Raw genomic sequence first — 99,243 nt, forward strand, 5'->3', positions numbered from 1 at the left:
AGCAAACTCGGTTTATGTCCGCGCTCTCGCTCCCAGCTCGCGTCATACAAACCGAGCGCTAAAAAAGGCCCGATGAGCATATAGACGACCAGACTGGGCATCACCACAAGGTGGGTGCCTTGCCACTGGACGAGGAGAACAATGCCGATGGCCGCCGCCATAAAGCACAAGCCGTAGAAAGCGCTAATCAGCGGCATGCGAACAAAGTCGTGCAAGCCGAGCGCGAGCCAATGAAATGGGGCAGAGATACTGACCTGATTACACGGTATGGTGCGCGCGTATTCGTGGTCGCTGACTTCCTTATGTTTTTGCTCTTTGAAGTCATGTGGGTTAACCGTACGAGGCATAACTCCTCCTTGATCAATCTCGATTCTCATCCTCTTCTTTGCCTTTTTACTGGTGGCCGAGAAAAGGGGTTGTTATGTATTTGTAAACAGAAGACGTTTTTAAACGCAAGCCGTTCGCAAACACGAGAGAGTGCTGACCCGATTCGCTGATGTGCTCCTAGACGCTGACGTTAAAGGGTGTGAACTCTCAGTTTTATGTTGGTGCCGTGATCTGAACACAAGCTTTGCGCGTGTTACTCGGCGCAGAGGGGATGGCAGTCACGTCTGGTTTTATACGTAAAGACGTCATCCTTGGATGCGTTCATTTAACATATTGTTAACTATTGACCTCAATGGCGTAAATTACAACCTGGGAGGTTAAATTTTGTTCAATGATGGGTGGGGATGCGAGGTCGGGGTGAGCACAGCGAGCGAGGAGGCCAGATAGCAGGCAAAAGAAAGGGCTTTTGGCGAACCAAAAGCCCTGAAATAGTGTGGCTCAGTGATTACTTGAGACCAGCGAAGTCACGCAGTTCTGCGGCTTTATTCGTCGCTTCCCAAGGGAACTCTTCACGACCGAAGTGGCCGTAAGCGGCGGTCTTCTTGTAGATTGGCTGAAGTAGGTTCAGCATCTCTTGCAGGCCGTATGGACGTAGATCGAAGAACTGACGTACCGCTTCAATGATGATGTCGTGCGAGACTTTCTCAGTACCGAACGTTTCCACCATGATAGACGTTGGATCCGCAACACCGATTGCGTAAGACAATTGGATTTCACAGCGATCTGCCATACCCGCCGCGACGATGTTTTTCGCCACGTAGCGTGCTGCGTAAGCGGCACTACGGTCTACTTTCGATGGATCTTTACCAGAGAATGCACCACCACCGTGACGCGCTGCGCCGCCGTAGGTATCAACGATGATCTTACGACCGGTCAAACCACAGTCGCCCATTGGGCCACCGATAACAAAACGACCGGTTGGGTTGATGAAGAAGTTAGTGTCTTTGTTGAGCCACTCAGCCGGTAGAACAGGTTTGATGATCTCTTCCATTACCGCTTCGCGCAGATCCGGCGTTGAGATAGAGTCACAGTGCTGAGTTGACAGTACGACCGCATCGATACCAACGATCTTACCTTCGTTGTACTGGAACGTAACCTGAGATTTTGCATCTGGACGCAACCATGGCAGTGTGCCGTTCTTACGTACTTCCGCTTGCTTTTGCACTAGGCGGTGTGAGTAAGTGATAGGCGCTGGCATGAGGACTTCAGTCTCGTTACATGCGTAACCAAACATGATGCCTTGGTCACCGGCACCTTGCTCTTTTGGATCCGCTTTGTCGACACCTTGGTTGATGTCTGGAGACTGTTTACCGATGGTGTTTAGCACTGCACACGAATCCGCGTCAAAGCCCATGTCAGAGTGAACGTAGCCAATTTCACGTACGGTTTGGCGTGTTAACTCTTCGATGTCTACCCATGCAGAAGTGGTGATTTCACCGCCGACCATGACCATACCGGTCTTGACGTAGGTTTCACACGCTACGCGAGCTTTTGGATCTTGCTCGAGGATCGCATCGAGAACCGCATCTGAGATTTGGTCTGCAATTTTATCTGGATGGCCTTCTGATACGGATTCAGAAGTAAACAGGTGCTTAGCCATGAGAGCTCCATTTAATCTGTTGGATGGGCGTCATTGCTCGCCCAGCACAAAAATAAGGTTAAATTATGTAGGTGTATCTACATCTAGACGTCTATTCTAGTTTTGCGTGCTCGAATTACAAGTTATTTTTGTGATTTAAGTAGAGTAAAAACGCGTATTTTTCTCAATCCGCCGCGTGAGGTAAAGAGCAATCGTTTGCATCAAACAGTAACGAAAACCGGCGGTCCTCGAGAAATTTGCAATAAATATCTTAGATCTGGCGCTGATTAGACAGTAATCGATTGCACCTGCGTAGATGCTCTGCGAGAATTATCGCCCACCTTAGTTATCAATTCGCTTAATGCATTCAGGAGCAGACATGTCTTCTCGTAAACACTTGGCCAATGCAATTCGTGCACTTAGCATGGATGGTGTTCAACAAGCTAATTCCGGTCACCCAGGCGCACCGATGGGGATGGCGGATATCGCCGAAGTTCTTTGGCGTTCACACTTAAACCACAACCCAGCGAACCCAGAATGGGCAAACCGCGACCGTTTCGTGCTATCAAACGGCCACGGCTCAATGCTGATTTACTCTTTGCTGCACCTAAGTGGTTACGAGCTGTCTATTGACGATCTGAAAAACTTCCGTCAGCTTCATTCAAAAACGCCGGGCCACCCAGAATATGGTTATGCACCGGGCGTAGAAACCACCACTGGTCCTCTTGGTCAGGGCATCACAAACGCAGTGGGCATGGCGCTGGCAGAGAAAGCATTAGCGGCGCAGTTCAATAAAGAAGGCCATGACATCATCGACCACTTCACCTACGTATTCATGGGTGATGGCTGTTTGATGGAAGGGATCTCTCACGAAGCATGTTCACTAGCGGGCACTCTGGGCCTTGGCAAGCTGATCGCTTTTTGGGATGACAATGGCATCTCGATTGATGGTGAAGTGGAAGGTTGGTTCTCTGACGATACACCAAAACGCTTTGAAGCTTACGGTTGGCACGTTATTCCAGCTGTCGATGGTCATGATGCTGAGGCGATCAACGCCGCCATCACTGCCGCGAAAGCGGACCCTCGTCCTACTCTGATTTGTACTAAGACCATCATTGGTTTTGGTTCACCAAACAAAGCGGGCTCTCACGATTGTCACGGCGCGCCACTAGGTGCAGACGAAATCAAAGCTGCGCGTGAGTTCCTAGGTTGGGAGCACCCAGCGTTTGAGATTCCAGCAGACGTATACGAGCAGTGGGATGCGAAAACCGCAGGCGCAGCATCTGAAGCGGCGTGGAACGCTCAGTTTGAGGCTTACGCAGCGGCGTACCCAACAGAAGCGGCGGAGCTGAAACGTCGTCTCAACGGTGAGCTTCCTGCGCAATGGGAAGAGAAAGCGAATCAAATCATTGCTGATCTGCAAGCCAACCCAGCTAACATTGCCTCGCGCAAAGCGTCTCAAAATGCGCTTGAAGCGTTCGGTAAAATGCTGCCTGAGTTTATGGGCGGTTCGGCGGACCTTGCGCCATCCAACTTGACCATGTGGTCGGGCTCAAAATCACTGGAAGCAGACGATTTCTCAGGTAACTACATTCACTACGGTGTGCGTGAGTTCGGTATGACGGCCATCATGAATGGTATTGCGCTGCATGGCGGTTTTGTCCCTTACGGTGCGACCTTCTTGATGTTTATGGAGTACGCTCGTAACGCGATGCGTATGGCCGCGCTGATGAAAATTCAGAACATCCAAGTATACACGCATGACTCGATTGGTTTGGGTGAAGATGGCCCAACGCACCAACCCGTTGAGCAAATGGCGTCACTTCGCCTAACGCCAAACATGAGCACATGGCGTCCATGTGACCAAGTGGAATCTGCGGTCGCTTGGAAATTGGCGATTGAGCGTAAAGATGGCCCAACGTCTCTGATTTTTTCTCGTCAAAACCTCGAGCAGCAAGCGCGTGACGCTGAGCAAGTGGCTAACATCGCTAAGGGTGGTTACATCCTAAAAGATTGCGCGGGCAAGCCAGAGCTTATCCTTATCGCCACCGGTTCTGAAGTGGAACTGGCTGTTGAAGCGGCGGCGCAGCTTACTGCTGAAGGCAAGCAAGTACGCGTGGTGTCTATGCCATCGACGGATGCGTTCGATAAGCAAGACGCAGCGTACCGTGAATCCGTACTGCCAGCAGACGTAACAGCACGTATCGCTATCGAAGCGGGTATTGCGGACTTCTGGTACAAGTATGTCGGCTTTGGCGGCAAGATCATCGGTATGACAACCTTCGGTGAATCAGCGCCTGCTGGAGAACTGTTCAAGCTGTTTGGATTCACGACAGAAAACGTTGTGAACACAGCGAAGGAACTGCTTGCTTAATTGTGGCGATGTAGTTTGAAGGAAACCGAGTCGTGAGTGGCTCGGTTTTTTTATTGTAGTTCCTAGTTCCTAGTTCCTAGTTCCTAGTTCCTAGTGCCTAGAAATATGCGGTTTCGGGGATTGGAACTCGCATCTGGGCACGGGCTCAGTTACTATCTGTGACACGAAAATCAGGTAGGGTGAGGAAAGGATGCTTAAAATTGCGATCAATGGATTTGGACGTATCGGTCGTAATGTGTTGCGCGCGGTTTACGAGAGCGGCAAACATCAGCAGATCAAAGTGGTCGCGGTCAACGAGTTGGCACAGCCTGATGCGATGGCGCACTTACTGCAATACGATACGAGCCACGGTCGTTTTGGCAAAAAAATCACCCATGACCAAGAGCATATCTATATTCATCACGGCGTCGTGGAGAGTGGCGACTTTGATTCGATTCGGATTTTGCACCTAAACGACATAGAGCTACTGCCTTGGCGCGATCTTGAGGTCGATATGGTACTCGACTGCACCGGTGTCTATGGCTCGCAAGCCGATGGCCAAGCGCACATCAAAGCCGGCGCTAAAAAAGTGCTTTTCTCCCACCCAGGCGCCAGTGATCTCGACCACACCATCATCTATGGCGTGAACCATGAAACATTAACCGCAGAGCATCGCGTCGTTTCTAACGGTTCGTGTACGACCAACTGTATTGTCCCTATCATCAAAGCGTTGGATGATGCTTTTGGTATCGACTCTGGCACGATCACCACCATTCATTCCTCAATGAATGATCAGCAGGTGATTGATGCGTATCACAATGATTTGCGTCGTACTCGAGCCGCCAGCCAATCCATCATTCCAGTTGATACGAAATTGCACAAAGGGATTGAAAGAATCTTCCCGAAATTTTCCAACAAATTCGAAGCCATATCCGTGCGCGTTCCCACGGTAAACGTCACAGCGATGGATTTAAGTGTCACAATTAATACGAATGTGAAAGTTAATGACGTAAATCAAACCATTGTTAACGCATCTCAGTGTACATTACACGGCATTGTTGACTATACTGAAGCGCCGCTCGTATCGATTGACTTTAATCACGATCCCCACAGTGCCATTGTTGATGGTTCCCAGACTCGCGTGAGTAATGGGCACCTAGTCAAAATGTTGGTTTGGTGTGATAACGAATGGGGCTTTGCGAACCGCATGCTGGATACTGCGCTCGCAATGCAGGCCGCTTCAGAACAAGCTGGGTAGTGCCGTTTAGCGGTCATTTTTACCTAGATTGGAAGCGCCGAAAGGCGAAGGAGTAATATTTATTTTTACCCTTGAAATAAATATTGATAATCTCCATATCAAAACCAGTTTGAAGAATTAATAGGCTTGGCAGGGTTGCCGAGTGACTGAAAACTTTATTTTTTGAATAGTTGAGAGGACAAACCATGTCTGTAATCAAGATGACTGACCTGGATCTAGCAGGTAAACGTGTATTCATCCGTGCTGACCTAAACGTGCCAGTAAAAGACGGCAAAGTAACTTCTGATGCGCGTATCCTCGCGTCTCTACCAACAATCAAGCACTGCCTAGAAGCAGGCGCGAAAGTGATGGTTACTTCTCACCTAGGTCGCCCAACAGAGGGTGAATACGCGGAAGAGTTCTCTCTACAACCTGTCGTAAACTACCTAAACGATGCACTTGACTGCGAAGTTAAGCTAGCGAAAGACTACCTAAACGGTCTAGAGCTGAACGCGGGCGAGCTTGTTGTTCTAGAAAACGTTCGTTTCAACGTTGGCGAGAAGAAAAACGACGAAGCACTGTCTAAGCAGTACGCTGCACTTTGTGACATCTTCGTAATGGACGCATTCGGTACGGCTCACCGTGCACAAGCATCAACTCACGGTGTGGGTATGCACGCCGACGTTGCGTGTGCAGGTCCTCTACTTGCGAACGAGCTAGAAGCGCTAGGTAAAGCAATGGACAAGCCTGCGCGTCCAATGGTTGCTATCGTTGGTGGTTCAAAAGTGTCGACTAAGCTGACTGTGCTTGAGTCTCTGTCTAAAATCGCTGACCAACTGGTTGTCGGTGGCGGTATTGCTAACACCTTCATCGCAGCGGCTGGCCACAACGTAGGTAAATCGCTATACGAGGCAGACCTAGTCGACACAGCGAAAAAGCTAATGGAAGAGTGCGCGATTCCAGTGGCGACTGACGTTGCTTGTGCAAAAGCATTTGATGAGAACGCAGAAGCGGAAATCAAAGACGTATCTGAAGTTCAAGACGACGACATGATTTTCGACCTAGGTCCAAACTCTACCGCGCAATTGGCTGAGATTCTGAAGAACGCGAAAACCATCCTTTGGAACGGTCCTGTGGGCGTATTCGAATTCAAGAACTTCGAAGCGGGCACAAAAGGTATCTCTGAAGCGATCGCAGCGTCTGAAGGTTTCTCTGTTGCAGGCGGTGGTGACACGCTAGCGGCGATCGACAAGTTCGGTATCAAAGCAGATGTGTCTTACATCTCAACGGGCGGCGGTGCGTTCCTTGAGTTTGTAGAAGGTAAAGTCCTTCCAGCGGTTGAAATGCTAGAAGCACGCGCTAAGTAATTGATAGAAAGCGGGGGAGTCTCTCTCCCGCTTTCTTGTTTGCGGCACATCACATTTTTGCTAGAATAGCGCAAGTTGTGAGCAAACGTTTGCAAGAATTTAAACTGAAAAGTTTTATTTTTATAACGACCATTTTTAAAAATGACAGCTAATAGGATTAAATCCATGTCTAAGATCTTCGATTTCGTAAAACCAGGTGTTATCTCTGGCGATGACGTTCAGAAAGTGTTTGAAGTTGCAAAGGAAAACAACTTCGCTCTACCAGCAGTGAACGTAGTAAACACAGACTCAATCAACGGCGTTCTAGAAGCAGCAGCGAAAGTAAAAGCGCCTGTTGTGGTTCAGTTCTCTAACGGCGGTGCCGGTTTCTTTGCGGGTAAAGGTCTAAAACTTGAAGGTCAAGACGCACAAGTGCTTGGCGCAGTTGCTGGCGCGAAGTACGTTCACGCTGTTGCAGAATCTTACGGTGTGCCTGTTATTCTTCACACTGACCACGCAGCGAAAAAACTGCTTCCTTGGATCGACGGTCTACTAGATGCGGGTGAAGAGTTCTTCGCTCAAACTGGCAAGCCACTTTTTTCTTCTCACATGATTGACCTTTCTGAAGAGTCTCTAGAAGAGAACATCGAGATCTCAGCAAAATACCTAGCTCGCATGGCGAAAATGGGTATGACGCTAGAAATCGAACTAGGCTGTACTGGTGGTGAAGAAGACGGCGTTGACAACTCACACATGGACGCATCTGAGCTGTACACTTCTCCAGAAGACGTGGCTTACGCTTACGAGAAATTGGTGGCAATCAGCCCTCGTTTCACTATCGCAGCGTCTTTCGGTAACGTACACGGCGTTTACAAGCCAGGTAACGTTGTACTGACTCCAACTATCCTACGTGACTCTCAAGCGTACTGTGCTGAGAAGTTTGGTATTGCACCTAACGCACTAAACTTCGTATTCCACGGTGGTTCTGGTTCAACTGAAGCAGAAATCCAAGAGTCAATCAGCTACGGTGTCATCAAAATGAACATCGATACTGATACTCAGTGGGCAACATGGGACGGTATCCGTAAGTACGAAGCGGAAAACCACGATTACCTACAAGGTCAAATCGGTAACCCAACTGGCGAAGATGCGCCAAACAAGAAGTACTACGATCCACGCGTATGGCTACGTGCTGGTCAAGCTTCAATGGTTGCTCGTCTAGAGAAAGCATTTGCTGACCTAAACGCGGTTGATGTTCTGTAATTCAGCCCGTCACTTTGATTGATAAGAAGCCGCTCATCGAGCGGCTTTTTTTGTGTCCGCTTTTTAATACAAATGAATATAAATTGTTATAAACTCTGGCGAAATACCATGGCTTTGCGTAATCTGTAAGCTACAACTATTCAACTAAGTCACTTTAATAGAGGAAAGAGAGTATGGCAGAAGAATCAACAGGGATTGAAACGCCAATCATCGACAGCTTGTCTCACGCCGAATCTTGGCTAAATAACAATTCAGATTTACTGATTCAGTATGGTGTGAACATCATTTCTGCGATCGCTATACTGTTTATTGGTAACATCATTGTTAAAAGCATTGCTAACAGCATATCTAAAGTTTTAGAGAAGAAGCAGATGGATAAAGCGGTCGTCGACTTTATTCATGGTCTGGTTCGCTACCTACTCTTTGTGATTGTGTTGATTGCCGCGCTTGGCCGAATTGGTGTTCAAACGGCGTCTGTGGTTGCGGTTATCGGTGCGGCCGGTCTTGCGGTTGGTTTAGCGTTGCAAGGCTCGCTGTCTAACTTCGCAGCGGGTGTGTTGATTGTTGCGTTTCGTCCTTTCAAATCCGGTGATTATGTTGAGATTGCCGGTGTGGCAGGCAGCGTTGATTCCATCCAAATCTTCCAAACGGTGCTGAAAACGCCTGACAACAAAATGGTCGTGGTGCCAAACGCTGGCGTTATCGGCGGTGCGATCACCAACTACTCTCGTCATGAAACGCGACGTGTTGATCTCGTGATTGGCGTTTCCTACAAGGCAGATCTTAAGCAGACCAAGCAAGTGATCCGTGAAACGTTGGAAAAAGATCCGCGTATCTTGAAAAATCCAGATATCACGATTGGTGTTCTCGCTTTGGCGGATTCTTCGGTGAACTTTGTGGTTCGTCCTTGGGTGAAAACGGCGGACTACTGGGGGGTTTACTTCGACGCCATGCAAAACATTAAAGAAGCGTTGGATGCGGCGGGTATTGAGATTCCATTCCCACAAATGGACGTGCATCTCAACAAAGTCGACTAATACGATTGAACGACGTAAAGCGAAAAGCGAGGCCCTTGAGCCTCGCTTTGTTTTATCCACTCATCCCCAGCCTTGCAGCAAGTGCTTGGCGAGCATGCCCGCGATGACCCACATCATGGTACCGACCAGAAAATCAATCACTTGTTTTACTCTAGGTTTGGATAAGGTGGGCGCCAATTTAGCGGCGCCAATCGACAGCCCGTAAAACCACACAAAGGACGCCAAGATAGTACCGATGGCGAAAGAGAGTCGCTCCTGACCTTCGAATTGGCCGCCGATGGATCCCAAAATAACCACGGTATCGAGATAAAGGTGCGGATTGAATACGGTGACGGCGAGCGCGCCTAAAATGACCGCTTTACGACCGCGCGATAGCTCACTGCTTTGTAGCCCTTCGCTGTGGGAGGCCAGCGCACTTTTCAGAGAAAGAAACCCATAGTAGCCGAGAAACAGAATGCCGCCGATGGTCACTAAAGTCAGCAAGGTCTCATTTTGTGACAGAATCGCCCCGCCGCCAAAAATACCGACAGAGATAAACAGCATGTCGAGAAAGCTGCAGATCGTCGCCGTAGTCAGGTGGTGTTGACGTTTGATGCCTTGATTCAGTACGTAAGCATTTTGCGCGCCAATGGGGATAATCATACTGGCCCCTAAGCCAAACCCTTGCAGCATTAACCAGAAACTCACGATAACCTCTCTTTTTGTTCATGATAGGCGCCCACAATAATCAGAATTAAGATATAAATACAATTAATGATTTTAATTGATTATTAGTAATACTTATGAGGATGGTGCGATGAAAGGGCTGGATTATCGTTGGATTGAAGCGCTGGATAGCGTGATCAAAACCGGTGGCTTTGATAAAGCGGCCAATGCGCTGTATGTCACCCAGTCTGCGGTTTCACAGCGAATCAAACAACTTGAGCGATTCGTGGCGCAGCCCGTCTTGGTTCGTGACCAGCCACCAAGGCCTACTCCCCTTGGTCAAAAGCTGCTCGGTTTCTATCAGCGCATTCAATTGCTGGAACAAGAGTTGATTCCGGAAATTAGCAATCAGCAGCCTTTGCAAATCCGTCAGCTCTCGATTGCGACCAACGCCGATAGTTTGGCCACCTGGCTACTACCGGCGTTGAGCCCGGTACTGAAAAAGCACCCGCTCGAGATGAGGTTTGAAGTCGATAGAGAGGGCCGTACACTAAATAAACTCAAGCAAGGTGAGGTGGTGGGGGCGATCAGTATGGCAAGCCAAGCCCTCAGTGGTTGCGTGGCCCGCTATTTGGGTCGGATGGATTACATTTGCGTGGCCACGCCGCAGTTTCGCGAGCGTTTTTTTCCAAAAGGATTGACCAAAGAGGCGCTCTCGATAGCCCCTGCGGTCTCGTTTGATCAACACGATCCATTGCATCGAGATTTTCTTAAGCAACATGGCATTGATATTGATCGAGGGATCAACCACTGGGTCTCGAGCTCTGAGGCGTTCGTCAATATGGCGCTTAACCATTGCGCTTACTGTTTGATCCCCACCATACAGATCGAAAAGGAGCTTGAGCAGGGCACTTTGGTCGATTTGCTTCCCGGGTATTGTCTCTCCTTTGAGATGTATTGGCACCACTGGCAACTCGAAACAGGCCTGCTGAAAGAAGTCAGCGAAGCGATTCTCAGTTATGCACAGCAGCACCTGATCCAGCCGAGTCGTTAATTCTTTGTCAGTTTTCTCTTGTCTCACTTGGTGAAGAAATCAACGTTTTCTATTATGTATGAAATACCTAACATACGGATCGCTTTATGACCAACCCAACTCGAATGTCTGCTGTGCGCGTTCTATGCCGCTGGCTCGCTTTGCTGGCATGTGTGGCCAGCGCGCCGAGCTTTGCCGAGATAGATTTTCCCCACCTCAGTACCACAGGCTATGGTGAGGTCACCGCTGAGCCTGATATGGCGAAATTTACGGTGACCGTGGTCGAATCGATGCTCACCGCAGAGCAGGCAAAACAAGCCGTCGACCAAGTGGTGAGTGACTTTCTCAAAGCGTTAGGGCGAGAAGAAGTCCCGAGCGAGCAGATTCAAAGCTCTAATCTCTATCTCTCACCTCAATATCAGTATCCTAAGAATGGGGCTCCTGAGTTGGTCGGCTATCGTGCGACTCGTACCATTCAAGTCACGGTCAATGAACTGGAAAAGCTCAATGATTATCTTGACCTGGCGCTGAGTGTGGGCATCAACCAAGTGAGCAATATTGAGTTGAAAGTAAAAGAGGCCGCACGTTACCAAGATCAAGCGCGTCAAGCGGCGATCCGTGATGCCAATCAGAAAGCGCACGCGTTGTCTGAAGGGTTTGGTAAAACGCTCAAAGGCGTGTGGCGAATCGATTATCGCAGTCAGCAAAACCAACCGGTATTGATGCGTACCATGAGTATGGACGCGAAAAGAGAGTCAGTGGGCTACCAAGACTCATCGATCATCATTCGTGATAGCGTGGATGTTATTTATCAGATTGATTGATTTCTTACTAAAAGCCTTTATTTTTTAAAGGGAAAAATAGCGAGGGGTCGAATGTGTCATCGCTCGCTCTTTAATCGACTTTCGTATTAATGCTATACTTCCTCCTCATTTTTTTAAGAGCATAGCTAGTGATGAAAAGCCGCAGTAACTTTTGGTATCTAATACTAGTTATGTTAGTGCTCATATTGATAGTGATGACTTACTATCATAGCCGATACCAAGAAGTAAAAACGGCGGCAATGAACACCATCATCACTCAAGCTTCACATCAATTGACCTACAGCGAACGCGAGTATCTGAATGTTCGCAATCAGTTTGTTTCTGTCGTCAATTTGTTATCGCACAGTCGTAATCTTTATGACTATATTGCCGAGCCAACGGACGAGCATAAAACCATTGTCGAGCAGTCTTGGACCTCGGTGACTGACAGCCAGCTGTGGTATACCCAAGTCCGCTATCTGGATCGTCAAGGCAAAGAGCAGATCCGCGTGAACTTCCTCGATGGCAAAAGTGTGGTCGTGAGTGAGGAGAACCTGCAAAATAAATCGCAGCGCGACTACTTTGATTACGCTCAAACTCTGGCAAAAAATGAGATAGGGACTTGGGGCGTCGATTTGGAAATCGAGCGTGGTGAGGTGGTGTATCCCTATCGTCCTAGCCTGCGTTTGTTGACACCGATATACATTGATGAGGTGAAGACGGGGTACCTTATTCTTAATGTCGATGTGGAAGCGTTGGCATCGAGACTCAACTATGCCCCCGATGGCCTGCTGAGGCCCAAATTGGCTAATGACGGTGGTTACTTCTTAGTCAGCGATAATCAACAAGAGCGTTTTGGCCATGTGATTGAAGAGCGTAAGCACTTCAGTTTGCCTCAATTGTATCCTCAAGCTTGGGTCAAAATGCAGGTGAAAGAGTCCGGCTCAGTGATGGAGAACGGCGAGCTACTCGTGTTTGAGAAGTTGTACCTTTCCCCGCGCCATGAGATGTACTTGGTGATCCATTTAAGCCAGCAGCAGCTCAATGATCTCACGGGTCGAGAGTTATTGGAGCTGTTTCAAGAGGCGCTGCTCGCGACGCTACTGGTGATCGCAGTGATCGTGCCTGGCGGCGTATTGATCTTCTATTATCGTAAACGCAGTATTGAGAGCCAACTGGCGAGAGCGGCGCTCAGTGGGATGTCGGCGGTGATCATCACCGACCGCTGGTATCGAGCAATTTTAGTCAATGATGAGTTCAATAAGCTTACGGGACTAAGCCAACAAGAGGTGGTGAATCGGAATGTGTTCAAGATCTTGCTGGGGGAAAAGCAGATCGAAGCCTCAATGCACATTTTTGAACAACTCTCTAAGCATCAGTTTTGGGAAGGAGAGGTGAGACTCAACAGTTCGCCGCTCGATTATGACGTCACTGTGATTGCACGTGTTCAGAGCGTATTATCGAAAACGGGCAACGTCAGTTATTACATCACCTCTCTCGTGGATATTTCTGATCGCGTTGCCCTTGAAGAGCGCCTCAGGGTGCTGAGCGAAATTGATGAGTTAACCCAGCTTTGGAATCGACGCAAGTTTGATGCAGAGCTAAGAAAGAGTGCCAAGCTAGTGGAGCGCTACGGAGAGAGCAACACCACCTGCCTTGCCTTGATTGATATTGATTACTTTAAGCGAATCAATGATGAGCAAGGGCACGACCAGGGGGATCGCGTGATTCAGCGTGTAGGCAATCTGATTAAAGAGCGCTTACGCGATACTGATTTTGTGGCGCGAATTGGCGGTGAGGAGTTTGCAGTGATCATGCCTCACACGCCGCTTGAAGAAGCAGAACGCGCGCTCGATAGGTTGAGAGTAGCGACGGCGAATCAACTGGATATTCCGGTCACGATCAGTGTGGGGGTTACGGATATGACTCACGATTACACTCGCTGTTATAAATGCGCGGATATCGCACTGTATGAATCAAAAACCTTAGGGCGCAACCGCGTCTCTACTTGTCGCAGTAGCGACGACATCGCATAACGAACTCTTTCGTCTTCAAGAAGGTCTCTTCTTCAAGTACGTCGCGTCTTCATTGAGCACGTCAGTGCCTGAGTTAGTCCCCCCAATTTTCTTTCTATTCACACTCTCTTTGTTAACTGCTCTATGCGTCTCCGTGATTGCAGGCAAAAGAAAAGGGAGCCGAAGCTCCCTTGATTCATGTTACTGAGTTGAACGATTATAGAACGTGAACTGACGCTGTGTTGGTTGTACCAGAAGCAACAAGTGCACCTGATACCATTACAACGATGTCGCCTTTGTTACCAAGGCCAGACTCAAGTGCCAACTCTTTACCTTTGATGTAGAAAGAGTCAGTGCTGTCGATTGAGTCAACCAATACTGGACGAACGCCTTTAGTCAGAACAAGTTGAGCTGCTGTCTTCTTGTTAGTCGTTAGCGCTAGGATGTTTGCTGTTGGGAAGTACTTACGTACTGAACGAGCAGACTTACCGCCTTCTGTTGCAACAACGATAAGAGGAGCCGCTAGCTTCTCAGCAGTGTCTACAGCGCCTTTACATACCGCTTCAGTGATGCGTAGACGTGGGCTGTCTAGGCGTGAACCTAGTTCCGCTTTTAGTGCAGAATCCGTGCGGTTAGCGATTTGAGCCATGATAGTTACCGCTTCTACTGGGTACTTACCTTTTGCTGTTTCGCCAGAAAGCATCACTGCATCTGTACCGTCCATGATAGCGTTCGCTACGTCACCCGCTTCTGCGCGTGTTGGACGAGGGTTCTTGATCATAGAATCCAGCATTTGAGTCGCTGTGATAACCACTTTACGTGCACGGTTACATTTCTCGATCATCATCTTCTGAGCGAAGATCACTTCTTCTGCTGGGATTTCAACACCTAGGTCACCACGAGCAACCATGATACCGTCAGAAAGCTCTAGGATTTCGTCGAAGTTATCAACACCTTCTTGGTTTTCGATCTTAGAGATGATGTGGATGTTTTCGCCGCCGTTTGCGTCTAGAAGTTCACGGATTTCTTTCACGTCTGCTGCTTTACGAATGAAAGAAGCGGCAACGAAATCAACGCCTTGCTCACAACCAAATTTAAGGTCGTTTTTGTCTTTTTCAGATAGAGCTGGAAGTTGAACAGAAACACCAGGAAGGTTAACACCTTTGTTTTCACCTAGTGCGCCGTTGTTTAGAACTTTACACTTCACTTCAGTTTCTGTTGTTGCGATCACTTCCATCTCGATAAGACCATCATCGACTAGGATAGTGTTGCCAACGTTTAGGTCAGCAGCGAAACCTGCGTAAGTGACCGCAACGGTGTTTTTGTTACCAACAACAGAAGTGTCTGTTGTGAACGTGAATTCTTGACCCGCTTCTAGATCAACGTCATCGCCGTTTTCTAGTTTGATCGTACGGATTTCAGGACCTTTAGTATCCAGAAGAATCGCAAGCTGCTTACCAGTGTTTGCCATGACTTCACGGAAGTTCGTGATACGAGTGCCGTGTTCTGCGTAGTCACCGTGAGAGAAGTTAAGACGCATTACGTTCATGCCTGCGTTTACAAGCTCAGTCAGTTTCTCTACAGATTCAGTTTTAGGGCCAATCGTACATACGATTTTGGTCTTTTTCATGGAAGATACTCTCCGGTCAATAATAGTTACAATTTGAAAGTCATGGATCATGTCGAAGTCGAGCGTTTTCTCGGGCTAAATGAGACGTCGCTCATAGAGAAAAACGTACTTTCAAGGTCAACTTCGCTACTGAAAGTCTTTCATCAAATTTAGTCATTTTATGACTAAATTGATGGGAAAATTCGCCGCAAATTTGTGACTAACCTAGGATATCAGCGGTTAGTTGCAAAAAAATAACAGTCAATTCTGTAATTTTTTTTCTTTTCGGTGGCGAATTCTACCACTGATTGACTCAAGGATCACTGTTTAAGAATTGTCTTAGGACAAGGTTTTGCCGCAATTTTTTTATTTTTTGGTTCAAAATAAATGGACGGAAATGTTTCGTTTTGATTATAATTTGTTTTGATTTGAAGCTTTTATTTTTGGTAGTCATGTCGAAACGAAACACTCAATTAAGAAGACACTCTATTTCCCATCTCGTTAACGAGAAAGGAGAGGTCAGTGTTGAAGAGCTTTCTCAGCGCTTTGAGACCTCTGAGGTCACGATTAGAAAGGATCTGGCTTCTTTAGAGAAAAATGGTCAGCTGCTTCGCCGCTACGGCGGGGCGATCGCGCTACCGAAAGAAGTGGTCAGCGATGAATTGAGTGAAAATGTTTCGATTCGCAAGAATGAGCTAGCGAAAGCCGCCGCCACCTTAATCCGTGAACACAACCGCATTGTCATCGACAGTGGTAGCACGACGGGCGCATTGATTCGTCAACTGGATGGCATGCGTGGTTTGGTGGTGATGACGAACTCGCTCAATGTCGCTAATGCGCTTAACGAATTAGAGAGTGAACCTACTTTACTAATGACGGGCGGCACTTGGGATGCACATTCCGAGTCGTTTCAAGGGCAGGTGGCAGAGTCTGTACTGCGTTCCTACGACTTTGACCAGCTGTTTATCGGTGCTGACGGCGTCGATTTGGCGCGTGGCACCACCACGTTCAATGAGCTTGTGGGTCTTAGCAAGGTGATGGCGGAAGTCTCACGCGAAGTGATTGTGATGGTCGAGTCCGAGAAAATTGGCCGTAAAATCCCAAACTTAGAGCTCGCCTGGGACAGTATTGACGTATTGATTACCAACAGCGATTTGCCGCCGGAGTACCAACAACAGATTGAGTCTCACGGCGTCACCGTAATTTGTGCCTAAACTTAAGTGTGAGTCTAGGCATCTCGTTTTAACCATATTATCGGCGCACGAACCGAATTGGCCACTTGGCGATATACGCCAGTGTTTTTTGCTTGCTGCTTATTCGGCTGACGCCTAAATCAAACAACCCTAGCAAAAGGGAAGGGAGTAGAACCTATGTGTGGAATCGTTGGTGCAGTGGCACAGCGTGATGTGGCGGAAATTTTAGTGGAAGGTCTCCGCCGTCTTGAATACCGCGGCTATGACTCAGCAGGTGTGGCGGTGGTCGACAGTGACAATAACCTCACTCGCGTACGTCGCCTCGGTAAAGTGCAAGAGTTGGCCGACGCTGTCGAGCAAGCGAACGTGCTTGGTGGCACTGGCATCGCACACACACGCTGGGCAACGCACGGTGAGCCGTCAGAAGTGAACGCGCACCCACACATGTCTGGCGATATTGCCGTCGTCCACAACGGGATCATCGAAAACCACGAAGCGTTGCGCGAGCTGCTTCAATCTCGTGGTTACGTGTTTGAATCACAAACTGACACCGAAGTGATTGCACACTTGGTTGAGTGGGAACGTCGTACCTCAGACACATTACTTGAAGCGCTGCAAAAAACCGCCAAGCAACTGGAAGGCGCTTACGGCACGGTAGCCGTGGATCGCAAAGATCCCTCTCGCATTGTGGTTGCCCGTTCGGGTAGCCCAATTGTGATTGGTTTTGGCGTCGGTGAAAACTTCCTGGCGTCAGACCAACTTGCGCTGCTGAGCGTGACACGCCGCTTTATGTACCTAGAAGAGGGCGATGTTGCAGAGGTGACTCGTCGCTCAGTCACTGTCTTTGATGCCAACGGCGAAGCGGTAGAGCGTGAAGTGATTGAGTCCAACGCTGAGCACGATGCCGGCGATAAAGGTAAATACCGCCACTTTATGCAAAAAGAGATTTTTGAGCAGCCGACGGCGCTGATCAACACGATGGAAGGTCGTATTTCCGACAAAGCCGTCATCACCAATGCGATTGGCGTGAATGCCGAAGAGATCCTGAGCAAAGTCGATCACGTGCAGATTATTGCGTGTGGTACCTCTTACAACTCAGGCATGGCGGCACGTTACTGGTTTGAATCCATTGCTGGCGTGAGCTGTGATGTGGAAATCGCGTCTGAGTTCCGTTACCGCGATTTCGTGGTTCGTCCAAACAGCTTGTTGGTGACGCTATCTCAATCTGGTGAAACGGCGGATACCCTAGCCGCTCTGCGTTTGGCCAAAGAGAAAGGCTACATGGCGGCGATGACCATCTGTAACGTCGCGGGCTCCTCATTGGTGCGTGAGTCTGACTTTGCCTTTATGACGCGCGCAGGTACAGAGATCGGTGTGGCCTCGACCAAAGCGTTTACGACCCAGCTTGCTGCGATGCTGATGATGGTGGTGTCTATTGGTCGCTTGCAAGGCCGCGTTAACGAAACGCGCGAAGCTGAGATTGTAAAAGCGCTCCATGAGCTACCCAGTGCGATTGAAAAAGCGCTCGCCTTTGACAAAGAGATCGAAGCGCTGGCTCCAGATTTTGCCGATAAGCACCACACCTTGTTCCTTGGCCGCGGCGAGTATTACCCAATCGCGATGGAAGCGTCGCTTAAGCTCAAAGAGATCTCTTACATTCACGCAGAGGCCTACGCCGCGGGTGAACTGAAACATGGCCCACTAGCCTTGATCGATGCGGACATGCCTGTTGTCGTTATCGCGCCGAGCAACGATCTGCTTGAGAAGCTGAAGTCCAACGTTGAAGAAGTGCGCGCCCGTGGCGGCCTGCTGTACGTCTTCGCCGATGCTGACGCTGGGTTTGAAGGCGATGAGAACATGAAGATCATCAAGATGCCGCACGTCAACGAAGTGACTGCACCTATCTTCTACACCGTTCCAATGCAGCTGCTGTCTTACCACGTTGCGCTGATCAAAGGCACCGACGTCGACCAACCTCGCAACCTAGCGAAAGCGGTAACGGTGGAATAACAGCCAAAAAAAGGCCTAGCATCTCGCTAGGCCTTTTAGTATCTGCTTGATTACCAGCGGTAATTAGCGTTTAGCACCACTGAACGTGATTGGCCGTAGTAGCACCAGTAATCACAACCAGACACATACTCTTTGTCTAGGATATTGTTGACGTTGAGTTGAGCTTGCCATTGCGAAGTTATGTCGTAGGAGACAGAAGCATCCCACAAGGTCACAGATGGGACTGTCAGATCTGACCATTTCGGATTGTCTTTTGATTCACCTACGTAACGAACACCAGAACCAATATTTAGCCCAGGTATCCATGCTTGAGCGCGGTAGTCCAACCAAGCAGAGGCTTGATGCTCAGGAATCAGTGCGGCTCTCTTGGTTCCTTGTCCGCTTGTTTCCTCTGTTTTTGCATTGGTATAGGTGTAGTTTGCCGAGAGTTTGAGATCATCCGTTAGCTGAGCAACGGTTTCAATTTCGATACCGTTTGATGTCGCTTCACCCGTTTGTGTGACTTGATAGGTATCAGGGTTGGTGACCAAAGCGTTTTTCTCACTGATGTCAAACCAAGCGACATTGATGTACCCATCCAAGAATTCTGGCTGGTACTTCACACCGACTTCCACTTGCTCACCTTCGAGAGGCTTATACAGCTCTCCTGTACCACTATCAATCGTGCTCAAGACTTCAAAGGATTGTGAGTAACTCGCGTAGGGTGACAATCCAATGTCTGACAAATACATGACACCTGCATTTAACGATAACTGGCCATCATCTCGTGATTTCTTGTCTGAGCTGCTAGCCGTTTGGCCAACGTTCTCAGTGCTAACCCAGTCGTAGCGAGCTCCTACGCTGCCGACCCATCCTTGGTTAAGTTTTATTTGATACTGAGAGTAAACACTGGCTTGCGACTTGGTGATTTCACGGTGTGTATTGTTCGCCATGTCGAGCGGAGTGTAATTACCGTACACAGGATTCCAAGGGTTGATGGTACCAAATGCGTAGCTGTCTTGCTCTTCACCTTCAGTTTCATGGCGTTGAAGATCAAAACCTACAAGCACAGATTGCTCTGCGTTTGAGGTATACCAAGTACCCACAGCGTTGTTATCGAAAGTGAAGCTCTGGTTTTTCCCATCTCGATAAACCACCCCTTGTCCTAGATCTTCAACACTCGAGTCATTGTTGAAAAATGCATAGGAACTTCTAAGGTACAACTCATTGGATGCGTAATTGAGATTTTGGGACCAAGTCCAACTGTCATCGATATCGTGTTGAAGTAGGTAACCTAGAGAAAACTGTGTTCTTTCATACTTGTCGTAATCAGGTTGGCCTAGGTTCGTACTTGGATCGATACTACCGAAATCGGAACCGATCAAAGTGCCCGCTGCCGGGAAGAATGGGTTGGTTGGTACACCGTCGTCTTCAAGGTAGGTAGCCAGAAGAGTCAGAGTTGTGCGATCTGAAATGTCGATCTCCAGGCTAGGAGCTAAGTAGAATCGATCATTGTCAGTTTCGTTTAGCTCTCCTTCACTGCTTTTCATCGCTCCAACCAGTCGATATCTCACAGTGCCCTCTTCATTGGCAAGGTCGGAAACGTCGAATGCGATCGATTGATGATTGTTCGTACCCACCTCCACTTTTAATTCGCCTTGTGGCGTGAAGGTTGGTTTTTTCTGAACTGCGTTGACCACACCGCCAGGTGATGACTCACCAAATAAAATGGCGGATGGGCCTTTGATGACTTCGATACTTTCCAGTCCGTAAGGTTCGACTAGCCAAGTGTAGTAGCCATCACGAAATAGACGGTTGCCGTCTAGGTAGGTTGTCGCATCGAACCCTCGAACTTTAAACCAATCCGTATCATTATCCGCACCATAAGGCTGAGCCGTTACACCTGACGTATAACGCAGCGCTTCATCAAGCTTTTGTGGGGCGCGAGTGCGGAGGTCATCTTCGGTGACAATTGACACACTGCGAGGCGTTTCTTGGGCAGGGATGTCGACTTTAAGTGCTTGGGCCGTGACAGTGATGGTTTCCAGTTCCGTGGTGCTCTCTTGTGCAAAGACAGCGCTTGAACATACCACTGCAGCAGGCGCCAATCCCAACCAGATCGCTTTACGAACTGCGACTGAAAGAGGAGTTTGGTTATGCATGTTCTTTTCCTATAAATAAAAGTTAAACTAATAATGATATTTATTATTATTCGCATTGGATTTTATTTTACTGACTTTTTCATCAAAAGATAGTAAAACGTGCCCGACCCGAAACCCGAAACCCGAAAGTAGGAAGCATGTTCAATTGGTTTGAAAAATTAACGCAAGCGTTTCCCGAGCAAGAGCCGCAAATGCCGCCGAAGCATTTACTCGGTTTTTGTCGTCACTACACCCGAGGCTTTGAAGTGCCATTACTCTTGATGGCGATACTCAGTGCGTTGATTGCCTGGACGGAAGTGACGCTGCTCAGTTACATGGGCGAACTGGTCGATATTCTCAGCACCCAAGATCGCGCGACGTTTTGGCAAGACCAAGGCGATCGGATGTGGACTATGGTGCTGCTGGTTGTGGTGGTGATGCCCGCGCTGGGGATTACCCACTCGATGATCATGCATCAAACCTTGCTAGGCAATTATCCGATGTCGATTCGTTGGCTGATTCACCGCTATTTGCTCAAGCAAGCGGTCGGCTTTTTCCAGCGAGATTTTGCTGGCCGAGTGGCAACCAAGGTGATGCAAAGCGCCCTGGCTGTACGTGAAACCGTGATGAAGCTGGTTGATGTACTGGTGTACATCTCGGTCTATTTCGTGGCGATGATCTGGATGATGGGCGAATCGGATCTGCTACTGATGCTGCCGATTGCGATTTGGTTGGTGATGTACATTCTCATCCAGCTGTTTTTTATCCCACGCTTGAAAAAGGTGGCGACTGACCAAGCCGATGCACGCTCAGTGATGACGGGCCGAATTGTCGATACCTACACCAATATTTCAACCGTTAAGCTTTTCTCCCACTCCAAGCGTGAATTGGAGTATGCCAAAGGCAGCATGAAGCAGTTTTTGCTGACGGTGTACCGCCAAATGCGCATGGTCACTTGCCTGCTATTGAGTGTTGATGCGATTAACTATCTGCTGCTCATCTCTATTGCCGCTTTGTCGGTCATGTTATGGCTAGAGGCGAGTGTCACCATCGGTGTAATTGCGGTGGCGATCAGCATTGCGCTGCGCGTACAAGGCATGTCGAAATGGATCATGTGGGAAGTGAGCGCACTGTTTGAAAATATTGGTACCGTGGTCGATGGCATGAACACCATCTCTAATGATGTTGAAGTGCAGGATAAACCCAATGCACCCGCGTTGACGGTGACAAAAGGCGCCATCGAGTTCGACGCCGTGGACTTTGACTATACCGATGAGAAACCGGTGTTTGAGCAGCTTAACTTAGCCATTAAACCGGGTGAAAAAGTCGGGATTGTTGGCCGCTCTGGTGCAGGTAAGTCAAGCCTGGTTAACTTGCTGCTGCGTTTTTACGATTTGAAAGGCGGCGATATTCGCATTGATGGTCAAAACATCGCAGACGTAAGCCAAGAGTCGCTGCGCCAGCAGATCGGTATGATCACGCAAGACACCTCACTGCTGCACCGTTCGATCAAAGAGAACATCCTCTACGGTGATCCTGATGCCGACGACGCGGCGCTGATCGAGGCGGCGAAAAAAGCCCATGCGCACGACTTTATCTGTGGCCTCAAAGATGAGCTGGGGCATAGCGGCTATGATGTCGAAGTGGGCGAGCGCGGGGTGAAATTATCCGGTGGGCAACGTCAACGTATTGCCATTGCGCGTGTGTTACTCAAAAATGCGCCGATCTTGATTATGGATGAAGCGACGTCCGCGCTCGATTCTGAAGTGGAGTCGGCGATTCAAGAAAACTTGCAAGTGCTGATGGAAGGCAAAACCGTGATCGCGATTGCGCACCGTTTATCGACTATTGCTGCTATGGATCGCTTGATCGTGATGGATCAAGGCCGTGTGGTTGAACAAGGCAGTCACCAAGAGCTCCTCGCACAACAAGGCATCTACGCCCAACTTTGGAAGCACCAAACCGGCGGCTTCTTAGGTTAATCTTTCCAACCTTCATCACTCAAAAAGGTTCAACGATAGCGCGCTATGGTTGAACCTTTTTTTAATTACTCATATTATAAGGAAATAAAATTGATAATTGTTATCATTTTGTTTTCTTCGCTTTAAGAAAGAGTAATGCTAGACCCCCATCAACACAGTGCACGTCTCGCGGCTTCGTCCTTGGTCGTCGGTTACGATACACCGATCGTCAACAACATCAGTCTTGAGATTCAACCCGGTAAACTGACGATTTTGGTCGGTTCGAATGGGTGTGGCAAATCGACCCTGCTCAAATGCTTAGCACGAGTGCTGCCACCGATGTCTGGTCAGGTGCTGCTCAATGATGAGCCCATTCATCAACTGGGTGTGAAAGCGGTGGCAAAAACCTTAGCGTTATTGCCACAAGGCCCGATTGCACCGGAAGGTCTCACTGTACGTGAGCTCGTCGCTCAAGGGCGCTATCCGCATCAAACCTTTTTCCAGCAGTGGAGTGAGCATGACGAGCAAATGGTGGATGAGGCAATGGCGATGGCCAAGGTCACAGAGCTCGCCGATCGAGCGGTGACCGACCTGTCGGGTGGTCAGCGTCAACGTTGTTGGATTGCCATGGTGCTGGCGCAAGAAACCGACATCATTTTACTTGATGAGCCGACCACCTATTTGGATCTCAAAGTTCAGGTCGACTTGCTGAGCTTATTGAGCCAATTGGCGCATCAACACCATCGCACCCTTGTTGTGGTGCTGCATGAACTTAATCTTGCGGCTGCGTATGCCGATGAGCTCATCATGATGAAAGCGGGCACCATCTACGCCGCTGGTCACCCCGAGCAGGTCTTTACCGCCGACAACCTTAAGCAGGTGTTTGGTTTAAATGCCAATGTGATTCGCGATCCGCACACACAAACCTTGCAATGCGTACCCACAGAGATCGCCAGTGTTGCCCATGGGCAGACAAGAACGATGATGTCGGCGGTGATATGAGACGCTGTGCTTGGTTAAGTGGTGCAGGTCTTGGCGTGATGGCGATGATACTGCTGGTTTTTTTACTTTGGCATTTATCGCTAGGTGCGCAGCCTGTCGCGCTGACGGAGGTATGGGCCGCGTTGGTGGCGTACGATGACAATCAGTTCTCTCATTTAGTGGTGCGAGAGTTGCGCTTACCACGCGCCATCGTTGCTGCGTCAGTGGGCGCGAGTTTGGCTGTGGCGGGTGCCTTGATGCAAGGCGTGACGAGAAATCCGCTCGCTGATCCTAGCTTACTCGGCATGATGACGGGCGGCGCGCTGGCGGTGGTCTATTGGATGAGTTTTGCGCCTGTCGAGGGCATCGTATGGTTGCCATTAGTGGCGGCCGTGGGCTCGCTGATTGCCGCTGCGGTAGTCTGGACGATTGCCGCGCGAACGCCGAGCGGAGTGACGCCGCTGACGTTGACGCTGACCGGCTCGGCGTTTAGCGCGTTTACCGCCGCGCTCTTGTCGATTCATCATTTGATCGACCAGAAAACGTTTGAAACCTTGCGCGGCTGGCTGGTGGGCTCTCTACTGGGGAGTCAATTGGAGACATACTGGTGGTGCCTGCCTTGGATTTTGTTTGGCTTAGTGGCTGCGATACTGCTGGCCCCTGCGGTGACGGCGATGTCGATGGGCGATCAGGTCGCGACGGGCCTTGGCATTGATATTCAAAAGCGCAAATGGCAGTTGCTGCTGTGCGTAGTGTCCTTGACGGCGGCCTCGGTCGCACTGGCAGGTCCGCTGGGTTTTGTCGGCTTGGTGATTCCGCATGTGGTCAAGCTGCTGGTGGGCAGTGATTATCGCTGGGTCGTGCCATATTCGCTGCTGCTTGGCGGCGCCTACTTGCTGTTTGTTGACAGTTTGGCGCGCTGGTTGATTGCCCCACAAGAGGTGGCGACTGGGCTGATGACGATTTTGCTCGGAGCACCGCTGTTTGTGTGGCTGGTCAAAACGAGGATTCGTTAACATGGTGGCGCTAAGGTGGCTCGGCGGTCGAGTCTCATTCCGGGTTCGGCCCAAAACGCTCGGCGTCACGGTGTTGATGGCTCTTTTGATGGCGTTGCTGTGGTTGCTCAGTATTGGCATCGGCAGTTATGCGCTCTCGATGCAGGCGCTATTGGATGAGGTGATGAGCGCGCTCGGCATGCAAGGCTCCATCGCCGATAGCCAGGCGGCGTTGGTGATGTGGGAGCTGCGTTTGCCGCGCAGTCTAGCGGCGTTGCTGGCGGGGGGCTTGTTTGCGCTTTCAGGAGCGCTGCTGCAAAACCTGACCCGCAACCCTCTCGCTGATCCCAGTTTAGTCGGCATCAGTCAAGGCGCGGCGTTTGCCGTGGTGTGTTTGACGATGCTGTTTCCGGAGGCGATCGACGCTTGGCGTGAAGTGAGCGCGTTTACCGGGGCGATGGTGGTCGCCGCGGGCGTGCAGAGCTTGAGTGGCTCTGGGCATCCGCTGAAATTTATTTTAATGGGTATCGGGGTGGCGGCGTTTTTCAGTGCCTTGACCTCAAGCTTGCTCACTTACGGTGACATTGACGCTGCCATGTCTGCACTGGCGTGGCTATCGGGCAGTGTGCATGCGGTGACTTGGTCTGAAGTCGGACTGCTCTCCATCGCGCTGCTGACCACCTTGGCGTTGGCGATCGGCCAAGCACGTAACATGGCGGCATTGTCGTTTGGTGTTGATATGGCGGTCGGTCTGGGCGTGAACAGTGTTTGGGCGAGCCGTGTTCAGTTGATGCTGAGTGTGTGCGCGGCGGCGCTAGCGACCGCCATTGTTGGGCCGATCGGTTTTGTCGGTTTGCTTGCACCGCACATGGCGAGAAAGATGACCATCGCAGGTCCTAATAGCCACTTAATATTGACTACATTGGTCGGCGCAAGCTTAGTGCTGTTCGCCGATACCTTAGGGCGCACCCTGTTTGCGCCGACGCAATTGGCCGCAGGCTTAGTGACCGCGCTTATCGGCGCGCCTTTGTTTGCGCTGCTCTTAATGCGAAAACAACAAGGCTAGAAAAAGAGAAGGGATACATCATGGTAAGAGAAGTCACTCGGCTAGGCGCGTTGCTGTTGGCCAGTGTCGTGAGTGTGTTGGCCGAGGCCTATCCGCTGACGATTGAACACAAATACGGTCAGGTTGAGCTTAGCGAACAGCCGCAGCGCGTGGTCTCTGTCGGCGTCACGGATCATGATGATATTCTGGCGCTCGGCGTTATCCCACTAGCCGTACGCGATTGGTATGGTGACCAACCTTACGGCGTGTGGCCATGGGCGCAAGATGAGTTGGGCGATGCCAAGCCGGTATTACTTAAAGGGCAAACGGTCGATTTTGAGGCCATCGCGCAGCTGAAACCGGATCTGATCATCGGCGTCTCTTCCGGGATGGATAAGAAAACCTACGACAAGCTCAGCACGATTGCGCCTACGCTCGCACAATCTGGCGCTTATACCGATTGGGCGATGCCGTGGGATGAGCGTCATCTTATGATAGGTAAAGCGCTGGGTTATGAAGAAAAATCGCAAGCCATAGTGCAAGATATAAAGCAGCAGATTGCTACGCTGCGGGCAAAGCACCCGGAGTTTGAGGGCAAATCGGCGGCGGTGGCGTTTTACTACAACAAACAGCCTGGCGCCTATGCGAGCAAAGACTTACGTTCACAATTTCTGATTGCGCTGGGCTTTCATATTCCAGAGTCCATTGATGCGCTCGCCAAGGAGGCGTTTTACACCTCGTTCAGCGAGGAGCGTATGGACTTGCTGGACAACGACCTTGTGATTTGGCTGACCACGGAAGAGCAGCTTGAGCAATCCAGCAACGCCATTTTTCGTAAACGCATGCCGTTTTACAAAGAGAAACGCGAATACTTCACTGGCGATATCATCGGTGGCGCGTTCTCCTTTTTTAGCCCATTGTCGATTCAATATTTGATTGATGAAATGGTGCCAGCGATGGCGAACATTCTTGAAGAGAAGTCATCCTAGCCCAAGCGCAGAGATTAACGTCAAAGAGAACGGATCAAAGAGAAGAGTATGACACACAATCGTTTACCCCATTTGTTGCTAGCAGGTTGGATGCTGACCGCGTCTTCTGCTGCGATGGCAACGGGGGCAGAGTTGAAACAGTCGCAACGTCTTGAAACAGAGATCACCACCGCAAATGCCAACACGCAAAGCCGCGTGTCGGCCAGCAGCGACAAAGCGCTCGATCTTGAAGCGCAAATTGAGCAGCGCCAAGCTGAGGTGGAAGGGCTAGAAGTGTATCGAGATCACCTTCGCGGCATGCTCGACAGCCAACAGAAAGAAATCGCCAGCTTTGATGAACAGTTGTCAGAGATTGAGCGCACGCGTGAAAGCATCGTGCCGTTGATGTACAGCATGCTTGATGGGCTAGAGGCATGGGTAGAAAGCGATCGCCCACTTCGCCAAGAGGTGCGCCGCGAACGCGTTGCCAAGTTGCGTGAAATGATGACTCAGTCTGACGTCAGTGATGCTGAAAAGTACCGCCGCATTCTAGAGGCATACCAAATCGAGTTGGATTACGGCACTAAGCTTGGTGCTTATTCTGCGCCGATTGAGGTAGACGGCAAATCACTGATTACCGAGCAGCTCTATCTCGGCCGAATCAGCTTGGTGGCGCGCAGTGTTGATCGCGCGCACTACTGGGCGTGGAATGCGTCTAACGAACAATGGCAAGCGCTCGACAGCAAAGCCGGTTTAGAGATTGATAAAGCGTTTGATGTAGCGAATAAACAAGCCGCCCCAACGTTATTGCATTTACCGGTGTCGGTTAAGGAGAGTCAACAATGAGAGGGATGACTTGGCTAGCGGCGAGCGTGATCGCCGTTTCACTGTCTACGGTCTCGCTGTCTGTTGCTGCTTCGGATGCTGCCTTACTGAAAGAGACGCAACAAGCGAAAGTTGAGCAAGCGAAGCATAATCAAGCGCGTGAAGGGGAGTTTAAGCAGCGTGAACAGGCGTTGCAGGCAGAGCTTGATAAGCTCAACGCGCAGCTTGCCTCTCTCAAACAAGAAAACGAACAGCTGTCAGAGACCTTTCAGCAAAACGAAGCCGTACTGGCCGAAAAAGAGCAAGCCTTGCATCTGGCAACGGGCAGCTTAGGTGAGCTGTTTGGCGTGGTGCGCCAAGCGGCAAAAGATCTCGACCTTGAGCAAGCTGGCTCTGTTGCGACCCTAGGTCACGCTGATCACCGAGCGGTAGTAGAAGAGATTGTGGCCGCAAGACAGCTACCAGAGAAGAGGCAGCTCTACGGCCTGTGGCAGGCGTTTGCACAGCAAATCCAGGCCAGTGCTGAGGCACAAACGCTCAACGTTGATGTCATCAACGGACAAGGTGAAACCGAGACAAAATCGGTGCTGCGTTTGGGTAGTTTTGCCTTAGCGGGTGAACAAGGTTACTTAGATTGGAATGGTCAGCGCCAGCGCGCTACCGTGTACGCTCAGCAGCCACAGGGTGCACTGACTCTAAGCACTGATGTCATAAGCGGACTACCGATCGTTGCACTGGATGCCTCACGAGGCGCGCTGCTCGAACAGCTGGGAATGGCGCCGACTTTGCTCGATCGCATTGAGCACGGCGGTATCGTTGGCAAAGTGATCATCGCGCTACTGCTGGTGGGCATGGTGATTGGTTTGGTTCGCGGCGCAGCGTTACTGAGCGCGAAAGCAAAAATTGCCAAGCAGCTTAAACACACCGACTCGCCGCAAGATGACAATGCACTTGGGCGTATTTTGAATGTTTATCGTCAAGATAGCAGCCCGAATGTTGAGGCGTTGGAGCTGCGCTTGCTCGAAGCGGTGATGGACGAACAGCAGCACCTAGAACGTGGTTTATCGATGATCAAACTGCTGGCGGCGCTCGCTCCAATGCTTGGTTTGTTGGGTACGGTGACCGGGATGATTGATACTTTCCAAACCATTACTCAATTTGGCAACGCCGATCCGCGTGTCATGGCTGGCGGGATCTCAATGGCACTGATCACCACCGTATTAGGTCTGATTGCTGCGATGCCTCTGCTCCTGATTCACAATATCCTCGCCTCGAAAGCGGAAGCGATTCGCACCATTATCGAGAAGCAGGGTATTGGCTTGGTGGCTGAGCGCGCCGAGCAAGCAACCCGCCTTGTGAAGGATGCCGCGTAATGGAATGGCTGTCTCTACTCGATCTCGGGGGGAGCACGCTTGGCAGCACCATCAACGAGTTTATGTATCGTGGTGGTCCACTGCTTTGGTGGTTAGCGGGCGTGTTGGCGCTGTTTTGGTTACTGGCGATTGAGCGATTGGTGTACCTTTTTTGGCTGTTCCCCAAAGCGCAGCATCAATGGGTCGCCAAATGGCAACTGCGTGACGATCGCCACTCCTGGTATGCGCTCGCGCAGCGCAGCGCTTGGTTGGCCGAAGCGAAGTTGGCGCTTGATCAACACTTGTCGTTGATGAAAGTGCTGGTGGCGCTTTTCCCTATGCTAGGGCTACTCGGCACGGTGACGGGAATGATCTCCGTGTTTGATGTGATGGCCGGGCAGGGTAGTGCACAGCCGCGCTTGATGGCCGCAGGGATCTCGATGGCCACGTTGCCAACGATGGCGGGCATGGTTGCCGCATTGGTCGGCATGTTTGCCCACGCTCGCCTCTCAAAGTGGAGCGAAACGCGTCATCTTCACCTCGAACGTTTAATGCGTATGACTAAATAGGAATGACCATGAGACTAGGTCGATACAAAAAACCGTCAGACGATGCCCAAGTGGACATGACCTCGATGCTCGACATCGTATTTATCATGCTGATCTTCTTTATCGTCACCAGCTCGTTTGTGCGAGAGTCGGGCGTAGAAGTGAACCGCCCAACGGCGGCGAATGCCACTAGCCAAAAAGACGCGGGCATTTTTATTGCCATTACCGCCAACAACGAGGTCTACATCGATAAGCGATTGGTCGATGTAGAGCGAGTGCAAGCGACACTCGAAAATGTGCTGCTTGAACAACCGGATGCCTCCTTGGTCATTCAAGCCGATGCCTTTGCGTTCAATGGCACCGTGGTGCAAGTGATGGATGGCGCCAAAGGGGCGGGCATTGAGAAGATCGCATTGGCCACCGAGCAGAAATAGCCGGAAGAAGGAAGGGTATCCGTATGCTAGGACGTAAATTACGATGCTAAAACGATGGCTGATTGCCACCCCATTAGCCTTATTAGTGACGCTCTCTCTCTTTGCGTTTATGGCGTGGCTGGTGGACGCAGGAAAATCGCCGCTGCCAGAGCCGCAGTCGGCGCTGCGCTTTGATGTCGTGCAAGTGGAAAACGAGCGAGCGGCGGCGCGCAGAGCACGGCAGTTGCCTGAGCCACCCAAAGCGCCGACCTTGGCCCCGCAAGTGGAGCGTTTGACGACCCAAATGGCCGCGCAGCAAATTCAGACCACGGCGCTACCCAATTTGCCTAACGTCAATCTGAGCACGTCAGTAACGGGAATGGCAATGGCAACGCCAGGGCCGATTCAACTTGCGCAAAACCAACAGATCATGCCACTGCATCGTATTGAACCGCGTTACCCCTCGCGGGCATTGAAACGAAAAATTGAAGGCTATGTAGTGATGCGATTTGCCATTGATGAAACCGGTCGGCCCGATGCGATTGAGGTGGTGGAAGGGTCGCCTCGCGGCGTGTTTGATCGTGAAGCGATGCGCGCATTGCGTCAGTGGAAGTATCAACCTTTGATCGTCGCAGGCAAAGCGACCAGACAGGAAGGGCAAACCGTGAAATTAGAATTTAGGTTGCAATAATGACAAAGGTTACAGCATGGATACGCCGTCTTTTGGCATGGTCAGTGTTGATGGGCTTGATGAGCGTTCCGCAGGCGCAGGCGCAAGAGCTATCACGCAGCGTTGCGATGCGAGTCCATCAAGCGTTTGAGTTGTCTCAGCAAGAAAAAACAGCCGAGGCGGTGACCATCTTAGAAGGTATCGACGCCGTGAAAGCGTACGATCAAGCCTACGTGGCGCGTATGTTGGGCATTTTGTATTGGCAACAAGCGCAACCTCAGCGATCGCAAGTTGCGCTGGAAAATGCGTTGTCCACTGGTGCTTTGCCGATTGAACAGGCGATTGAAACCGAGCGCATGCTGGCCGATATTTTGTTATCGACTGGGGAGCCGGCAAAAGCACTCAGACACTATCAAAGTGTGCTGAATAAACAATCCGATGTGAGTCGCTCGCAAGCTGAAAAAATGTATACCACGGATTTTGTCACTCAACTGTGGCTGCGGGTCGCTCAGTCCAATTACCAGCTGCAAGATTGGCAAGCGGTACTGTCGAGTATCAAGCAGTATCAAGCGCTAGATAAAAAAGCGGATGTCTCTTTGCTGAGCATGAAGCTCGGCGCCCAAGTGGCGCTGAGTCACTGGAAAGGAGCGGTGAGTACCACAGAGCAACTGCGCGCTTTGGAGTCCGATAACGAACTGTGGTGGAAGCAATTGACCAGCTTGCATCTTCGTTTGAAACACTACCCCGAGGCGTTGGCGACGCTCAAACAGAGAGAGCGAAAAGGCTTTGCTTTATCCTCCAGTGAGTATCAAACCTTAGCAGGGCTTTACGCCTCACAAGGCGCTCCAGAACTTGCTGCGAAGGTTTACGCCGAGCATCTGCTTGAACAAGAAGAGGCAGAGAGCTACGCCACCTTAGCCCGCTACTGGCAAGTCGCGAAGGAGTGGCAATACGCGCTAGAGGCCTGGCAACACGCCTCGCGCCTCAGTGCAGATCATCATTGGTCGTATGCGCAATTGCTGATGCAGCAGAAGCAGTATCAAGCGGCGCTGAATGTACTGGCCAACATGCCGAGCAGTCAGCGTGTGGAATTGGCCAAGACGCAAGCCTTCTACCGATTGGATGAGCATGAAAAAGCCCTAGAAAGTGCGCAAAAGGCTCATCAACTGAAGGCCGATGAAACAACGCTGACCTGGGTACGATTCTTGACTCAGTCGCTTAACAAGGCGTCGTCGTAGGGATCAACGCGATCACCTCAGTTAAAGAATCGACCAGTGTCACTTTCTCGATAAGTGGGGGTTCTGGTGGCAGCAAATCGGGCACCATGATGACTGAACAACCTGCTGCCAAGGCCGATTTCACGCCGTTATTGGAGTCTTCTAACGCTAGGCATTGTGACGGTTTGAGGTTGAGTTGCTGGCATGCCATTAAGTAGCCATCTGGCGCGGGCTTGCCTTGACTTACTTCATCAGAGGTGATCAGGCACTCAAACTGTTCGAGGACCTCGCGGCCAGCAAAATTTCTTAGCACTTCTTTTCGACCGGATGAGGTCACGATCGCTGCCCTAACACTGTTCTGTTTAAGGTGGCGCATCAGCGTCTCAAAGCCTTTTTTGTAGTCAATGCCTAGTGCGCTGCGCTCAGTAAAGTCCTGATCTCGGCAGCGTATAAATCGCTGGAGATCAAACTCAGCACCAAAATGGTGCTGTAAGCGACGCTCACACTCGCCATCTTGTACGCCGATGAACCCCTGATAAAACTCGTCACACAAATCGAAACCTTGCTCTTGTGCCGCCCGTTGCCAGCTTTTCTTATAGAGCGACTCTGTATCAAAGATTAGCCCATCCATATCAAACAATACCGCTTTCATTGTCTTTTCTCCGTCACTGCTCTTCGTCATCAATTCTCTTGGCCATTGTGCGTCACCATCCTAACCAATTTTACGATGAAATTTTGATGAATCTTATTTTGTAATTTAATTACATATTCGCAGCTGCAATCAATGTTTGATGAATAATTGAACCAAAGTCGCGCAGAGAGTGAACTAAAGTAGTGCTTAAAAATCGGATAAATAATCAAAATGAGATCTTTATCACTAAATATTTTGAGTGTGCGGATTGTGTTTTTGTGATCTAAATCTCTGGTTATTGATAATCATTATCGAAAAAATGGCTTTGTAATTTACTGACAGTGAATAAATGTGATTTAAATCACCATAAAAAAGATATGTTAATGCTTTGTGTGTGATCTAAGTCACTAAGTTGTGGGTGAGGGTGCCTTTTAGAAATGTTGTGATACATTTTAATCGACTTTTGAACAAACATTTTGGGCCATTTGGCCAACCAATACAAACTGAGGTCTCCCTATGTTATCACCAGAAGCTAAGATCAAAGTCCAAAACTTTGGTCGTTTTCTATCCAACATGGTAATGCCAAACATCGGTGCATTTATTGCCTGGGGTTTCATTACTGCACTTTTCATCCCAACCGGCTGGTTGCCAAACGAAACATTGGCATCACTAGTTGGCCCAATGATCAAATTCTTATTGCCACTGCTGATCGGTTACACCGGCGGTAAAATGGTGGGCGGCGACCGCGGTGCGGTTGTAGGTGCCATCACGACAATGGGTGTGATTGTCGGTACTGATATTCCTATGTTCATGGGCGCGATGATTGTCGGTCCACTTGGTGGCTACGCTATCAAGAAATTCGATGAGTCGGTTCACGGTAAAGTGAAAAGCGGCTTTGAAATGCTAGTGAACAACTTCTCTGCCGGTATCATCGGTATGATCCTCGCTATCCTAGCATTCTTCATCATTGGCCCTGCGGTAAAAGTTCTTTCTAGCGCATTGGCAGCGGGCGTAAACGTGATGGTAGAAACAGGTGCATTGCCACTCGCTTCTATCTTCGTTGAGCCAGCGAAAATCCTCTTCCTTAACAACGCGATTAACCACGGTATCTTCTCGCCACTGGGTATCCAGCAGTCTGAAGAACTTGGCCGCTCAATCTTCTTCCTAATTGAAGCGAACCCAGGTCCTGGTCTAGGTCTTCTATTGGCTTACATGGCGTTTGGTAAAGGTAACGCGAAGCAGTCGGCAGCGGGTGCGTCAATCATCCACTTCCTAGGCGGTATCCACGAAATCTACTTCCCATACGTGTTGATGAACCCTCGTCTTATCCTTGCGGTTATTGCCGGTGGTATGACAGGCGTGTTCACTAACGTGATGTTCGATTCTGGTCTTATTTCTCCAGCATCTCCTGGTTCAATCTTTGCGGTACTACTGATGACGCCTAAAGGCTCATACGTTGGTGTGGTTCTATCTGTGATTGCATCCGCCGCTGTGTCGTTCCTTGTGGCTTCTATCCTAATGAAAACTTCAAAAGCGACCGACGAAGACGAGTCTCTAGAGAAAGCTTCTGCCGCCATGCACGACATGAAAGCAGCATCTAAAGGTCAAACCGCTGCAGTTTCTGTGGACCCAGCAGCAGTGAAAGCGATTTACGTTGCCTGTGATGCGGGTATGGGCTCAAGTGCGATGGGTGCCGGTCTTCTACGTAAGAAAGTGCAAGCGGCTGGTCTGGATATTGAAGTCTCGAACTTGGCTATCAACAACCTACCGAGTGACTCGCAAATTGTGGTGACCCACAAAGATTTGACAGACCGTGCTCGTACTCACGCTACTGGCGCAATGCACATCTCTCTAAGTAACTTTTTAGATGGCACTGTGTACGACAACCTTGTTGCTCAGCTAGTTGAAGCAAGGAGTGGCGCTGTAAAAAAGCCTGAGGCACCTGCAGCGACCGAGGAAAAGGAACAGACGTTGACGCTGACTAGCGACAGTGTATTCCTCGGATTAAAAGCCAACTCTAAGGAAGAGGCGATTAAGTTTGCAGGTGAGCAACTGGTCAAATTAGGCAACGTTGCACCTGAATATGTTGATGGCATGTTTGCCCGCGAAGAACTCGTGTCTACCTACCTAGGTGAGTCAATTGCGGTGCCACACGGAACCATTGAAGCGAAACAGTACGTCAAGAAAACCGGCATTGTGTTCTGCCAATACCCTGAAGGCATTCAGTGGGGTGAAGATGAGGATGACATCGCCAAGATGGTCATCGGCATCGCTGCCCAAGGTGATGAGCACAACATGGTTCTCATGGCTATTACCAATTCACTTGATGACGAAGAGGCCGTTGAGCGTTTACAGAACACAATCAACCCAGAAGATGTTCTGAATATTCTCAATGCATAGCAGTACTTTGTCTAGCTCCTAAGTGAACGAGGCCAGTTCTCCCCCGCTCTGGCCTCCTTTTTAGTCTAGATAGCTGAAGGCTTAGTCGTGTGCTGTTAAGCCGTTAGCTATACAGATTCAACATTTGAAAGGTTAGTGATTATGAAAGCGTTACATTTTGGTGCAGGAAATATCGGTCGTGGTTTTATCGGTAAATTACTCTCAGACGCAGGCATGGAAGTCACATTTGCAGACGTCAACGAAACGGTCGTCTCTGAGTTGCAAAGACGCAACGAATACCCAGTGAAAGTCGTCGGTGAAGAGTGTGTCGTGGAAGTGGTGAAAAACGTCACGGCAGTCAACTCCGCCACCGATGAGGTGATTGGCTGTATCGCCAACGCCGATCTCATCACCACAGCGGTGGGCCCAACAGTACTCAAGATCATTTCTGGCTCGATTGCTAAAGGCATTGAGCAGCGTTTTGCTGCGGGCAACACGTCGCCACTGAACGTTATCGCGGCAGAAAACATGGTGCGTGGTACCACTCAGCTTAAAGAAGCTGTGTATGCGCATCTTAGTGACGAACTCAAAGCGTTCAGTGATGCGCACATTGGTTTTGTCGATTCTGCGGTTGACCGCATCGTGCCGCCGGCAGAAGAGGGCGAAACCGATCCACTGGCCGTCACGGTGGAAACCTTCAGTGAGTGGATTGTAGATCAAACTCAGTTCAACGGCCCAATCCCAACCATCCCGGGAATGGAATGCACAGACAACTTGATGGCGTTTGTCGAACGTAAGCTGTTTACGCTCAACACTGGTCACTTGATCACAGCTTATCTCGGTGTACTAGCGGGCCATGAGACCATCAAAGACTCGATTGAAGATCCAGCGATTCGCCAAGAAGTGAAAGCGGCGATGGAAGAAAGCGGGGCAGTACTGATCCAGCGCTACGGTTTTGATCCTAAAGCCCACGCAGCCTACATTGAGAAAATCTTAGGTCGTTTCGCCAACCCGTACTTGCGTGATGAAGTGGACCGCGTCGGTCGCCAGCCTATTCGTAAGCTCAGCCCGCAAGATCGTTTGATCAAGCCACTCAATGGCACCTTGGAGTATGGGTTACCCAACGCGCATTTGATCAAAGGGATTGCAGCAGCCTTCCATTACAAGAATGACGATGACCCACAAGCGGTTGAATTGCAGAGCATGTTCGCAGAAAAAGGATTTGCCGAGACGTTAGCCCACTATTCAGGGCTGAATATTGACTCAGAAGTTGTTAAACTAGCCGAACAAGCGTACAACGCAATCAATGAATGATGGAACACCAAAGTGCCACTGATGTGGCACTTTCTCCTTTTGAAGAAGCCATGCCAATACACTCGAGTCATGAAGTAGAGCTCTTAGAAGAGCTAGCAGAATCAGCCAATGCCGCTGAGTGTCTGCTATGTGCTTATGATGTATTGGAGGACATGCTTGATACCCTGTTAAAAAGTATTTTCCACAAAGACGATTATGCAGTGAAATTCGTCGTTGATCCGTTACTGACCAGTGATGGGCCATTAGGGGAAATACTGGTGCGCATCAAGTTACTGCTCGGGCTCGGGGTGATCAGTAAACAAACCTATGACGACATCGAAGTGTTTGTCACCCTAAAAGAGTGGGTTAAGGTTCAAGAGGGGAAAGTGGACTTCTGGGACCAAGATATCGTGTTTGAGCTCAACCGAGTGAACGCGATACAGAAAATCATGCCTATCGATTACTCACCCGAGTTGGTCGAGGGATTAAATGACGAAATGAAAGCCATGTTTTTAGATCGTCATTTCCAAAAAGTGCGTTCCACCATAGTGTTGGCCGTGAACGACATCCATCAGCAGCTCGCAAGAGAAAACGCGCTGACTTCTTAGTGATTTTCTTTGTCAGCTCTATTGTCGCTATCTATTTTAGATAGCATTTTTCGTCATCTACAGTAGACAGCGATTCTAGGCAATTTCCTTAGCCAACTATATCAGACAATAAAAAAGCCACCTAAGTGGCTTTTTATTTCGTGCTAGCGAAAACGTCTTACAGACCTTTGATGTTTTCCGCTTCCAGTTCAGAGAAGTATTTCACTGTCTTCACTTTAAGCTCTTGCTGCGCAGGCTCATCCGCAACAATGATTGCTTTGCGGTGCATTTGCAGTGCAGTGACTGTCCACATGTGGTTTACGCTGCCTTCAATCGCCATTTGCAGTGCCAAGGCTTTGTTGTGACCAAGCGAGAGAATCATCACTTCTTCGGCATCCAGTAGCGTCGCGACACCAATCGTTAACGCAAATTTTGGCACTTGGTTGATGTCGTTATCAAAGAAGCGAGAGTTTGCGATACGCGTGTCTTCGGTCAACGTCTTGATACGAGTACGTGATGAGAGTGATGAGCCTGGCTCGTTAAACGCAATGTGACCATCAATGCCAACGCCACCCATGAATAGGTTGATCTTGCCGTAAGAGCGGATCTTGTCTTCGTATGCCGCGCAGTGTGCATCGATATCGTCCGCTAGGCCATCAAGCAGGTTGATGTTCTCTTCCTGAATATCAACATGGTTGAAGAAGTTGTTGTACATGAAAGAGCGGTATGACTCTGGGTGATTTGGGTCAATGCCCACGTACTCATCCATGTTGAACGTGACGACGTGTTTAAAGCTGACTTCACCGGCTTGGTATAGCTCGATCAGTGCTTTGTATGTCGACAGTGGCGTACCGCCAGTGGGTAGACCTAAAACAAATGGGCGTTCTGCCGTCGGTTTGAAGGCGTTGATTTTCTTCGCGATATGACGCGCAGCCCATTTGCCGACTTGTTCTGCATTTTTTAGGGGAATCAGTCTCATTGGTCTTTATCCTGTTTCAAGTGCTCGATTGGATTTCTTAATTTGCATTGTAAAATAAGGCGTGAGATTTCGCCACTATTTTTGTGGAACAAATGATCTTTCGTCACGAATTAGGCCATCAACGGCTTTTATGACTCTATTCTCTACATCAATAGTGACAGTTTTTTTATAAAGCGAGAAAAGGAGTAAAAAGGGAGGGGAGGGGTTGGCCAGCGAGCGACTAAAAACGCCGCCCGAAGGCGGCGATAGTGATTGAAGACGTCACTTTGAAAGCAATGCTTTTTGACAGCCATATTTTTTGACAGGAATAACCGTACAGCGCTTAAGGCGTCGTCTCAAGATAGGCTTTGGTTGAGATGTCGGTCCAAGCGCGCACTTTAGTGAGGTAGTCGCGTTGCGAAGTGATGATCTCTTGCGCCAGTGCGTCTTTTTCTGCTTGCTCTTGCAGCAAGGCTTCTGTGGCGCTGTGCAGCGCTGACAATACTTGCGGCGGGAAGTCGCGCACTTTGATGTCTGGGAACTCTTGGCTCATGCTTGCCCAACTGTTGGCATTAGCGTCAATCGCTTGGGTATACATGTCAAAAGCGGCCACTCTAAAGGCGGTTTCTAGGATCACTTGCAGATCCTTTGGCAAGCTGTCCCACACCTTCTTGTTGACTAAGAACTGCGTCTCGGAACCTGGCTCGTGCCACGCGGTGTAGTAATACGGCGCGATTTTTTGAAAGCCCATGCGCAAATCAAAAGCAGGGCCGACCCATTCGAGCGCGTCAATTGTACCTCTCTCGAGTGAGGTGTAGAGTTCCCCAGGTGCGATGTTAGTTGGAGCGGCGCCGACGCGTGCCATGACTTCACCGGCAAAGCCCGGAATGCGGATCTTCAGCCCTTGCAGGTCATCAATGGTGTTGATCTCTTTTTTGAACCAGCCGCCCATCTGAATATCGGAGTTACCGCCGGGGAAAGAGAGCAAATTGTGCGGCGCGTAGACTTTCTCCATCAACTCCATACCGCCACCGCGATAAAACCACGCGTATTGCTCGGTCGCCATCATGCCAAAAGGCATCGAGGAGAAAAACAGCGTATTGGGTACCTTGCCTTTCCAGTAGTAAGAACTGGAATGGCCTAAATCGTATTGACCTGATTTGACCATATCAAAAATACCCAAAGGCGCTTTGTGCTTATTGGCAGAGTCAATACGGATCTGCAAACGACCATTGGACATCTCTTCAGCCAGTTTGGCCATGTTCTTACTTGCATCACCTAGGATAGGGGTATTGGGCCCCCAAGTTTCGGCAAGTTTAAGTCGGTAGACTTTATCGTCAGCGTGGCTGACGCTAGCAAGCAAAGCGCATACGCTCGCGAGCAACGTGGTCGTCACGCGTTTCATGTTTTTGAGTGAGCGGGGAGTGGATGGCAGCATGTTGAGTTCACGTCCTTTTGTGTTGTTATTAGAATATTGCAATGATTTTTGTCTATTGCTTCAAATTCACTGTTAGCTTCGAATTTGCGCTATTTTTCGTCAACCATTTTATTGGTGGCATCAAGTGATGGGGCGAGAAGATATTCGGATAGAGAATGAATAAACAGTGAGAAGTGAGCTTAGCTGAGCGGCAAGAAGTTAAATTGCCCTAAAACCAGCCGCGCTTTTAGAGTAATGATGCGATCGATGGAAAATGCCATGTGAATCACATGGCATTGAGTTTTTGCTCGATAGGGATCAATCCGCTTGCGGGTGGTGATGCTCAAGGTATTGGCTTGCGGCATCTTGACCCATATAGCGGGCAAGAGTTTTGGTGCCAACACGAGTTAAATCCACCATGATCAATCCATCCAAAGCGTTGTTGAAATCAGGATCGACATTGAATGAGACCAGCTTGCCATTGAGGTTCAAATATTGACGCAGCAGAACAGGGACTCCCTTGCCTTCGTCAATACGATCAATCACGCGAGAGAGCAGTTGTAAATCCGCCAGCGCGGTTAACATGCTGGTGTTCCAGTGGGTGTCGTGTTTCGGTAGCGGGTTGGACGGCGAGACGTACTCAGCGGCTTTCGTGTCGTAGTGGTGAAGCGTCATGGTTTCTGCGAGCAGTTGTCTTGCCTGCTCGCTGTAATCACTACTGATGCTGACTGGACCAAACAGATGCGTATAGTGAGGATGGCGAGAAACAAACGTTGCTATGCCCTTCCAAAGCAAGAGTAAAGCGCCCATGCTTTTTTGATACGGCTTATCGATCACTGAGCGGCCCATTTCAATGGCGCAGCCCATCGTATTAATAAAGCGCTCATCATATTCAAACAAAGTACGAGAGTAGAGCGCATCAACCCCTTGTTGCTCAATCAGTTTATCGACCAAACCGAGTCGGTAGGCGCCGACCAGGCGTCGTTGCTCTCTGTCCCAAATAAACAGATGTTGGTAGTGACCATCAAACTGATCGATGTCTAGGGCCAAGCCCGTCCCTTCTCCCACCGCACGAAAGTTCTTTTCACGCAGGCGGCCGATTTCATACAACACAGAGGGAATGTAGTCGGCGCTGGTGCAGTAGACGTCGAATTCACCGCTTGATAATAGGTGATGATCGCGCGGCAATTGGTCGAGATCCACTTCAAGATCGCTCGCTGGGAGAGGGCTCGCGATAGGACCGCTGAGATCAATGCCAGGCGCCTTGTTTGAGCGAAGCTGAGTGTTTGTCGCGAGCAAATAGGTATTGAGACGCAGATAGTTGACGATTTGAGTATCATTGAGCGCGTGGAGCTCTTTGTACTTGATGGCCGAGCCGATGGAGAGTCGAATCGGGGTGTGTGATTTGTTGAGTAACTCTCGACCCAGCATTAATGTGCGCAGCAGTGGATGCACTTTTCCCGCAAGGTAAAAGCGTTTTGAGTTTTGACCGTCAATAAAAACGGGCACCGTGGTGGCTTTGGATCTTCGTACTAAGCTAGCGACCGAGCGGCTCCACTCTTTATCTTCTAATTTCTGAGTTTTGCTATCGACCAGTTGTGACACTTCGCCAGCGGGAAAGATCAATAAGATCCCCCCTTTCTCCAGGTGTTGGTGAGCCAGTCTCAGCGCTTTTAAATTGGCTTTGTGCGCCTGTTTGCCTTCAAACACATCCACACCAATAAATAGACGATCCAACTCAGGGACAGTTTTGAGGTACTGATTGGCTAAGATCTGCACGTCTTGGCGGATATGCAGTAGCAATTCAGCGAGGATCACACCTTCGACACAACCCAGCGGATGATTGGCGACCACAACGGTCGCACCACTGCGCGGGATAGGATCGAGCGAGCCTTTTGCAATCTGGTAGTCGATACCTAGGATAGTTAAGGTGTAGCGAAGAAACTGCTCTGTTGTGGCGTTAGCCGGACGCTTGGCGTAAAACTTATCCAAACGACTGAGGCCCGTGGCCCATTCAGTGAGGTTCTCACCAAGGCCAAATGGCGTTTTGCGCGGCAATCGGAAAGGGCTAGATACGTCCATATCAATCTCGTCTAAACAGGAGTTGATGATGAGCGTAGGTCATTTAGATGTCACTGAAAGGACAGTTTAGTGAGAGTTCGGTGACTGAGCGATGACGGTTTGATGACGAACGATAGGATGGCCATCAGGTAGTGAGCAGGCAGTGAATTCTGACTCGCTGCCTGACAAGGAGAGGACGATTTCGCTGTTTAAGCGCTGCGATGCACCGCCATATGAGCAAGCGTTACCAATGCTTCTTTATAAGGCGAGTCAGGCACAAGGGCAAGCTGAGCGATGGCTTTATCGGCTTCTTGATAAGCCAGCTGGCGCGTGTACTCCAAAGAGCCGGTTTCATCCATCGCGGCCAGAATCTCGTTGAGCTTCTCCATTCCGTTTGCTTGTTCAATGGCTTCGCGAATCATTGCCGCTTGTTCTGGGGTGCCATGGCGCATTGCGTATAGAAGAGGGAGGGTCGGTTTGCCCTCGGCCAGATCGTCGCCCACGTTCTTACCCATCTCCTCGCCGTCAGAGGTGTAATCCATCACATCATCAATCAACTGGAATGCGGTGCCGAGATATTTGCCGTAGTTTTGCATCGCGAGCTCAAGTTCGGCGTCAGCGTCGGTGAGAATCGCGCCGATTTGCGTTGCCGCTTCGAATAGGCGTGCCGTCTTCGAATAGATGACCTGCATGTAGCTCTCTTCGGTGGTATCGGGATCGTTACAGTTGATCAACTGCTGCACTTCACCTTCGGAAATCACATTCACCGCGTCACTCATTAGCTCGAGGATCTTTAATGATCCGAGTGCCGTCATCATTTGGAATGAACGGGTATAGATGTAATCACCCACCAAAACACTGGCGGCATTGCCAAACGCGGCATTCGCGGTGGCTTTACCACGGCGCATGTCAGATTCATCCACGACATCATCGTGCAACAGGGTCGCTGTGTGAATAAACTCAATGAAGGCGGCGGCGGTGGTGTGATCCTGACCTTGGTAGCCCAGTGCCCGGGCAGACAACACCGCAAGCAGCGGCCGGATTCGTTTACCGCCACCACTGACGATATAAAACCCGAGTTGGTTGATTAAAGAGACGTCAGAGTTGAGTTGGGCATGAATTGTTTCATTCACTTTTGCCATGTCATCGGCAGTGAGCGCTTGGATAGCTTTAAAATCCATTATACATCCGGCTGAAGGTTAGAACTGGTAAGGTATTCTTATCTGTATTTGTTGGCCAATAATACACTAAAAAACGTTGATTAATACATGCTTAACGGGCATGATTGGCGCACTTTTCATTGGCGATTAGCTTTTCGCCAATTTTTTAAAAATATGGCTTGTCATAGGTGCGAGCTTTCTGTAGAATCTGCGCCCTATTGATGATTAGTTTAGCGCACACCCAAATTGCCCAAAGTGCATAAGGCTGTGCGGAAAAAGCGGAGTAAGATATGTACGCTGTTTTCCAATCTGGTGGTAAACAACACCGTGTAAGCGAAGGTCAAACTCTTCGTTTAGAGAAATTAGACGTTGAAACTGGTGCAACTGTTGAATTTGATAAAGTTCTACTTGTTGCTAACGGTGAAGACATTAAAGTTGGTGCTCCTCTAGTAGAGGGCGGTAAAGTTGTAGCAGAAGTTGTACAACACGGTCGTGGCGATAAAGTTAAAATCGTTAAGTTCCGTCGTCGTAAGCACTCTCGTAAGCAACAAGGTCACCGTCAGTGGTTCACGGAAGTGAAGATCACTGGTATCAACGCTTAATCGATTAGGAGAGTTTAACAATGGCACACAAAAAAGCTGGTGGTTCTACTCGTAACGGCCGCGATTCAGAAAGCAAACGTCTAGGTGTTAAGCGTTTCGGTGGTGAATCTGTTCTTGCAGGTAACATCATCGTTCGTCAACGTGGTACTAAGTTCCACGCTGGCACCAACGTTGGTATCGGTAAAGACCACACTCTTTTCGCTCTTACTGAAGGTAAAGTGAAATTTGAAGTGAAAGGTCCTAAGAACCGTAAATTTGTAAGCATCGAAGCTGAATAATTTACCTTCTGACTGAATTCAAAAGCCCTGCCGATTCGGCGGGGTTTTTTATTTATGAACCAATACTCAGGCACTCTGTATAAGAGTCCCTCATTATTGGTTCCCCACGGGCGATGTCCTGTTCAGCTGATGAGATCAAGCTGAAGGTGGAATCTGCTAGAATTTATATCATTCAACCTGAGCGGTTGAGATGATGTTGCAACGCAGCGGCGCACTCAGCGAGGTGCGCGGTAAGAGAGCGGAGTAAGAGATGAAATTCGTTGATGAAGCGGTCGTTAAAGTTCAAGCCGGCGACGGCGGTAGTGGTGTTGTCAGTTTTTGGCGCGAAAAATTCGTAACCAAAGGTGGCCCTGATGGGGGTGATGGTGGTGACGGTGGTGATGTTTACATCCTAGCGGACGAAAACCTCAACACCCTGATTGATTACCGTTTTCAGCGCTTCTATGAAGCAGAGCGTGGTGAAAATGGTCGCGGCGGTAACTGTACGGGTAAACGCGGAAAAGACAAAGTGTTGCGCGTGCCTGTTGGTACACGTGCGGTGGATATCCACACCAATGAGATCGTGGCTGAAGTGGCCGAGCATGGCAAAAAAGTCATGGTCGCAAAAGGCGGTTGGCACGGTTTAGGTAACACGCGTTTTAAATCCTCGGTGAACCGTGCACCACGTCAAAAGACGCTGGGTACGAAAGGTGAAATCCGTGAGCTGCGTTTAGAGCTATTGCTATTGGCCGATGTGGGTATGCTTGGTCTTCCTAATGCGGGTAAATCGACCTTTATTCGCGCCGTTTCTGCGGCGAAGCCGAAAGTGGCGGACTACCCATTCACGACCTTGATCCCAAGCTTGGGTGTAGTCAGTGTTGTCCCAGAGAAAAGCTTTGTTGTCGCCGACATCCCGGGCCTCATCGAAGGCGCGGCAGACGGTGCCGGTCTTGGTATTCGATTCTTGAAGCACCTTGAGCGTTGTCGCGTGTTGCTGCATATGATCGATATCATGCCGATTGATCAATCGGATCCGGTGCAAAATGCGCTGACGATCATTGATGAGCTTGAGCAGTATAGCGAGAAGCTTGCGGATAAGCCTCGTTGGTTGGTCTTCAATAAAGTGGATCTGATGCCAGAAGAGGAAGCCAATGAAGTGATTCAAGCTATCCTTGATGCACTGGGTTGGGAAGACGAGTACTTCAAAATCTCTGCCATCAACCGACAAGGTACTAAGGAGCTGTGCTACAAGCTGGCTGACTTTATGGAATCTCTACCACGCGAAGAGGAAGAGATCTCTGAAGAAGAGAAGGTTAACTTCATGTGGGATGATTACCACAAAGATGCCATGTCAGGTAAAGACGTCATCACTGAAGATGAAGACGACTGGGATGATTGGGACGACGAAGAAGACGACGGTCATGTGGTCTACGTCCGCGATTAATTAAACCTTTTTAAACAGCCGCAATCACATATTGCGGCTGTTTTTTTATCTACATCAATACGTATAGTGTGTGTGAGTTGCACAATAGGGCACTTTCTTGATCAATATTTCTTGATCAATATAAGCAGCCTTTGGCTGTGACTTCTCTCTAATGGAATAGGACATCGGTAATATGGCATCGAAGCAGCGAGCCGTCTCTCGCTTGATTGCCCAAGCAGGGCAAATGCTCTTGGCCCACGGCGCGGAAAGCACGTTGGTGGGCGATTTGATGCGCCGCTTTGGGCGCGCCTCTGGAATGGATGAGGTGGAAATCTCGCTATCATCAAGTTCACTCGTCGTGACGACCTTATATCAGCAGCACTGCATCACCACCACTCGCAGTTGCCCCGACCGCGGCATTAATATGCGTGCCGTCACTCAAATCCAACGTATCTGCATTATGCTTGAGCGCGGCGTGATTGACTATGAGATGGCGCAGCGCAAGCTCAACGCCATCAGCCCCGAACGATATAACCGTTGGTTGGTAGTCGGGATGATTGGCCTATCTTGCGCCGCCTTTAGCCGCCTTGCGGGAGGTGACTGGACGGTGTTTATGATGACGTTTCTCGCCTCATCCGGTGGCATGATCGTGCGCCAAGAGATAGGCCATCGTCACTTTAACCCGCTGATGAACTTTGCCGTGACGGCGTTTGTCACTACAGTGATCTCGGCCCAAGCTGTAATTTATGAGCTGGGTAATGCGCCATCGATTGTGATGGCGTCTTCTGTGTTGATGCTCGTACCGGGCTTTCCGTTGATCAATGCGGTGGCTGATATGCTCAAAGGCTACACCAACATGGGCATCGCTCGATTCGTGATGGCAAGCTTACTGACGTTGGCGACCTGTTTGGGGATTGTCGCTGCGATGAGTGTGGTTGGCGTTCGTGGATGGGTGGTGTGATGATGGATGTCGGAATGGAACTGTTGTTAGGTCTACTCAATGATATGTTGTTCGCCGCCATACCCGCGGTGGGCTTTGCTCTGGTGTTCAATGTGCCGCAAAAAGCCTTGCTGTATTGCGCACTGGGTGGTGCGATTGGTCATGGCTCACGCTATCTGATGATGCAATTTGGCGTGCCGATTGAGTGGGCGACGTTTTTTGCGGCCATGATCGTCAGCATGGTGGGGATTGTTTGGTCACGCCGATTTTTGGCGCATCCGAAAGTGTTTACTGTCGCGGCGTTGATCCCCATGGTGCCGGGCGTGTTTGCTTTTAAAGCCATGATTGCATTGGTCGAGCTCAACCATGTGGGTTACAGCCCTGAGTTGGTGGCCATGCTGCTCGAGAACTTTCTCAAGGCGATGTTTATTATTGCCGGATTAGCGGTTGGCTTAGCGATGCCTGGGTTGCTATTCTATCGCCGCAAACCCATTGTATAGCGTTGATATTGCGCAGTCTTGATTAGGAGTAGAGTATGATCATCAGTATGATCGCGGCGATGGCCCAGGATCGTGTCATTGGAAAAGATAACCAAATGCCGTGGCATCTGCCCGCTGACTTTGCGTGGTTCAAGCGCTGTACGATGGGCAAGCCTGTGGTGATGGGGCGCAAAACGTATCAATCGATTGGTCGTCCTTTACCGGGACGAACCAATATTGTCATTAGTCGAGACAGCAGTTTGTCTATTGAAGGAGTGACGGTGGTAGCGTCGATTGAGCAGGCGCTTGCCGCCGCAGGGGATGTCGAGGAAGTGATGATCATCGGTGGCGGCTCCATCTATCAACACTGTCTGGCGCAAGCAGATAAGTTGTACCTGACCTTTATTGATGCCAAGGTAGAGGGCGATACCCAGTTCCCAGACTGGGGCGATGCGTATCAAGAAACCTACCGCGAAGCCTACGCTGCGGATGAGAAAAATCGCTACGATATGCAGTTTGTGGTGTTAGAAAAGTAGGGCAGTACTCTGGCGCGGACCATTCCCGTTCGCGCTCTTTTTACCTAATAGCGTTACCTAATAGCGCTTGCACTCGCCCATCCTGTCCCTAAGCTGCATAACCCATCACCCATCACCCATCACCCATCACCCCAAACCTCTACGATTTCTTCCCCGCTTCGACACTGTGGTAACGCTGCTTTTCCCAATGGAGTAAGGTCAGTTTTCCGCCCCACACACAGCCAGTGTCTAAGCCAATCACTTCCTTGCTCTGGTAGCCTTCTAAGGCCGCCCAATGACCAAACAGCACGGGCTTTTCCAGTACGATGCGACTGGGCAGTTTAAACCAAGGCATCAATTCACCATCGCTCACTTGCTTTGGTGGCAGTTTGCAGGCCATGTCTAGCCGCCCATCGGCAAAACAAAATCGCATCCGCGTGAAAGCATTGATGGTGTAGCGATAGCGCTCTAATCCGCTTAGTGCGTTGTGCCATTTGTCTGGTTGGTTGGCATACATGTTTTCAATCAGCCAAGGCCAATCGTCACTTTTTAAAATCGCTTCCACTTCGGCGGCGCACGCTCTGGCCTCTGCGAGATCCCAGTCAGGTGAGATGCCCGCATGGCACATCACGAACTCGTCATGTTCTGCCAATAACGGCTGTTGTCTCAACCAGTCAAGCAGTGCCTGTTTATCGGGCGCATCAAAAATCGGCGCCGTTTTGTCTTTGTCTTTTTTCTTATGGATACCCAGCGCAACAGCCAGAAGGTGTAAATCGTGGTTACCGAGCACCACTTTGGCGCTCTCGCCGAGGCTTTGGACAAAGCGCAGGGTTTCCAGTGATTTGGGCCCGCGTGCGACCAAATCGCCGGCGAACCAGAGGGTATCTTTTTTGGGTTTGAATTTGATGTTACTGAGGAGTTGCTGCAATTCGTCAAAGCAGCCTTGAATGTCACCGACAATATAGGTAGCCAAACTGTTGTCCTAATTTAGTTAAGAATATTGGGCAGTGCGAGGCGAAAAGGTTCAATCTCGGCATGGAACTCTCGACCTTGCTCATCGTGCATTATGTATTGGCCTTGCATAACACCGACCGGTGTTTCGAGTGCAGTACCACTGCTGTACGTGTATTCATCACCGGCGGCGATAAATGGCTGCTGGCCGACGACGCCATCGCCTTCCACCGTCATCTGCTTGCCATTAGCATCGGTAATCAGCCAGCGTCGGCTGATCAATTGCACGGTCTGATTGCTGAGGTTTTTTATGGTGACCATGTAGGCGAAAATATAGCGCTTCGCGTGTGGTTGAGACTGCTCAGGGATATAGCGAGTATTGACCTGAACTTTGATGCAAGGGTCGACATCCATTTCACACCTCCAAAAAAGAAAAAGGGCGACAATGCGTGGCACTGTCCCCCTTATACTAGATGATTTTATTGATGTTTTGCATCCAGCCAGTTGGCGAGGGAGACAAATTGCTGCAAGGTGAGGTTCTCTGGTCGCATGCCTGGGTTAATACCTAGTGCTTCAAGCGATTCTGCATCAATAAGTGACTTGTAGCAGTTGCGCACGGTTTTACGGCGCTGGTTGAAGCCCTCACGGCAAACGCGATCAAGCCAATTCAAGCTGGTCGCTGGGTAAGGCAGCGTCTCGTAAGGCACCAAACGAACCACAGCTGAGTCGACTTTCGGTGGCGGAACAAACGCCGTCGGCGGCACTTCAAGGACCGGCACCACTTTGCAGTAGTATTGTGCCATCACCGTCAAGCGGCCGTATGCCTTAGTACCAGGGCCTGCAGCGAGGCGGTTCACTACTTCTTTTTGCAACATAAAGTGCATGTCTTGTACGTCTTTATGGTACTCAAAAAGGTGGAACATCAACGGCGTTGAGATATTGTATGGCAGGTTGCCGAAGATGCGCAGCTTGTTGTTCGGCTTAACGAGTTGCGAGAAGTCGAAACGCATCGCATCGCCTTCATGAATGGTCAGCTTATCCGCCAATTCTGGGTGATTGCGTAGGCGCTCTGCTAGATCGCGATCGAGCTCAATCACGGTGAATTTATCCACTTCACGACCGACTGGCTCAGTGATGGCGCCAAGGCCAGGGCCGATCTCAACCAAGTTCTGCCCAGGTAGTGGGTTGATGGCCGAGACGATACCGTCAATGATGTATGGGTCGTTTAAAAAGTTCTGACCAAAGCGTTTACGTGCTTTGTGTCCTAAGTGGACATCGTTTCTCATAATGATCTCAAGTTAACTGGGTTTCTTTTCCACTAGCTCAATCGCATGAGCCAGTGCAGTTCTAAAGCTTCCTGTGTCCGCATCGCCTGTTCCTGCAAGATCTAATGCGGTGCCGTGATCAACGGAGGTCCTAATAAAGGGCAAGCCCAAAGTAATGTTTACTGAGCGCCCAAATCCTTTGTATTTTAGTACAGGAAGTACCTGATCGTGGTACATCCCTAATACGGCGTCCGCCTCTTCAAGGTATTTTTCGTTGAAGATGGTGTCAGCGGGTAACGGCCCGATGAGGTCGATGCCATCGCGCTCGCGTAAGCGCTCTAATGTTGGCGTTATCGTCTCTATCTCTTCTCGGCCTAAGCAACCGTCTTCACCTGCGTGTGGGTTTAAGCCACACACGTAAATTTTCGGTGATGGGATCGCAAATTTCTCGACCAAATCGTGGTGAAGAATATGGATGATGGCTTCCAAGCGTTCTGTGGTGACCGCTTTGGACACATACGCTAAAGGTATGTGTGTGGTAACAAGCGCGACGCGTAAGCCTTGTGTCGCCAACATCATGACCACCAGTGGCGTATTCGACTTTTCAGCGAAAAACTCAGTATGACCACTGAATGCCACACCGGCACGGTTGATGACCCCTTTGTGCACAGGGCCGGTGACAATAGCATCAAATTCACGATTCATACAGCCCAAAGCGGCTCTTTCGAGCGTTTTTAGTACGTAGTGACCGTTTGTTTCATTGAGTTCGCCCGCAATGCAGGGGGCATCCATCGCAATGTGATCAACAATCAGCGTACCTTGACGTTGTGGGCTCGGATCGGTGCCTTGCTCATAATCCAGCAGTTCAACCTCAATACCGAGTTGAGCTGCGCGCTCGGCAAGTAAGGACTTGTCGGCGCACACCACTATCTGATGAGTCCAACTCTCTTTGGAGAGCGCCAGAACTAAGTCTGGGCCAATACCGGCTGGTTCACCGGCGGTGACTACGATACGTCTAATTGTCATCTTGCTCATCCTCAACCATTTCGACAAAGGCGCTGGCTCGGATCTCTTGAATCCATGTGCTGGCTTCTTCATTAAATTTGCGGTTGAACAATATGCGATACGCGCGGTTTTTTAGCGCGGAGTCCGTGCGGTCCACCTCGCGGCGATCGAGGACTTCGACAATGTGCCAACCATGAACGGTTTTAAATGGAGCACTGATCTCTCCAGCCGGTAAGGTGTCCACTTGGTGTTTGAACTCAGGGACGTAAAGATCTGAGGTTTGATAGCCGAGTTCACCGTCACGTGCAGCTGAGCCTGGATCTTGGCTGTATTGCTGCGCCATCTCACCAAAGGTCGCTTCGCCATTGTTGATGCGTTCAATGATGTCGTTCAGCTCTTTTTGTACGCCTTCATCACTAAGGATCACCGTCGGCTTAATCAGGATATGACGTGCGTTGACCTCGGTCACCGCCACGGTTTCTAGCCCTTTGACATCGTCGATTTTGAGGATATGGAAACCGACACCACTGCGAAATGGACCAATGATGGTGCCTTTGTTTTGCAAGCTAATTTGGTCGGCGAAGATGGTTGGCATCTCTTCTTTACGCATCCAGCCCCAATCACCACCTTCAAGGGCTTTCGGGCCTTTTGAATAGGTGTAGGCCATGGTGCTAAAATCTTCACCTTGATTGAGGCGTTCAACGAGCGCCTTGGCCTCTTTTTCTACCGCGGCTTTGTCTTCACCGTCGTCGACACGCAACTGAATATGGCTGATTTTGTATTGCACGGTGGCGTTGGTCTCTTGCGCGAGAATATCCGCTAGGTTATCGACCTCAGCCGGCAGAATGTTGATGCGGCGACGGACCAGTGCATTTCGTGCTTCGCTCGCCGCGATTTCTTTGCGGATTTGTTCACGAAACTCAGGATAACTCAACCCTTCACTGACGATAGCGTTGCTCAGTTCTTCGATGGTCTGGTTGTTGTTTTCGGCAATCTCAGCGATGGCTTGGTTAAGACGGTTGTCATCAATACGCACACCCAATCGTTCGGCTTCTTGCTGCTGAATGGTATCAACGATAAGTTTTTCCGTGACTTGTTCACGCAGCGTCGCTTCATCGGGTAACGCTTGGTTGTTTTTACGCGCGTTGGCTTTCAATGTTTTCAGTGATGCGTTGATGTCACTGTGTAAAATCACCCCGTCATTGACGATGACGGAAACGCCATCCAGCTCAACCGGTTGCGCGTGAGCGATGGCAACTTGGCTCGCGGCAACAAGCGCGAGTAGGGTGTGTTTCAATGGTTTCATTAACATCCTATCCATTATTAGGCTCCTGCCGCCTCGCAGCAGGAGAGAGATTTAGTTGTTTAAGAAGAATGGGCGACCGTAGCCGAGGGAGTTGCTTGCACTGTCCATCCCTGCCATTCCTGAGCCTGCCCCAATATTTGTACCAAAGCCGATAATGCCAAAGTTAACACTAAAGTTATTTTCATAGACAGGGTCTGAATCTGGATAACTTGAGAAGCTAGGATCCCAGCTATCCAGCTGATTGCTGTAGGTGAAGCCGATATACCAGCAGTCGTCGGTATAGTTCACTCTCGCCAGCCACTCTAATGCCTCGTTGGTCGTGACATCATGAAAGTACTGAGCACCTACACTCCAGTGGCGGGAGATATTATAGCTGGCCAAAATACCGGCTTGAGAAATACCTTCTTCGGTGATGCTGTCTAGGTCACCTAAGCTGTCGCCTAATGTTTGCTCAATATAGTCTCTCGTGACATATCGGTAATTACCTTGAAGGTAACCACCATTGAATCGATACTCCAATGTGCTGTTGGCGAGTTGTACCTCTTCCGCATCAATATCGTATTGGATACCACCATGATAGAACAAGAAATCATCATAGTTGAAATCCATTTCGACGGCCCATGCAGAGTAGTTGGATGTGCTATCAGTATCGCTATCAGTGTCACTATCCGTGAGAGACTGATTTTTTATGCCATTCTTCAAGTAGAAGATTTGTCCAAAGGAGACGTTCAATCTTTCTTTAAACTGGTCGTCTAAGAAACGAGTCGATGCACCGTAGCTAATTTGGTTAGCGTGAGCAATTTGATCAACACCACTGTATCGACGACTGCGAAATAAGCCGTAATAGTCGGTTTGCATCGAGGTTGTATCATATGTTGCGATGTTGCTTTGGTCTTGGTTCGGGACGTAGACATATTGAATTTGTGGCTCTAGTGTCTGCGTGTAATTGTCGAGCACTACGGTATCACGTTCCAACACGATTCCAGCATGAGTTCGAAACTCGGGTATTACCCGTGAAACCTGCTTTTCAAGTCCACAATAAGCATTTGCAGGATTACCGTCTTCATCCTTTTCGTCACAAGAGGTATCGACTCCATCAAGGTCTTGCTGGTAGTAGGTGCCTAATAATCTCGCTTCAGTTGTCCATGAGCCCCAAGTCGTACCAATAGGAATTTTGAATCCAGGCTCGACGTGTACGCGGGTGGCACTGGGCTTTTCGTCAGCGTCAGTGTCAAAGCGGGATATGTGACTGATTACATCAAAGTCTAGATAGCGCAGTACTTCAGGCGCATAATAGTTAAACTCCAGTTGAGGTAACAGTCGGTATGGAAGGCTGCTAGTACTTTCGGTTAATAGCTGAAAGTCACGGGTGAGGATTGATGCGTCCCAAGAATCACTACGGTACGTCGCTTGTGCTTCTTGAATCAATTGCCCATCTTCTCTATTACCGATACTCGAGTCTACGTGGGAGAAGTAGTCAATATCACTGACTTTTGAGTAATCCACCTCAAACTTCCAGCTTTGTTTAAATATGCCATTGTGTTGCCATTGCAAACCCCAACGATCACCGTAATCAGTGTACTTCTTATCATCCGGCAAGTATTCTGATCTGATATTAGTGTTGCCCAGTGTCGACAGATAGCGGAATTCACTATTGAGTTGCGTCCCACGGTTTTGCATGTATTTGAGTGTGGTTTCGAGGTCATAGTTTGGTGCTAAGTTCCAGTAAAACGGCACCTCCATTTCAAAACCATCGCTGGAACCGTATGAGACCGTTGGATACAAAAAGCCTGTCTTACGAGTGTCTCCGATAGGTACGGTCAAATAAGGCAAGTAGAATACGGGCACATTGACGATTTCGAAACGCGGATTGTAGAAGGTCGCTTCTTCTTCGTTTTGGTCAACATCGATACTAGAGGCACGCAGTCGCCATGATTTATCACCTTCCGGGCAAGAGGTAATCGTACCGTCTTCGATTTCGTACATCGCCTTGCCCGTTTTGGCCACGTAAACCGCTTCACCGCGCCCTGGCTCACACAAGAATTGATACTGGGTGTTCTCCAATGTCACTTCTTCTGTGTTGAGGTTGTTGGTGGCTTTCTCTGATATACTTTTCAGCTCACCGTCGCTGAACATCACGTTCCCTTCCGCAACCACGATGTTTTCTTGCTGGTGGAGGGTGACGTTATCGGCACGCATCTGCTTCTTGCCTTGAACGACCACAACGTTACCGCTGTAGGTCGCTTTATCGCCGTTGATCGCCTCTAAGCTGTCTGCTTCGACATTGATGGGATCTTGATTCGGGTTATCAGACTCAGGTTCGTTGATTAAGCATTGATCAATAGAGGGCAGTTCCTGCACACTATCGTCTACGGTTACTTCAGATAAGGCCTGAGGGACATAGAGCGCAGCGCCGATCGATGCGGCCAGTAAGGTGCGGGGGAAAAATGACATCGAGTTTTACTATCCTGTTGAACTTGATATATCCGGTGAATAGGTAACCGAATCTAAGATAAAACGGTCTTTATAATAAAGTAAATTGTGGCGTACGGCACTATCAGACCGCGTTGAGAAGAAAAAATTCAGAGGTTGAGAGCATATAATGCACATTTTCGGCAAAATCCTTGGCACTTTTTTTGGTTTTCTGTTTGGAGGACCATTTGGGGCGTTGTTCGGTCTTTTTCTAGGCCATCAGTTTGATAAAGCACGCCGTTTAAGACAGGCGGGGTTCAATAGCGGCTTTGGTGAAGGACCAAGCCAAGCGCAGCGCCAAGAAGAGTTTTTTAAAGCGGCGTTCTCTGTGATGGGGCACGTTGCGAAATCAAAAGGGCAGGTCACTCGCGAGGAGATCCAGCTGGCTTCAACGATGATGGATCGCATGAACCTGCATGGTGAGCAGAAATTAGCGGCACAAGAAGCCTTCAGAGAAGGAAAAAGCGCAGATTTCCCATTGGAGCGAGTCTTAGAGCGTGTCCGCATCTCAACCGGAGGTCGTTTTGATTTGCTGCAGTTTTTTCTCGAGTTACAACTATCTGCAGCGTTTGCGGATGGCGAGATTCACCCGGCAGAGCGCAATGTCCTGCACAAGATTGCACAAGGTTTGGGGTTTTCATCAGAACAACTTGAGCAACGCCTTCGCATGCAAGAAGCGGCGTTTCGTTTTCAACGCGGGGGTTTTGGTGGCAGCAATGGTGGGCACTCTCATCAATCTGGCGGGCAGTGGCAGCAAGCGAGTACCGCAGATCAACTGAGCGATGCCTACAAATTACTGGGTATTGATAGCAGCGCTGATGCCAAAGCGATCAAGCGTGCCTATCGTAAACTGATGAATGAGCATCATCCAGATAAGTTGATGGCGAAGGGCCTCCCCCCTGAAATGATGAATGTCGCGAAAGAAAAAGCGCAGGAAATTCAAAACGCTTACGACTTGATTAAGAAAAGCAAAGGCTTTTAATGAAATTACGTGCCCGACGCTGGTCGGGCACATATCCTTATCAATCTTTGACCAGTTGCGTCACCGTATCTGCAACGTTCTGCGCTCCTTGTCGAATCTCGTCAATCAGGGCTTGTGTCTCCTGCAACTGCTGGTTGCATTCGACGACTCTCGCTTGAATCTGCGCCATGGTTCCCTCAGATTCTGAAGTCAACTCACTGTTGCGCTTAACAATATTCCCTATCTCATCGGTCGCTTTCGTTGTATTCGCTGCGAGGTTTCGCACCTCGTCAGCAACAACCGCAAACCCGCGGCCAAACTCTCCTGCTCGTGCGGCCTCTATGGCGGCATTCAGTGCGAGTAAGTTGGTTTGATCGGCAATGTTGGAGATGGTGGTGACAATGTGGGTAATTTGTTGCGATTGCTCCGTCAGTTTCCCCATTAGAGTGGAAGCGGTACTGACTGATACGTCAATTTGATTGGCGACATCGGTCGCGGTACCTAGCGTTCGAGCGCCATCATTGGCAATGTCTAAAGTGTGAAGCGAGGTCTGCTGAGCCACCTTAGAGGCATCTCTTATAGCCTGCTGATGAAGAATTCGGTCAGTGATATCACGGGCAAATTTCACCACACGCACCACCTTGCCATGACGATCAAAAACAGGGTTGTAGGTCGCTTCTAACCACAGTATCTCACCGTGCTTGTTACGTCTTTCAAAGAGCCCGCCTTTGAACTCGCCTTTGGCTAGTGAGGGCCAAAAATTTGGATTGTTGTGGATGAAATCTTCGCTACAAAAAATGTGGTGATGCTGACCTCGAATCTCAGAAAGCTTATAGCCAACACAGGCGCAGAAGTTATCGTTGGCATTGATGATTTCCCCTTTTGGGGTAAATTCAATATAGGCCATGGATTTTTTAAGCGATTCAAAAATGGCTTCTTGATTGTCTAGGCGGTGCTTTTTCTCCGTGACATCACTAGCGACTTTGATCACTTTGACCACTTTATTATTGTCATCTTTCACGGGAACGTAGGTCGCCTCAATCCAAATCTCTTCGCCCCCTTTACGAAGGCGTCTGAAGGTGCCTGTCTGAGGCTGTCCATTGGCTAGATCGCGCCAAAATTGTTGATAATCGGAAGAAGAGGTCAGGATCGAATCACAAAAAAGGCGATGATGTTTACCCTGAACGTCACTCAATTGGTAGCCGAGTGTGTCGAGAAATAAGTGATTTGCGGTGATGACATGACCGTCAGGCTGAAACTCAATGTAGGCAACGCTGGATTTGATGGCGCTGAACACTTGCGCAGAGGTACGCATTCCATTGAGTTCAAGATCAGTGTAAGCAGAGTCTTTACGGCTGCGAAAAAATAACATAAATGGCCTCATTGGCACCAACAGGGTGCGTTAGGTCGATGAAATATAAAAAGGAGTGCTACTTTCTAATGAGTGCTTGTTATCAACCTAGCCGAAAAGGCTGACGCATACTTATACTAACTTAGTTTATATGTGGCACAGATTCAAAAAATGTCTCGTTTTTAAGAGTTTGAAAAATTAGCGTTTACTAATATTTAAATCGAACGATACGAGAGAGCTGTAGTATGATTAGAGAGGACACGACAATTAAGTATGGGATCTAAAAAGGCGAGTTAACCTTTGGTTACTCGCCTTCTGGAATTTGGTGGCCCCTCCCAGACTTGAACTGGGGACCAATCGATTATGAGTCGACTGCTCTAACCACTGAGCTAAGGGGCCGTAGGGCATCGATTATAGGGGAAGCCCCCGAAGCTGTCTAGCCGCAAGCATGGCTAAATGCGCTTAGTTTTTATTCACTTAAGTCTACCCATAATAAAAAAGGTGAGCGCTTGCTCACCTTTTCATCAATCATGCGTCTTAGCGTGAATTACTCATCCAAGAAGCTGCGCAGAGTTTCTGAGCGGCTAGGGTGGCGCAATTTACGTAGCGCTTTTGCTTCGATCTGGCGAATACGCTCACGCGTTACGTCGAACTGCTTACCGACTTCTTCCAGAGTGTGGTCTGTGTTCATGTCGATACCAAAGCGCATACGCAGTACTTTTGCTTCACGAGGTGTGAGCCCGGCCAGTACATCCTTGGTGGCCACTTTCAAGCTGGTGGCGGTGGCAGAATCGAGAGGCAACTCAAGCGTGGTGTCCTCGATAAAATCACCTAAATGTGAATCTTCATCATCACCGATCGGTGTTTCCATTGAGATTGGCTCTTTGGCGATCTTCAGCACTTTACGGATCTTATCTTCTGGCATCTGCATGCGCTCAGCCAGCTCTTCCGGTAGGGGCTCACGACCCATCTCTTGCAACATTTGACGAGAGATACGGTTGAGTTTGTTGATCGTTTCGATCATGTGTACCGGAATACGGATCGTACGTGCTTGGTCTGCAATCGAGCGAGTGATTGCCTGACGAATCCACCATGTTGCGTAGGTCGAGAATTTGTAACCACGACGGTATTCAAATTTGTCGACCGCTTTCATCAAGCCGATGTTACCTTCTTGGATAAGATCCAAGAACTGTAGACCACGGTTGGTGTATTTCTTCGCAATCGAGATAACCAGACGTAAGTTCGCTTCCACCATCTCTTTCTTCGCACGGCGAGCTTTCGCTTCACCAATCGACATACGGCGGCTGATCTCTTTGATGTTTTGCACCGTCAAAGAGGTCTCTTCTTCAATCGCTTTTAGCTTCATGATCGAGCGGCGGATGTCGTCTTCGCTGCGACGAACTTTCTCTGCGTACGGCTTGTCAGAAGAAAGGATCTCATCAAGCCAAGCGTCGCTAGATTCATTGCCGGTAAAGAGCGTAATGAACGATTTCTTCGGCATTTTGCCGTATTCAACGGCCGCTTTCATGATCAGACGTTCTTGAGTACGAACGCGCTCCATCGAGGTGCGAAGTTCATCGACCAAGTAGTCAAACTGCTTCGGCGTCAGACGGAACTCTTTGAATACGTCGAGGACGAGTTCATGAGCGATTTGCGCTTTCGGACTCTCTTTGCCGTACTCGTTACAGGCGAGCTGGAAGTTCTGGAAGGTATTACGCAGCGACGTGAACTTCTCTAGTGCAAGCTCAGGGTCGATACCAGTATCTTCTTCAGAGTCATCGTCATCTGAATCGTCCTCATCGTCATCCGCATCTTCTTCGTCTTCATCTTTCAAGTCAGACTGTGCGAGCTCAGAGCCGATGTGCGTCGCCGTCGGTGCTGTGGTCTCTTCTGCATCTGGATCAACAAAGCCAGTAATGAGATCGGTAAGACGAAGCTCTTCCGCTTGTACTTTGTCGAACTGCTCAAGAATGTATGGGATAGTGCCTGGGTATTCGGCAACAGCGTTTTGAACTTGGTTAATACCGTCTTCAATACGCTTAGCGATGTCGATTTCGCCCTCTCGAGTCAGAAGTTCAACCGTACCCATTTCACGCATGTACATGCGAACTGGGTCAGTTGTGCGGCCAATTTCGTTCTCTACGCTAGAAAGCGCCGCTGCCGCAGCTTCTGCTGCGTCTTCATCGGTAATGGTGTCATCATCATTCAATGCAAGATCATCGGCATCGGGCGCCGTTTCGACGACTCGAATGCCCATGTCATTGATCATCTGAATGATATCTTCAACCTGCTCGGAATCAACGATTTCTGCTGGCAGGTGGTCGTTTACTTCTGCGTAGGTCAGATAGCCTTGTTCCTTGCCTTTAATGACAAGTTGTTTCAGCTGTGACTGCGGATTTTGATCCATAGACGGTATCCAACTTAGTATCTGGTGAAGGAATTAGTATGCGAGTTGCAAACCACACATAATAACAAATTAATTGATTGCTGACTAATTAAACAGGGTTACGCTTTCAAATCTAGCATCAACGCTAGCAGCTCCCTTCTTTCTTCGGCTGATAAACCGACACTTCTTTCTTTGGCCTGCAGGTTTTCAATTTGTTTTTCGACGCACTGGGCCAGTATTCTGTCCAATGAGTCTAAAAATATATCTTGCTCGTTATCTGCATCGAGCGGGATTTCCCAGCTCGCTAAACGAGACAGTAGCGCTTCATGGCTCGTATTTCGCCAGGTCTCTAGCAGCTGGCCTGTGTTGATATTGGGGTGCTGATGACAATATTCAAGCACCTGGGCAAATAAACTTAAACCGGGTACGGGTAACTCTCGGACGCTCGATAAATCCGGTACCATTTGAGCATAGCTCGGATTTTGGATAAGCAAAGCGATCACCTCACGCATGGGTGTACGTTTGATCTCTTTGTGTGGCTGAGGTCGAGTTTCGCTTTGCTTTTTGCGCGGCTGTCTAAGCTGATTATCGAATCCGGTTCGCTCATCGAGCAATTTTTCTAGCAGTTCTTGAAAATACGGGTCTGGAATCTTATCGATCAGGCTACTGGCGTGCGCGCGCAGTGCTGACTTGCCCTCGTTTGAACCTAAATTGAGGTTGTGAATCTCAATCAGATTATCAAACAAGTAACTGGAGAGCGGCGTGGCCTGCTCCATTTGTTGCTCAAACGCTTCTTTACCGTATTTACGTACGTAACTGTCTGGATCTTCTCCGTCCGGCAGGAAGAGAAACTTCAGCGTGTTGCCTGTTTTTAGGTACTGAAGGGCATTCTCTAGAGCGCGCCATGCGGCTTCTTTACCTGCTCGGTCACCGTCATAACAACAGACCACGGTATGGGTTTGTCGAAACAAAAGCTGGATATGATCACCGGTCGTTGAGGTGCCAAGGGACGCTACGGAATAATCAATACCATATTGCGCGAGGGCAACCACGTCCATATAGCCTTCAACCACGAGGATTTGTTTCGGCTCTCGATATGCCTGCATGACTTCATACAAGCCATAGAGCTCTTTGCCTTTGTGGAAAATTGGCGTCTCTGGCGAGTTGAGGTACTTGGGCGTGCCTTCGTCAATAATTCGGCCACCAAAGCCAATCACCCGCCCACGTCGGTCACGAATCGGGAACATAATACGCCCGCGAAAACGGTCGTAGCGATTGCCTTTGTCGTTCTCAATCAACATGCCGCCACTGACCAGCATGTCTTGGGTCGCTTTATGCTGACCAAAGTTCTTGCGAACTAAATCCCATTCGTCGGCGACATAGCCAATGCCAAATTTCTGCACGATTTCGCCAGAGAGGCCGCGCTGCTTAAGGTATTCAATCGCAGGCTTGCTATTAGAGAGCTTAAGCTGGTCACGATAAAACTGAGCGATGGTGCCCATCAAATCGTAGAGGTTGCGCTTTTGTTCGCTGCTGGCTTGCGGTTGATTGCTTCGGTTGAAACGACCATCTTGGCGCTGCTCTCTCGGGACATCTAAACCTAGGAATGAGGCAAGCTCTTCAATGGCTTCGACAAATTCGAGGCGCTCATACTCCATCATAAAGTCGATGGCGTTGCCATGCACACCACAGCCAAAACAGTGGTAAAACTGCTTCTCTTGCGACACGCTGAATGATGGGGTTTTTTCGTTATGGAAAGGGCAGCACGCGCTGTAGTTTTTGCCTTTTTTCTTAAGTTTTACTCGTGCGTCTATGATGTCGACGATATCCAGTCGAGCAAGCAGATCATCAATAAAACTACGAGGAATGTGTCCTGCCATAAAACCTTAGAAAAATGCACTAACTAAACAATTGGGGGATAGATACAAACAAGCCGTGCATTCCGAAGGATAGCACGGCTTGTTGTAATAGGCTTGGGTGTGTTAAGCCAGTTTAGCGCGAACTAAACCGCTCACTTTACCCATGTCTGCACGCCCTTGAATCTGTGGTTTTAGAACGCCCATTACTTTACCCATGTCTTGCATGCCCGCTGCGCCTGATTCAGTCACTGCATTGTCAATCAATGCGGCAACTTCGTCGTCGGTCAGTGGTTGAGGCATAAAATCCTCAAGTACCGTAATTTCGGCTTTTTCTGCATCCGCAAGGTCTTGGCGACCCGCTGATTCATATTGAGCGACAGAATCGCGACGCTGTTTAACCATTTTCGTCAACACAGCAAGAATGTCGTCGTCGTTAAGAGTGATCTGTTCGTCGACTTCACGTTGCTTAATTGCTGACAAAGCTAAACGGATAGTGCCAAGGCGCAATTTGTCCTTGGCTTTCATCGCTAATTTTTGCTCTTCTTTGAGTTGGTCAATCAGAGCCATAACTAGAATCCTTTAGGACTTAGCTATTAGTACAGGCGAACGCGACGAGCGTTTTCGCGAGCTAGCTTCTTAGCGTGACGCTTTTGAGCTGCTGCTTTAGCGCGTTTGCGAACTGTAGTTGGTTTTTCGTAGTGCTCACGACGACGCACTTCAGAAAGGATACCTGCTTTTTCGCAAGAGCGTTTGAAACGACGTAGTGCAACGTCGAACGGTTCGTTTTCACGTACTTTAACTACTGGCATATGCCTTTCACCTCAGGGGTTAATTCGTTAATGCTGACTTCACAGTACCTGCTCAGTTGCAAGGCCTACAATCAGCTTGATCAAAAATGGTGCGGAATTTTAATCCGATCACATTAGCTTTGTAAAGCCTTTTATTGTTTATACACTGTACAAAATTTGTTTGCAGCGCGAAGGCAAGGTAAGATTGCGCCAATTTTGAAATTGAGACAGAGGCATCCAGGGTAAACCATGCGCATTATTGGTATTGAAACCTCGTGTGATGAGACAGGCATAGCCATTTACGATGATGAGAAAGGACTGCTTTCCCATCAACTCTACAGCCAAGTTAAGCTTCATGCTGACTACGGCGGTGTTGTGCCTGAGTTGGCCTCTCGCGATCACGTAAAAAAGACCATTCCGTTAATTAAAGCAGCGATGAAAGAAGCGGGCGTCACGCCAAAAGAGATTGATGGTATTGCTTACACCGCTGGCCCAGGCCTTGTGGGTGCGCTGCTGGTTGGGGCGACCATTGGTCGCAGTCTCGCGTACGCTTGGGGTGTGCCGGCCGTGCCCGTACATCATATGGAAGGGCATTTGCTCGCGCCGATGCTAGAGGAGAACCCGCCGCCGTTTCCGTTTGTTGCGGTGTTGGTCTCAGGTGGTCACTCGATGATGGTCGAAGTAAAAGGGATTGGTGAGTACAAAATCTTGGGTGAGTCGATTGATGACGCCGCGGGGGAAGCCTTTGATAAAACCGCCAAACTAATGGGGCTAGATTACCCAGGTGGTCCGCTGTTGTCGAAACTGGCCGAGAAAGGCACGCCGGGCCGATTTAAGTTTCCGCGCCCTATGACGGATCGTCCGGGCCTTGATATGAGCTTCTCTGGCTTGAAAACATTCACGGCCAATACGATTGCCGCCAATGGCGATGATGAGCAAACCCGTGCGGATATTGCCCTAGCGTTTGAAGAGGCCGTGTGCGCGACGTTAACCATCAAATGTAAGCGAGCGTTGGAACAAACCGGCTTTAAGCGCATCGTTATTGCCGGTGGCGTGAGTGCTAATAAGCGTTTGCGGGCTGATTTGGCGGCGCTGGCGAAAAAAATTGGTGGGGAAGTCTATTATCCGCGCACTGAATTTTGTACCGATAATGGTGCGATGATCGCGTTTGCGGGTATACAGCGTCTTAAAAACGGTGAGGTAGCGGATTTGGCGGTTCAAGCGACGCCGCGATGGCCCATCGATACTCTGCAACCACTGCGCGGTGCAGTGTAATCGCGGGATTCTTCGTTCCGTTCAATGGAATATATCGTGTTTAAAGGCTTCTTGTTGAAGCCTTTTTTATGCCTGCTTCTTTTTGCCCACTTTGGGCTCGGTGCCAGCAAACAGGCGTTTAATGTTTTGATGATGACGCAAGACAATCAGACAACACAGCATGGCGACTGGCAAGGTGTACTGCGGCTTGACCATCCATGTATAAAACGGCGCCAGCAGCACGGTGACAATCGCCGCTAACGAAGAGTAGCGAAAGATCAGCGCAACGCTGAGCCAAGTGGCGATGATCATGCCTGTTAAATCCAAACCGATAGGGGCTATCGCACCTAATGCCGTGGCCACGCCTTTCCCACCTTTAAAGTGGAAAAAGATAGGGTACATGTGACCCAGGCAGGCAGCAATTGCAACAACACCAAGAATGATTGGATCTATGTGTAAAAAGTACCCACCCCATACTGGAATAGTGCCCTTGAGCATGTCGCACAGTAATACCGCGATAGCGGCTTTCTTGCCCCCAATACGCAACACATTAGTGGCGCCGGGGTTGTGTGAGCCTTGCTTTCTGGGATCGGGGAGTTTGAGGAGACGACAAATCAGCACCGCACTTGAGATTGAGCCTAATAAATAGGCGCAAATGATCAAGATGAGGGCAAGTGGTGTCATTCGAATTCACTCATAGTCAGCAAGGGTGAGGTAAACCAGTCATTGATATTCTGTTGCGTTTAACTGGTATCATATCGCGGCTTCGCGACTTAAACTACTGACACTGAGCGCCAGAGCAGTAAAATAGTACGACTTTTTATGAGAAATGGGTATCCGACCTCTCCTCGGATCAAACAGGACAGCAGTGACCATGGATAAAGTATTTATTGAGCAGTTAGAAGTCATCACCACCATTGGCGTGTACGACTGGGAACAACAAATCAAACAAAAATTGGTGTTGGACATTGAAATGGCGCACGACAACCGCCCCGCAGGTAAAAGCGATGATGTGGTGGACGCCTTAGATTACGCCAAGGTGAGTGAAGCAGTGTTGAACCACATTGAGCAAGGCCGTTTTTTGTTGGTTGAGCGTGTGGCGGAAGAGGTCGCGGAGTTAGTCATGACCACCTTTAATGTACCCTGGATTCGCATTCGACTAGCCAAGCCGGGTGCGGTGGCACAGGCCAAAGCTGTGGGTGTGGTGATTGAGCGAGGCAAGGCATGATCACCGCATACATTGGCGTCGGTTCCAATGTGGAGAGAAAAAAGCACATCAAGGCGGCGATTGATGAGTTGCGCCATTTAGGCAAAGGATTAAGGCTGTCGACCATTTACGAGTGCCCATCGGTCGGATTTGACGGAGACCGTTTCTATAACCTGGTCGTTGAGTTGCAAACGACTGAAAATCTGACAAAATTTTCACGCTCTCTGCGCGATATTGAGCTTAAATGGGGCCGCTGTGAACACGCAGAAAAATTTCAGCCTCGCACTATCGATCTGGACATTCTGCTGTTTGGTGATGAAGTTTCTGCGCAATCGCCCCAGATTCCGCGCAAAGACATTTATCACTACGCGTTTGTTCTCAAACCATTGGCGGAGCTTTGCCCCGATAGGGTCATTCCCGGTGATGGCCGACAAGTGCAAGAACTCCAGCAACAACTGAATTTAACCACGCCATTGACCGCCGTTCCGATGTGGTTCGATGACACCACCCAATGAGATATCCATGAGTTATTTTGAAGCCTTTATTTTGGCCTTGATCCAAGGTCTGACCGAGTTTTTGCCCATCTCCAGCTCTGCGCACTTAATTTTGCCTTCCGCCATTTTAGGTTGGGATGACCAAGGCTTAGCGTTTGATGTCGCGGTACACGTGGGTACGTTAGCGGCGGTCATTATCTATTTCCGCCAAGAAGTGGTGACACTGCTCTCGTCCTTTTTTGCGTCCATTTTTAGAGCAGAGCGCAGCAAAGAAGCCAAATTGGCGTGGATGATTCTATTAGCCACGATTCCGGCCTGTATCTTCGGGCTACTGATGAAAGACATCATTGAGATATACTTGCGCAGTGCCTGGGTGATTGCCACCACCACCATAGTGTTTGGTTTGTTGCTCTGGTGGGTGGATAAAACCGCCACGCTGACCGATGATGAATACCAAGCGGGTTGGAAAAAGGCGCTCTTTATTGGCCTTGCGCAAGCGATGGCGATGATTCCGGGTACCTCACGTTCTGGCGCAACGATGACGGCAGCGCTCTATCTAGGCTTTACTCGCGAAGCCGCGGCGCGTTTTTCGTTTTTGATGTCTATCCCTATCATTCTTCTTGCCGGCGGTTACTTAGGTCTTAAGTTGGTGATCAGCGGTGAGCCAATCCACACTGGTTTCCTATTAACGGGCATTGTCACGTCATTTGTCAGCGCTTACCTTTGTATTCACTTCTTCTTGAAGCTGATTTCAAAAATGGGTATGACGCCATTTGTGATTTACCGTTTGCTTTTGGGTGTCGGTTTGTTTGCTTTTCTGCTGACTCGCTAATCCCACTCTTCTCAGACCACATAGACAATCCGTACCTCGCTTGAGGGGCAACATTGTGATATATATGTGGTCTTTCTTTATCTCTCATCTTTGATTGACAGTATGCGTGTTTTTGCTCTGACTCTATTGCTGATTTTAGGCTGGCTACAATATGAGTTGTGGCTGGGTAAGAATGGCGTGGCCGATTACCAAGCGGTCAGTGCAGAAATCGACGTTCAACATCAAGTCAATGCGAGCCTCCAATCTCGCAACAATGAAATGTTCGCCGAAATTGACGATTTACGCCAAGGACTTGATGCCATCGAAGAGCGTGCTCGGCATGAGCTGGGCATGGTGAAAGAAGGGGAAACCTTCTATCGCATCATTGGAGAGGACAACTAAATGTCAGACAGCCATTTTGCTGGCAAAATTACTGCGATTGTCCCCGCGGCGGGCGTGGGCAAACGCATGCAGGCGGATCGTCCCAAGCAGTATCTAGAGATCTTGGGTAAAACCGTTCTTGAGCACACCCTCTCGCGTCTACTTTCTCACCCAGATATTGAACATGTTGTCGTCGCGATTAGCGATGGCGATCCTTACTTTGAACAGCTGCCCATTGCGACTCACCCCAAGGTGATTCGTGTCAGTGGTGGTAGTGAGCGCGCTGATTCTGTGCTGCGTGGGCTCGAGTATGTTTCTCAGCATCAGATGTCACCTTGGGTGTTAGTGCATGATGCGGCCAGACCTTGTGTGAGATTGAGAGATATTTCTCATCTAATTGAGCGCTGCTTAGCTGAGCAAGTCGGAGGCATCCTAGCCATGCCGGTACGAGATACTATGAAACGTGCAGCTCATCACAGCGCAGTCAGCAATACGGTGGATCACACCGTTGATAGAGAAGGGCTATGGCATGCCCTGACACCGCAGATGTACCCGACTCACACCTTGACCCAAGCGCTGAGCAAGGCGTTGCAAGCTCAGGCCGTCATTACGGACGAAGCCTCCGCGATTGAGTGGAGTGGCGGAGCGTCACTGCTGGTACCTGGGAGCGGCGACAATATTAAAATCACCCAACCAGAGGATCTGGCTCTGGCAGAGTTTTATTTGCAGAGGGAACAGACCCTTTGCCTCGAATAAATGAAAGGACATAACACGATGATTCGAATCGGTCACGGTTTTGACGTGCACAAATTTGGCGGAGAAGGCCCAGTCATCATTGGCGGTGTTGCCATTCCTTACGAGCAAGGTTTGATTGCTCACTCCGATGGCGATGTGGCGCTGCACGCACTGTGCGATGCACTGTTGGGCGCGATTGCTGCCGGTGATATTGGTCGCCATTTCCCTGATACCGATGATGAGTGGAAAGGCGCGGACAGCCGTTTTCTTCTGCGCGATGTGTACCAACGAGTACAAGCGCAGGGGTATGTGCTGGGTAATGCTGACATCACCATCATTGCTCAAGCACCGAAAATGGCGCCATATATCGAATCGATGTGCCAAACCATCGCACAAGATTTGGACACCGACGTCACCAACATTAATGTCAAAGCGACCACCACAGAGCGTCTCGGCTTTACTGGGCGCAAAGAAGGCATTGCCAGCGAAGCAGTTGTTCTGCTGGTTAAAGCGTAATTTCTAGCTATTTTTCAACAGCGGACGGTCACAAGCGCGGCCGCTGGCTAAACGGAACTCTATTCATGTCTGATTTACTTTCTTCTTTGGCGTACCTCAATGGTCAGCCTGTCGCCACCGGCGTACTCAAAGCGCAACCCGAGCACTTTCAAGTACGCGAAAACTTAGGGTTCTCATTTAGTGGTACGGGTGAGCACCTAATGGTGCGTATTCGCAAAACCGGCGAGAACACCAGCTTTGTCGCCAATGAACTGGCCAAAGCGTGCGGGGTGAAATCGAAAGACGTCAGTTGGGCAGGTCTTAAGGATCGTCATGCAGTCACAGAGCAGTGGCTGAGTGTACATCTACCTAAAGGCGAGACACCAGACTTTAGCGCCTTTCTGGCGGCGTACCCGAGTATCGAAATTCTCGCCACAGACCGACACCATAAAAAATTGCGTCCCGGCGACTTAATCGGTAATGACTTTCGCTTAACGTTAACCCAAGTCTCCGACATGCCATCGGTGCTGTCTCGATTGGAGAAGGTGCAAGCGAAAGGGGTTCCCAACTACTTTGGCAGTCAGCGTTTTGGTCACGATGGCAATAACCTCACTGAAGCCAGACGTTGGGGAAGAGACAATGTCCGTACTCGTAACCAAAACAAACGCAGTCTCTACCTCTCTGCCGCTCGCTCTTGGGTGTTTAACACCATCGTCTCCGCGCGGATTGAACAAGCGCTATTGAACACCTGTATTGCGGGCGATATTGTCTACCAAGGCAATGAAACGCGCCTTGTCACGCCTGAAGAGTGCGAGGCGTTCAATGCGCAGTTGCAGCGTGGTGAGGTGACATTAACCGCTGCGCTCGCGGGTGACAATGCCTTACCCACTCAGCACGAGGCGCTCGCACTTGAACAACCGCTGCTTGATAATGAGCCAGATCTCATGGCGTTGATTCGTGGTAATCGCATGCGTCACGACCGCCGAGAGGTGTTATTGAAGCCTGAGAGTCTGACTTGGTCCGTCGATGGTGACAGCTTAACGCTCGACTTCTCATTGGATGCAGGCAGCTTTGCGACTGCTATTTTGCGAGAGCTGCTCATTGCGACGGAGAAAGAACGCCATTACGCTAATGACAGCAAGGCCAATGACAGTCAGTAGCCGGTAGGGCCATATGCCCTCTTTCAAGGAAGTGACAGGATTTATGACAGCCAACACACTGAGAGTATTGATCAGTAACGATGATGGCGTGCATGCGAAAGGCATACACGCGCTCGCGCAGGCACTGAGTGAGATCGCCGAAGTGACGATCGTCGCGCCAGATAGAAACCGCTCAGGCGCATCCAACTCGTTAACCCTAGAGCAGCCTTTGAGGGTGACTCGCATAGCCGAGCGTACTTATTCGGTACAAGGAACGCCGACCGACTGTGTTCACTTTGCGCTTAACGAGCTGATGAAAGACGATCTTCCGGACCTGGTGCTAGCGGGCATTAACCATGGTGCAAATCTTGGGGATGATGTGCTCTACTCTGGCACGGTAGCGGCGGCGATGGAAGGGCACTTTCTTGGTGTTCAGGCGATCGCGTTTTCACTGGTGGGACAGCGCCATTTTGACACGGCTGCGCACATTGCCAAACAGCTGGTGTTGCAGCACGGACGACGCCCTATTCCCACTAACCGACTGTTAAACGTCAATATTCCCGACGTTGAGCTCTCCGCGCTAAAAGGCTCAAAAGTAACCCGTTTAGGTGCGCGCCATCACGCGGAAGCAATGATAAAACAGCAAGATCCTCGTGGTCATGATATTTATTGGTTAGGCCCACCAGGAAAAGAGCAGGATGCGGGTGAAGGAACCGACTTTTATGCTATCGAACATGGCTTTGTCTCCATTACACCGCTGCAAGTAGATTTGACCGCTCATGAATCGCTGATGAGCATGGATAATTGGTTAAAGGACAAGTAACAATGGTAAACCCACATGCCGACAGATTAATCGACTTTCTTGTCGCGAGTGGCATTCAAGATCAACGCGTATTAGATGCCATCTATCGATTGCCTCGTGAGCAGTTCGTGTCACAGGCGATGATGCATCAAGCATACGATAATAATGCGCTGCCGATTGGCGCTGGGCAGACCATCTCTCAGCCCTATATCGTGGCGAAAATGACCGAACTGTTGGCTCTGAATCGAGACAGCAAAGTGCTGGAAGTTGGCACTGGGTCTGGTTACCAAACCGCAGTACTAGCTCAACTGGTCGATCACGTCTTCTCCATTGAGCGGATTAAGGCGTTGCAATGGGAAGCTAAACGACGTTTAAAGCAGCTCGACATTTATAACATCTCCACTAAGCACGGTGATGGTTGGCAAGGTTGGCCAGCGAAAGGCCCATTTGATGCCATTATTGTCACAGCGGCAGCGGAGTCTGTGCCACAGGCACTGCTCTCACAACTCAGTGAGGGCGGCACCATGGTCATTCCTGTTGGTGTCGAGCAGCAGCAACTGTACAAAATCACCCGACAGGGTGAGGCGTTCTCCACAGAGCCCATAGAGATGGTGCGTTTTGTTCCTTTAGTCGCAGGTGAATTGGCGTAGGCATGAGCTTGAGAAGGTGTGTGTGGCTGATCCTGGTATTCAGTGCGCTGTATGGCTGCGCTGCACACTCGCCTGCTCCTGTGTCTGGGTTAAACAAAGATTATGGGTCTGTCACACGTGGCAGTTATCGCGGCAGCTATTACGAAGTAGAAAAAGGCGATACGCTATACTTTATAGCCTACGTCACAGATAAAGATGTAAACGATATTATTCGTTACAACGGCTTGACTGAGCCCTACACCATTTACCCCGGTCAAAAACTCAACTTATGGCGTAGTGCCTACAAAGCGCCCGCCTTTGGTGGGACGGGTGCTGGTACGGTATCTGCGCCTGTCGCTGTGGTTGCCGCTACCCCATCCACTCCGAATTCAAGTAAAAACTCTAATCAATCAGTTACATCGCAAAACAGCAGCGGTCAGAAAAACGTCACCCAAACGCCACCTAAAAAGAGTATTGATCAATCAAAATCAAAGGAGTATGTTGAACCTAAGAAGCAACAAAGTGTTAACAAAAATGCCAATACTGCCTCTAGCAGTAAAGCGAGTAACACGGCTTCTAATCAAAAGGTTTCCAAATGGTTATGGCCAACAAAAGGGAGGGTAATCAAAAACTTTTCTGCTGGCGATCAGGGAAATAAAGGCATTGATATCGCAGGACAGCGTGGTCAATCCATCGTATCGACAGCAAGTGGCACTGTCGTCTATTCAGGCAACGCACTGCGCGGCTACGGTAATCTGGTGATTATCAAACATAACGATAACTATCTAAGTGCGTATGCACACAACGACAAGTTGCTAGTACATGAAGGACAAAGTGTTAAGGCTGGTCAAAAAATAGCAACAATGGGCAGCTCCGGAACGAACAGCGTTCGTTTGCATTTTGAAATTCGCTATCAAGGTAAGTCGGTCGATCCGAAACGATACTTACCTTAAATTTACTTTACTGACCGGGTAAATTAGCGACATTAGAGGTAGTAATGTCTTGCTAGCTCGCCAAGGGGAGGCGCCATGAGTATCAGCAATACAGCAACGAAAGTCGAAGAGTTTGATATTGAGCAGGAAGCACAACTAGATACGCTTCAAGGCAGCAATGAACTCACCTCATCCAAATCTGAGAGTGTCAAAGAGGAGTTTGACGCTTCATCGAAAAGCCTAGATGCCACACAGCTTTACCTTGGCGAAATCGGCTTCTCACCCCTATTAACCGCAGAGGAAGAAGTCCTCTACGCAAGACGTGCATTACGTGGCGATGAAGCAGCGCGTAAACGTATGATCGAAAGTAACTTGCGTTTGGTTGTGAAAATCTCCCGTCGTTATAGCAACCGTGGCCTTGCTCTCTTGGATCTTATTGAAGAAGGGAACTTGGGATTGATTCGCGCGGTAGAAAAATTCGACCCAGAACGCGGATTCCGTTTCTCGACTTACGCGACGTGGTGGATACGTCAAACCATTGAGCGTGCGCTCATGAACCAAACTCGTACCATCCGTCTACCTATTCATGTGGTGAAAGAGCTCAACATCTATCTGCGTACTGCTCGCGAGTTGTCGCAAAAACTCGACCACGAGCCGACTGCTGAAGAAATTGCTCAGCAACTGGATAAGCCAGTTGATGACGTGAGTAAAATGCTGCGTCTGAATGAGCGCATTAGCTCTGTGGATACGCCAATTGGTGGTGACGGTGAGAAAGCTCTGCTGGATATTATCCCAGATGCCAACAACTCAGACCCAGAAATTTCCACTCAAGACGATGACATCAAAAATTCATTGATCCATTGGCTGGACGAGCTCAATCCGAAACAAAAAGAAGTGTTAGCACGCCGCTTTGGTCTACTTGGCTACGAGCCTTCAACACTTGAAGAAGTCGGGCGTGAGATCAACCTCACCCGTGAGCGGGTGCGCCAAATCCAAGTGGAAGGTCTGCGTCGTTTACGTGAGCTTCTGGTTAAGCAAGGTCTCAATATGGAGAACTTGTTTGGTGTGACCGAAGAGTAACGACAGACGTATAATGGAAGAGATATAACGATAGACACATAATCCATAATCAGAGATATAGATAGAGTGTCTTAATCAGAAAAAAGCCTTGGGGGAACCAAGGCTTTTTTGATCGTGTGGCGAAATGCCGTTGTTCAATCAGTGATGAAAAACGGCAAAGGTTAACCGTGCTTTTTCCCTTTGCTGCGCGGGAAGACTTTCACCGTCTTGATACGATTCTCTTCTAGCTCGACGATTTCCATTGGGTGGCCAGAGACATGAACGCTCAAATGGCTCTCAGGGATCTCTTCAAGATGCTCGAGAATCAAACCGTTTAGGGTTCTTGGGCCATCGGTAGGGAAGTCCCATTTGAGACCTTTATTGATATCGCGGATGTTGGCGCTGCCCTCAATCAAGAAACTGCCATCACGTTGTGGGGTAATCTCATCCGACAAACTTGGCGTGATAGAAGTGGTGAACTCACCGACGATCTCTTCCAAAATATCTTCCAACGTAATGAGACCTATGATGTCGCCATACTCATCAACAATCAGACCAATCCGCTCTTTGTTGCGCTGGAACTTAAGCAGTTGGACGTTGAGTGGCGTGCCTTCTGGGATAAAGTAGACTTCATCGGCAGCGCGTAGCAGGGTCTCTTTGGTCGACTCGTTTTTCTCTAGCATCAAGCGATACGACTCACGCAAACGCAGCATGCCCACCACTTCGTCAATTTGACCGCGATACAGCACCACGCGCCCGTGCGGTGAGTGAGACAATTGACGCACAATCGATTTCCAATCGTCGTTGATATCAATGCCGGTGATTTCGTTTCTCGGCACCATGATGTCATTCACCGTCACATGCTCTAAATCGAGAATGGAGATCAACATATCTTGGTGGCGTCTTGGGATCAGGCTGCCCGCTTCGTTCACCACGGTGCGCAGTTCTTCCGAGCTCAGGTGATCTTCGCCATTGTGGTCGACTTTAATCCCAAGTAAGCGGATAAAACCATTAGTGATGAGGTTAACGAACAGCACCAGCGGCGAGAGGAGCTTCATTAAAATACCAAGCAAGATACTGCTGGTGTAAGAGACTTTTTCTGGGTAGAGCGCTGCGAGGGTTTTCGGCGTGACTTCGGCAAAAACCAGCACCACAAGCGTCAGAGCACCGGTGGCGATAGCCACCCCTAAATCTCCGTATAGACGCATACCAATGATGGTGGCGATGGCGGAGGCTAGAATATTGACTAAGTTGTTACCAATCAGAATCAAACCGATCAAACGATCGGGCCTATCGAGCAGCTTTTCTACGCGCTTAGCGCCTTTATGGCCATTGTTCGCGAGGTGCTTTAAGCGGTATCGGTTGAGAGACATCATCCCTGTTTCTGAACCGGAGAAATATCCTGAAATTACAATCAGACACGCGAGTAGCGCAAATAAGATACCCGTTGATATGTCGTCCAAAGCTTAATGATTCCTTGTTATGTTTGATTAATTTATCGCCCAGTGTTGCGGCTAAGTCAATATCACTTCACGAACGAAGCGACTGCCAAAATAGGCGAGCGTCAACAGGGTTGCACCGGCAACGGCGAACCAAGTGACTTTGCGTCCGCGCCAACCTTTATGGAAGTGGCCCCATAACAGCACGCTGTACACAACCCAAGCGATGAAAGAGAGAATCGCTTTATGGGCTTTTCCTTGGGCGAACATGTCCTGAACAAAGACAAATCCAGTGATTAATGTTCCGGTGAGGAGTAAGGTGCCCACCATGATGATGTTGAAAAGCTGACGTTCCACCATCATTAAAGGAGGAAGGTTTGGGTTAATCGCCAGTGCTTTCTTCGCTTTGAGCTTGTGATCCAACCAAGCCAGTTGTAGAGCGTACAGAGCGCCGATACTGAGAGTCGAGTAGGAAAACAGCGCAAGAGAGATGTGGATCAGCAGTTTAGGGTCTTGCTCTAAATGAGTAATGAAAGTGCTAGGGAGAAACGCCGCAGCGCTTAAATTGATGGCGGAAAAGCTATACACGACAGGCAACAAAAACCACAGTCGTGTTTTGAGCATCGACGCACTCATTACCAAAGAAATAATGAAGCTGATGAGAGAGGCGACATTGAGAATGCTTAAGTTTTGCCCCGAGGCTTCAATGATCAGATCGCTTAATAGCCACGCGTGAAAAACCAGTGCCAGAGACGCACTGATCAACACGGTTTTTGAGCGGATACCGGTTTGGTGAACCAGTCCCGGAACGATAGTCGCAATTGCGAGCAGATACAGCACGGCAGCGGCTACGGCAATTAAGTTGTCCATTCTTCTCTTGGTGGTGGTGGATTTTTAACAAATTATACCCTGCATCAACGGCTTGAGCCATGACTTATCTGTGTCATTTATTCGAGTTGAGAGATCAAATCATCACGCAACCGTGCAAAGCGCCACTTGGCTAAGGTATACTCTTAGTAATTGTCGCTCAATTTTAGGTAGTGGCGTCGTCTACGCAAGCCACTCAGTGTAAAGAGACTAAGATGTTTGAGAATTTAACGGATCGTTTATCCAGAACGCTGAAGAACATCAGCGGTAAAGGTCGTCTGACCGAAGACAACATAAAAGAAACGCTGCGTGAAGTCCGCATGGCGTTGCTCGAGGCTGACGTTGCACTGCCTGTCGTTCGCGATTTTATCAAGCGAGTGAAAGAAGCGGCAGTGGGCGTAGAGGTCTCCAAATCGCTCACGCCAGGGCAAGAGTTCATCAAAATTGTTCAAGGTGAACTGGAAGCCGTCATGGGCGAGTCCAATGAGGCACTAAACCTCGCGGCTCAGCCACCTGCGGTGATTTTGATGGCCGGTCTGCAGGGTGCGGGTAAAACCACCTCTGTGGGTAAGCTGTCTAAATTCCTTAAGGAAAAAGACAAGAAGAAAGTCTTGGTCGTGTCTGCTGACGTGTATCGCCCAGCGGCGATCAAACAGCTAGAAACCCTAGCGCAAGACATCGGTGTTGACTTTTTCCCATCGAGCGCTGATCAAAAGCCGATTGATATTGCCAATGCCGCCATCGATCACGCGAAGAAGAAATTCTACGATGTGTTAGTGGTCGATACCGCGGGTCGTTTAGCGATTGATGAGCAAATGATGGGCGAAATCCAGCAGCTTCATAGTGCGATTAATCCTGTGGAAACGCTGTTTGTTGTTGACGCGATGACAGGTCAAGATGCGGCGAATACCGCGAAAGCCTTTGGAGAAGCGCTACCGCTGACCGGGGTTATCCTGACCAAAGTGGATGGTGATGCTCGGGGTGGTGCTGCGCTGTCGGTGCGTCACATTACAGGGAAACCGATCAAGTTCTTGGGTGTGGGTGAGAAAACCGACGCGCTAGAGCCGTTCCACCCTGATCGCGTCGCCTCGCGTATTTTGGGAATGGGTGATGTTCTCTCTCTGATTGAAGACTTGCAGCGCAATGTCGATCATGAGAAAGCCGAGAAACTGGCGAAGAAATTCAAAGAGAAGAAAGGCTTCGATTTGGAAGACTTCCGTGAACAGCTTGGTCAGATGCAAAACATGGGCGGCATGATGGGGATGATGGACAAGTTGCCAGGTATGAGTAACTTGCCAGACAATGTCAAAGACAAAGTTGACGACAAGATGTTTAAGCAGATGGAAGCGATCATTAACTCGATGACCATGAAAGAGCGTCAACGTCCAGACATTATTAAAGGTTCGCGCAAGAAACGCATTGCTGCCGGTTCTGGTGTGCAAGTGCAAGATGTGAACCGCTTGCTTAAGCAGTTTACCCAAATGCAGAAGATGATGAAGAAAATGCAAAAGGGTGGCATGAAAGGCATGATGCGTAACATGCAAGGCATGATGGGCGGAATGGGAGGCGGCGGCTTCAACCCGTTTGGTCGTTAACTGAAACACCAGTCCGTTTCGCTCTATACAAGGCTTAGCCGCGGTGCTAAGCCTTTCGGTTTTTTATTTTCAAGGTGTTAGCTAAGTCACAATCTTAAATTCGGTTTTATGGTGGTGAAAAAATAGCTAAAGACCTTGCAATACGTCGGAATAAGAGTAAAATTCCGGAGCTTTATTTTGGCACGAGACCCCAAACTGTTTAGTAATAGACCACAACGGTTTACTGATAGATAGTTTCTGGGGTTAATTTTATTTTTGAGAAAGCAAAGAGGACGACATGGTAACCATTCGTTTGGCACGTCACGGCGCTAAGAAGCGTCCATTTTATCAAATCGTAGTAGCGGACAGCCGCAATGCTGCAACTGGCCGTTTCATCGAGAAAGTAGGTTTCTTTAACCCTACTGCTCAAGGTCAAGAAGAAGGTCTACGTCTAGACCTAGACCGCGTTAACCACTGGGTTGGTCAAGGCGCGTCTCTATCTGACCGCGTAGCTAAGCTAGTTAAAGACGCTCAAAAAGCGGCTTAATTCTTACTCTATAAGTAGTAATTAGCTTATGTCGATGAAAGGTAAAGAAACGATGAGCAATGACAAGATTGTTGTAGGCAAGTTTGGTGCTACTTACGGCATTCGTGGTTGGCTTAAAGTTTTTTCCTACACAGACGAGGCTGAAAGCTTATTTGATTACAACCCTTGGTTTGTTAACCATAAAGGGGAGTGGGTCGAGTACAAAGTGGAAACGTGGAAGCGCCATAACAAAGGTATGGTGGTGAAGCTGGAAGGTCTGGATGTTCGCGAAGACGCGCATCTGTTGACTAACTTTGAAATTGCTATTGACCCTGCAGTATTACCAGAATTGTCAGAAGATGAATTCTACTGGCGCGAATTGTTTGGCATGCAAGTAGTGACGACAAAAGGTTATGACCTTGGTGTGGTGACGGACATGCTCGAAACCGGCTCAAACGATGTTTTGGTAGTCAAAGCAAATCTGAAAGATGCTTTTGGCCAAAAGGAACGATTAATTCCGTTCCTTGAAGAGCAAGTGATCATTCAAGTTGATCGCACTGCTCAACGGATCGAAGTTGACTGGGATCCTGGATTCTAACTCCCAAGTAATGAGGCTTTAGGGCATGTGGGTTGGCGTAATTAGCCTGTTTCCTGAAATGTTCCGCAGCGTTACTGAGTTCGGAGTAACAGGTCAAGCGGTTAAAAAAGGGTTGTTGTCGGTAGAGACATGGAATCCTCGAGATTTCACTCACGACAAGCATCGCACTGTCGATGATCGACCCTACGGTGGTGGTCCAGGTATGTTAATGATGGTGCAGCCATTGCGCGATGCCATTCATGCTGCCAAACAGGCCTCACCGGGTAAGACGAAGGTGATTTACCTCTCTCCTCAAGGTCGAAAACTCGATCAGCAGGGAGTCGAAGAGCTGGCTAGCAATGAGAACTTGCTTCTTATTTGCGGTCGCTACGAAGGGGTAGATGAGCGCATCATTGAGTCTGAAGTTGACGAAGAATGGTCAATCGGTGACTTTGTGATGACAGGGGGAGAGATCCCAGCCATGACCTTAATTGACTCTGTCTCTCGGTTTGTACCGGGGGTACTGGGCGATTTTGCGTCAGCAGAAGAAGACTCTTTTGCCAATGGCTTGTTGGATTGTCCTCATTACACCCGTCCTGAAGTGTTGGAAGGAAAAGAAGTACCCGCGGTACTGAAATCTGGCAATCACAAGGACATTCGTCGTTGGCGACTGAAACAGTCGCTCGGCCGTACCTGGATTAGAAGACCAGAGCTCCTGGAAAACCTAGCTCTGACTGACGAACAGGAACTACTACTAGCTGAGTTCATTAAAGAGCATCATGCTAAGTAACCTATTAAATTTAGTATCAGTTTATTCTAGGAATATTGAAAATGAGTAACATCATCAAAGCTCTTGAAGAAGAGCAAATGAAAAAAGACCTACCTAACTTCGCACCTGGTGACACAGTTGTTGTTCAAGTTAAGGTAAAAGAAGGTGACCGTGAGCGTCTACAGGCTTTTGAAGGCGTTGTAATCGGTATCCGTAACCGTGGTCTACACTCTGCATTCACTGTACGTAAGATTTCTAACGGTGAAGGTGTTGAGCGTACGTTCCAAACTCACTCTCCAATGGTTGATAGCATTGAAGTTAAACGCCGCGGTGCAGTACGTCGTGCCAAACTGTACTACCTACGTGAGCGTTCTGGTAAGTCAGCTCGTATCAAAGAGAAACTTGCTAAGAAGTAATGCTATAACTAGCGTTCTCATAGTATTAGCGGAGGCCAATTGGCCTCCGCTTTTTTATGCTTAATCATCCCAAGAGAATTGAACCGCTTTAATACTGATCTTCCGACCACCCATCACTGTCGGACATATCGGGGGCACCGGCAATGGTGTTTTCTTCATCGGCCCACTCGCCGAAGTCGATCATTTGACACTGTTTACTGCAAAACGGGCGGTGGGGGCTTTTTTCGCTCCACTCGACGTTTTGGCCGCACTGTGGGCATGGAACCACGGTAATCTTAGACATCATGCTTTCCTATTTCTTCGGAGTTTAGCCGCAGTATACCGAACTTAGCGCCGCGCTTCATTAAACAGCGGGATGCCGATAGTAAAGGGGGAGCGATGCCGATGGCAAAGAGTGAGATTAGCTGCAGACGGCCAATTTAAATGGAATGCTCGAGGCACTGGCTTGGCCAGATTCAAAGTCGATGAACTTGATGGCGAAACGGTTTTTATGCCCGGAGATCATCGGGTAAACGCCCGTTTCTAGAGGGATTTCAAGACGCAGAATGTTGGCCTCTGTCGCATCACTCTGATAGAAGCCGTTGTTGGCAAGGCGCTCTCGCAGTTGACCGGTTTCACGCGTAAGACGCAGCCACAGTTTCAACGCTTGTGTCAGTGGGGCCAGGTTGGTGGACCACTTTTGCGCATCCGCTTGTTTTTTCTCAAGTGGAAGGTGGAGCCAGTGGTGCAGTGCAGGCAAGTCAAAACAGCATGAGCCGCCGGGCAGGTTAAAGCGTTGGCGAATGGCGCTTAAGAAACGGTCTTCTTTCAGGCTTTGGCCAAAACGCTCCGCCGCCATCAGCTCGCTGTGCACGCCATCAATTTCATCCAATACCGCGCGCAGCATTTCCAGATTAACGCCATCGATATTGAAATAGGCTCGATAGCTAAGGCGCTGCTTTTCGATGTCTTTGGCTAACTCGCTTTTGAGCTGAATTTGCTCAAAGATTTCCAGCAGATCAAACAGCGAGCGGAAGAAGATCAGATGCTGCATTTCCTCACCAAACTGCGCCGCTTTATCCATCTGCGTCAGCAAGGCTTCAACGCGAAGATAAATGCGAGTTTTCTCATTGAGTGGGTGTTCGAAGTAGTGCGTGGTCATTGATCAATGGCTCTGGGTTGTACTGCCTTTATTCTCACAGATTTTCCCTACAGATTTCTAGGAACTTTTGATGCAATTCTGTGATTTGAGGCAAAAGTTTCTCGTTTGTTGCATCATTTTTAATCACATCGTCGGCAATCGCCAAACGTTCCTCTCGGCTTGCTTGCGCACTGAGAATCGCACGGGCTTGTTTTTCGTCAACATTGTCACGGGCCATCGTTCGTTCAATCTGAGTTTCTGGCGCCACATCGACCACAAGAACTCGCTGAGCAAGTGCTTGGAGATTGTTTTCCACCATTAGAGGGATCACAAGCAGCGCATAGGGTGAGGTGACCTGCTCAAGCTCGGCGAGCATCTTTTGACGAATCATCGGATGGAGCAGGTTATCCAGCCAGGTTTTCTCTTTGGGATCGGAAAAGATGGCCTCGCGCAGTGCGGCTCGATTCAAGCTGCCATCGGCTTGCAACATCGATGCGCCGTAGCGCTCTGCGATGGCTTTTAAACCCTCACTGCCCGGTTCCACCACTTCGCGCGCTACGACATCGGCATCGACAATATCGATAGCAAAGTGTTGCTGAAATAGGTTTGCCACAGTGGTTTTGCCACTGGCAATGCCGCCGGTTAATCCAACGATCAACGCCATATTAGATTCCTACCATCTCCGTCAGATACCAGTGAAGTAGACCATCGCCCCACATCATGCTGATAAAGCCAGCGATCGCGAGATAAGGGCCAAAGGGAAAGGCTTTGTCGATACCTTGCTGCTTGAGCCTGAGTTGAATCAAGCCAAACAGCAAACCAACCACAGACGAAAGCAAGATGATCATCGGAAGTGCTTGCCAGCCTAGCCATGCGCCAAGGGCGGCGAGCAGTTTAAAATCGCCATAGCCCATGCCCTCTTTGCCAGTGACTAACTTAAACAGCCAATAGACGCTCCATAGGGCCAAGTAACCGGCCATCGCGCCAATGACAGCATCCTCAAGTGAGACGGGGCTGATGTTCAATAGCGCCAGTGCCAACCCCGCCCACACCAGTGGTAACGTCAACTGATCGGGCAGTAGCATGGTGTCGAGGTCGATAAAGGTCGCGCAGATAAGAACAAAGGTGAACAGCAGCAGCGCGAGGCTCATCGTTGAGAAGCCAAATTGCCAGGCGACCAGTACAGATAGGCCAGCCGACAGCAGTTCAATTAAGGGGTAACGCGCACTGATGGGGGCTTGGCAATGAGCACATTGACCGCGCAGCATCAGCCAGCTGACCACCGGAATATTATCGATAAGGCGCAGTGGTGAGTGGCATTTTGGGCATGTCGAACGGGGAATGCTGAGATTATAGGTGCCTTCGGGGGGCGATATTTTGTACTCAGGGAAGCTCTCGGCGCACTCGCTACGCCACTCTCGCTCCATAATGATGGGTAGGCGGTGGATCACCACGTTAAGAAAGCTGCCAATAATTAAGCCAAACACGCCTGCCAGCGTAGGAAAAAGCCAAGGGTAGTACTCAAACAGCGCAATCAAGAGAAGTGCCTTATCCAATCAATAGAGTGCTCATCTTATCCTAATACACTCATTAAGTTAAAGATGGGCAGGTACATAGCCACGACCAATCCTCCCACCACTACACCAAGGAAAATAATGATCAGTGGTTCGAGGATCTTGCCTAAGTTGTCGACCGTGTTATCGACTTCAAACTCGTATATGGTGGCGATTTTATTGAGCATATCATCAAGTCGCCCCGACTCTTCGCCGATCATCACCATTTGCAGTACCATCTCGGGGAATGACTGCGTATTTCGCATCGCAATGTACATCGGCATTCCGGCGGCGGTATCGTCATACACTTTATCAATTGCGGTTTGGTAGTGCAGGTTGTTGGCGGTTTTCGCGGAGGTTTTGAGACTTGAGAGAATCGGAATGCCCGCGCTAAAGCTGGTGGCAAGTGTGCGGCTAAATTTGGCAATAGAGGCTTTGGTCAATACGCCGCCAATCACAGGCATTTTCAATCCTATCCGGCTCGATATCAGTTTGATTCGGGCCGATTTTTGTTTGGCGATTTTTAGCACAATGGCTGAAATAACCACGCCGAGCGCCGCAGGTAAGCTGTAAGTTTGGGTAAGATGAGAGAGGTGGAGTACCTGTTGCGTAAACCAAGGCAGCTCGGCGCCAAACCCCTGAAACATGTTTTCAAACTCAGGAATGACCATAGTGAGCATCAAGTAAGAGACCCCTAACGCGGTGAACACCACCATCGCAGGGTAGATCAGTGCCTTGATGACTTTCGCGCGCAGCTGCTCCGATTTTTCACGATAGAGTGCAAGGCGTTCAAACACTTGTGGCAAGTTGCCCGCTTGCTCTCCGGTGGCGACCATATCGATGTACAAGGTATCAAAGTGGCTAGAGGCGTTACGCATCGCTTTTGAAATCGGCGTACCGGCTTCAATGCTTTTGCCGATTTGTGCCAATACTGATTTCATTTCGGCTTTTTTGTGATTATCGCCCACCAATTTGATCGCCTGAATGATCGGAATGCCAGTGGCCAGCATGGTCGACAGCTGACGGGTGAGGATGGTGATGTCTTTGCCCTTGATGCGCTGCGTTGCGCGGGTTATGGCGGAGACACTGCGTTTTTTGATCTTTTTAACTTGAATATGCTGCGCTTTCAGTTTGTCACGCACCTCGCTCTCGGTTAAAGCGAGATATTGACCGGAGACTTTCTTCCCTGAACTATTGAGGCCTTTCCAGCGGTAGTTTTTCAGTTGTGCTTGTTTTTGGATGGGCATCAAGAACTCCTATAGGGTATCGAAATAAACAAGGGATTAAAGATAGAGCACGCGCTGCAACTCTTGATAACTGGTGATGCCACTGAGCACTTTCTCTATGCCGGACTCTTTGAGCGTTTGCATGCCTTGTGACCGCGCTAGCTGCTCGATACCGGCGATGGTCGCCCCATCGGCGATGGCACTCGCCAGCGTTTCATCCACGTTCATCACTTCGTATAGACCTACTCGGCCTGAGTAGCCGGCGTTGCACTCTGGGCAGCCATCGAGGTTCGCGGTAAAAAGTGGCGCAACTGAGATGCCAAGTTGCTGGCAGTAGTGCTGAGCGCGCGGCTCAGGCTGTTTGCAGTGAGGGCACAGGCGACGCGCCAATCGCTGGGCAATAATTAGGCTCAGTGACGAGGCGACATTAAAAGGCGCTATGCCCATGCTGCTAAGGCGCACAACGCTCTCGGCGGCGGAGTTGGTGTGCAGGGTCGAGAGCACCAGGTGGCCGGTTTGCGCCGCTTTGACGGCAATTTCGGCAGTATCAAGGTCGCGTATTTCGCCGACCATCACGATGTCGGGATCTTGGCGGAGAAAGGCGCGCAGTGCACTGGCGAAATCGAGTCCAATTTGCGGTTGCATCTGAACCTGATTGATCCCAGGTAAGTTGATCTCCACCGGATCTTCAGCGGTGGCGATGTTGACTTGCGAGGTGTTGAGAATGTTGAGCCCGGTATAGAGGGAGACCGTCTTACCGCTCCCTGTTGGTCCAGTCATTAAAATCAGCCCCTGAGGCTTTTTTAGCGCATTGAGGTAAAGCGTTTTTTGCTGCTCGTTATAACCGAGCTTATCGATGTTCAGATTCGCTTCGCTGCTGTCGAGAAGGCGCAATACGATTTTTTCGCCCCATAAGGTTGGCAACGTCGAGACGCGCATATCGATCGCGGTCTCTTGGCTGAGCCTGAGCTTGATACGTCCATCTTGTGGCAGACGGCGCTCGGCAATATCCAATTTGGCTAGGATTTTAATGCGCGCTGATAAACGGCGACTGAGGTGATGGGCGGGCTGTTGAGTTTCAATTAAGATGCCATCACAGCGTAGCCGAACGCGAAAGGTCTCTTCATAGGGCTCAAAATGGATATCTGATGCGCCCTTGCGCACCGCATCGAGCAGGATTTGGTTAATGTAACGACTGACTGGCGCATCATCTTGACTCAGATCTTCAATGCTACCCACTTCGTCATCACTGACATCCACAAGGTTGGCCAGCTCTTGCTCGTTGATCTCTTTGTTGCTGTTTTGCTCGCCAGCGATCGCGCGCCCATACAAACGGCGAATGGCCCCTTGCAGCGCTTTCGCATCGGCCAGCACCAACTCGACTTGCAGACCGGTAGCAAAACGAAACTCTTCTTCGACATAAAGGTGGGTAGGGTCTGATACTGCAACACTGAGTGAACAAGCGGTTTTGCCAACGGGCAGCGCTTGCAAGCGAGTGATGAGCTCACGTAAGCCAAGGGTTTGGCACAGCTCAGCGTAGGGCGTTTGCGACAGGTCGATGACGTTGAGCCCAAACAGCTGACTGAGATGCTCAGTCAATTGGGTATGGTTAATAATGGCCAGATCGTGCAAAGCGTCAGGGACGGAGCCCCCTGACGCTTGCACATGCTCCAGCACTTGTATCTCTTGCGCTGCGTCAAGCAACTTGGCTTGACGCAGGATTGAGGGGAGGTTGGTGAGCATTATGGGCAGTAGTCTGTTTGTACTGTTGCTAACCCTGCATCTTTGTAGCAACTCTTTGTCCACACTAAACCACTTGTTTGGTATTCGGCGTGCATGACATATGTTTCTCCAGAAGCTATTGGGCCTTTCGCTGCTGCCGCTGTAGCTATAACATTGACCCCACCTGAAGCGGCTTGTTGAGCATCTATATCGATACTGTTTAGTGCTGCACTAGGTACATTTCCAGCGGAAGTGATGCAGTCATCTTCGAATGAACTAGCATCGGATGCAATCTCATGTGAACACAATTCGACTGCCAACTTTATCGCAGCAGCGGCTTTGGGAAACTCTGATAATGTCGCTTTTTTTGTATAGTTTTGATAAGCAGGTACGGCAAAAGCTGACAAAATCCCAATAATCGCCACTACGATCATCAATTCAATTAAAGTAAAACCAGCTTGCTGGCGACGTGGTTTGGTTTGCATAGAACTCTCCATTTGGGTGCTTGAGGCACCGCGGTGTTTGTTGATGGGGAGAGCATAGAAGGGCTATGAAACTTGTGGAAATGGTGGCGCAGCGCTTTCCGAGTCAATTAGGAAAAAATACGACTTGATTTCATTTACACGGCAAATTACTTCGAGCGAGGACAAAACTTTATGAGAGTCGAGAGGCTTTTACGTCAGGAAAAAACAGTAAATGGAGACGCGAGGCCTCCATTTACTGTTTGAAAAATAAGATCTTTCTTCCATTTTTTTAGTCAATGGCGTTCTTTACTGAAAGCACAGCCAGTCGGTAGCGCGAAAACACTGCTTCAAAACACGGCTTTAAAACGCCTCTTTAAAACGCATAGAGAGATCGAGCGCTTTAAGGTGTTTGGTCAAAGCGCCGACGGAGATGTAATCCACACCGGTCTCTGCAAACTCGCGGATGGTCTCAAGCGTGACATTGCCTGAGTTCTCAAGTGCAGCGCGACCCGCATTGATTTTCACCGCTTCACGCATCATCTCTGTAGTGAAGTTGTCGAGCATGATGATGTCCGCGCCAGCATCAATTGCCTCTTGCAGCTCTTGCAAGCTTTCGGTTTCCACTTCCACAGGTTTGCCCGGGTTCAGACTCTTGGCCATCTGAATGGTTGGCGTGATGCCGCCATTGGCAATGATGTGGTTTTCCTTGATGAGGTAAGCATCAAACACACCGATGCGGTGGTTAAAGCCGCCACCGCACGCCACGGCGTATTTCAGTGCGCTGCGAAGGCCAGGAATGGTTTTGCGCGTATCAAGCAAGCGACAGTCAGTGCCTTGCAGCTGTTTGGCGTATTGCGCCACGGTACTCGCGCAGCCAGACAGCGTTTGGATAAAGTTCATCGCGTTACGCTCGCCGGTCAGCAGCATGCGTGATGAACCCGTTAAGGTGCACAGCACTTGGTTGGGCTCCACGGTGTCACCATCGTCGACGTTCCATTCAATCGTCACTGGGCTGCCACCGGGCTGCTCGGCAAGCTGCTTGAAGACTTCTTCTGCCCACGCCTTACCACAGAACACACCGTGTTCGCGGGTGATTAAGGTGGCTTGGTTCTGTGCATCTGCAGGTATCAGAGCCGCGGTAATGTCGGCTGCGGGATCCAAAGTGCCACCGAGATCTTCTTTCAGCGCGTCGGCCACCGCTCGCGTGATCTCTAGCGGAAGTTGCTGCTTCAAATATTCAAGACGTTCTTGGCTATTGTGTGTGTTTTTCATCGCAAATCTAATACGCAGTTGAACAGAGTGGGGCATGATACGCTGACTGAGCATGAAATTCAGCCATTATTCTCGCATTTTATCTCAGGCGAGATAGACTCTAGCCAGGCTATGTTTGAGTTCCGAGTCGTATAACAACATGATAGATAACCAAGGGTGGTATCAAGCGGCGCGTCATGTGCCCTCACCGTTTTTTGATCAAAGACCACAAGGTGAGACGATCTCTTTGCTGGTGGTGCACAACATCAGTTTGCCACCGGGCCAATTTGGTGGCCCCTATATCGAGCAGTTTTTTAGTGGAACGCTCGATCCTAACGCACATCCGTTTTTTTCGGTCATCCATAAAATGGGCGTCTCGGCGCACTGCTTGATTCGCCGTGATGGTGAGGTAGTGCAATTTGTATCGTTTGATGATCGCGCTTGGCATGCGGGCGCGTCGAGTTTTGCAGGTCGCAGCCGCTGTAACGATTACTCGATTGGTATCGAACTGGAAGGCACAGACACCATCGCCTATACGCCAAAGCAGTACCAAGCGCTGGCCACATTAAGTCTAGAATTAATGTGCTCCTACCCGCAGATCAACGTTTCTCGAGTGACGGGGCATCAGTACATTGCGCCGATGCGCAAAACCGACCCAGGCTTGGTGTTTGATTGGCCGCGTTTTCGACGCTTAATAACGCCGATGAATCGCGCCGGCGAAGAGTGAGCGAACTCAGAGAGTGCGTTCGTTTTAGAGTGACTCTTGGTACTCAGTAAGCACTTGTTCCACCCAGGTCGCAATGCGCTCATCGCTCAGTTCGTATTGAGAATCTTCATCGAGCGCAAGACCGACAAAGAACTGGCTATCTTCGGTGAGCGCTTTCGAGGCTTCGAATTCGTACTGCTCATCATTGGGCCAGTAACCAATCAGGTTGGCGCCGGTCTTGACGATTTCATCGTGCAGTAAGCCCATCGCGTCGAGGTACCACTCGCCATAGCCTTCTTGGTCACCAAGGCCAAACAGTGCGACGGTTTTGCCACTGAGATCCACCGTTGGTACTTGTTGCCAAATCGCGTTCCAGTCTTCTTGAATCTCGCCAAAATCCCAAGTGGAAATGCCTAAAATCAGTAAGTCGTAGTCGGCCATCTGCGAGAGGTCGGACTCTTTGACATTGTGGATGTCGAGTAAGTCTTCCCCGATGATCGCGCGCATTTTCTCTGCTGCCATCTCTGTGTAACACGTCGTAGAACCGTAAAACAGGCCGATTTTCATCATTGGTTTCCATCTTGATTGGTGTGCATACCGCGAATTCTAACCACAAAATGGCGAGCTTTGCAGCGAATATCCTCCTCAACGGTGATTTTTTATGGCTTTCTTCTAGCGAGGCACTTACATTGAAAGCCATTAAGCATCAACGTGAGAGAGTAAGTGTGTCGCAGGTGTTGACTCCGGACCAAGGAATCATTGAGCAGTTTTTAGATACCATGTGGATGGAGCGCGGGTTATCGGAAAATACTTTGGCCTCGTATCGCAATGATCTGTTTAAACTGCTGAGCTGGATGAGTGAGCACAACTATCGGCTCAGTTTTATTAGCCTCTCAGGGTTGCAGGATTATCAAAGTTGGTTGATGGACCAAGGCTATAAGCAGACGTCGCGTGCGCGCATGTTGTCGGCCATCCGTCGCTTGTTTCAGTACCTGCACCGTGAAAAGATACGGGCTGACGATCCGAGTGCCTTGCTGCTAAGCCCTAAATTGCCTAAACGCTTACCGAAAGACCTCTCTGAGGCGCAGGTCGATGCGCTGCTCGATGCGCCGGACGTCAATGACGCGATGGAGCTTCGAGATAAAGCAATGCTAGAGCTTTTATACGCCACCGGGCTTCGTGTGACGGAATTGGTGAGCTTAACGATGGAAAACATCAGCTTGCGCCAAGGCGTGGTGCGGGTGATCGGTAAAGGCGGCAAAGAGCGTTTGGTGCCGATGGGCGAAAATGCCGTCGACTGGACGGAAACTTTTCTCAAACAAGGCCGGTCTGAATTATTGGGTGACACTACCTCTGATGTGGTTTTTCCGAGCAAAAGGGCGAGGCAAATGACGCGTCAAACCTTTTGGCATCGTATCAAACATTATGCGGTGAGAGCGGGCATCGATACCGAGCAGTTGTCGCCGCACGTATTGCGCCACGCGTTTGCGACGCACCTATTAAACTACGGCGCGGATTTGCGCGTGGTGCAGATGCTCCTCGGGCACAGTGATTTATCCACCACCCAAATCTATACCCACGTTGCGACCGAACGATTGAAACAGCTCCACAGTGAGCATCATCCAAGAGCCTGATTAGGCACTTTGAACCACAAGACAAGAAAGGTGAATTGAATGAGCGTATTACGCCGTATCACTCTACTGACACTGCCACTACTGTTGACGGCGCAAGCCAGTGCTGCAACAGAGCCGGCTTTCGATAAAGCGCAGATTGAAGCGCGTTTTAATCAGCTTGGGCTGGAAGTGCAAGATGTTGTCCCTGCTGAGATTGATGGCTTATTAGAAGTGCAAACCAATGGCGGCATCTTGTTTGCGACGCCTGATGGTGAGTACTTTATGGCGGGCACCTTGTACAAGTTAGACAGCAATGGTCAGTATGAAGATGTACTGGCGAAGCGACAAGCTCCGATTAATGCGGCAAAAATCGACGCTTTCAAACAGACCATGATTCCGTTCAAAGCCGACAACGAACAGTATGTGGTGACCGTCTTTACCGACATTACCTGTGGTTACTGTGTGCGTCTGCACAGCCAAATGCAAGACTATAACAAGCTGGGCATCACCGTGCGCTACATGGCGTTTCCAAGACAGGGCGCAACGGGGGGCACCGCCGATCAGATGGCGGCCATTTGGGGCGCAAGCGATCCTCAGCAAGCCATGTCTGACGGGAAAACCCGACGTGAGATCCCTGAGCCAGGGGAAGACTTTGCCAAATACCAGCAGATCATTAGCCAGCATTATGCGCTTGGGCGCGAGCTAGGCATTCGTGGCACACCAGCGATCTTTCTGCCCAATGGCGACATGGTGGGGGGATACCTACCACCCCGCGATTTGCTCGAGCGTTTAGAGCAAATCCAATAATGAGCAGGAATGAGCGATGATAGAGATTCAACGTCGTCCTGAGGCAGACATTACCCTATTGCCTGAGAGTATCGATCCGCTGCTGCGCCGCATCTACATCAACCGTGGTATTCAAAGTGTTGAGCAGTTGGAGACAACCGCAAGAGCTTTGCACTCTTACCAGAAATTGCATGGTATTGAGGCCGCGGTGAGTTTGTTGTTTGAGGCGATTCGCCTCAATCAGCGCATCATAGTGGTGGGCGATTTTGATGCCGATGGCGCGACCAGCTCTGCGTTGTCTGTACTGGCACTGCGGATGCTGGGATCGAGCAATGTTGACTATTTGGTGCCGAATCGATTTGAAGACGGCTACGGCCTTAGCCCGGAAGTGGTCGATCAAGCGATCGAACTGGGCGCGCAAGTGATCATGACCGTCGATAATGGCGTGTCATCGATTGAGGGCGTGCGCTATGCCAAGCAGCAAGGGCTTACGGTGTTGGTCACGGATCATCACCTACCTGGGCATGAATTGCCTGAGGTCGATGCGATGGTCAATCCAAATCTCGACGAGTGCGCGTTTCCGTCTAAGGCGCTGGCCGGTGTCGGTGTCGCTTTTTATTTGATGATGGCGCTGTGCGTCCATATGCGAAAAGCGGGATGGTTTGCTGAGCAAGGTATGGCGGAGCCCAAACTGATGGAGCTGATAGATCTTGTGGCGCTGGGCACGGTCGCAGACGTGGTGCCTCTGGATGAGAACAACCGCATTTTGGTGCATCAAGGGCTGCAACGCATCCGTGCGGGCAAAGCAAGGCCAGGTATTCAAGCGTTGATTGAAGTGGCGAAGCGCGATGCAAAGCGTCTCGTTGCCGCAGATTTTGGTTTTGCCTTGGGGCCAAGAATCAACGCCGCCGGTCGACTGGACGATATGTCGTTTGGGGTTGAACTGCTGATGAGCAACAACATCCACGCCGCAAGGCGCATGGCTTCTGAACTTGATGGGCTGAATCAAACGCGCAAAGAGATTGAAGAGGGTATGAAGCAAGAGGCGATGGCGTTTTGTGAGCGGTTGCAGTTTGGTGAAGGGAGCCAGCTTCCCTATGGACTGGTGCTGTTTCAACGCGATTGGCACCAAGGGGTGATCGGGATTCTGGCCTCGCGCATCAAAGAGCAATTTCATCGCCCTGTCATTGCGTTTGCCGATGGCGGTGATGGCGCGATTAAAGGCTCTTGTCGCTCGATACCAGGTTTACACATGCGTGATGCGCTCGATCGTATCGATACGCAACATCCGGGGCTGATTAAAAAATTTGGCGGCCATGCGATGGCTGCCGGTTTAACCATCATGGAGAAAGATTTTGAACGCTTTGCGACCTTGTTTAACCAAACGGTGGAACAAGAGTTGGATGAAGCGGCGCTCAAAGGGGTGATCTTGTCCGATGGCGAGCTGCGCCCAGAAGAGTTTTCCATGCACACCGCGCACGTGCTTCGCAGTGGTGGGCCTTGGGGGCAAGCGTTCCCAGAGCCGATTTTTGACGGCGAGTTTATGGTGCTGCACCAAAAGCTGGTGGCCGAGAAGCACTTAAAGCTGATGTTAGAGCCACTCTATCGTGGCCACCCAACCGGGCTGACGATGGATGCGATCGCGTTTAATGTCGACTTGAGACGTTGGCCGGATGCGAGCGCCAAAACCGTCCATCTGGCTTATCGCCTCGATATTAATGAGTTTCGGGGCAATCAGTCTTTACAGCTGATGGTCGATTATATTGAAGCGAGATGAACGTTCTCGACATCTAATAGACTCCCTCATTGATACCGCGCCAAGCAGAAATGCTTGGCGTTTTTTTGTTTCGTTTTTTGAGGAGAGAGTTTAGAGACGAGAGTTTTGAGGTGAGACTTTCAGGTCTGACCAGGGAATGCGATCGGGATCCGTTACCCTGTTTTCAGAAAAATCGCGGTTGAATTCAGAAAAATGTCATCTCACCAAGGTATCGACGGTGGATAGACTATGCTTTGATGTTATTCGCTTCGTTTCATTTGTATGATGACTCAATCAAGTAAAGTGTGATGCGTGGCACGTTTTTGCCCCATCTGTTTCTCTTTTGTAATTGGTCATACCAATTTGATTGATGTTTTAATTATGAGCTGTTATCAAACTGTGACCGCATGAGTCGTTCTATGATTTGAATCAAATTTTGGCTGGAAGTTGCGTTTTAATTATGTTAATTTCCTCGCCAAGATAAAATTGGTATTACCAATTGACTGCAAAGAGAAAGAAGAATAACAACTATGGCTTATCAAAGGATTCGTCAGCCAAAACTCTCCGATGTGATTGAGCAAGAGTTAGAAAGGTTGATTGTGGAAGGTACACTTTCGCCGGGGCAACAACTGCCACCCGAGCGCGAACTGGCGAAGCAGTTCGATGTGTCTCGTCCGTCTATCCGTGAAGCCATCCAGCGCTTAGAAGCGAAACGTCTTTTGACCCGAAAACAAGGGGGAGGGACGTTTGTCAGTGAAACGATTTGGACCAGTTTTTCGGATCCTTTACTCAATCTCCTATCGAGTCATTCTGAGACTCAATTGGACTTGCTGGAAACGCGTCACGCGATGGAAGGGATTGCCGCTTATTTTGCAGCTCTACGTGGTACCGAAGAAGATTTTGCTCGCATTCAGGCTTGTTTAGAGATCATCTCACAAGCTCAGTCCACAAAAGAAGTGGACGCCGAAGCTGCGGCGGTGGTGCAGTTTTTGATTGCCCTAACCGAAGCCGCGCACAATGTGGTGTTGCTGCATATTATTCGCAGCCTTGCGCCTTTGCTTGAGCAGAACGTATTACAGAATTTAAAACTATTACACCGCCGCGATGAAGTGGTGGAGAAAGTAAGTAGACACAGGGCTAATATCGTGGATGCGATTGTTTCAGGCCAACCTGAAAAAGCGCGTGAGATGTCCCATTCGCATTTAGCTTATATCGAAGAAACATTGTTGGATTTGACTCGTGAAGAGTCGCGCAGAGAACGCTCTTTGCGTCGAATTCAGCAAGGTAACGATGCTAACTAAAACCGTTACTTAAATAAGTAGATCCAACCAACAGAAGGATAGATCGCCATGTCTGACATGAAGCATGACGTAGACGCACTTGAGACTCAAGAATGGTTACAAGCTCTTGAGTCAGTAGTTCGTGAAGAAGGTGTAGAACGTGCACAGTACCTACTAGAGCAAGTTCTAGACAAAGCTCGCCTAGACGGCGTTGATATGCCAACAGGCATCACAACCAACTACATCAACACGATTCCAGCGAACCAAGAACCAGCTTACCCTGGTGATACTACGCTTGAGCGCCGTATCCGTTCCATCATCCGCTGGAACGCAATCATGATCGTTCTACGTGCATCTAAGAAAGATCTAGAGCTAGGCGGCCACATGGCGTCTTTCCAGTCTTCTGCTGCGTTCTACGAAACCTGTTTTAACCACTTCTTCCGTGCACCGAACGAGAAGGATGGTGGCGATTTGGTTTACTACCAAGGTCACATTTCACCAGGTATCTACTCACGTGCATTCGTTGAAGGTCGTCTAACTGAAGAGCAGCTAGACAACTTCCGTCAAGAAGTAGACGGAAAAGGTATTCCTTCATACCCGCACCCTAAACTGATGCCTGAATTCTGGCAGTTCCCGACAGTATCGATGGGCCTAGGTCCAATCGCTTCTATCTACCAAGCTCGTTTCCTTAAGTACCTAGAGGGCCGTGGTCTTAAAGATACGTCAGAGCAGCGCGTTTACGCCTTCCTAGGTGACGGTGAGATGGATGAGCCAGAATCACGTGGTGCTATCTCTTTCGCTGCGCGTGAGAAACTAGACAACCTATGTTTCCTCATCAACTGTAACCTACAGCGTCTAGATGGCCCTGTTATGGGTAACGGTAAGATCATTCAAGAACTTGAAGGTCTGTTCAAAGGTGCTGGTTGGAACGTAGTGAAAGTCATCTGGGGTAACAACTGGGATTCACTACTCGCCAAAGATACGACGGGTAAGCTTCTTCAACTGATGAACGAAACCATCGACGGCGACTACCAAACATTCAAATCAAAAGATGGCGCGTACGTACGTGAGCACTTCTTTGGTAAGTACCCAGAGACAGCTGCACTTGTTGCTGACATGACTGATGACGAAATCTTCGCACTTAAGCGTGGTGGTCACGAGTCTTCTAAGCTATACGCGGCATACAAAAACGCGGCAGAAACGAAAGGTCGTCCAACAGTAATCCTAGCTAAGACTGTTAAAGGTTACGGCATGGGTGAAGCGGCTGAAGGTAAGAACATCGCGCACCAAGTTAAGAAGATGGATATGACGCACGTACTACACCTACGTGATCGTCTAGGTCTTCAAGACATCCTAACTGACGAAGCAGTGAAAGAACTTCCGTACCTGAAACTTGAAGAAGGTTCAAAAGAGTACGAATACCTACACGCTCGTCGTAAAGCGCTACACGGCTACACGCCACAGCGTCTACCAAAATTCACTCAAGAATTCATCGTTCCTGAGCTAGAAGAATTCAAGCCACTACTAGAAGAACAGAAGCGTGATATCTCTTCTACTATGGCATTCGTACGTGCACTAAACGTTCTACTTAAGAACAAGAACGTTGGTAAGAACATCGTTCCTATCATTGCTGACGAAGCACGTACATTCGGTATGGAAGGTCTGTTCCGTCAAATTGGTATCTACAACCCGCACGGCCAAACTTACACACCAGAAGACCGTGGCGTTGTTTCTTACTACAAAGAAGCGACTTCAGGTCAGGTTCTACAAGAAGGTATCAACGAGCTGGGTGCGATGTCTTCATGGGTTGCTGCTGCGACTTCATACTCGACAAACGACCTACCAATGATCCCGTTTTACATCTACTACTCAATGTTCGGCTTCCAACGTGTGGGCGACATGGCGTGGATGGCTGGTGACCAACAAGCACGTGGTTTCCTACTCGGTGCAACGGCGGGTCGTACAACGTTGAACGGTGAAGGTCTACAGCATGAAGATGGTCACTCGCACATTTTGGCGGGTACGGTTCCTAACTGTATTTCTTACGACCCAACCTTCGCGTACGAAGTCGCGGTCATCATGCAAGACGGTATCCGTCGCATGTACGGTCCAGAACAAGAAAACGTGTTCTACTACCTAACGCTAATGAACGAAAACTACGCAATGCCAGCAATGCCAGAAGGCGCTGAAGAAGGCATCCGTAAAGGTATCTACAAGCTAGAAACTTACACAGGCGACAAAGCGAAAGTTCAGCTGATGAGCTCTGGTACTATCATGAATGAAGTACGTAAAGCAGCTCAAATCCTAAGCGAAGATTACGGTGTCGCTTCTGATGTTTACTCTGTAACGTCATTCAACGAACTCACTCGCGATGGCCAAGATGCAGAGCGTTTCAACATGCTTCACCCAGAAGCGGAAGCGAAAGTACCTTACATCCAAACAGTAATGGGTACTGAACCTGCTATCGCAGCCACTGACTACATGAAGAACTACGCAGAGCAGGTTCGTGCATACATTCCTGCTGAGTCTTTCAAAGTTCTTGGTACTGATGGCTTCGGTCGTTCAGACAGCCGTGAAAACCTACGTCGTCACTTCGAAGTGAACGCAGGTTACGTAGTAGTAGCAGCGCTAACTGAACTAGCGAAACGTGGCGAAGTTGAGAAATCTGTAGTTGCAGAAGCAATTAAGAAATTCGACATCGACACAGAGAAAACAAACCCGCTATACGCTTAATTAAGAAGGTAGATAAGAAATGGCAATCGAAATTAATGTACCAGACATCGGTGCGGATGAGGTTGAAGTTACTGAGATTCTTGTAAGCGTTGGCGACAAGGTTGAAGAAGAGCAGTCTCTGATCACAGTTGAAGGCGACAAAGCTTCTATGGAAGTGCCTGCATCGACAGCGGGTATCGTTAAAGAAATCAAAGTTGCAGAAGGCGACAAGGTTTCTACTGGTTCTCTAATCATGATTTTCGAAACCGAGGCGGCCGGCGCTTCGGGTGCAGCTGACGCTGCACCTGCTCCTGCGGCAGAAGCAGCTCCAGCAGCAGCGGCAGAACTAAAAGAAGTTCACGTACCAGACATCGGTGGTGATGAAGTTGAAGTGACTGAAATCATGGTTGCCGTTGGCGACAGCATCGAAGAAGAGCAATCTCTTCTCACTGTTGAAGGCGACAAAGCGTCTATGGAAGTTCCAGCGCCATTCGCAGGTACGCTAAAAGAGATCAAAGTTGCAGCAGGCGATAAAGTATCGACTGGCTCACTTATCATGGTATTCGAAACAGCAGGTTCAGGCGCTCCAGCAGCACCAGCGGCAGCTGAAGCTCCTGCAGCAGCAGCTCCAGCAGCGTCCGGGACGCCGGCCGCAGCGGCAAAAGAAGTGAACGTACCAGATATCGGCGGCGACGAAGTTGAAGTTACTGAGATCATGGTTGCGGTTGGCGACACAGTGGAAGAAGAGCAATCTCTAATCACTGTTGAAGGTGACAAAGCTTCTATGGAAGTGCCTGCACCATTCGCTGGCACAGTTAAAGAAATCAAGATTGCAGCTGGCGACAAAGTGTCTACTGGCTCACTCATCATGATTTTCTCTACAACGGAAGGCGAAGTAGCGGGCGCAGCACCTGCTCCGGCAGCGGCTCCAGCTCAAGCGGCAGCACCTGCAGCGGCAGCGCCTAAAGCAGAAGCACCAGCGGCAGTAGCTCCAGCAGCTGGCGACTTCCAAGACAATGATGAGTACGCTCACGCGTCTCCGGTGGTTCGTCGTCTAGCGCGTGAATTTGGCGTTAACCTTTCTAAGGTTAAAGGCAGCGGTCGTAAGAGCCGTATCCTGAAGGAAGACGTTCAGAACTACGTGAAAGAAGCGCTTAAGCGTCTTGAGTCTGGTGCAGGTGCAGCCGCATCTGGTAAAGGCGACGGCGCGGCTCTTGGTCTACTTCCATGGCCAAAAGTGGACTTCAGCAAGTTCGGTGAGACGGAAACTCAGCCGCTATCTCGCATTAAGAAGATCTCAGGTGCAAACCTACACCGCAACTGGGTGATGATCCCGCACGTAACCCAATGGGACAACGCAGACATCACTGAGTTAGAAGCGTTCCGTAAAGAGCAGAACGCCATCGAAGCGAAGAAAGACACGGGCATGAAGATCACGCCACTTGTGTTCATCATGAAAGCGGTAGCGAAAGCACTTGAAGCGTTCCCTGCGTTCAACTCTTCTCTATCTGATGACGGTGAGAGCCTGATTCTGAAGAAATACGTCAACGTAGGTATTGCGGTAGATACGCCAAACGGCCTGGTTGTTCCTGTATTTAAAGATGTGAACAAGAAGGGCATTTACGAGCTGTCTGAAGAGCTGATGGTCGTGTCTAAGAAAGCACGTGCTGGCAAGCTCACAGCGGCTGACATGCAAGGTGGATGTTTCACTATCTCAAGTCTTGGCGGTATCGGTGGTACAGCGTTTACGCCAATCGTTAATGCTCCGGAAGTTGGTATCCTTGGCGTGTCTAAGTCTGAAATGAAGCCAGTGTGGAACGGTAAAGAGTTTGAACCGCGTCTACAGCTTCCACTGTCTCTCTCCTACGATCACCGTGTGATTGATGGTGCAGAAGGTGCACGTTTCATTACTTACTTAAACGCGTGTCTGTCTGACATTCGTCGTCTAGTATTGTAATTCATGACTCCCCTTTCCCTCGGTGTAAAGGGGAGTCACTTTTTCTATATTCAGCAGTTCATTCGTGAATTGTTGTCTAGCTCACAGGCTAAATGGATTTACTTTTCACACCATTAACATCTCTGTAAACTGTTGGCGGTCTGAAAATAATATTGAAAAACAAACCATTCGTTGAACGATAGATTCCATACTCACTCAGCCTGTTAGGGATAATGACTACAAGAGGTCAAAATGAGCAAAGAAATTAAAGCCCAGGTGGTAGTACTTGGTGCCGGTCCTGCTGGTTACTCCGCTGCATTCCGTTGTGCAGACTTAGGTCTGGACACTGTTCTTATCGAGCGTTACAGCACCCTAGGTGGTGTTTGTTTGAACGTGGGTTGTATCCCATCAAAAGCGCTTCTACATGTGGCAAAAGTGATCGAAGAAGCGAAAGCTTTGGCTGAGCACGGTATCGTGTTCGGTGAGCCACAAACAGACATTGATAAAATTCGTCTGTGGAAAGAGAAAGTGATCAACCAATTGACTGGCGGTCTTGGCGGTATGGCTAAGATGCGTAAAGTGAACGTGGTGAACGGCTTTGGTAAGTTCACGGGTCCTAACTCGATTGAAGTGGAAGGTGAAGACGGTAAAACGGTCGTTAACTTTGATAACGCTATCGTTGCTGCGGGCTCTCGACCTATCAAACTTCCATTCATTCCGCATGAAGACCCACGTATTTGGGATTCAACGGATGCACTTGAGCTGAAAGAAGTGCCAGGAAAGCTGCTGATCATGGGCGGTGGTATCATCGGTCTAGAAATGGGTACGGTTTACCACTCTCTGGGTTCTCAAATTGACGTGGTTGAAATGTTCGACCAAGTTATCCCAGCGGCAGACAAAGACATCGTTAAAGTTTACACCAAACGTATTAAGAACAAGTTCAACTTGATGCTTGAAACTAAGGTGACCGCTGTTGAAGCGAAAGAAGACGGTATCTACGTATCAATGGAAGGCAAGAAAGCACCAGCGGAGCCAGAGCGCTACGATGCGGTTCTTGTGGCTATCGGTCGTGTGCCAAACGGCAAGCTTATCGATGGTGAGAAAGCTGGGATTGAAATCGACGAGCGCGGTTTCATCAATGTTGACAAGCAAATGCGTACCAACATCCCACACATCTTCGCGATCGGCGATATCGTTGGTCAGCCAATGCTAGCGCACAAAGGTGTGCATGAAGGTCACGTTGCAGCAGAAGTGATTTCTGGTAAGAAGCACTACTTTGACCCGAAAGTCATTCCTTCGATTGCCTACACTGAGCCAGAAGTGGCGTGGGTTGGTAAGACTGAGAAAGAAGCGAAAGCAGAAGGCATCAACTACGAAACGGCTACTTTCCCGTGGGCGGCGTCTGGTCGTGCTATTGCATCTGACTGTGCAGACGGTATGACGAAGCTTATTTTCGATAAAGATACCCATCGCGTTATCGGTGGTGCGATTGTCGGTACTAACGGTGGTGAACTGTTGGGTGAAATCGGCCTAGCTATCGAAATGGGTTGTGATGCAGAAGATATCGCACTGACTATCCATGCTCACCCAACTCTGCATGAGTCTGTCGGTCTAGCCGCGGAAGTGTTTGAAGGCACCATTACTGACCTTCCAAACCCTAAAGCGAAGAAGAAGTAATTCTTCTTAGACTGGAATAGAGAAAAACCGCTGATAAGTCAGCGGTTTTTTTATGCCTGTTCACTTATGCCTATTCACTGTGCTCGCTCCTGTACGTTAAAGATCAGGCATAGCGAATAGGCGTAGTTGGCGAGCGTATTACTGATCGCGCTTGTAAATACAGAGCATGTTTAAGTGGCTGTTGGTCAGTTTCTCCATCGCTTCAGTATCTTGAATACGATTGGCTTGAATGAACAGCGAGTAGAACATGCCGTGGAACAGGGTCGCGAGATCGACAGGATCGTGTTTGTCACACACTTCATCGCGCTCGATGGCTTTCACAAACATATTTTGCACCAGCAGTTGGTTGGTGCTGTTGGTGGAGACAAACAGCGGCCAGACTTCATCACGAGTCGAGGCGCTCCATTCGAACCACACTTTGAGCCAGTGACAATCATTGAGCACCAACTCAACCATCGCAGAGGTCAGATTGTGAAGGTTCTCTCTCGCGTGGAGGTCTAGGTCAATATTGTCGGTGAGGAAGTTGGAGAACTGTCTGACGACATAGTTTAGAACGTCATCGACGAGATCTTCTCGGGTTGGAAAGTAGTTAAACACCGTCGCCACAGAGACTTGTGCGATCTCTGCAATGTCAGCGTGGCCACCACGTCCAATTCCGCGGCGAGCAAACACTTCCAAGGCGATTTCCATCAACTGCTGTTTGCGTTTTTGTGGAGAAAGGCGTGTACGGGGTCGTTTCGCTATAGAATCCATAGTTCATTTCCTTGCCAATTGAGTTGTCGTTGTGGGCTGAGCCCTATTTAGTATTTTATTATTTGCCGTAGCATTGATGAGTGTAATGGTGCATATGCTTTGGGTCAACGTTTTGAGGTGATTTAATAATCAATTTTGTTAGTTACTAATATTCCATTTTTATCAGTCCCTGGGTTTTCATCCAAGCAAACGTTTAAGAGTGAGCGCTCAAGTGTTAGACTACGCGCTTGATCATTTAGCAGTACCGGCGAGTCAAATGGCTCGGAACGGGCATATAGGCGCGAATACGCTATCCTTCAGGTACTGGCAAAACGAAAGACGAGATGGGTATGAAACATACAGTAGAAGTGATGATTTCTGAGCAAGATGTTCAGGCGCGAGTAAATGAGCTGGGCAAGCAGATCACCGAGCACTACCAAGGAAGTGAAGACTTGGTGTTGGTTGGATTGCTGCGTGGTTCGTTTGTCTTTATGGCCGACTTAGCGCGCCAAATTGACCTGACGCATCAAGTGGATTTCATGACGGCTTCTAGCTACGGCAATACCATGGAAAGCTCACGCGATGTTCGCATCTTGAAAGATCTCGATGACGACATTAAAGGCAAGGATGTGCTGATTATTGAAGACATTATCGATACAGGCAACACACTCAACAAAATCAAAGAAATTTTGTCGCTGCGTGAACCTAAATCGATCGCCATCTGTACGCTGCTTGATAAGCCTTCGCGTCGCGAAGTCGAGGTGCCTGTGGATTGGATTGGTTTCTCAATCCCGGATGAGTTTGTCGTTGGTGTTGGTATTGACTACGCGCAAAAGTATCGCCATCTTCCATACATCGGTAAAGTGGTACCACAGGAATAAAGTGGTCACACATAAACTGGCAACACGACATTGAACAATGCCCGCGATTGCGGGCATTGTTGTTATTAGGTTATGTGTGTCAATGAACTTAGCGACACAAGAGTTTTTGTTCTGGGTTGAGGATCGCTTCCATCGCTTTCTGATAAGAGTCATCGACCGATTCTCTTGAGCTTGAACGCACGCCCAAATACTCCAGTTTACCGTCGCCAATCCCATACACAACACCGTGGATTTCCACGTCCTGACCGCGCTCCCACGCATTTTGCATAATGGTCGAGTTGCCCAAATTGTACACTTGCTCCGCAACGTTGATTTCACCCAGCTTGTCCGCTTGATCCTCTAACGGCATGCCATCAAGGTAGTGACGATGCTTAAAGTAGAGATCGCGAATATGCAGTAGCCAGTTGTTAATCAGGCCAAGTTGCGGATTGTCGATCGCCGCTTTCACCCCGCCGCAGCCATAGTGACCACACACGATAATGTGCTTCACCTTCAACACATCTACCGCGTATTGCACCACAGACAAACAGTTGAGGTCGGTGTGAATGACTTGGTTTGCCACATTTCGATGAACGAAGAGCTCACCAGAGTACAACCCGGTCAGGCGCTCTGCTGGAACACGGCTGTCTGAACAGCCAATCCACAAGAAGCCTGGGCTCTGTCCTTGTTCCAATTGAGTAAAATATTCAGGTCGCTCGGCTTTGATCGACTCTGACCACTTAGAGTTATTATCAAATAACTGTTTAATCTCTGGCATCTTACTTATCAATCCTAAAAAAATGTTTCATCACTATACATAATGTTACAAATTCATACTCGTAAAAAATCAGTAAAAAGGCACTCATCTGACGAGTTTAGGGATGAAAATACATAAACTTAGTCGAGTTCCTAACAAACAGTTATAAAGTAGTCGGAATGTGATACCAATTACTGTTACTGCTGAGGGGTAACATTTGTTAGAGTGATGTTTTTGCGGCATTTCGCCTCAATAATCTGATTTTTCACGTCAGATAGTAGCATAAATTTTATGGTTATTGGTTTTCCACTTGGTATTCACGCGCTGAAGCTAAG

At 49.4% G+C, this 99,243-nt stretch carries 92 protein-coding genes and 1 tRNA gene; 57 read left to right on the forward strand and 36 right to left on the reverse strand.

What is annotated here, in order from left to right:
• Positions 1–347, reverse strand: a 347-nt coding sequence (locus AC6R1A_RS01360) for a DUF2189 domain-containing protein (protein ID WP_500646134.1), incomplete at its 3' end; no start/stop codon positions are given.
• 485 nt (positions 348–832) lie between these two features.
• Positions 833–1,987, reverse strand: a complete 1,155-nt coding sequence (metK, locus tag AC6R1A_RS01365) for a methionine adenosyltransferase (RefSeq protein ID WP_500633825.1) — start codon at positions 1,985–1,987, stop codon at positions 833–835.
• Between the two features lie 358 nt (positions 1,988–2,345).
• Between metK and tkt the strand changes: the two genes are divergently transcribed.
• The 5 genes from tkt (at position 2,346) to mscS (ending at position 9,202) form a co-directional block, all read left to right on the forward strand.
• On the forward strand, positions 2,346–4,340 hold the full coding sequence (gene tkt / locus AC6R1A_RS01370; protein ID WP_500633824.1) for a transketolase: 1,995 nt from the start codon (positions 2,346–2,348) through the stop codon (positions 4,338–4,340).
• Between the two features lie 190 nt (positions 4,341–4,530).
• Positions 4,531–5,577, forward strand: a complete 1,047-nt coding sequence (gene epd, locus AC6R1A_RS01375; protein ID WP_500633823.1) for an erythrose-4-phosphate dehydrogenase — start codon at positions 4,531–4,533, stop codon at positions 5,575–5,577.
• Positions 5,578–5,762: 185 nt separating this feature from the next.
• Entirely contained in the window at positions 5,763–6,923 is a 1,161-nt protein-coding gene (locus AC6R1A_RS01380; RefSeq protein WP_500629325.1) for a phosphoglycerate kinase, read from the forward strand.
• 165 nt (positions 6,924–7,088) lie between these two features.
• Positions 7,089–8,165, forward strand: coding sequence for a class II fructose-bisphosphate aldolase (gene fbaA, locus AC6R1A_RS01385; RefSeq protein ID WP_500627749.1), 1,077 nt, complete (start codon positions 7,089–7,091; stop codon positions 8,163–8,165).
• 173 nt (positions 8,166–8,338) lie between these two features.
• Positions 8,339–9,202, forward strand: a complete 864-nt coding sequence (gene mscS / locus AC6R1A_RS01390; RefSeq protein WP_500627748.1) for a small-conductance mechanosensitive channel MscS — start codon at positions 8,339–8,341, stop codon at positions 9,200–9,202.
• A gap of 60 nt (positions 9,203–9,262) precedes the next feature.
• On the opposite strand, the gene AC6R1A_RS01395 is transcribed toward mscS, so the two are convergent.
• Positions 9,263–9,889: a LysE/ArgO family amino acid transporter gene (locus tag AC6R1A_RS01395; RefSeq protein WP_500627747.1), complete on the reverse strand. Its 627-nt coding sequence runs from the start codon at positions 9,887–9,889 to the stop codon at positions 9,263–9,265.
• A gap of 109 nt (positions 9,890–9,998) precedes the next feature.
• On the opposite strand from AC6R1A_RS01395, the gene AC6R1A_RS01400 reads away from it, so the two are divergent.
• The 3 genes from AC6R1A_RS01400 (at position 9,999) to AC6R1A_RS01410 (ending at position 13,719) form a co-directional block, all read left to right on the forward strand.
• Positions 9,999–10,901 (forward strand): LysR family transcriptional regulator ArgP, encoded by a 903-nt coding sequence (locus AC6R1A_RS01400; protein WP_500633822.1) that lies wholly within the window; start codon positions 9,999–10,001, stop codon positions 10,899–10,901.
• An 86-nt stretch (positions 10,902–10,987) separates the two neighbouring features.
• A complete protein-coding gene (locus AC6R1A_RS01405) occupies positions 10,988–11,704 on the forward strand; it encodes an oxidative stress defense protein (RefSeq protein WP_500633821.1) in 717 nt (238 codons plus the stop codon).
• Positions 11,705–11,898: 194 nt separating this feature from the next.
• On the forward strand, positions 11,899–13,719 hold the full coding sequence (locus AC6R1A_RS01410) for a GGDEF domain-containing protein (RefSeq protein WP_500633820.1): 1,821 nt from the start codon (positions 11,899–11,901) through the stop codon (positions 13,717–13,719).
• 196 nt (positions 13,720–13,915) lie between these two features.
• On the opposite strand, the gene pykF is transcribed toward AC6R1A_RS01410, so the two are convergent.
• On the reverse strand, positions 13,916–15,328 hold the full coding sequence (gene pykF / locus AC6R1A_RS01415; protein WP_334553540.1) for a pyruvate kinase PykF: 1,413 nt from the start codon (positions 15,326–15,328) through the stop codon (positions 13,916–13,918).
• 431 nt (positions 15,329–15,759) lie between these two features.
• Between pykF and AC6R1A_RS01420 the strand changes: the two genes are divergently transcribed.
• The gene (locus AC6R1A_RS01420) at positions 15,760–16,521 is read left to right on the forward strand and encodes a DeoR/GlpR family DNA-binding transcription regulator (RefSeq protein ID WP_500632911.1); all 762 of its coding nucleotides are present in this window, start codon (positions 15,760–15,762) and stop codon (positions 16,519–16,521) included.
• 156 nt (positions 16,522–16,677) lie between these two features.
• Positions 16,678–18,510 carry a glutamine--fructose-6-phosphate transaminase (isomerizing) gene (gene glmS / locus AC6R1A_RS01425; RefSeq protein WP_500626413.1) on the forward strand — a complete coding sequence of 611 codons (1,833 nt, stop codon included), beginning with the start codon at positions 16,678–16,680 and terminating at the stop codon, positions 18,508–18,510.
• A gap of 50 nt (positions 18,511–18,560) precedes the next feature.
• Here glmS and AC6R1A_RS01430 read toward each other — a convergent pair whose 3' ends face one another.
• Complete coding sequence (locus tag AC6R1A_RS01430; RefSeq protein ID WP_500632910.1) at positions 18,561–20,651, reverse strand: TonB-dependent siderophore receptor; 2,091 nt, start codon at positions 20,649–20,651, stop codon at positions 18,561–18,563.
• Between the two features lie 137 nt (positions 20,652–20,788).
• Between AC6R1A_RS01430 and AC6R1A_RS01435 the strand changes: the two genes are divergently transcribed.
• From AC6R1A_RS01435 to AC6R1A_RS01485, 11 genes are all read left to right on the forward strand, one after another.
• Positions 20,789–22,612, forward strand: coding sequence for an ABC transporter ATP-binding protein (locus AC6R1A_RS01435; RefSeq protein ID WP_500632909.1), 1,824 nt, complete (start codon positions 20,789–20,791; stop codon positions 22,610–22,612).
• A gap of 135 nt (positions 22,613–22,747) precedes the next feature.
• Positions 22,748–23,593, forward strand: a complete 846-nt coding sequence (locus AC6R1A_RS01440) for an ABC transporter ATP-binding protein (protein WP_500632908.1) — start codon at positions 22,748–22,750, stop codon at positions 23,591–23,593.
• Entirely contained in the window at positions 23,524–24,588 is a 1,065-nt protein-coding gene (locus AC6R1A_RS01445; protein ID WP_500632907.1) for a FecCD family ABC transporter permease, read from the forward strand. The genes AC6R1A_RS01440 and AC6R1A_RS01445 overlap by 70 nt, the downstream gene beginning before the upstream one ends.
• Position 24,589: 1 nt before the next feature.
• Positions 24,590–25,633 (forward strand): FecCD family ABC transporter permease, encoded by a 1,044-nt coding sequence (locus AC6R1A_RS01450; RefSeq protein ID WP_500632906.1) that lies wholly within the window; start codon positions 24,590–24,592, stop codon positions 25,631–25,633.
• A gap of 20 nt (positions 25,634–25,653) precedes the next feature.
• A complete protein-coding gene (locus tag AC6R1A_RS01455) occupies positions 25,654–26,601 on the forward strand; it encodes an iron-siderophore ABC transporter substrate-binding protein (protein ID WP_500632905.1) in 948 nt (315 codons plus the stop codon).
• A 48-nt stretch (positions 26,602–26,649) separates the two neighbouring features.
• Positions 26,650–27,426, forward strand: coding sequence for a DUF3450 domain-containing protein (locus tag AC6R1A_RS01460; RefSeq protein ID WP_500632904.1), 777 nt, complete (start codon positions 26,650–26,652; stop codon positions 27,424–27,426).
• Positions 27,427–27,431: 5 nt separating this feature from the next.
• Positions 27,432–28,778 carry a MotA/TolQ/ExbB proton channel family protein gene (locus AC6R1A_RS01465; RefSeq protein WP_500632913.1) on the forward strand — a complete coding sequence of 449 codons (1,347 nt, stop codon included), beginning with the start codon at positions 27,432–27,434 and terminating at the stop codon, positions 28,776–28,778.
• Complete coding sequence (locus AC6R1A_RS01470; RefSeq protein ID WP_500632903.1) at positions 28,778–29,326, forward strand: MotA/TolQ/ExbB proton channel family protein; 549 nt, start codon at positions 28,778–28,780, stop codon at positions 29,324–29,326. Before AC6R1A_RS01465 ends, AC6R1A_RS01470 begins: the two co-directional genes overlap by 1 nt.
• Before the next feature lie 8 nt (positions 29,327–29,334).
• Positions 29,335–29,739, forward strand: coding sequence for an ExbD/TolR family protein (locus AC6R1A_RS01475; protein WP_334553579.1), 405 nt, complete (start codon positions 29,335–29,337; stop codon positions 29,737–29,739).
• A gap of 43 nt (positions 29,740–29,782) precedes the next feature.
• Positions 29,783–30,409 carry an energy transducer TonB gene (locus AC6R1A_RS01480; protein ID WP_500632902.1) on the forward strand — a complete coding sequence of 209 codons (627 nt, stop codon included), beginning with the start codon at positions 29,783–29,785 and terminating at the stop codon, positions 30,407–30,409.
• On the forward strand, positions 30,409–31,626 hold the full coding sequence (locus AC6R1A_RS01485) for a tetratricopeptide repeat protein (RefSeq protein WP_500632901.1): 1,218 nt from the start codon (positions 30,409–30,411) through the stop codon (positions 31,624–31,626). Before AC6R1A_RS01480 ends, AC6R1A_RS01485 begins: the two co-directional genes overlap by 1 nt.
• Here AC6R1A_RS01485 and AC6R1A_RS01490 read toward each other — a convergent pair.
• Positions 31,607–32,287, reverse strand: a complete 681-nt coding sequence (locus tag AC6R1A_RS01490) for an HAD family hydrolase (protein ID WP_500632900.1) — start codon at positions 32,285–32,287, stop codon at positions 31,607–31,609. The two genes, AC6R1A_RS01485 and AC6R1A_RS01490, sit on opposite strands and share 20 nt — an antisense overlap.
• 465 nt (positions 32,288–32,752) lie before the next feature.
• Between AC6R1A_RS01490 and AC6R1A_RS01495 the strand changes: the two genes are divergently transcribed.
• From AC6R1A_RS01495 to AC6R1A_RS01505, 3 genes are all read left to right on the forward strand, one after another.
• Positions 32,753–34,636, forward strand: a complete 1,884-nt coding sequence (locus AC6R1A_RS01495; RefSeq protein WP_500632899.1) for a PTS mannitol transporter subunit IICBA — start codon at positions 32,753–32,755, stop codon at positions 34,634–34,636.
• A gap of 141 nt (positions 34,637–34,777) precedes the next feature.
• On the forward strand, positions 34,778–35,929 hold the full coding sequence (locus tag AC6R1A_RS01500; protein WP_500632898.1) for a mannitol-1-phosphate 5-dehydrogenase: 1,152 nt from the start codon (positions 34,778–34,780) through the stop codon (positions 35,927–35,929).
• Between the two features lie 50 nt (positions 35,930–35,979).
• Positions 35,980–36,516, forward strand: a complete 537-nt coding sequence (locus tag AC6R1A_RS01505) for an MltR family transcriptional regulator (RefSeq protein ID WP_500626419.1) — start codon at positions 35,980–35,982, stop codon at positions 36,514–36,516.
• Between the two features lie 157 nt (positions 36,517–36,673).
• On the opposite strand, the gene nagB is transcribed toward AC6R1A_RS01505, so the two are convergent.
• The 4 genes from nagB to ispB all read right to left on the reverse strand — a co-directional run bounded on the left by nagB (position 36,674) and on the right by ispB (position 42,112).
• Positions 36,674–37,474, reverse strand: a complete 801-nt coding sequence (nagB, locus tag AC6R1A_RS01510; protein ID WP_334553589.1) for a glucosamine-6-phosphate deaminase — start codon at positions 37,472–37,474, stop codon at positions 36,674–36,676.
• Between the two features lie 322 nt (positions 37,475–37,796).
• Positions 37,797–38,858, reverse strand: a complete 1,062-nt coding sequence (locus AC6R1A_RS01515) for a TRAP transporter substrate-binding protein (protein WP_500631483.1) — start codon at positions 38,856–38,858, stop codon at positions 37,797–37,799.
• A gap of 330 nt (positions 38,859–39,188) precedes the next feature.
• Entirely contained in the window at positions 39,189–40,952 is a 1,764-nt protein-coding gene (locus AC6R1A_RS01520) for a bifunctional lysophospholipid acyltransferase family protein/GNAT family N-acetyltransferase (RefSeq protein ID WP_500631452.1), read from the reverse strand.
• Between the two features lie 188 nt (positions 40,953–41,140).
• Complete coding sequence (gene ispB / locus AC6R1A_RS01525; RefSeq protein WP_500629569.1) at positions 41,141–42,112, reverse strand: octaprenyl diphosphate synthase; 972 nt, start codon at positions 42,110–42,112, stop codon at positions 41,141–41,143.
• Between the two features lie 269 nt (positions 42,113–42,381).
• On the opposite strand from ispB, the gene rplU reads away from it, so the two are divergent.
• The 6 genes from rplU to folA all read left to right on the forward strand — a co-directional run bounded on the left by rplU (position 42,382) and on the right by folA (position 46,328).
• A complete protein-coding gene (rplU, locus tag AC6R1A_RS01530) occupies positions 42,382–42,693 on the forward strand; it encodes a 50S ribosomal protein L21 (RefSeq protein ID WP_000271393.1) in 312 nt (103 codons plus the stop codon).
• A gap of 20 nt (positions 42,694–42,713) precedes the next feature.
• Complete coding sequence (gene rpmA / locus AC6R1A_RS01535) at positions 42,714–42,971, forward strand: 50S ribosomal protein L27 (protein WP_004409945.1); 258 nt, start codon at positions 42,714–42,716, stop codon at positions 42,969–42,971.
• 250 nt (positions 42,972–43,221) lie between these two features.
• Positions 43,222–44,394, forward strand: coding sequence for an Obg family GTPase CgtA (cgtA, locus tag AC6R1A_RS01540; RefSeq protein WP_500631453.1), 1,173 nt, complete (start codon positions 43,222–43,224; stop codon positions 44,392–44,394).
• A gap of 172 nt (positions 44,395–44,566) precedes the next feature.
• A complete protein-coding gene (locus tag AC6R1A_RS01545; protein ID WP_334553596.1) occupies positions 44,567–45,334 on the forward strand; it encodes a threonine/serine exporter family protein in 768 nt (255 codons plus the stop codon).
• Positions 45,322–45,813 carry a threonine/serine exporter family protein gene (locus tag AC6R1A_RS01550; RefSeq protein ID WP_334553598.1) on the forward strand — a complete coding sequence of 164 codons (492 nt, stop codon included), beginning with the start codon at positions 45,322–45,324 and terminating at the stop codon, positions 45,811–45,813. Before AC6R1A_RS01545 ends, AC6R1A_RS01550 begins: the two co-directional genes overlap by 13 nt.
• A gap of 35 nt (positions 45,814–45,848) precedes the next feature.
• Complete coding sequence (folA, locus tag AC6R1A_RS01555; protein ID WP_500631455.1) at positions 45,849–46,328, forward strand: type 3 dihydrofolate reductase; 480 nt, start codon at positions 45,849–45,851, stop codon at positions 46,326–46,328.
• 139 nt (positions 46,329–46,467) lie between these two features.
• On the opposite strand, the gene apaH is transcribed toward folA, so the two are convergent.
• The 6 genes from apaH to lptD form a co-directional block, all read right to left on the reverse strand.
• On the reverse strand, positions 46,468–47,280 hold the full coding sequence (gene apaH, locus AC6R1A_RS01560; protein ID WP_500633066.1) for a bis(5'-nucleosyl)-tetraphosphatase (symmetrical) ApaH: 813 nt from the start codon (positions 47,278–47,280) through the stop codon (positions 46,468–46,470).
• A 14-nt stretch (positions 47,281–47,294) separates the two neighbouring features.
• Positions 47,295–47,672: a Co2+/Mg2+ efflux facilitator ApaG/CorD gene (gene apaG, locus AC6R1A_RS01565; protein WP_334568374.1), complete on the reverse strand. Its 378-nt coding sequence runs from the start codon at positions 47,670–47,672 to the stop codon at positions 47,295–47,297.
• A 65-nt stretch (positions 47,673–47,737) separates the two neighbouring features.
• Positions 47,738–48,544, reverse strand: a complete 807-nt coding sequence (gene rsmA, locus AC6R1A_RS01570) for a 16S rRNA (adenine(1518)-N(6)/adenine(1519)-N(6))-dimethyltransferase RsmA (protein ID WP_334553605.1) — start codon at positions 48,542–48,544, stop codon at positions 47,738–47,740.
• A 12-nt stretch (positions 48,545–48,556) separates the two neighbouring features.
• Positions 48,557–49,549, reverse strand: a complete 993-nt coding sequence (gene pdxA / locus AC6R1A_RS01575; RefSeq protein WP_500633067.1) for a 4-hydroxythreonine-4-phosphate dehydrogenase PdxA — start codon at positions 49,547–49,549, stop codon at positions 48,557–48,559.
• Positions 49,539–50,834 (reverse strand): peptidylprolyl isomerase SurA, encoded by a 1,296-nt coding sequence (gene surA, locus AC6R1A_RS01580; RefSeq protein ID WP_500633068.1) that lies wholly within the window; start codon positions 50,832–50,834, stop codon positions 49,539–49,541. The genes pdxA and surA overlap by 11 nt, the downstream gene beginning before the upstream one ends.
• Before the next feature lie 51 nt (positions 50,835–50,885).
• Positions 50,886–53,288: an LPS assembly protein LptD gene (gene lptD / locus AC6R1A_RS01585; RefSeq protein WP_500633069.1), complete on the reverse strand. Its 2,403-nt coding sequence runs from the start codon at positions 53,286–53,288 to the stop codon at positions 50,886–50,888.
• A 148-nt stretch (positions 53,289–53,436) separates the two neighbouring features.
• Between lptD and djlA the strand changes: the two genes are divergently transcribed.
• Positions 53,437–54,288: a co-chaperone DjlA gene (gene djlA, locus AC6R1A_RS01590; protein WP_500631459.1), complete on the forward strand. Its 852-nt coding sequence runs from the start codon at positions 53,437–53,439 to the stop codon at positions 54,286–54,288.
• 40 nt (positions 54,289–54,328) lie between these two features.
• On the opposite strand, the gene AC6R1A_RS01595 is transcribed toward djlA, so the two are convergent.
• The 6 genes from AC6R1A_RS01595 to rpsU all read right to left on the reverse strand — a co-directional run bounded on the left by AC6R1A_RS01595 (position 54,329) and on the right by rpsU (position 60,672).
• A complete protein-coding gene (locus AC6R1A_RS01595; protein ID WP_500633070.1) occupies positions 54,329–55,639 on the reverse strand; it encodes a methyl-accepting chemotaxis protein in 1,311 nt (436 codons plus the stop codon).
• A gap of 302 nt (positions 55,640–55,941) precedes the next feature.
• Positions 55,942–56,017, reverse strand: a tRNA-Ile gene (locus AC6R1A_RS01600).
• Positions 56,018–56,165: 148 nt separating this feature from the next.
• Positions 56,166–58,025 carry an RNA polymerase sigma factor RpoD gene (gene rpoD / locus AC6R1A_RS01605; protein WP_500632944.1) on the reverse strand — a complete coding sequence of 620 codons (1,860 nt, stop codon included), beginning with the start codon at positions 58,023–58,025 and terminating at the stop codon, positions 56,166–56,168.
• A gap of 98 nt (positions 58,026–58,123) precedes the next feature.
• Positions 58,124–59,884 (reverse strand): DNA primase, encoded by a 1,761-nt coding sequence (gene dnaG / locus AC6R1A_RS01610; RefSeq protein ID WP_500632945.1) that lies wholly within the window; start codon positions 59,882–59,884, stop codon positions 58,124–58,126.
• A gap of 102 nt (positions 59,885–59,986) precedes the next feature.
• Complete coding sequence (locus tag AC6R1A_RS01615; protein WP_334553619.1) at positions 59,987–60,430, reverse strand: GatB/YqeY domain-containing protein; 444 nt, start codon at positions 60,428–60,430, stop codon at positions 59,987–59,989.
• Positions 60,431–60,456: 26 nt separating this feature from the next.
• Positions 60,457–60,672, reverse strand: a complete 216-nt coding sequence (gene rpsU / locus AC6R1A_RS01620; RefSeq protein ID WP_001145625.1) for a 30S ribosomal protein S21 — start codon at positions 60,670–60,672, stop codon at positions 60,457–60,459.
• A gap of 228 nt (positions 60,673–60,900) precedes the next feature.
• On the opposite strand from rpsU, the gene tsaD reads away from it, so the two are divergent.
• Complete coding sequence (gene tsaD, locus AC6R1A_RS01625) at positions 60,901–61,926, forward strand: tRNA (adenosine(37)-N6)-threonylcarbamoyltransferase complex transferase subunit TsaD (RefSeq protein ID WP_500632946.1); 1,026 nt, start codon at positions 60,901–60,903, stop codon at positions 61,924–61,926.
• Positions 61,927–61,992: 66 nt separating this feature from the next.
• On the opposite strand, the gene plsY is transcribed toward tsaD, so the two are convergent.
• Positions 61,993–62,589 (reverse strand): glycerol-3-phosphate 1-O-acyltransferase PlsY, encoded by a 597-nt coding sequence (gene plsY / locus AC6R1A_RS01630; protein ID WP_500632947.1) that lies wholly within the window; start codon positions 62,587–62,589, stop codon positions 61,993–61,995.
• 184 nt (positions 62,590–62,773) lie between these two features.
• Here plsY and folB point away from each other — a divergent pair, with 184 nt between their 5' ends.
• From folB to rpoS, 11 genes are all read left to right on the forward strand, one after another.
• On the forward strand, positions 62,774–63,133 hold the full coding sequence (gene folB / locus AC6R1A_RS01635; RefSeq protein WP_500626382.1) for a bifunctional dihydroneopterin aldolase/7,8-dihydroneopterin epimerase: 360 nt from the start codon (positions 62,774–62,776) through the stop codon (positions 63,131–63,133).
• Positions 63,130–63,627, forward strand: coding sequence for a 2-amino-4-hydroxy-6-hydroxymethyldihydropteridine diphosphokinase (folK, locus tag AC6R1A_RS01640; protein ID WP_500626381.1), 498 nt, complete (start codon positions 63,130–63,132; stop codon positions 63,625–63,627). The genes folB and folK overlap by 4 nt, the downstream gene beginning before the upstream one ends.
• Positions 63,628–63,634: 7 nt before the next feature.
• Positions 63,635–64,438, forward strand: coding sequence for an undecaprenyl-diphosphate phosphatase (locus AC6R1A_RS01645; protein ID WP_500631465.1), 804 nt, complete (start codon positions 63,635–63,637; stop codon positions 64,436–64,438).
• A 102-nt stretch (positions 64,439–64,540) separates the two neighbouring features.
• A complete protein-coding gene (ftsB, locus tag AC6R1A_RS01650; protein ID WP_334553629.1) occupies positions 64,541–64,819 on the forward strand; it encodes a cell division protein FtsB in 279 nt (92 codons plus the stop codon).
• The gene (ispD, locus tag AC6R1A_RS01655; protein ID WP_500632948.1) at positions 64,820–65,554 is read left to right on the forward strand and encodes a 2-C-methyl-D-erythritol 4-phosphate cytidylyltransferase; all 735 of its coding nucleotides are present in this window, start codon (positions 64,820–64,822) and stop codon (positions 65,552–65,554) included. It abuts the gene before it with no gap.
• A gap of 18 nt (positions 65,555–65,572) precedes the next feature.
• Positions 65,573–66,049: a 2-C-methyl-D-erythritol 2,4-cyclodiphosphate synthase gene (gene ispF / locus AC6R1A_RS01660; RefSeq protein ID WP_487902134.1), complete on the forward strand. Its 477-nt coding sequence runs from the start codon at positions 65,573–65,575 to the stop codon at positions 66,047–66,049.
• A gap of 65 nt (positions 66,050–66,114) precedes the next feature.
• On the forward strand, positions 66,115–67,188 hold the full coding sequence (gene truD / locus AC6R1A_RS01665) for a tRNA pseudouridine(13) synthase TruD (RefSeq protein ID WP_500631467.1): 1,074 nt from the start codon (positions 66,115–66,117) through the stop codon (positions 67,186–67,188).
• A 43-nt stretch (positions 67,189–67,231) separates the two neighbouring features.
• Entirely contained in the window at positions 67,232–67,990 is a 759-nt protein-coding gene (surE, locus tag AC6R1A_RS01670; protein WP_334553637.1) for a 5'/3'-nucleotidase SurE, read from the forward strand.
• Between the two features lie 2 nt (positions 67,991–67,992).
• A complete protein-coding gene (locus AC6R1A_RS01675; protein WP_487902131.1) occupies positions 67,993–68,619 on the forward strand; it encodes a protein-L-isoaspartate(D-aspartate) O-methyltransferase in 627 nt (208 codons plus the stop codon).
• A 2-nt stretch (positions 68,620–68,621) separates the two neighbouring features.
• Positions 68,622–69,551, forward strand: a complete 930-nt coding sequence (gene nlpD / locus AC6R1A_RS01680) for a murein hydrolase activator NlpD (RefSeq protein ID WP_500631470.1) — start codon at positions 68,622–68,624, stop codon at positions 69,549–69,551.
• 75 nt (positions 69,552–69,626) lie between these two features.
• Complete coding sequence (gene rpoS / locus AC6R1A_RS01685; RefSeq protein ID WP_487902129.1) at positions 69,627–70,610, forward strand: RNA polymerase sigma factor RpoS; 984 nt, start codon at positions 69,627–69,629, stop codon at positions 70,608–70,610.
• Between the two features lie 161 nt (positions 70,611–70,771).
• Here rpoS and AC6R1A_RS01690 read toward each other — a convergent pair whose 3' ends face one another.
• A complete protein-coding gene (locus AC6R1A_RS01690; protein WP_500631471.1) occupies positions 70,772–72,052 on the reverse strand; it encodes an HlyC/CorC family transporter in 1,281 nt (426 codons plus the stop codon).
• A 51-nt stretch (positions 72,053–72,103) separates the two neighbouring features.
• Complete coding sequence (locus AC6R1A_RS01695; RefSeq protein WP_500631472.1) at positions 72,104–72,898, reverse strand: cytochrome C assembly family protein; 795 nt, start codon at positions 72,896–72,898, stop codon at positions 72,104–72,106.
• Between the two features lie 212 nt (positions 72,899–73,110).
• Here AC6R1A_RS01695 and ffh point away from each other — a divergent pair, with 212 nt between their 5' ends.
• From ffh to rplS, 5 genes are all read left to right on the forward strand, one after another.
• Positions 73,111–74,490 carry a signal recognition particle protein gene (ffh, locus tag AC6R1A_RS01700; protein WP_487902126.1) on the forward strand — a complete coding sequence of 460 codons (1,380 nt, stop codon included), beginning with the start codon at positions 73,111–73,113 and terminating at the stop codon, positions 74,488–74,490.
• Positions 74,491–74,767: 277 nt separating this feature from the next.
• Positions 74,768–75,016, forward strand: coding sequence for a 30S ribosomal protein S16 (gene rpsP / locus AC6R1A_RS01705; RefSeq protein ID WP_004410028.1), 249 nt, complete (start codon positions 74,768–74,770; stop codon positions 75,014–75,016).
• Between the two features lie 28 nt (positions 75,017–75,044).
• A complete protein-coding gene (gene rimM, locus AC6R1A_RS01710) occupies positions 75,045–75,593 on the forward strand; it encodes a ribosome maturation factor RimM (protein WP_334553869.1) in 549 nt (182 codons plus the stop codon).
• A gap of 25 nt (positions 75,594–75,618) precedes the next feature.
• Positions 75,619–76,362: a tRNA (guanosine(37)-N1)-methyltransferase TrmD gene (gene trmD / locus AC6R1A_RS01715; RefSeq protein ID WP_487902124.1), complete on the forward strand. Its 744-nt coding sequence runs from the start codon at positions 75,619–75,621 to the stop codon at positions 76,360–76,362.
• A 41-nt stretch (positions 76,363–76,403) separates the two neighbouring features.
• Complete coding sequence (gene rplS / locus AC6R1A_RS01720; RefSeq protein ID WP_045977783.1) at positions 76,404–76,757, forward strand: 50S ribosomal protein L19; 354 nt, start codon at positions 76,404–76,406, stop codon at positions 76,755–76,757.
• Between the two features lie 88 nt (positions 76,758–76,845).
• Here the strand turns inward: rplS and yacG are convergent, their stop codons facing one another.
• From yacG to nadC, 8 genes are all read right to left on the reverse strand, one after another.
• Positions 76,846–77,043, reverse strand: a complete 198-nt coding sequence (gene yacG, locus AC6R1A_RS01725) for a DNA gyrase inhibitor YacG (RefSeq protein WP_334553876.1) — start codon at positions 77,041–77,043, stop codon at positions 76,846–76,848.
• A 114-nt stretch (positions 77,044–77,157) separates the two neighbouring features.
• Positions 77,158–77,898 (reverse strand): cell division protein ZapD, encoded by a 741-nt coding sequence (gene zapD / locus AC6R1A_RS01730; RefSeq protein ID WP_500632919.1) that lies wholly within the window; start codon positions 77,896–77,898, stop codon positions 77,158–77,160.
• A 34-nt stretch (positions 77,899–77,932) separates the two neighbouring features.
• The gene (gene coaE / locus AC6R1A_RS01735; RefSeq protein ID WP_500632920.1) at positions 77,933–78,541 is read right to left on the reverse strand and encodes a dephospho-CoA kinase; all 609 of its coding nucleotides are present in this window, start codon (positions 78,539–78,541) and stop codon (positions 77,933–77,935) included.
• A 1-nt stretch (position 78,542) separates the two neighbouring features.
• A complete protein-coding gene (locus AC6R1A_RS01740) occupies positions 78,543–79,412 on the reverse strand; it encodes a prepilin peptidase (RefSeq protein ID WP_500632925.1) in 870 nt (289 codons plus the stop codon).
• Between the two features lie 38 nt (positions 79,413–79,450).
• A complete protein-coding gene (locus AC6R1A_RS01745; protein WP_500632921.1) occupies positions 79,451–80,677 on the reverse strand; it encodes a type II secretion system F family protein in 1,227 nt (408 codons plus the stop codon).
• A 36-nt stretch (positions 80,678–80,713) separates the two neighbouring features.
• The gene (gene pilB, locus AC6R1A_RS01750; RefSeq protein ID WP_500632922.1) at positions 80,714–82,399 is read right to left on the reverse strand and encodes a type IV-A pilus assembly ATPase PilB; all 1,686 of its coding nucleotides are present in this window, start codon (positions 82,397–82,399) and stop codon (positions 80,714–80,716) included.
• Positions 82,399–82,863, reverse strand: coding sequence for a pilin (locus AC6R1A_RS01755; protein ID WP_487902119.1), 465 nt, complete (start codon positions 82,861–82,863; stop codon positions 82,399–82,401). Before AC6R1A_RS01755 ends, pilB begins: the two co-directional genes overlap by 1 nt.
• 339 nt (positions 82,864–83,202) lie before the next feature.
• Entirely contained in the window at positions 83,203–84,114 is a 912-nt protein-coding gene (nadC, locus tag AC6R1A_RS01760) for a carboxylating nicotinate-nucleotide diphosphorylase (protein WP_487902118.1), read from the reverse strand.
• Positions 84,115–84,253: 139 nt separating this feature from the next.
• Between nadC and ampD the strand changes: the two genes are divergently transcribed.
• Positions 84,254–84,820: a 1,6-anhydro-N-acetylmuramyl-L-alanine amidase AmpD gene (gene ampD / locus AC6R1A_RS01765; RefSeq protein WP_500632923.1), complete on the forward strand. Its 567-nt coding sequence runs from the start codon at positions 84,254–84,256 to the stop codon at positions 84,818–84,820.
• A gap of 24 nt (positions 84,821–84,844) precedes the next feature.
• Here ampD and fldB read toward each other — a convergent pair whose 3' ends face one another.
• The gene (fldB, locus tag AC6R1A_RS01770; RefSeq protein WP_500632926.1) at positions 84,845–85,366 is read right to left on the reverse strand and encodes a flavodoxin FldB; all 522 of its coding nucleotides are present in this window, start codon (positions 85,364–85,366) and stop codon (positions 84,845–84,847) included.
• A gap of 170 nt (positions 85,367–85,536) precedes the next feature.
• On the opposite strand from fldB, the gene xerD reads away from it, so the two are divergent.
• From xerD to lpdA, 7 genes are all read left to right on the forward strand, one after another.
• Complete coding sequence (xerD, locus tag AC6R1A_RS01775) at positions 85,537–86,433, forward strand: site-specific tyrosine recombinase XerD (RefSeq protein ID WP_420378222.1); 897 nt, start codon at positions 85,537–85,539, stop codon at positions 86,431–86,433.
• A 39-nt stretch (positions 86,434–86,472) separates the two neighbouring features.
• Positions 86,473–87,219 carry a bifunctional protein-disulfide isomerase/oxidoreductase DsbC gene (gene dsbC / locus AC6R1A_RS01780; protein WP_487902116.1) on the forward strand — a complete coding sequence of 249 codons (747 nt, stop codon included), beginning with the start codon at positions 86,473–86,475 and terminating at the stop codon, positions 87,217–87,219.
• A 16-nt stretch (positions 87,220–87,235) separates the two neighbouring features.
• Positions 87,236–88,975 (forward strand): single-stranded-DNA-specific exonuclease RecJ, encoded by a 1,740-nt coding sequence (gene recJ, locus AC6R1A_RS01785; protein WP_500629311.1) that lies wholly within the window; start codon positions 87,236–87,238, stop codon positions 88,973–88,975.
• Positions 88,976–89,484: 509 nt separating this feature from the next.
• The gene (pdhR, locus tag AC6R1A_RS01790) at positions 89,485–90,255 is read left to right on the forward strand and encodes a pyruvate dehydrogenase complex transcriptional repressor PdhR (RefSeq protein ID WP_334553897.1); all 771 of its coding nucleotides are present in this window, start codon (positions 89,485–89,487) and stop codon (positions 90,253–90,255) included.
• 48 nt (positions 90,256–90,303) lie between these two features.
• Complete coding sequence (aceE, locus tag AC6R1A_RS01795; protein ID WP_500630136.1) at positions 90,304–92,967, forward strand: pyruvate dehydrogenase (acetyl-transferring), homodimeric type; 2,664 nt, start codon at positions 90,304–90,306, stop codon at positions 92,965–92,967.
• 19 nt (positions 92,968–92,986) lie between these two features.
• A complete protein-coding gene (aceF, locus tag AC6R1A_RS01800; RefSeq protein WP_500632895.1) occupies positions 92,987–94,903 on the forward strand; it encodes a pyruvate dehydrogenase complex dihydrolipoyllysine-residue acetyltransferase in 1,917 nt (638 codons plus the stop codon).
• A 231-nt stretch (positions 94,904–95,134) separates the two neighbouring features.
• Complete coding sequence (gene lpdA, locus AC6R1A_RS01805; RefSeq protein ID WP_334553903.1) at positions 95,135–96,559, forward strand: dihydrolipoyl dehydrogenase; 1,425 nt, start codon at positions 95,135–95,137, stop codon at positions 96,557–96,559.
• 138 nt (positions 96,560–96,697) lie between these two features.
• Here lpdA and AC6R1A_RS01810 read toward each other — a convergent pair whose 3' ends face one another.
• Entirely contained in the window at positions 96,698–97,312 is a 615-nt protein-coding gene (locus AC6R1A_RS01810) for a LuxR/HapR/OpaR family quorum-sensing transcriptional regulator (protein ID WP_487902112.1), read from the reverse strand.
• Positions 97,313–97,641: 329 nt separating this feature from the next.
• Here AC6R1A_RS01810 and hpt point away from each other — a divergent pair, with 329 nt between their 5' ends.
• On the forward strand, positions 97,642–98,172 hold the full coding sequence (hpt, locus tag AC6R1A_RS01815) for a hypoxanthine phosphoribosyltransferase (protein WP_334553906.1): 531 nt from the start codon (positions 97,642–97,644) through the stop codon (positions 98,170–98,172).
• Positions 98,173–98,260: 88 nt separating this feature from the next.
• Here the strand turns inward: hpt and can are convergent, their stop codons facing one another.
• Positions 98,261–98,929, reverse strand: a complete 669-nt coding sequence (gene can, locus AC6R1A_RS01820) for a carbonate dehydratase (RefSeq protein WP_334553908.1) — start codon at positions 98,927–98,929, stop codon at positions 98,261–98,263.
• Positions 98,930–99,243: the final 314 nt, after the last annotated feature.

Source organism: Vibrio sp. R10-SG3-ISO3 (assembly GCF_059834225.1).

Bases quoted from the DNA above. Each gene is read 5' to 3' on its own strand.
- pykF (WP_334553540.1), bottom strand. From the start codon at position 15,328: ATGAAAAAGACCAAAATCGTATGTACGATTGGCCCTAAAACTGAATCT.
- AC6R1A_RS01400 (WP_500633822.1), top strand. From the start codon at position 9,999: ATGAAAGGGCTGGATTATCGTTGGATTGAAGCGCTGGATAGCGTGATC.
- tkt (WP_500633824.1), top strand. From the start codon at position 2,346: ATGTCTTCTCGTAAACACTTGGCCAATGCAATTCGTGCACTTAGCATG.
- epd (WP_500633823.1), top strand. From the start codon at position 4,531: ATGCTTAAAATTGCGATCAATGGATTTGGACGTATCGGTCGTAATGTG.
- AC6R1A_RS01595 (WP_500633070.1), bottom strand. From the start codon at position 55,639: ATGTTATTTTTTCGCAGCCGTAAAGACTCTGCTTACACTGATCTTGAA.
- AC6R1A_RS01420 (WP_500632911.1), top strand. From the start codon at position 15,760: ATGTCGAAACGAAACACTCAATTAAGAAGACACTCTATTTCCCATCTC.
- AC6R1A_RS01810 (WP_487902112.1), bottom strand. From the start codon at position 97,312: ATGGATTCTATAGCGAAACGACCCCGTACACGCCTTTCTCCACAAAAA.
- apaG (WP_334568374.1), bottom strand. From the start codon at position 47,672: ATGGATGTCGACCCTTGCATCAAAGTTCAGGTCAATACTCGCTATATC.
- AC6R1A_RS01485 (WP_500632901.1), top strand. From the start codon at position 30,409: ATGACAAAGGTTACAGCATGGATACGCCGTCTTTTGGCATGGTCAGTG.
- rpsP (WP_004410028.1), top strand. From the start codon at position 74,768: ATGGTAACCATTCGTTTGGCACGTCACGGCGCTAAGAAGCGTCCATTT.
- AC6R1A_RS01410 (WP_500633820.1), top strand. From the start codon at position 11,899: ATGACTTACTATCATAGCCGATACCAAGAAGTAAAAACGGCGGCAATG.
- AC6R1A_RS01500 (WP_500632898.1), top strand. From the start codon at position 34,778: ATGAAAGCGTTACATTTTGGTGCAGGAAATATCGGTCGTGGTTTTATC.
- rpmA (WP_004409945.1), top strand. From the start codon at position 42,714: ATGGCACACAAAAAAGCTGGTGGTTCTACTCGTAACGGCCGCGATTCA.
- recJ (WP_500629311.1), top strand. From the start codon at position 87,236: ATGATAGAGATTCAACGTCGTCCTGAGGCAGACATTACCCTATTGCCT.
- aceF (WP_500632895.1), top strand. From the start codon at position 92,987: ATGGCAATCGAAATTAATGTACCAGACATCGGTGCGGATGAGGTTGAA.
- AC6R1A_RS01745 (WP_500632921.1), bottom strand. From the start codon at position 80,677: ATGCCCATCCAAAAACAAGCACAACTGAAAAACTACCGCTGGAAAGGC.
- pdxA (WP_500633067.1), bottom strand. From the start codon at position 49,549: ATGACAATTAGACGTATCGTAGTCACCGCCGGTGAACCAGCCGGTATT.
- folK (WP_500626381.1), top strand. From the start codon at position 63,130: ATGATCACCGCATACATTGGCGTCGGTTCCAATGTGGAGAGAAAAAAG.
- metK (WP_500633825.1), bottom strand. From the start codon at position 1,987: ATGGCTAAGCACCTGTTTACTTCTGAATCCGTATCAGAAGGCCATCCA.
- trmD (WP_487902124.1), top strand. From the start codon at position 75,619: ATGTGGGTTGGCGTAATTAGCCTGTTTCCTGAAATGTTCCGCAGCGTT.
- nadC (WP_487902118.1), bottom strand. From the start codon at position 84,114: ATGAAAAACACACACAATAGCCAAGAACGTCTTGAATATTTGAAGCAG.
- surE (WP_334553637.1), top strand. From the start codon at position 67,232: ATGACAGCCAACACACTGAGAGTATTGATCAGTAACGATGATGGCGTG.
- AC6R1A_RS01515 (WP_500631483.1), bottom strand. From the start codon at position 38,858: ATGAAACGCGTGACGACCACGTTGCTCGCGAGCGTATGCGCTTTGCTT.
- nagB (WP_334553589.1), bottom strand. From the start codon at position 37,474: ATGAGACTGATTCCCCTAAAAAATGCAGAACAAGTCGGCAAATGGGCT.
- fbaA (WP_500627749.1), top strand. From the start codon at position 7,089: ATGTCTAAGATCTTCGATTTCGTAAAACCAGGTGTTATCTCTGGCGAT.
- yacG (WP_334553876.1), bottom strand. From the start codon at position 77,043: ATGATGTCTAAGATTACCGTGGTTCCATGCCCACAGTGCGGCCAAAAC.
- AC6R1A_RS01545 (WP_334553596.1), top strand. From the start codon at position 44,567: ATGGCATCGAAGCAGCGAGCCGTCTCTCGCTTGATTGCCCAAGCAGGG.
- pdhR (WP_334553897.1), top strand. From the start codon at position 89,485: ATGGCTTATCAAAGGATTCGTCAGCCAAAACTCTCCGATGTGATTGAG.
- AC6R1A_RS01615 (WP_334553619.1), bottom strand. From the start codon at position 60,430: ATGGCTCTGATTGACCAACTCAAAGAAGAGCAAAAATTAGCGATGAAA.
- plsY (WP_500632947.1), bottom strand. From the start codon at position 62,589: ATGACACCACTTGCCCTCATCTTGATCATTTGCGCCTATTTATTAGGC.
- AC6R1A_RS01430 (WP_500632910.1), bottom strand. From the start codon at position 20,651: ATGCATAACCAAACTCCTCTTTCAGTCGCAGTTCGTAAAGCGATCTGG.
- AC6R1A_RS01405 (WP_500633821.1), top strand. From the start codon at position 10,988: ATGACCAACCCAACTCGAATGTCTGCTGTGCGCGTTCTATGCCGCTGG.
- ispB (WP_500629569.1), bottom strand. From the start codon at position 42,112: ATGGATTTTAAAGCTATCCAAGCGCTCACTGCCGATGACATGGCAAAA.
- rpoD (WP_500632944.1), bottom strand. From the start codon at position 58,025: ATGGATCAAAATCCGCAGTCACAGCTGAAACAACTTGTCATTAAAGGC.
- AC6R1A_RS01470 (WP_500632903.1), top strand. From the start codon at position 28,778: ATGGAATGGCTGTCTCTACTCGATCTCGGGGGGAGCACGCTTGGCAGC.
- zapD (WP_500632919.1), bottom strand. From the start codon at position 77,898: ATGACCACGCACTACTTCGAACACCCACTCAATGAGAAAACTCGCATT.
- fldB (WP_500632926.1), bottom strand. From the start codon at position 85,366: ATGAAAATCGGCCTGTTTTACGGTTCTACGACGTGTTACACAGAGATG.
- AC6R1A_RS01495 (WP_500632899.1), top strand. From the start codon at position 32,753: ATGTTATCACCAGAAGCTAAGATCAAAGTCCAAAACTTTGGTCGTTTT.
- AC6R1A_RS01460 (WP_500632904.1), top strand. From the start codon at position 26,650: ATGACACACAATCGTTTACCCCATTTGTTGCTAGCAGGTTGGATGCTG.
- AC6R1A_RS01450 (WP_500632906.1), top strand. From the start codon at position 24,590: ATGGTGGCGCTAAGGTGGCTCGGCGGTCGAGTCTCATTCCGGGTTCGG.
- AC6R1A_RS01440 (WP_500632908.1), top strand. From the start codon at position 22,748: ATGCTAGACCCCCATCAACACAGTGCACGTCTCGCGGCTTCGTCCTTG.
- can (WP_334553908.1), bottom strand. From the start codon at position 98,929: ATGCCAGAGATTAAACAGTTATTTGATAATAACTCTAAGTGGTCAGAG.
- ispF (WP_487902134.1), top strand. From the start codon at position 65,573: ATGATTCGAATCGGTCACGGTTTTGACGTGCACAAATTTGGCGGAGAA.
- rpoS (WP_487902129.1), top strand. From the start codon at position 69,627: ATGAGTATCAGCAATACAGCAACGAAAGTCGAAGAGTTTGATATTGAG.
- AC6R1A_RS01475 (WP_334553579.1), top strand. From the start codon at position 29,335: ATGAGACTAGGTCGATACAAAAAACCGTCAGACGATGCCCAAGTGGAC.
- AC6R1A_RS01435 (WP_500632909.1), top strand. From the start codon at position 20,789: ATGTTCAATTGGTTTGAAAAATTAACGCAAGCGTTTCCCGAGCAAGAG.
- lptD (WP_500633069.1), bottom strand. From the start codon at position 53,288: ATGTCATTTTTCCCCCGCACCTTACTGGCCGCATCGATCGGCGCTGCG.
- AC6R1A_RS01480 (WP_500632902.1), top strand. From the start codon at position 29,783: ATGCTAAAACGATGGCTGATTGCCACCCCATTAGCCTTATTAGTGACG.
- ampD (WP_500632923.1), top strand. From the start codon at position 84,254: ATGATAGATAACCAAGGGTGGTATCAAGCGGCGCGTCATGTGCCCTCA.
- cgtA (WP_500631453.1), top strand. From the start codon at position 43,222: ATGAAATTCGTTGATGAAGCGGTCGTTAAAGTTCAAGCCGGCGACGGC.
- rplS (WP_045977783.1), top strand. From the start codon at position 76,404: ATGAGTAACATCATCAAAGCTCTTGAAGAAGAGCAAATGAAAAAAGAC.
- AC6R1A_RS01550 (WP_334553598.1), top strand. From the start codon at position 45,322: ATGGGTGGTGTGATGATGGATGTCGGAATGGAACTGTTGTTAGGTCTA.
- AC6R1A_RS01490 (WP_500632900.1), bottom strand. From the start codon at position 32,287: ATGACGAAGAGCAGTGACGGAGAAAAGACAATGAAAGCGGTATTGTTT.
- AC6R1A_RS01675 (WP_487902131.1), top strand. From the start codon at position 67,993: ATGGTAAACCCACATGCCGACAGATTAATCGACTTTCTTGTCGCGAGT.
- AC6R1A_RS01465 (WP_500632913.1), top strand. From the start codon at position 27,432: ATGACTTGGCTAGCGGCGAGCGTGATCGCCGTTTCACTGTCTACGGTC.
- AC6R1A_RS01695 (WP_500631472.1), bottom strand. From the start codon at position 72,898: ATGGACAACTTAATTGCCGTAGCCGCTGCCGTGCTGTATCTGCTCGCA.
- mscS (WP_500627748.1), top strand. From the start codon at position 8,339: ATGGCAGAAGAATCAACAGGGATTGAAACGCCAATCATCGACAGCTTG.
- AC6R1A_RS01645 (WP_500631465.1), top strand. From the start codon at position 63,635: ATGAGTTATTTTGAAGCCTTTATTTTGGCCTTGATCCAAGGTCTGACC.
- rimM (WP_334553869.1), top strand. From the start codon at position 75,045: ATGTCGATGAAAGGTAAAGAAACGATGAGCAATGACAAGATTGTTGTA.
- AC6R1A_RS01755 (WP_487902119.1), bottom strand. From the start codon at position 82,863: ATGCAAACCAAACCACGTCGCCAGCAAGCTGGTTTTACTTTAATTGAA.
- dsbC (WP_487902116.1), top strand. From the start codon at position 86,473: ATGAGCGTATTACGCCGTATCACTCTACTGACACTGCCACTACTGTTG.
- aceE (WP_500630136.1), top strand. From the start codon at position 90,304: ATGTCTGACATGAAGCATGACGTAGACGCACTTGAGACTCAAGAATGG.
- AC6R1A_RS01380 (WP_500629325.1), top strand. From the start codon at position 5,763: ATGTCTGTAATCAAGATGACTGACCTGGATCTAGCAGGTAAACGTGTA.
- hpt (WP_334553906.1), top strand. From the start codon at position 97,642: ATGAAACATACAGTAGAAGTGATGATTTCTGAGCAAGATGTTCAGGCG.
- folA (WP_500631455.1), top strand. From the start codon at position 45,849: ATGATCATCAGTATGATCGCGGCGATGGCCCAGGATCGTGTCATTGGA.
- lpdA (WP_334553903.1), top strand. From the start codon at position 95,135: ATGAGCAAAGAAATTAAAGCCCAGGTGGTAGTACTTGGTGCCGGTCCT.
- truD (WP_500631467.1), top strand. From the start codon at position 66,115: ATGTCTGATTTACTTTCTTCTTTGGCGTACCTCAATGGTCAGCCTGTC.
- ispD (WP_500632948.1), top strand. From the start codon at position 64,820: ATGTCAGACAGCCATTTTGCTGGCAAAATTACTGCGATTGTCCCCGCG.
- rpsU (WP_001145625.1), bottom strand. From the start codon at position 60,672: ATGCCAGTAGTTAAAGTACGTGAAAACGAACCGTTCGACGTTGCACTA.
- dnaG (WP_500632945.1), bottom strand. From the start codon at position 59,884: ATGGCAGGACACATTCCTCGTAGTTTTATTGATGATCTGCTTGCTCGA.
- glmS (WP_500626413.1), top strand. From the start codon at position 16,678: ATGTGTGGAATCGTTGGTGCAGTGGCACAGCGTGATGTGGCGGAAATT.
- rsmA (WP_334553605.1), bottom strand. From the start codon at position 48,544: ATGAGAAACGATGTCCACTTAGGACACAAAGCACGTAAACGCTTTGGT.
- djlA (WP_500631459.1), top strand. From the start codon at position 53,437: ATGCACATTTTCGGCAAAATCCTTGGCACTTTTTTTGGTTTTCTGTTT.
- coaE (WP_500632920.1), bottom strand. From the start codon at position 78,541: ATGGCGTTGATCGTTGGATTAACCGGCGGCATTGCCAGTGGCAAAACC.
- surA (WP_500633068.1), bottom strand. From the start codon at position 50,834: ATGAAACCATTGAAACACACCCTACTCGCGCTTGTTGCCGCGAGCCAA.
- ftsB (WP_334553629.1), top strand. From the start codon at position 64,541: ATGCGTGTTTTTGCTCTGACTCTATTGCTGATTTTAGGCTGGCTACAA.
- rplU (WP_000271393.1), top strand. From the start codon at position 42,382: ATGTACGCTGTTTTCCAATCTGGTGGTAAACAACACCGTGTAAGCGAA.
- nlpD (WP_500631470.1), top strand. From the start codon at position 68,622: ATGAGCTTGAGAAGGTGTGTGTGGCTGATCCTGGTATTCAGTGCGCTG.
- AC6R1A_RS01520 (WP_500631452.1), bottom strand. From the start codon at position 40,952: ATGGACGTATCTAGCCCTTTCCGATTGCCGCGCAAAACGCCATTTGGC.
- AC6R1A_RS01455 (WP_500632905.1), top strand. From the start codon at position 25,654: ATGGTAAGAGAAGTCACTCGGCTAGGCGCGTTGCTGTTGGCCAGTGTC.
- pilB (WP_500632922.1), bottom strand. From the start codon at position 82,399: ATGCTCACCAACCTCCCCTCAATCCTGCGTCAAGCCAAGTTGCTTGAC.
- ffh (WP_487902126.1), top strand. From the start codon at position 73,111: ATGTTTGAGAATTTAACGGATCGTTTATCCAGAACGCTGAAGAACATC.
- tsaD (WP_500632946.1), top strand. From the start codon at position 60,901: ATGCGCATTATTGGTATTGAAACCTCGTGTGATGAGACAGGCATAGCC.
- AC6R1A_RS01445 (WP_500632907.1), top strand. From the start codon at position 23,524: ATGCGTACCCACAGAGATCGCCAGTGTTGCCCATGGGCAGACAAGAAC.
- AC6R1A_RS01505 (WP_500626419.1), top strand. From the start codon at position 35,980: ATGCCAATACACTCGAGTCATGAAGTAGAGCTCTTAGAAGAGCTAGCA.